Here is a 114382-nt window from a genome sequence, read left to right as displayed (position 1 = left end):
CCTGCGCGCGGCCCGCTATCTCGACGACGTCGAGGAGGTCGAGTTCGGCGAGGTCCACCTCTTCGTGGGCCGGGACTTCGTCGTCACGCTCCGGCACGCGGAGGCGCCCGACATCGCCGCCGTCCGGCGCCGTCTCGAGAGCAACCCGGACCTGCTCCGGCTCGGGCCCGAGGCGATCCTCTACGCGATCCTGGACCGGGTCGTCGACGGCTACCTGCCGGTCGTCGCGGGCCTCGAGAACGACATCGACGAGATCGAGACCGAGGTCTTCGGCGGGGATCCCGCGGTGTCGCGGCGCATCTACGAGCTGACCCGCGAGGTCATCGAGTTCCAGCGCGCCACCCGTCCGCTCGCGACCGTGCTGCGCCAGCTCACGCTGGGCTTCTCGAAGTACGGCACCGACGACGAGCTGCAGCGCTACCTGCGCGACGTCGATGACCACCTCACCCAGGTGATCGAGCAGGTCGACGGCTTCCGCCAGCTGCTGCGCGACATCCTCACCGTCAACGCCACCCTCGTCGCCCAGAAGCAGAACGAGGAGATGACGGCGCTCACCGAGGCCAGCCTCGACCAGAACGAGGAGGTCAAGCGGATCTCGGCCTGGGCAGCCATCCTGTTCGCGCCGACCCTGATCGGCACCGTCTACGGCATGAACTTCGACGAGATGCCCGAGTTGCACTGGCAACTCGGCTACCCCTTCGCCGTGGTCCTGATGGCGCTGGTGAGCGTCGGTCTCTACGCCGTCTTCCGCCGCCGCGGCTGGATCTAGCCGCGCCGGCCCCGTGCTTGTAACTAAGGGTTACAGCACGAATTCGGCTGCAACAGCACCCGGGTAGTAGCAACAACGCCCGGGTAGTCGTCAGAGGACCTTGGTGCCGTACATCTCCCCGAGTGGGTCGGCGAGCAGTTCGAGACGCTCGCCGTCCGGCCCGGGGAAGTAGAGGGAGACCTTCGACTCGAGGTGGTACGTCACGCCGGCGTCGTCGAGCTTGGCTCGCAGGTAGTCCCACTTCTCCCGGGTCACCGAGATGGCGAGGTGGTGGTGCCCGCCGAGCACCTCGGCGTACGGCCCGAGTTCGAGCCCGGGGAGAGTGAAGAATGCGAGCAGGTTGCCCGCGCCCACGTCGAAGAAGAAGTGGTCGGACCCAGCGTAGTCGCGGTTCTCGAAGATCTCCGTCAGCGGGAACTCCAGCAGGCCCTGGTAGAAGTCGATGGTCCGCCGCACGTCCGACGACAGCAGGGCGGCGTGGTGGATGCCACGGGCACTGCTCTCGGGCCGCCCGCCCTCGGGGGCGAGGTACTCCTTCTTGATCCGCTCGCGGTCCCTCGTGATCGCGTCGAGGTCAATGGTTGCCATGTCAACTACGATCCTCCGAGATCGTGGATGTGTCAACATTCTCGGCTAGAATGACACCGATGAGTACGACGACGCGGTGGCTCGACGACGAGGAGCAGCAGGCCTGGCGCGCCTGGATCGACGTCAATGCTCAGCTGACCGCGCGGCTGAACCGCGAGCTCCAGGCCGCCAGCGGCCTCTCCATCTCGGACTACGAGATCCTCGTCGCGCTCACCGACCGCGACGTTCCCGACCGCACGCTGCGGATGTACGAGCTCGGCGAGCGGCTGCAGTGGGAGAAGAGCCGGGTCTCCAAGCAGGTGTCGCGGATGGAGGCGCGCGGCCTGGTCGAGCGTCGCCACTGTGCCGACGACCGTCGGGGGGCCTTCGTCGACCTGACCGACGCCGGCCAGGCCGCCATCGACGCCGCGGCCCCGGGGCACGTCGCGCTCGTCCGCGAGCTCTTCTTCGACGGACTCAATGCCGACCAGGTGCGCAGCCTGGGTCGGTTCGCGACCACCGTCCTGGGGCGCCTCGCCGACTGATGGGGTCCCCCAGGGGCCTCCGTCGCTTGTAACTAAGGGTTGCAGCGCGAATTCCGGTGCAGGAGCGCCCGGGTAGTAGCAACAGCACCGAGGTAGTCGCGATGCGCGCCCCGCTCGATGCGGGCCGCGTCTGCGGCCGGTGGTCGATCCATCTACCCGGGTGTTATGACCTCTACCCGGGCGCTGTGGTGCGCAATTTCGTGCTGTAACCCTTAGTTACAAGGGTCCGGGGCCAGCATGTCCTCGACGGCGAGCGAAGCGAAGGCCATGGCAGCGCCCAGGGGGGCGCCGGGGCCGGGGTAGGCGGAGCCGAAGACCGAGGCGGTGGAGTTGCTGGCGGCGTACAGGCCGGGGATGGGGACGCCGTCGGTGTCGAGGACCCGGGCGCTCGCGTCGGTGACCAGCCCGCCCTTGGTGCCGAGGTCGGAGAGCACGAACCGGGCGGCGGTGTACGGCGGGCGGTCGACCGGGACGAGGGCGGCCGACGGCCCGCCGCCACCGGCGAAGAAGGTGTCGTACTCGTCCTCGCCGCGCCCGAAGTCCGTGTCCTTGCCGGCCGCCGCGAACCGGTTGTAGCGCTCGAGCGTCGCGACCAGCGCCGCGGGGTCGAGCCCGATCGCGGCAGCCAGCTCCGCGATGGTGTCCGCCTCGACCCAGGTGCCGGCCGCGAGATGCTCGGCGCGCTCGCCCTCGGGCATGGCGATGGCGGGCAGTCGGCCCTCCTCGCGGGCGTCGAAGACCAGCCAGGACGGCGTCCGGTCGGCCGAGGCCGCCATCAGCCGGCCGAACCGGTCGTAGGGCAGGCACTCGTTGCCGTAGCGCCGTGCCCCGGCGTCGACCATCACTCCGCCGCGGAAGCCGAGGGTGAAGGTACCGCTGCCGTCGGGCTGCTGCAGCCCCGGGCAGAACCAGCCCTCGCCGGACCAGTCGGTGGCCGCGCCGAGCTCCGCGGCCGCGTCGATGACCTCGCCGGTGTTGGTGCCGCGCGGGGCCATGGTCCACGCCGCGTCGCCGGGCGTCGCGTGGACGGTACGGCGCTCCGGGCTCCCCTCGAAGCCGCCTGCCGCGACCAGGATCCCCTGCCGGGCCCGGACCTCGCCGGGGCCGTCCGGTCCGGCGTAGCGGACGGTGGTCACGCGGCCGTCGGCGTCGCGCCCGAAGCCGATGACCTGGCGGCCGGTCGCGATGGTGCCGCCGTCGCGGACGGTCATCGCGGCGAGCCGGGCGATGAGGGCCTGGCCCCCGGACAGCGTGGACCGGCCCGGCCGCCCGGCGCGGTCGCGCTCGACCGGCGGCCGCACGAGTGCCGCGACGGCGGGGTCGAGCTCGTCGCGGCGGAGAGCGACGGGCTGGATCGAGCGACCCATCGGGACCCGTCCGGGCGCGTCGTAGTACTCCGAGAACGGGATCCACTCGAAGTCCATCAGCGGGTCCGCCTCCAGCCGGGCGACCAGTCGCGGCGCCTGGGTGAGCAGCGCCTCGACCCGCGCCGGGTCGGGATCGTCGAGGACGGCGGCGAGATACGCGCGCGCCCCCTCGGTCGAGTCGGGCAGGCCGGCCCGCTGCTGCACGTCGGTGCCGGGCAGCCAGCACGCGCCGCCGGAGTACGCCGACGTCCCGCCGATCAGCGGCGTCCGCTCCAGGACCAGGGTGCTGAGCCCGGCCGCGGCGGCGAGCGCGGCGCCGGTCAGGGCGCCTCCGCCCGACCCGACCACGACGACGTCGTACTCCTGCTGCAGGGGCGCCGCCCCGACCACCGTGCCGCTCATGGCGAAACGATAACGTGTTCTAGTTTTCGGCGGAACTCCCGTCGGCGACCCGCCGCCGGAACGCCGCGGCGGCCCTGAAGGCCGGCGTGACGCTCGCGGGGATCTCCATCGGCTCGCCGGTGCGCGGGTGGCGCCCGGTGCGCGCCGCGCGGCTGCGTCGCTCGAAGGTCCCGAAGCCGGCGAGCGTCACGCTCCCGTGCTCGTCGACCCCGCGCACGATCGCGTCGAGGGTCGCCGCGACGGCGGCGGCCGCCCGTGGGGGCGTGAGGCCGGTCGCCCCGGCGACGGCGGCGGTCAGGTCGGTGCGGTTCATCTGGTCCTCCTGGGGTTGGGGTGCATGGCCGCGACCACCCTAGTGCAAATGATAATCGTTCTCATGTAGAGTCCCGACTCCCGACGGAGCCGCCGTCGGTGGAGAGGGACGGAACCCATGAGAAGCATCAGCTCACTGACCGCGCTGGCACTGGCCGGTGGAGCGGTCGCCGTCGGTCTGGCCGCACCCGCGGCCGCCGCCGACCGGCCGGTGGTCCTCGACCGCGGTCACATCGACCTGTTCGAGGTCACCTACGACCAGACCGCCGCCGGTCTGAAGGTCCAGATCAAGGACGACACCCAGCTGCACGACCCGGGCTCGACCTACCGTGACCCGGCCGAGGTGACCATCGCGGTCGACGAGGAGCTCGCGGCGCTGACCATCCCCGAGGGTCTGCCCGCGTCCTTCGCCTTCCTCGGCGAGCCCGGGGACGTCGTCTACGACCTGCCGCAGACCCAGGACCCGCAGCTGCCCTGGCCGGGCTGGAGCACCGAGCGGCTCGCCGGCACGCTGCCCGCCGGCACCACGCTCGCCCCGGGGATGCCGGTGCAGCTGGCGGTCGAGGTGGAGGGGCCCGGCGAGGTCCACTCGTTCATGAACAGTCCCACCGGGGAGGTCATCAACCACTACGTCGACAGCAGCGACGGCGGTCCCGACGTGATCCCCGTCAGCGCGAACGCCCACGTGCACACGGAATGGGTCTTCACCGAGCTGGGCGACTACACGCTCGAGGTCACGCCGAGCGCACAGCTGCAGGGCGGTGGCACGATCGGCGGTACGCCGGCCAGCTACCACGTCCGCGTCGGCGACCCGGCGCCCGCGGACCTCGGTCTCGAGGTCACGCCCAACAAGCCGGGCGCCGACTACCTCTACGGCCAGGGCATCACGCTCACGGCGGCGCCGACCGCGCCGACCGACCTCGACCACTACCACTGGTTCATCAAGCGTGCCGGCGGCCCGGACTACGCCATCAGCAACGCGTCCAGCACCGCCGAGCTCAAGCTGCCGACCTCGCTGGTCTGGGACGGCGCGCAGGTCTACGCCAACCTGTACGACCACGCGCACAACGTCGTGGCGTCCTCCGCCCCGCTCACCCTGCACGTCGCGCAGCTCCCGCAGGTCACCACGCTCACCGCGCACGCCGACAAGGCGTCGTACGCCGTGGGGGAGACCGCGCGCTTCACCTCGACCCAGAGCCCGGCGACCGGCGAGGACCACTTCCACTGGTACGTCCGCAAGCCCGGCGAGGAGTTCTACGCCTACATCCCCGACTCCAACCAGGCCACGGCGGACCTGCCCGTCACCGCCGACCTGCAGGGGGCCGAGGTCGTCGCGCGGATCTTCGACCACGACCACGCGGTCATCGCCGAGTCGGCACCGGTCGTCGTGAGCCTCGCCTCCGGCGCGGCACCCGTCCCGCCGCCCGCGGCGGGCAAGGCGGTCAGCCAGGTCGGCGTCAAGGTGAAGCCGAAGCGGATCACGCCCGGCAAGCGTGGCAAGGTCAAGGTCGCGGTGACGGTCCCGTCGGCTCCGGGCACCCCGGTCTCGGGCAAGGTCGTGGTCCGCTCCGGTGGGAAGAAGCTCGCGGCCGGCTCCGTGCGCGCCGACGGCACGGTCGTCCTCCGGCTGCCCCGCCTCAAGGCGGGCAAGCACAGGATCAAGGTCGTTTACCGGGGCGACGCGACCACGGAGAAGTCGATCGGCGCGCAGGTCGTGAAGGTCCGTCGCTGACCATGAAGGCAACCCTGCGCACCCTGCCCTGCCTCCTGCTCCTGCTCCTCGTGGGCGGGCTCACCGCCGCCCCGGCGGAGGCCGATCCGGTCGCCGTGCTTCGTACCGCCGACGGACCCGTGACCGCGTTCGACGTCGCGACCGCGCCGGACGGTACGCCGGTGCTGGCGCTGGTCCAGGACGGACGGGAGCACGCCCCCGCCGAGGTCGTCCTCGAGCTCGGGGAGGAGGCCCTCGGCGACGGGGTGCCGCTGGGGTGGAGCACGCACCGGGCGCCGGAGCCGGCGCCCGGTGCGGTGCTCGCGATCGACCTGGCGATCACCGGCCCCGGGCCGGTCCTGGTCCAGGGCGTCGACCCCCACGGCCGGCTGGCGGTGCCACCGGGCAGCGAGGGGTGGCCGCTGTGGTCCTTCGCCGCACCCGGCCGGTACGCCGTGGCGGCGACCGTCGCGGGCATGACGACGCACTACCTGCTCGACGTACCCGCGCCTGTCGAAGCGCCGGTCGGGCCCGCGCCGGTCGAGCCGGAGCCGGACGACCCGGCGCCCGTCGCGCCCGCGCCCGCCGAGCAGGAGCCCGCCGAGCAGGAGCCCGTCGCGCCGCCTCCTGCCGCCGACCTCCCGCCCGAGCCCGCACCCGCGCCGTCCCTGGTCGCGCAGGAGGACGTGTGCGCCGTCCCGGGCCTGCCCGCCGACGCGGTCCGGGTGAGCGACGGCCACCTGGACTACGGCGTGCAGGTGGTGGACGGTGGGCTCGACTCGCGGGTCAAGGACGACCGCACCGGAACTCCGACCTGGCGCGACCCGGCGACGGTGCTGGTCGAGGTCGGCGAGCCGGCCCGCAAGCAGGTGCCGGCCAACCCCGCTCTCGCCTTCCTCGGTACGGCGGGCAGCGACATCTGGACGATCGGGCAGATCCAGGAGGCAGGCGTGCCATGGCTCGGGTGGAACACCCAGCACGAGAGCGCCACCGGCAACATCCAGGGCGCCACGACCTGGCGGCTCGACACGGTCGAGGGTCCCGGGCAGCTGTTCGTCTACCAGACGGGGGCGTTCGGCTCGATCACGCCGGTGCTGGGCATCGCCGACGGCTGGCCGCGCAGCACGCTCATCCCGGCCAACGTCCATGCCCATGGCAACTGGTCGTTCACACGGCCCGGTGTCTACCGGGTCACCACCACCCACCTCGCGCGGCTCACGTCGGGCGCGGACGTGTCGAGCACCGCCACGCTGACGTTCCGGGTCGGTCCCTGCGCGCAGGCGGCGCCCGGCCCGGCGTCCGACGCCGCCACGAGCGGTGCCAAGGGGGGCGAGGGAAAGCCGGGTGAGAAGGGCGAGAAGAACAAGAGCGCCCCGGGCGGGCCGGGGGCCGGTACGCCCGCCGCGCCGTCGCTCGCTCCGGCGCGGGCCACCCCGGAGTGCGTTCCGGTGACCCGCGGCGCGGAGGCTCCGGCCCCGTCGAACGATGCCGGCGCGACGGACCCGGCGGCGCCGCAGGCCACGCCGACCACGCGGACCACGGTGAGCGACGGTCACTTCGACTTCGGCTCGATGATCGAGGGCGGAGCGATGCGGGCGCGGGTGAAGGACGACCGCAGCCAGCCGCCGAGCTGGGTCGAGCCGGAGAGCCTGTCGTTCGTGATCGGTGGGCCCGCGCGGCAGGAGGTGCCCGCCGGCGCGGCGTACTCCTTCCTCGGCGCGCCCGGCGACCCGATCTGGCTGATCTCGCAGACCCAGGTCAGCGGCGTGCCGTGGCTGGGCTGGAACACCCAGCACGAGACGGTCCGGCAGCAGGTCCGCGGACCGGTGCGCTACCGGCTCGACGGCGTCAGCGGACCGGGCCGGCTGGCGGTCTACCTCACCGACTCGTTCGGCGGGGTCGGGCAGCGCATGTTCGGCGACGTGAGCGGCTTCCCGCGGTCCTTCGACGTGCCGCTCAACGTGCACGCCCACGGCAACTGGGTGTTCACCGCGGCCGGCACCTACGAGGTCGCCATCACCCAGTCGGCCACGCTGAACGACGGCACGGCGGTCGCCGACAGTGCGACGCTCACCTTCGTGGTCGGCGGTGGCTCCGGCGGTGGCTCCGGCGGTGGCTCCGGCGGTGGGGGCCGAAGTGTCGGGCTGACCGCGCACCTGACCCTGCCCGCGACCCTGCCCCGGGCGGCGATCCGTGACTGCATCCCCGCCACCGGCGCCGACGACAGTCTCACCGTGCTGCTGCCCCTGGGCGTCACGCTCGTGGTGTCCGGCGCGGCCGTGCTCGGCGTACGCCGTCGGTCGATCCGCCGCCTCGCCCATGCGTAGGCGGGGCGCGGGCGGCGCGGCGCTGGTGGTCCTCCTGACCGCCTGCGCCGCGCCACCCACCCTCTCCGCGAACGACGACCGGCTCCAGGTGATCACCACGACCGGACTGATCGCCGACCTGGTCCGCAACGTCGGGGGCGAGGACGTGAACGTCGTGTCGCTGGTCCCGGACGGCGCGGACCCGCACAGCCACGAGCCCAGCCTGCGCCGCGCGCGCGACGTGGTCTACGCCGACGTGGCCTTCAGCAACTACCTGCTGCTGGAGGAGCACGACGTGATCAAGGTGCTCGACGCCAACCTGCCCGACGACGCGATCAACGTGTCCCTGGCCGAGGACGCGGTGAAGTACGCCGCCGAGATCATCCCGCTCGTCGAGAAGGTCAACCTCGACACCGTCTGGCTGGGGCTGCGGGTCCACGGCCGCGGCGAGCGGTACGGCGCCACGCGCGCCTCCGACGTACTCCTCTCCGCGACCGGCATGACCGGGCCCGGCCGGGTCGTCGGCTACCTGACGGGGTCCTTCGGTGATCCGGAGGTGTACTTCGATTCCGGCGACGGCTTCGACGCGGCCGATGGCTACCGCGACGACACCGCCGTGCTCCCCGCCGACGCGCACACCCACATGTCCTGGTCCTTCTCCGAGCCGGGCGTCTACACGGTGGACTTCACCGCTCGGCTGCAGGTGGAGAGCGGTGCGAAGCCGCTGCCGATCGGCACCACGACGGTGACCTTCGCCGTCGGGGTCCCGCCGGAAGAGGCCGGGGCGGGTCGGGTCCTGGACCGCGGACACGCCGACGTCACGGTCGACCTCGACGGCGGCGACGGTGCCGACATGGATCTCCGCTACGACGCCGAGGGCGGCGGCGAGCACAGCCAGGAGGAGCTCGACCCGGCCGGGGTGGTCGTCGAGGTGCCCGCGAAGGCGCTGGTCGAGGTGCCGGGCGACGAGCGCCTCGGCTTCCTCGGCCGGCCCGGCACGCCGGTCTACCAGCTGCCGCAGGCCGTGCTCGGCAAGCACGTCCACGGCGAGATCGACCCACACCTGTGGCAGGACGTCGGCAACGTGATGGCCTACGCCGAGCTGATCCGCGACACCCTGATCGACGCCGATCCCGAGAACGCGCTCGCCTACCGCGAGCGGGCGGACGCCTACCTCGCGCAGCTGGAGGCGCTCGACCGCTATGTCCGCGACACGATCGCGCAGGTGCCGCAGCGCCGTCGCTACCTGGTGACCACCCATGACGCCTTCGGCTATCTCGCGCACGCCTATGGGCTGCAGGTGGCCGGCTTCGTCACGCCGAACCCGGCCACCGAGCCGTCGCTCGCCGACCGCCGCAAGCTCGTCGAGACCATCCGGACGCTCGAGGTCCCGGCGGTCTTCCTCGAGCCGGCGCTGCGCGCTCGTTCGTCCGTGCTCACGCAGGTCGCCGAGGAGGAGGACGTCGCGGTCTGTGCGATCTACGGCGACGCCTTCGACGACCGGGTGACCGACTACATCCAGATGATGCGCTTCAACGCAGAGGAGATCCGCACGTGCCTGTCCTGAAGGGGCCCGCCCTCAACCGCTGCCGGGCCGTGGTGCTGGCCGCCGCGCTGTCGCTGCTGCTCGTCCCGGCCGCCGCGGCCGCCCCCGGGGACCCCGCCCCGACGGTGCCGCCGGACGACGGCTCGCTGCAGCAGACCATCGACCCTGACCAGGAGGTCGCCACCGACGACGTCGTGCTCGAGGCCGGCCACGTCGACCTCGGCCCCCGCGAGGTCGACGGGTCGTGGACGCTGATGGTCCACGACGACACCCGGTTGGCGGGCTCAGTGTGGCGCCCGCTCGAGCACGCCGTGATCCGGGTCCGCGACGCCGCCACCCAACAGGTGCCCGACGACCCTGCCTACGCCTTCCTCGGCGTGCCACCCGGCGCCGGCGTGCACGTGGTGCCGCAGACCCAGGACCCGGACGTGGTCTGGCTCGGCTGGAACACCCAGGACCCCTCGGTGCTCGACAGCGTCGACCGCGGCGTCACCCTCACCCTGCGGGGCGTGGACGGGCCCGGCCACCTGGTCGTCTACCTGCAGGACGGCGGCTTCGGCGCGCCCGACGTGCTCTGGGACTCCCGTGCGCTCGCCAGCGCCGATCAGGACCTGTGGGTCGACGTCAACACCCACACCCACGCCAACTGGGTGTTCAGCGTGCCCGGCACCTACCGGGTGTCGATCGCGGCCAGTGCCACCCTCGTGGACGGCACCGAGCAGACCACCACCGGCACGCTGCGGTTGGCGGTCGGCGACGGCACCGATCCCGAGGAGGCACTGCGGGCCGCAGTGAGCGCACCTGATCCGGACGCTCCGGAGCCCACCGCCGGCGCGGCCGACCCGGTCGACGGGGACGGTACGGCGATCTGGCCGTGGGTCGTCGGCGGCGGTGCCGTCGTCCTCGTCGCCGTGCTGCTGGCAACGGTGGCGCGCCGGCGTCGTACCCGCTCCCGGTCGCTGCTGGACGAGGTCGCGTCATGAGCAGCGGACTGCAGGTGCGCGGCCTGGAGGTCGACCTGGGCGGCCGGCCGGTCCTGCGCGGCGTGGACCTCGATCTCCACCGCGGCGAGCTCGTCGGACTGATCGGTCCCAACGGAGCGGGCAAGACCACGCTCCTGCGCGCGATCCTGGGCCTGACCCGGTCGCGGGCGGGGGAGGTGCGCGTCGACGGCCGTCCGGTACGACGGCGGCGCGGCGAGATCGGCTACGTGCCTCAGCGCCACGAGTTCGCCTGGGACTTCCCGATCTCGGTCGAGCAGGTGGTGCTCACCGGAAGGGTCGGTGGACTGCGCCCGGGGCGCGGCCCGCGGGTCGCGGACTGGCGGGCGGTGGACCGGGCGCTGGGCCTGGTCGCCATGACGGACCTGCGCCGACGGCCGGTGGGGGAGCTCTCCGGCGGCCAGCGCCAGCGGGTGCTGGTCGCCCGGGCGCTCGCCCTCGATCCATCGGTGCTGCTCCTCGACGAGCCGTTCACGGGCCTGGACCTGCCCACCCAGGAGTCGCTGCTCGCGATGCTCACCGGGCTCGCGGACGGGGTGGACGGACCGGCGCGCGCGGTGCTGATGACGACCCACGACATCGCGTCCGCGCTCTTCGCCTGCCGCCGGGTCGTGCTCCTCAACCGCACCGTGGTCGCCACGGGGAGCGCCGCCGAGCTCCGGGACCGTCCCGAGGCGTGGTCGGACACCTTCGAGGTGAGCGCCGACAGCCCGTTCCTGCGGGTGCTGGCGGCGGGGGTGACGGTGTGAGCCCGCTGGATTTCCTCGCCGACCTCACCAACCCGGACCTGCGCTTCCTGCCGAAGGCGCTCGCGGTCGCGATGATGTCGTCGGTCGTGTGCGGCGTCGTCGGCTGCTATGTCGTCCTGCGCGGCATGGCGTTCATCGGCGACGCGGTCGCCCACGCGGTCTTCCCCGGCCTGGCCGTCGCCTTCGTGCTGTCCGGCAACCTCATCGTCGGCGGCACCGTCGCCGGCGTCCTCACCGCCGTCCTCATCGCGGTGTTCAGCCAGGGCCGGCGCCTCAAAGAGGACTCGGTGATCGGGATCTTCTTCGTCGCCGCCTTCGCGCTGGGTGTCGTGATCATCTCGCGCGCGCCCGGGTACGCCGGGTCCCTGCAGCAGTTCCTCTTCGGCTCGATCGCGGGCGTGCCGGACCGCGACCTCGCGGTGATCGCGGTGACCGGCCTGGTGGTCCTCACGACGCTGTTCCTGCTCCACCACGGACTGGTCGCGGTCACGCTCGATCGGGAGATGGCGCGCGCCCTGGGTCTGCGGGTCTTCCTGCACGACCTGGTCCTCTACGTCCTGGTCACCCTGGCCGTGGTGATGTCCGTGCAGACGATCGGCAACGTCCTGGTGCTGGCGCTGCTCGTCGCGCCGGCCGCGACCGCCCGGCTGTTGACCGACCGGCTCGGCGTGATGATGGTGCTCGCCCCGGGCATCGGGGTGGTCGGGGCGACCGTGGGCCTCTACCTCTCCTGGTCCTGGGACCTGCCGGTCGGCGCCACCATCGTCCTGGTGCTGGCCGGCGCCTTCCTGGTCGCCTGGCTCGCGGCACCGCGCCACGGCGTCCTCGCCGGGATGGCGCGGGCCGGCGCGGCGCGGGCGGGCGAGCCGTCCTCGGACGAGGGCGCCCCCGTCCCGCTCAGCGGTGGGTCGCGGTGACCAGCGAGGTGCGGCCGCGGGCGCTGCCGGGGGACACGGCTCGTCCACGTCGGCGCGTTCGCCGGACCGCGGGGGACAGGTGGTCTACCGTTCTCGATAATGATTCCCGTTAGCGATCCAACGTCCCGGCGAGGGGCCCGATGAGCACGGCCCCCACGCCCGCGCCCCGATCCCGGGGCGACCTGCAGGTCTGGCTCGTGCTGGGCCTCCTGGCCGCCGCCGTGCCCGTCCAGCGCCTCTTCGGCGACCGTCTCGACGGCGCGGCGTTCCAGACCTGGGCCACCGTCTTCCTCGCCATCGTCGTGCAGTCCATCCCGTTCCTCGTCCTGGGCGTCGCCCTGTCGGGGTTGATCTCGGCGCTGCTGTCGGAGCGACTGGTGTCGCGGGTGCTGCCTCGCAGCCCCGCTCTCGCCGTCCCGGTCGCGGGCCTGGCCGGGATCGGGCTGCCGACCTGCGAGTGCGCCGCGGTCCCCGTCGCCTCGGGCCTGGCCCGGCGCGGCGTACCGGCGCCGATCGCGCTGACCTTCCTGCTCGCCGCCCCGGCGATCAACCCGGCGGTGATCATCTCCACAGCGGTCGCCTTCCAGGGCCGCACCGACATGGTGGTCGCCCGGTTCGTCGCCTCACTGCTCGTCGCGGTCGTCATCGGCTGGATCTATGTCGTCGTCGCCGGACGGCTGCCGGCGCTGCGGTTGCCCCGGATCAGCGCGGCCCACCACACCCATGGCGGCGACACCCGGTGGGGCCGCTTCGTCGGGGCGGCCTGGCACGACCTGCTGCCCGCGGGCGGCTTCCTGGTCATCGGCGCGGTCATCGCTGCCACCGTCAACGTGCTGGTGCCGGTCAGTGTCGTCGAGTCCGTCGCCGGCAACCTGCTGGTCGGCGTCGTCGTGCTCGCCGCCTTCGCCTTCCTGGCCGCGCTCTGCTCGGAGGCCGACGCCTTCGTGGCGGTGAGCCTCACGGCGTTCTCCGACACCGCCAAGCTGGTGTTCCTCGTCGTCGGGCCGGCCATGGACATCAAGCTCGCCGCGATGGAGGCCGGCCAGTTCGGGCGTGGGTTCGCGGTCCAGTTCGTGCCGCTGGTGCTCACGGTCGCCACCGTCGTGGCTGTCCTGGTCGGGTGGGTGCTGCTGTGAACCGGAACGCCCAGTCCGTGGTCCTCGCCGCGATCGGCGCGGTCGCACTGCGGGTCGGCCTCACCGACGAGTACGCCCGCTATGTCAACGACTGGATGAGATGGCCGCTCGTCGTCAGCGGGGCCGCCATGGTCGGCCTCGCCTTCCTCGCGGTCTTCAGCAGCCGACACGACGCCGACCGGTCGTCCCCTGCGGTGTGGGCCCTGCTGCTCCCGGTCGTCATCGCCTTCGTCGTCCAGCCCCCCGCGCTCGGCGCCTACGTCGCCGAGCGGCGGTCCAACGACGTGAGCGCCGTGCGGTACGACGAGGCCGCGGTCGCGCCGCTGCGCGAGGGACAGGTCCACGACATGCTGGTCTCGGAGTTCGTCGCCTACGCCTCGGCGTACGCCGAGGTGCTGACCGGCGCTCAGGTCCGGTTGCGCGGATTCGTGACCCATGACGAGGGCGGTTGGTACGTCACCCGGCTCTCCATCAGCTGCTGTGCCGCGGACGCGCTGGCCTTCCGCGTCCGCGTCGACCCGGGCGACGGCGAGCAGGCACCCGCCGACGAGCAGTGGGTCGAGGTGGTCGGCACCTGGGTGCCGGGCACCGGCGAGGGCATCGGGACACAGGACGCACCGGTCCTGTCCGCTGCCGAGGTCACCCTGACGGGCCCGCCCCGGCGCCCCTATGAGTGACGCTTCCCCGCTGTTGCCGCGCCTCGGCCTCGCCCTGGCCCTGGTCGTCGTGCTGGTCGTGACCCTGTCCGTCGGCCGCGGTGGTGGTGGCGGTGATGGTGGCAGTGGCGACGCTCCACCGGCGGCGGAGGAGGCCTCCTCCTCCGGCGGTGTGGTGCCGGGCGAGGACGAGTTCTGTGCCGGCTATCTCACGCTGGCCGACGCCCAGGGGCGGTACGCCGCGCAGCCCGTCACCGCGGCGGATGCCCTGCGGGCGGCTGCCGGCGACCTCGTCGCCCTCGGCGTACCCGACTCGATGAGTCGACTCGTGCGCACCGGCTACTACGTCGAGATCTCCGGTGTCTACAGCTCCCTCGGCGAGGAACTCGACCGGAGCGCCGTGCCCGGGGCACTGGCCGACGACGGCCCGGGCGGCTCGACCTCGACCTCGGGCTCGGTCGGTGCGTTCGGCGGCTGGCTCGCTCAGTACTGCCCCGCGCGCTGACCGGGGGCGCCCTGGGGGCCGCTCCGCCCGGTCGTCCGGCGGCTGACCCGGCTGACCCGGCTGACCCGGCTGAATGGCGCGGCGAGGACCGCGCCGACCAGCCCGCCGAGGCCGTTGTGCACCACGTCGGCGAGCGTCGGCACCCGGGTCGGGAGGAACTGCTGCTGCGCCAGCTCGATGCACGCCGACGCGAGCACCGTCAGAGCCGCCGCGAGCAGCGGCCGGCCGAGCAGGACGGCGAGCAGGAAGCCTGCCGGCACGAAGAGCGCGACGTTCGCGATGACCTCGGTCTCGCTCCAGTCGAGCCGGCCGTGGCTGGCCCGCCGCGCCGCCGCGTCGGCCAGGTCGAAGGCCCAGCGGCCCGCCGCCGGGTCGGCCAGGGTGAGCCGCCCGATGACGACGGAGTAGCAGGCCAGCAGGACGGCGGCGACGGGACGACGGATCATGCTCCCGACGCTAGGTCGGTCGACGGTGCCGGACATCGGTCTCGGGTGCCGACCTGTCGTACCCGAGGACCGGACGGACCCGTCGGGTGTGCCGCGTGATCAGCCCTGGCGGGCCTTCATCCGCGGGTTCTGCTTGTTGATCACATAGACGCGGCCACGCCGCCGCACGACCTGGGCGCCGGGCTGCTTCTTGAGCGACCGGATCGAGTTGCGCACCTTCATCGCCTGCTCCTCCTTCCCGTCTCGGGGTCGACCAGGCCGTCCATGACCGCGCCGACCAGGCGCCGCGGGACGCGGTGGGTGCGGCCGTCGATCGTGACGGTCACCAGGTCCGGGGTGCTCGCCCGCCACTGCGAGCGACGGTGCCGGGTCCGGCTGCGCGACGTACGTCGCTTCGGCACGGCCATTCAGGCCACCTCCCGGATCGGCCCGAGCCAGGGTTCGAAGCCGTCCTCGCCCGCCGGCCAGGTCACCGGCTCCCCGCTCGTGAGCAGCAGCCCGTCGAAGGCCGAGCGCAGGTGGGTCGGCGCGACGCCGACCCCCGTCAGGACGATCCGCGTGAACGGGCCGCGGGTGCCCCACGAGCCGTGGTCGCCGATGCTCAGCTGACCGCCGGCGCCGTCCCACTCCAGGACCCGGCCGGGGCGGCTGGGCAGCCAGAAGCAGCCGCGCGATCGGTGCGAGCCGCCGCCGAGCTGCTCGAGCGAGTCCAGGAGCCGATCCGGCTGGAACGGGCGCAGCGACTGCAGGTCGACGCGCCAGACCCCCTCCCCGCGGACGTCGGGCAGGACGTCCGTGCGCGCCGGGTCGGTCCATGCGTCCGTGCGCGCGTGCTGGTGGAGTCGTCCGACGAGGACGTCGCCCCCGAGCCCGTGTCCGCCCTCCACGACCGTCGCGTCCGGACGCGCGAGAGTCGCGACGAGACCGCGCGCGACCGGGTCGACGGCGTCGTCGAAGGCCACCACGTCGGCGTACTCGACCATGGCGGACAGCACCTCCCCGACGCCGCGACGGTCGTCGGGGGCGCAGTGGTGGCCGCGTTCGGCGAGCAGGTCGTCGCCGAGCAGGTCGCGCACGGGGTGCCGCGCACCCACGGCGGTGACGACGGCGGAGACCCGCAGGAACCGCGCCAGCCGGGTGTCCCAGGTGAGCGCGGCGCACAGGTGGGCGGCCTCGGCACCGACCGGCAGGTGCGCCACGATGCTCTGCCAGCGGCCGTCGCGCGCGAGCCGCTCGAGCGTCGGCACGATGTCCTCGCGGATCGCGCAGCTGACGCAGGCGTGCTCGAGCAGCGTCTCGTGCGTCTCGACGACACCGCTCAGGTCGCTGACGGTGCGGGTCAGCACGCCGCGCTCGACGTCGATGCTGTGTCGGCACGCCACGGCGCCCGGCAGGTCGAACTGCAGGCCCACCATGGTCGCGGCCATCGCCTCCGGGTCGACGCCGCCGAGCAGCACGACGGGCACCCTCATCGGGCGGCGCCCCGGCCGTACCGGCGCTCGAACGCCTCGACCCGGCCCTCGGAGTCGAGCACCCGGCCCTGACCGGTCCAGAACGGGTGACTGTGCACGCTCACGTCGACGTCGACGACCGGGTACGACGCCCCCGCGATCTCGACCGTGCGTCCGTCCGCTCCGGCGTGCTCGGCCAGCGTCGACCGGGTGAGCACCAGGTCGCCGGTGGCACGGTCGCGGAAGACGACGGGACCGTAGGCGGGGTGGATCCCCTGCTTCATCGCTTGCTCCTCTGGTTTAGAATGAGAATCGTTCTCAATCATAGAGCAGGAGGCAAGAGATGTCACAGGTGTGCCAGGTGACCGGCGCGCGGCCCGCGTTCGGCAACCACGTGTCGCACTCCCACCGGCGTACCCGGCGGCGCTTCGACGTCAACGTCCAGCGCAAGCGCTACTGGGTGCCGTCCCTGGGACGGCACGTCACGCTGCGGGTCTCCGCCCGCGGCATCAAGACCATCGACCAGCGGGGGATCGAGGCCGTCGTGGCCGTCCTCCGCGCCCGAGGAGAGAGGCTCTGACATGGCTGGATCGAAGGGGAAGGGATCCGACGTCCGACCGATCGTCAAGCTCCGCTCGACCGGCGGGACCGGCTACACCTACGTCACCCGCAAGAACCGCCGCAACGACCCCGACCGCCTGCGGATGCGCAAGTACGACCCCGTCCTGCGCCGCCACGTCGAGTTCCGCGAGGAGCGCTGATGGCCTCGCGCGCGAAGGTCGCCGCGCAGGACCGGCGCCGCGCCACCGTCGAGAGGTACGCCGAGCGGCGGGCCGCCCTCAAGGAGCGGGTCCGCCGCGCGGAGCCGGGCACGGCCGAGCTGGCGGCGGCGGTCCGGGCACTCGCCCGGCTGCCCCGCGACGCCTCGCCCGTCCGGCTGCGCAACCGCGACCAGGTCGACGGCCGCCCGCGCGGCTACCTGCGCAAGGCCGGCCTCTCGCGGATCCGGTTCCGCGAGCTGGCCCATCGCGGCGAGCTGCCCGGGATCACGAAGTCGAGCTGGTGAGCCGCCGGAGCCGCTCCAGCCGCTGACGACCGTCGCGCTCGGTCCCGGGCTGCCCGGCGCTCGGGGCCAGGGCGGCCTCCAGGCGGGCGCGCGCGGCCGCGGCGTCCAGGCCGACGCCGATGGCGACCAGCTCGCTCGACGCGGGCGCCGGCCGGAGCGCGGCGACGTGGACCTGGCTGCCGACCACGTGCACGACGTACCCCGTGCGGCCCCGGCCGGTGTCGACCGCGACGGTCCCCTTGATCCGGTAGGCCCCGGTGGGCGGGGCGAGGAGGAGGTCGACCACCCGAGCGGGGTCGACCGGGCCGTCCGTGCGCGCGCTCGCCGAGGTGGCGTGGACGTGGTCGGGCGCGTCCTGGCCGGTCTCCTGCGCGGCCCGCTCGGCGCGCAGCAGCGAAGCGAGGGGGAGCTGGTCCGGCGGGTCCTCGGCGTGGGCGACGTCGTGCAGCAGCGCCGCGTCGATCCGGCCGCGCGTGGTGCGCACGATCTGCGCCGCCGGGTTGACCTCGCGGACCCGGGCCTCGATGGCGGCGACGGTGTCCTCGCGCGTCGCCTCGGGCAGCAGGTCCACCTTGTTGACCACCACCAGCGTGGCGACCGAGAACCGTGCCGGCGGCAGGCCGCCGTCGTCGAGGGTGGCGAAGTGCTCCGCCGCGTCGACCACGTCGACCACGCCGCCGGGCCGGACCCGCGGTGCGGCGCTGGCCCGGATCATCTGCGCCAGCGCGCCGGGCTCGGCCAGGCCGCTCGCCTCGACCACGATCGCGTCGAGCGCGAGCCGGGGGTGGGTGAGCCGCTCCAGGGCGGCGTCCAGGCCCGAGACGTCCTCGAGGCAGCACAGGCACCCGCCCGCGATCGACACCGGCTCGTCCACCTGCCCCGTGACCAGGCCGGCGTCGACGTTGATCGTGCCGAAGTCGTTGACGATCACCCCGATCCGCGCCCCCGGCTGGCGTAGCAGCCGGTTGAGCAGGGTCGTCTTGCCGGCGCCGAGGTGCCCGGTGAGGGCGGTCACGGGCACGTGCGGACTCACCGTCCCACCCTAGTTGACAACGATTCTCATATCGCGGCCGGTCGTGGCAGGGTGTCCGCGTGAACAGCCACCGGGGCCGCGGACACGGACATGGGCACGGCCACTCCCACCGGGCGCACCGCGGTCCCGACGACGAGATCCAGGTCGGTACGACGGCCCGGACCGTCCTGCTGGCCGCGCTCGCCCTCGCCCTGATCGGCACGGTGGCCGGCCTCGCGATCTGGTGGCCGCCCGGAGACGCCGCCGCCCGCAGCGCGGAGAACGGCGGTGCCGCGGCCCAGTTCGCCGCGCCCGGCGTGACCTTCCCGTCCGGCGAGGTGGTCGCCGTGGCCGAGCGCTGCTCGGGCCGGACCGGCCTCCCCGACGGATCCGGATGCAGCACCGTGACCGTCCTGGTCGACGGCGAGGACGAGCCGGTCCGTCTCGACGTGCCCCCCGAGGTCGTCGAGTCCGGGCTCGCGAAGGGCGACCGGGTCGAGCTGCTGCGCACGCCGGCCCCTGAGGAGGCGCCGGACCAGGGTGCGTCGTACTCCTACTTCGCCACCGAGCGCTACGGCACCCTGGTCTGGCTCGGCGTGCTGTTCGTCGCCGTGGTGCTCGCGGTCGCCCGCTGGCGGGGGCTGCTCGGCCTGGTCGGGCTGGCCTTCGGCGGCGCCGTCGTGTGGTGGTGGATGCTGCCGGCGCTGCTGGACGGCGCGCCCGGCGTGGGGGTGGCGCTGACCAGCGCGACCGCGATCATGTTCGTCGTCCTGTACACCACGCACGGCTTCTCACTGCGCACGAGCACCGCGCTGGCCGGGACCCTGCTCGGCATCGCGCTGACCGCCGGCATCGGCGTGGTCGCGATCGGCGACGCCCGGCTCACCGGGATCAGCGACGAGACCGGGGCGATCCTGGCCTCCTTCGGCGCGCTCGACTTCCAGGCACTGCTCGGCTGCGCGCTGGTGATCGCCGGGCTCGGCGTACTCAACGACGTCACCATCACCCAGGCCTCCGCCGTCTGGGAGCTGCGCGCCGCCAGCCCCCATGCCTCGCGCACGGCAGTCTTCACCAGCGCGATGCGGATCGGCCGCGACCACATCGCCTCGACGATCTACACCATCGTCTTCGCGTACGTCGGCACGGCGCTCATCCTGCTGATGCTGCTGCGTGTCTACGACCGCCCGCTGATCGACCTGATCTCCACCGAGCAGCTCGCCGAGGAGGTCATCCGCACCCTGGTCACCTCGATCGGCCTGGTCCTCGCCGTCCCGGTCACCACTGCGATCGCCGCGGTGATCGCCGCCCCGCGCGCCGATGCCGGGGCTCCCCTGAAGGAATCGCCGGTCGACCGGTGATTCCCTCACTTGTCGTGCGTTGCAACGCCCGCCAAGTGACAGTTTCGCCGGTCGACCGGCGATTCCTGCACCAGGATCACAGCGACGGATCGGTCCAGGCCAGCTGCACCACCTCGGCACCGCGGTCGCGGGTGAGCATCCGGCCGCGCCCGGGCTGGGCCGGCCCCGGACGCAGGTTGCCGATCAACGCCCCCTCGTCGCGGCTGCCCGAGAGCAGGACGCCGGGCATCGCGAGGTCGCGCATGGTCTGGATGACCGGCTCGTAGAGCGCGCGCGAGGCGCCGCCGGAGCGGCGGGCGACCGCGATGTGCAGTCCGACGTCGCGGGCCTGGGCCATCAGCGGCTGCAGCAGCGCGACCGGGGAGCTCTGCTGGGTGGCGACCAGGTCGTAGTCGTCGACCACGACGAACACCTCGGCGCCGGTCCACCAGGACCGGTTGCGCAGCTGCTCGGGGGTGACGTCCGGGCCCGGGATGCGGTTCTGGAGGTAGGTCGCCAGGTCGTTGAGCGCCGGCTGCGCCTGGGTGGCGGAGGTGAGGTAGTTCAGCAGGTACTCCTCGGGCACCTCGCCCAGCAGCGAGCGGCGATAGTCGACGAGGACGATCTGGGCCTCGGCCGGGGTCCGGGTGCGCATGATCTCCTGGCAGTACGTGCGCAGCAGGTTGGTCTTGCCGGACTTGCCGTCGCCGAACAGCAGCAGGTGCGGCTCGGCGTCGACGTCGAGGGCGACCGGTGCCAGCTCCTTCTCGTTGATGGCCAGCAGCAGCTGCCGCTGCGGCGGGGTGCCGGACTGCGCCCGCACCTCGTCGAGGGTGATCCGGTCGGGCAGCAGCCGCAGCTTGGGGCCGGCCGGGCCGCGCCAGGCCGCGGTGACCGCCGCGATCAGCGCGTCGACGCCATCGCCGAGCGTCTCGGCCGCGCCCTCGCCGTCGGTGCGGGGCAGCGCGCCGAGGAAGTGCAGCTTGCCCGGGACCAGGCCGCGGCCGGGCCGGTTGCCCGGCACCAGCGCCGCCACCTTGCGGTCGATCTCGGAGTCGATGGGGTCGCCGAGGCGCAGCTCGAGCCGGGTGCCGAGCAGGTCGCGCATGGCGGCGCGGAAGTCGGGCCAGCGGGTCGACGCGGTGACGATGTGGAGACCGAAGGTGAGGCCGCGCCCCGCGAGCTGCTGGATCTCCAGCTCCAGGTCGTCGAAGTCGGAGCGCAGCGTGCCCCAGCCGTCGATGACGAGGAAGACGTCACCGTAGCCATCGTCGGCGCGGCCCTGACCGCGGCGACTGCGGTAGGTCTCGATGGAGTCGATGCCCTGGTTGCGGAAGTAGCGCTCCCGGCGGTCGACGATGCCCTTGACCTCGGCGACGATGCGGCGCACGACCTCCGGCTCCGAGCGGGAGCCGACGCCGGCGACGTGGGGCAGCGCGGTCAGTGGCGCGAAGGTGCCGCCGCCGAAGTCCAGGACGTAGAACTGCGACTCCAGCGGGGTCGTCGTCAGCGACAGGCTGGTCACGATCGTGCGCAGCAGCGTGCTCTTGCCGCTGCGGGGCCCGCCGACGACGGCGACGTGGCCGGCCGCACCGCTCAGGCTGATCGTGAGCGTGTCGCGCCGCTGCTCGCGCGGCCGGTCGACGGTGCCGAGCGGCACGGTCAGGCCACCGACGCCGCGCCACTGCAGCGACATCAGGCCCAGATCGGGGTGCGGCGCGAGGTCGGGCATCAGCTGGTCGAGGGTGTCGGGTCGGTCCAGCGGCGGCAGCCACACCTGGTGCGCGGCCGGACCGAGCCCGTCCATCCGCGTGACGGCGATGTCCAGCAGCGACGCGCTGCCCTCGACGGGGGCCGGGGTCGCGGAACCGTCCGGCTCGTCCCGCTCCGGCTCGTCGAAGGTCTGCACCTCGGAGATGGTGAACGGCAGGATGCCGCGCACCTTGCCGCCGCTGTCGCGCACGACCCGGCGCCGGCTGGTCTCCGGCGGCCCCGAGACGTACGCCGCCTTGAACCGCGTCATCGTCGTCGGGTCCGGCTTCAGGTAGCCCAGGCCCGGCACCGCCGGCAGCTCGTAGGCGTCCGGTACGCCGAGCACGGCACGCGACTCCTGGGCGCTGAAGGTGCGCAATCCGATCCGGTACGACAGGTGCGACTCGAGCCCGCGCAGCCGGCCCTCCTCCAGGCGCTGCGAGGCGAGCAGCAGGTGGAGGCCGAGCGAGCGGCCGAGCCGGCCGATCGCGACGAACAGGTCGATGAACTCCGGCTTGGCCGACAGCATCTCGGAGAACTCGTCGACCACGAGGAAGAGTGAGGGCAACGGGGCGAGTCCGGCCGCGGCCGGGTCACCCGACGTACGGGCCTTCTCGTAGTCGCGGATCGACGCGAAGTTGCCGGCCTCGCGCAGCAGCTCCTGACGGCGCACCATCTCGCCGGACAGCGCGTCCTGCATGCGGTCGACCAGGGTGAGCTCCTGGGCCAGGTTGGTGATGACCGCGGACACGTGGGGCATCTCGGCCATCCCGGCGAAGGTCGCGCCGCCCTTGAAGTCGACGAGCACCATGTTGAGCTGCTCGGGGGAGTGGGTCATCGCCAGGCCCAGGACCAGGGTGCGCAGGAACTCCGACTTGCCGGAGCCGGTGGCGCCGATCACCAGGCCGTGGGGGCCCATGCCCTGTTGGGCGGACTCCTTGATATCGAGGTGGATCGGGCCGGCGCTGTCGCCCACGCCGATCGGCACCCGCAGCCGGTCGCGGGCCGGCCGCGCCCGCCAGGCGGTGCCGGGATCGAAGGTGTGCACGTCGCCGAGGCCGAGCAGGTCCATGAAGTCGGTCGGTCCGGTGAGGTCGGCCGCCGCCTCCTCGCCGACCGCGGCGCCCGCGGTCGGGGTGAACAGCGGGGTCAGCCGCCGGGCGAGGGCCTCGGCGGTGGCCGCTCCGCACTGGTCCGCCTTGGCGCGCACCGGCTCGGTCCGCAGGCGTACGGCGACCAGGGGCACCGTGTCGGGGGCGTGCCCGGCCGCGGCCGAGCGGGCGTCGTCCTCGATCTCGAGACGGAGCGCCGTCGGACTGTCCAGCTCGCCCCAGCGGGCGGGGAGGTCGATCACGGTCACGCCGTGCAGGCCGTCGGAGGGGACGAGGTGGTTGCCCGGCGGTAGCTCGGCGCCGTCGGTGACCAGGATGATGTGCGGGATCGCGGGCCGTTCGTCGGCCCCGAAGCGGGGCCGCTCGCTGAGGTCGGGCGGCAGCATCGTGGCCAGGTCGCTGAGCGAGGTGGTGACCATCCGCGCCGGCCCGACCGCGTCGTTCTGGTGCTGGCTGTGGGCGTGCGGCAGCCACTTCACCCAGTCCCAGTGCGCCAGCGTCGCCTCGTCGGCCAGCACCGCGACCTGCAGGTTCTCCGGGGACTGGAAGGTCGCCGCGGAGCAGAGCAGGGCGCGCGCCAGCGAGCGAGCCTCCTCCTCGTCGCCGCAGACCTCGATCCGGTCGAACGCCCGCAGGTCGATGGACGCCGGCAGGTCGGGCTGCAGTCGGTGCACGACGAGCAGCCGGTGCAGGGCCGACGCCGACGCCGGGTCGACCTCGTCGATGGGGGCGCTCTCCGGCGGCAGCAGCTCCAGGGCGAGCGGCTGGGCGCACACGCCGTAGCGGACCTGGAGGAAGGCAGGGTCGGACGAGGACCGCTCCCACACCCGGGTCCGGTCCTCGGCGAGCGACGGCAGCGCGGTCGGGGACGGGTGCATCCAGGTCAGCGCCCGGCGCTGCTGGTCGGCGGCCTCGCGGGCGACCTTGCGGACGGTCGCCAGGTAGCGGAGGTACTCCGTGCGCGAGCCGGTGACCTGCTGCTGGCGCTGCTTTCGCTGCCGGTCGATCTGGACGACGATGAAGCCGAGCGTCGCGAAGAGGAACATGCCCGCGGCGATGAACCGCAGCGCCTGGTTGCCGCCCGCGCCGCCGAGCCCGGCGACGAGGACGATCGAGCCCAGGCTGCCGAGCATGGGGATGGCGTTCATCGCGACGCCCGCAGCGCCCTCGCTCGGCTGGAGCTGAGGGGGCGGCTGCAACTGGAGCTGTCCGCTGGGCAGCTCGGGCCGCTCGCCGCGGTTGCCGCGCTGGGTCAGGCTGCCCGGGGCGGCCGGCGGGGGCGCGGCTCGGCGGCCCGGCGGCCCGCCCGGCGCACCCGGGGGGAGGGCTCCCGGAGGGAACGCACCGGGCGGCCCGCCCGGAACGCCGCGGTGCATGCCCGGTCCGCCGCCCGGAGTGATCCCCACCGTCACGCTGCCGTCCCCTGTCGTCCCCTGCCGCGCTGCCCGTTCAGTCGACCGCACCGATGATAGGAGACGGGTTCGGCGGGGTAAGGAGCATCGGAGCGCACGGGTAGGAGGACTACCCTGCGAACCGGGCCGTGAACCTCGGTCCGGCACGACACTGATCTCGGGAGGCGCTGGGGGTGGTCATCCGGTGAGTGGGACCCGTAGCCCGGCCCCCGGCACGGTCACCGCGGTGAGCGTGCACGGCCCGCGAGGCGTGCTCGACCTGACCGTGCCGGTCGACGCGACCCTCGAGGACGTCTCCCGGACCTACTCCGCCGAGGCCGGCCTGCCCGTCGTGCTCCCGCTGGTCACCCGGTCGGGGGAGCCGCTCCAGCCCACCGCCGTCGTCGGCGCCGCGGGCCTGGTCGCCGGCTCCGTGGTCGTCGCGGTCGATCCGTCGTCGCGGCCCGCGCCGCCGCGCAGCAGGTTCCGACCGGGCGAGGCGGGCGAGGCGATGCTGACCGCGGGACCGGCCTCGGCGCTCTGGTTCGCGCTCGCCGTCGGCGTCGCCGCCGTGGCCGGGTGGTGCGCCGCCGGACTGCCGACCGAGGACCGCTGGCCGGTGGTGGCGGTGCTCCTCGCCGCGGCCGCCGTCGGCTGCCTGCCGATCGGCGTCCTGCGCTCCCAGCGAGCGCTCGCCGCCCCGGCGTACGCCGCCGCGGCCGGGCTCGCCCTCGCCTGGGACCCGCTGCCGGAGCGGCTGCCGACGGTCGCCGGCATCGCCGCCCTCTGCGCGGCGATCACCGCGGGCGTCGGCCGGGCGCTGGCGGCCCCCGAGGACCCCGCGGTCGACGGGCTCCGGGTCTGGATCGCGGTCGGTGCCGGCTGGTTCGCCGTCGCCGGGCTCGGCGCGCTGATCGGTGTCGCGCCCCAGGCGGTGTGGGCGGTGCTCTTCCTCGCCGCGGTCCTGGCCGCCCGGTTCGTGCCGGAGCTCGCGGTCGACGTACCCGACCAGTACCTCCTCGACCTCGAGCGCCTCGCCGTCACCGCCTGGTCGGCCCGCGAGCGACCCACGGGGCGACGCGGCCGGATCGTCGTCCCGGAGCAGGCCGTGCAGGCCGTCGCGGCCCGCGGCGCCCGGGTCGTGACGGCGGCGGCCACCGCGGTGCTGCTCGTCGTGGTCGTCACGACGCCCCTGCTGCTCGCCACCGCGCACCTGCCCCTCGACAGCGCGGGCGCCCGCTGCCTGATCGGGTTCGGCGGTGCGACGCTGCTGTTCGCCGCCCGCAGCTATCGGCACGCCACTGCCAGCCGGCTGCTGCGCCTGGCCGGCGTGGTCGCGCTCGCCGCCCTGGCCGTCGTCCTGCTCGGTCTCGCCCCGGCGAGCGGGAGCCCGGTCGTCTCGCCGGGAGCGGTGGCCGCGGTCGCCGTCGCCCTGGCCGGGACCCTGGTGCTGGCGGCGGTCCTCGTGGGCCGTGGCTGGCGGTCCGCGTGGTGGTCGCGACGCGCCGAGATCGCCGAGGCGATCTGCGGTGCCGTCGCCGTCGGCTCCCTCGTCGTCGCCGTCGGCTTCTTCCGTCACCTGTGGGAAGTCACGGGTTGAGGTTTAGCCCTGCGCGGGCGAGGGGTAGCACCACACGCGTCGGCTCTTTGGCAGCACTCGGGGAGCCAGATCGAGGAAACCGAATTGCACGGGGCGGGCCTCACCGCCCGCCAACCAGCACCAAGGAGCAGACATGGCAGTCGAGTTCGGACACGCAGAGGGCGCCCTCGGGAAGGTCGCCGATCTGGTCATCACCGCCAAGCAGGACCTCGGCAAGCAGGCCCAGACGATGGAGGGCCAGCTCGAGAGCATGCGCCAGGAGTGGGTCGGCACCGCCGGTCTCTCCTTCGACAACCTCAAGAACGCGTGGCTCGAGAAGCACAAGGTCGTCACCACGGCCCTCGACCGCTTCCACGCGTCCCTGACCGAGACCGAGAAGGACAACGTCGCGGTCGACGAGCAGGCCGGCTCGGAGATGGTCAACCTCCTCAACCGCCTCGGCCAGCAGTAGTCCCCGCCACCCACCCACGAACTCGACGAACTCCAGGAGACAACCATGACCGGACCTGACTTCGGTGCCCTCGACGGCCTGCGCGTCAAGCACGCCTCCCTCGAGGCCGCGGCGCAGAACATGTACGAGACCGCGAAGGCCATGAACGCCCGCCTCGACCAGCTCGAGAGCGACGCCCAGCCCTACATCAGCACCTGGGCTCCCGACAGCGAGCAGCGACTGAGCTACGACCAGGCCAAGTCCGCCTGGGACTGGGCGATGAAGGAGCTGCTCGACCTGCTGGACGGCGTCTCGAAGACGACCTACCAGTCCAACTCGGAGTACATCCAGGCCGACAAGCGCGGCGCCGGCCGGTTCTGAGTTCTCTGGGCCGAGCGCGGCTGCGGCGACGCGAAAGCAAAGCAAGTTCCCGGAGGTCGCCTCTCGCCGTGCTGCCGGCCGGGGTTCTCTGGGCCGAGCGCGGCTGCGGCGACGCGAAAGCAAAGCAAGTTCCCGGAGGTCGCCTCTCGCCGCGCTGCCGGCCGGGGTTCTCTGGGCCGAGCGCGGCTGCGGCGACGCGAAAGCAAAGCAAGTTCCCGGAGGTCGCCTCTCGCCGTGCTGCCGGCCGGGGTTCTCTGGGCCGAGCGCGGCTGCGGCGACGCGAAAGCAAAGCAAGTTCCCGGAGGTCGCCTCTCGCCGTGCTGCCGGCCTCCCGCGCCGAAGGGGCCGACCTCCTGGTCGGTCCCTTCGCTGCTGTGCGGGTACCTTGCCGCAAGGTCACTAGGATCCGGAGCGCGGGCTCTCGGGAAGGATGGGGCAGATGACACAAGCGCCGCGCACGAGCGCCGCCGTCACCTCCGGGCTGGTCCGGGTGACGGTCACCTCCGGCACCCGGCGGGTCGACCTGGTCCTTCCGGGCGCCATCCCGGTCGCCGAGCTGCTGCCCGAGCTGGCCCGCAGCGTCGGCCTGCTCGATCCCGCGACCGTGCACGGCGGCTACCGCGTCGGCACCGCCGACGGCCGCCGGCTGGCGCTCGACACCGGCCTGACCCTCCAGGGCATCGAGGACGGCGGCCTGCTGACGGTCACCGCAGGCGTCGACGACCCCGCGCCCCGGGTCTACGACGACGTCGTCGAGGCGATGACCGATGTCGTCGAGCACGATCTCGAGCCCTGGCACCCGGCCGCCGGGCGTCGTACGGCGCTCGTCGCGGCGGGCCTGTTCCTCGCTCTCGGTGCCGGTGCCCTGCTGGTCCAGCGCGGTTCCGACATCGCCGCCGCGGCCACCGCGCTGGTCGCCGTCGCGCTCTGCGCGGGCGCGATCGTCCTCTCCCGGGCGCAGCGCGAGCACGAGGCCGGCGTCGCCGTGGCCTGGCTGGGCGCTGGGTACGCCGCCGTGGCCGGCATCATGTTCGCCCCGGACAGCGACAGCTGGTTCGCCGACCCGCTCGCCGCCGCCGGCGCCGGCGCGCTCGTGGCCGGAGTGGTCTGCCTGATCGGCCTCGGCCCCGGCCGGACCCTGGCGTTCCCGCCGATCGTCGTCGGCGCGCTCGGCGTGGGCGTCGGCATCTACGTCCGCTCCTCGCCCGACGGCTTCGCCCCCGCGCCGTTGCTGACCACGGTCCTGGTGCTCGTGGTCCTCGCCGGCAGCGTCTTCCCGTGGCTGGCCCTCGGGGCCACGACGACCCGCGTCGATCAGCTGTACTCGCCCGCCGACATCACCGCCGACCCCGACGACATCGAGCGCGCCCGGGTCGCCGCCGACGCCCGGGTCGCCCACGAGATCCTGCTCGCGATCAGCGGCACCGTCGGCCTGCTCCTCGTCCTCGTCGCCCCGCTGGCCGTCAGCCTCGGGATCACCGGCACCCTGCTCGCGGTCGACGCCTGCCTGATCGTCGTGCTCCGCACCCGCCAGTACCGCACCGGCAGCGAGGTCCTGCTCGGCCTCGCCTCCGGTGTCGCCGGCATCGCCGCGACCGCGGTCGCCGTCCTCGCCTTCCACCCCGACTGGCGCCCGACGCTGGCTGTCGTCCTCGCCGTCGTCGGCGCGGTGCTCCTCGTCGCCACGCTCAGCCCCGCCGCCCCGTCGGTACGCCGGGGCCGGCTCGGCGACCTGCTCGAGTCCGTCGCCCTCCTCACCCTGCTCCCACTGCTCGTCGTCGCCACCGGTCTGTTCGACCAGGTGCGCGACTGGCTCGGATAGGACGGACGGTCCGTGGCCACCAAGAAGGACCTCGTCGAGGCCTATGCCTTCAGCCGTCGCCGGCTGGTCACCGCGTTCGTGTCCGGCGCGCCGGGCGGCCGCGAGGTGGAGCCCGCGCGCCCCGGCCGGATGATCGTCGGCGGCATCGCGCTCGCCGTCCTGCTCGTCGCCGGTGCCGCCATCGCCGGCGCCCTCTCGGACCGCGCCGAGGTCGACTGGGACAAGCCCGGACTCGTCGCCGACGACCGTGGCGCGCTCTACGTCATCCTCGACGAGGACCTCGCGTCGGGCCTGCCGCGGGTGCGGCCGGTCATCAATGTGACGTCGGCCCAGCTCATCCTCGGTGCCGGCGTCGAGGCCCGCAAGGTGCCCGACGACGAGATTGCGGGGGAGCGGAAGGGGCCGCCGATCGGGATCCTCGACGCCCCCGCCACCGTGCCGGGCGCCGATGACCTGGTCGAGAGCGGCTGGACGTCGTGCACCGGCAGCGGACTCGGCATGCAGACGTCGGTCGAGGCCTCGCCCGGCGTGACGCCGGTGCCGACCACCGGCTTCGTGGTGCGCTCGGCCGCCAAGGACGCGGTCTACCTCATCGCCGAGGCCGATGTGCCGGGCCTGCCGCGCCGCGCGTACCGCTACGAGCTCACCAACGGCAGCGACGGCCTCTACAGCGACCTGCGGATCTCGCCCAACAACATGATCGCCGTGCCGGACGCCTGGCTGGAGCTGTTCCCGCCCGGCGCGTCCCTGGACGCCGAGGGCCTCGGCATCGACGGCTGGGGGCAGCCGGCCCGCCTCCCGGGCTACGACGGTGCCCGCGTCGGGGACTGGCTGGAGCGCTCCGGCACGACGTACGCCTTCACGAGGACCGGCTTCGTGGAGCTCTCGCCCTTCGAGGCGGCGGTGCTGCGCAACACGCCTCTCGGCAAGCGCGCGCCGCAGGCGGTGACCGAGGTACCAGGCGCGCCGTTCGACATCGTGCGCGGTGCCGCCGGCGCCGGCGAGCACTGGCCGGAGCAGGTCCTGGCCGGCTCGCTGCCCGCCACCGAGCAGGCCTGCGCCCAGCTGACGACCGACGAGGACACCGAGCCCGCCGTACGGCTGGTCTCCGCGCCCACGGGCGCGGCCAGCGCCGAGGACGTCGCCACCGGCGACCGCGAGGTCACCGTCGCCTCCGGTCACGGCGCGGTGATCCGCTCGGCCGACTGGATCACCAGCGCCGGCGGCACCATCCACCTGATCGACGACCGCGGCTACAGCTATCCGGTCGCCAGCACCGACGATCTCGCCCAGCTCGGCTACGGCAAGGTCCCCGGGCTGGTCGTCCCCGACGTGTGGAACAAGCTGTTCGAGGCCGGTCCCGAGCTGTCGCAGGATGCCGCGCTCTGCCCGCCGTCGAGGGACCGGTCGTGCGGCTAGGGTGGCCCGCCCGCGTCGCCGTGGGTGGGCTGTCCGGCGTCGCCGTGGGGCTGTCTCTCGCCGGCGCCGCCCTGGTCGGTACGCCGGCCGCTGCGGTCCCGCGCGGGCATGTCGCGGCCGATGTCGAGGGACCTCGCTGCCTGCAGGTCAGTGCGAGCACGACCGACCAGCGTTCGGTCAGGGGAGACAACCCGGCCAACCTCGCGCTGCACGTCGAGGAGGCCCGGGCGCTGGTGCGCAAGACCGGGACGCAGCCCGGTGCCGGCGTGCAGGTGGTCGTCGTCGACAGCGGCATCGACGGGTTCCGGGGGACGGCGCCGGTGGAGCTGCCGAGCGGCCACGGCTTCGCCGTCGCGGGCATCGTCGCCGGTCCCGACCAGGCCGAGCCGAGTCGTGTCGACGTCGGGATCGCCCCCGCTGCCGAGGTCGTCGACGGACGCTTCTACGACACCTTGGAGCGCTCCCAGGAGGGGCAGCGCGTCCCCACGGCCGCCGACCTCGCCCAGAAGCTCGGCGAGATCGCCGCCGCCCGCGAGGGCGGTGCCCGGCCCCGGACCGTCGTGGTCGTGCCCGCGCAGGTCCCGTACTCCGCCGAGCTCGAGGCGCAGGTCGACCGGCTGGTCGGCACCGGCGCCCTGCTGGTCGCCGCCTCCGGCGACCGCCCCTCCGGTGAGGGTGCCTTCCCCGACGGCTACGAGGGGGAGGCGAAGAAGGGCGAGGACGCCGCCGAGGTGATCTGGCCGGCCGCCCACCCGAAGGCGATCGCGGTCGGGGTCTCGACGCCGGGCAGTCGCGGCACCGTGCTCCGCAGCTCGGCCATCGACCTCGCCGCGCCCGGCGCCGGCGCGGTCTCCAAGGCCCTCAACGGTGGCTGGTGCGTCGTCGACGGCGCCTCGACCGCGTGGGCCGCCGCCCAGGTGGCCGGTGTCGCCGCCCTCGTGTGGTCCGCCCACCCCGACGAGAACGCCGAGCAGCTGCGGACCCGCCTGGAGCAGACCGCCAGCGGCAACGGTGGCCCGTCCAGCCCGATCACGGGGTACGGCGTCGTCCAGCCGGTCGAGGCGATCCAGCGCGACATCGCCGACATGGGCGCCGAGCGCACCCAGCAGGTCCGGCCCGCCCAGCCACCCCGCGCCCAGGCCGACGTCCTCGCCGGTGCCCGCCACGACGCGATCTGGTGGGGACTCGGCGGCGGCGCCGCGCTCGTCGTCCTGCTCCTGCTGCGCCCGCTGCTCGCCCGTCGCCGCTGAGCCCGCCGGACCGGCCGCGGGTGGGGCGCGGGGTCGGTGCGGGGTGGACCAGTAACACGCTGTCCGCGTGACTGGTCGGCAGTTGTCAGCGCGCGAGGCCGCATTCTCGCCGCGTTCGTGCTGAGAGCGTCCCGGTGGTGCGGTGGACGGCGTGTTACTTGCCTGCCGAGCCGCTCGCCCCATGCCCGAAAAGCACCGACGGCGCCGACTCTCGTCGGCGCCGTCGGTATCTGCGGCGGAGGTAGGGGGATTCGAACCCCCGAGGGCGTTAACCCAACCCGCTTTCCAAGCGAGCGCCATAGGCCACTAGGCGATACCTCCGCGGAGGAGGTTACCGGCAGATGGACGGTGGGGTGGAATCGGGACTCGTCCCCCGACCGGCTCGGCGGCGTACCATCGAAGCATGACCGCGCGGGGCGACGAGCCGGAGCCGTGGGCTCGCGCCGAGCACCTGCCCACCGACGCCCAGCGGATGGGGCTCAACCGGTCCGTGCCCGACGGTGCCCTGCTCGAGTTCGCGGGCTCCCTGGACAGTGCGAAGCGCTCCCATCGGATGGTCGCCTGGGTGCTCCTGGTCGTGATGGTCACGCCGGTCCTGCTGACCGTGCTCGACCTGCTGCGCTGAGCTCGCCCCCGTCCCGATGCCGCGGTCGATGTGAATCGGGCGCACCCCATCCTCTAAAGTGGCCCGCAACCCCCCACGTGGCGGTATCTCACCCAACTCCCCCAGGGCCGGAAGGCAGCAAGGGTAAGTGAGCTCTATCGGGTACGTGGGGGGCCTCTTCGTTCCGCCCGGTTCGTTCCCGGTTCGTCCCGCCCGGCTTACGGCTTGCGCGCGAGGTAGAAGTAGTTGAACGGGTCGCTCCGGACCTCGCGGGCCTCCACCTCGACCAGGCCCGCCTCCTCGAGCATCCGGATCGCGGTCTGCCGGCCCCACACGGTGCCGAGCCCGGCGCCGCCGTGGGCGAGCGACACGGTCATGCAGTGCATCAGGCTGATCGTGTAGAGGTAGGTCACCCACGGCAGGCCCAGGTTGTTCTCGACACCCGTCTCGGCCTTGATGTCGACCATCAGGAAGGTTCCGCCCGGGCGGAGCGCCGCCGCGATGCCGGCGAGCACCCGGTCGGGGAACGCCTGGTCGTGGATCGCGTCGAAGGCCGTCACGACGTCGTACGCCGCAGCCTCACCCAGCTCGGCGACGTCGCGGACCTCGAAGGCCGCGTTGGTGAGTCCCCACGCGGCGGCCTCCGCGCGCGCCGCCGCGATCGCCTCGGCACCGAGGTCGTAGCCGACGAACCGGCTCGCGGGGTAGGCCCGGGCGAGCAGGTTGACGGCATGGCCGGAGCCGCAGCCGATGTCAGCGAGCGCGGCGCCCTCGGTCAGCCGCTCGTGGAGGCCGGGGACGGTCGGCACCACGACGTCGAGCAGGCCGGCATCGTGGACGGCGGCGGCGTCGGCGGCCATCAGCTCGTGGAACCGGGGGAAGCGGTCGTAGCCGAGCCCGCCGCCGTGCCGGAACCGCTCGCGCAGCTCGGGCTCCACGCCGGCGAGCATGGTGAGCATCTTCATGCTGCGGGCGAGGTTCACCGGTCCGTCGGCGGGGGTCAGGCAGGCGGCGCGTTCGCGGGACAGCGCGTAGTGGCCGGTCGCGGCGTCGTACGTCGCGACGTCCCCGGCCACGATCCCGTCCAGCCACTCCCGCAGGTACCGCTCGTCGACCCCCGCCGCCGTGGCCAGGGTGGCGGTGTCCGCGGGCCCCGTGCGGGCCAGCACGTCGAGCAGCCCGAGCTCGTCGCCGATGCCGAGGAGCAGGCCCAGGGCAGCGTCCTCGCGCACCCGGACCATCCGCTTCTGGAACGCCCTCGCCTCGTCCCGGTCCATCGTCGTCATGATGCTCGTCCTCCCTGTGGCTCGCGCCTCACGATAGGGGTCGGGCCGCGCCGCAGGGGACGGCGCCACGGCCCCCGGACGTGTCGGGGCCAGCGACTAGGGTGGCTCCCGTGGACTCCCCGCTCGCGCTCTATCGCCGCTACCGGCCCGAGACCTTCGCCGAGGTCATCGGGCAGGAGCACGTCACCGAGCCGCTGCGGGCCGCGCTGGCCGGCAACCGGGTCAACCATGCCTACCTCTTCTCCGGTCCCCGCGGCTGCGGCAAGACGACGAGTGCGCGGATCCTCGCCCGCGCGCTCAACTGCGAGAAGGCGCCGATCTCCGATCCGTGTGGGGAGTGCGAGAGCTGCCGCGACCTGGCGCGCAACGGGCCGGGCTCGATCGACGTGATCGAGATCGACGCCGCCTCCCACGGCGGCGTCGACGACGCCCGCGACCTGCGCGAGAAGGCCTTCTTCGCGCCGGTGAAGAGCCGCTACAAGGTCTACATCATCGACGAGGCCCACATGGTCACCACGCAGGGCTTCAACGCCCTGCTCAAGCTGGTCGAGGAGCCGCCGCCCCATCTGCGGTTCATCTTCGCCACGACCGAGCCGGAGAAGGTCATCCCGACCATCCGCTCGCGCACCCATCACTACCCGTTCCGGCTGATCCCGCCGCGGCTGCTGACGTCGTACCTCACCGAGCTGTGCGAGCGCGAGGGTGTCTCCATCGAGCCGGCGGCGCTGCCGCTCGTCGTGCGGGCCGGCGCGGGCTCGGCCCGCGACACGCTCTCGGTGCTCGACCAGCTGCTCGGCGGGGCGGGCCCGCAGGGCGTGACCTACGACCTGGCGAGCGGCCTGCTCGGCTACACCCCCGACACGCTGCTCGACGACGTCGTGTCCGCCTTCGCCGCCGGCGACGGCTCGGCGGTCTTCGGTGTGGTCGACAAGGTGATCGAGACCGGGCAGGATCCCCGCCGGTTCACCGAGGACCTGCTCCGCCGGCTGCGCGACCTCGTCATCATCTCCGCCGTCCCCGACGCTGCGGCCTCCGGTCTGCTCGACCTCTCCGGCGACCAGGCCGACCGCCTCGTCGCGCAGGCCGCCGCCTTCGGCCGGGCTGAGCTGACCCGCGCCGCCGACCTGGTCGCGGCCGGTCTCACCGACATGCGCGGCGCCACCGCGCCCCGGCTGCTGCTCGAGCTGATCTGCGCCCGGATCCTGCTCCCCGCCGCCGACCACACCACCGAGGGCGTGCTCGCCCGCCTCGACCGGCTCGAGCGCCGCGCCTCGATCAGCGGTACGACGTCCGCGGAGTCCGCACCCGCAGCCGCTCCGGCCGTCGTCCCGGCCCAGGACCGGCCGGTGCCGTCGCGGGCCGAGCGGGCGGCGCCGGAGCGGGTCGAGGACCCGGCTCCCGCCCCGGCTCCCGCCCCGGCACCCACGCCGCCGCCCACTCCGGCTCCGGCGCCCACGCCGGTGGTCGAGGCGACGCCCGAGCCGGCCCATGCACCCGAGCCCGAGCCGGTTCCCGAGCCCGTCGCGCAGCAGCCCCCGCCGTCGGTGTCGGTCGCTGCCGCCGCGGAGCCGGCCGCGGCCGGTCCGGAGCAGGCCGGGGGCAGTGCCGGGAGCAGCGCCGGCGGCAGCGGCCTGAGCCTGGTCGACGTCCGCCGGCTGTGGCCCTCCGTCATCGACCGGGTCAAGGGGGTCAAGCGGGTCACCTGGATCCACCTCACCCAGAACTCCCAGGTCGTCGGCTTCAACGGCAAGGTGCTCAGCCTCGGCTTCCAGACCGACGGCCCGCGCCGCTCCTTCGAGTCGGGCGGGCACGCCGAGATCGTCCAGCAGGCAGTGATCGACGAGATCGGTGCCGACGTGCGGGTCGAGGCGATCGTCGACCCCGCCGCCGACCCGGGGGCACGCACCCCGGAGCCGGCCGCCGCTTCTGCCCCGGCCACCCAGGCCGCCGCTTCTGTCCCGGCCGCCCCGGCCACCCCGGCCGCCCCGGCCCCGGCGGCGGCCGAGTCCGGTGGCTGGCCGGAGGTCACCGCGCCGCCCTCCTCCGCCGTCCCGTCCTCCTCCACCGGACCGTCCGCACCGCCCCCGGACGACCCGCCGCCGTGGGCCACCGAGCCCCCGCCGGCCGACGGACCGCCCGAGGAGCCGGTGTCGCGTCGCTCGCGGGTGGCCGACATCCAGGCGCAGGCCGATGCCGCCGCGGAGGCGCCGCCGGAGGACCCCGACGCCGCCGTCGACCTCAACGACCGTGAGGTCGACGCCGAGTCCAGCGCCGAGCTCCTCGCCCGCGAGCTGGGCGCCCAGATGATCGAGGAGATCCCCCGCGGCGACTGAGCCGCTGCCGCCGCACTCGAGCCAACCGCCCGGACCACAGAGAAGAGACCCTCACCATGAGCCAGAACCCCTTCGACGCCCTCGGTGGCGCCGGCGGCCTCGACCTCGGTGCCCTGCTCCAGCAGGCCCAGCAGATGCAGGACCAGCTCCAGGGCGCCCAGCAGCGTCTGGCGGAGGCCACCGTCGACGGCTCCGTCGCCGGCGGCGCCGTGACCGTGACGGTCACCGGAGCCGGCGAGCTGACCGCCGTCACGATCAGTCCCGACGCGATCGACGGCACCGACGCGGAGGCGCTCGCCGACCTCGGCGACCTGGTCGTCGCCGCGTTCCGCGACGCCCGGGCCAAGGTCGACGAGCTCGCCGAGCAGATGCTCGGACCACTGGCCGGCGGGCTCCCCGACCTGGGTGGTCTCCCCGGTCCGGGCGGACCGGGCCAGGTGCCCGGCCAGCTCGGCTTCTGAGCGAGGGCGGCACTCTTGTACGAAGGCGTCGTCCAGGACCTCATCGACGAGCTCGGGCGGCTGCCCGGGGTCGGTCCGAAGAGCGCCCAGCGGATCGCGTTCCACCTGCTGCAGGCCGACCCCGCCGACGTACGACGGCTCGCCGAGGTCCTGATCGAGGTCAAGGACAAGGTCAAGTTCTGCTCGGTCTGCTTCAACGTCGCCGAGGACGACCAGTGCCGGATCTGCCGTGACCCGCGTCGCGACCCGGCGGTGCTGTGCGTCGTGGAGGAGTACAAGGACGTCGTGGCGATCGAGCGGACCCGCGAGTTCCGTGGCCGCTACCACGTCCTGGGCGGTGCGATCTCGCCCATCGACGGCATCGGTCCCGAGCAGCTCCACATCCGCGAGCTGCTCACCCGGCTCGGCGACGGCACCGTCACCGAGGTGATCCTGGCCACCGATCCGAACCTCGAGGGCGAGGCCACCGCGACGTACCTCACGCGCATGCTCGGCCCCCTGGGGTTGCGCGTGACGCGTTTGGCCAGTGGACTTCCGGTGGGAGGAGACCTGGAGTACGCCGACGAGGTCACCCTGGGTCGGGCATTCGTGGGAAGGCAGACAGCGACATGAACGGGAACATGAGCGACGACAGCACCACCACCGAGCAGCTCCCCGGCCTCGCGGCGCTGGAGGCGCTGATCGCGGTCGAGACGGAGACCGTGCGACTGGCCGACGACATCGCCGCGTCGGTGCGGTCCTTCCTCGACGGCGTACGGGTCGTCGCGGCACAGGCGAGCGGCGGGCAGGCGGTGTCCCTGCTGCTGCTCCAGATCAGCCAGATCGCGCTCACCGGCGCCCGGCTGGGAGTGCATCGCGACTTCGCGCCGCGCGACGAGTACCAGCCCGACGACGGTCCCGACCCCGATGACATCGACGAGCTGCGTCTCCAGCTGGCGCGGCTGCTCGGCGACCTGGACACCTACAGCTACGTCTTCGACCCCTACGACTCCGAGGTCGTCGAGGGTCTGCTGTCCGACGACCTCACCAGCATCGCCGCCGACCTCGCCGTCGGCGTGCGCCACTACGAGGCGGGTGACGTCGAGGAGGCGCTGTGGTGGTGGCAGTTCTCCTATGTGTCCTCGTGGGGCGCGCTCGCCGGGTCGGCGATGAAGGCGCTGCTCTCGGTCGTCGCCCACGACCGGCTCGACGTCGATCTGGACACCACCCAGGAGCTCGCCCTGGTGGAGGCGGCGGCCGCCGTACTGGACAGCGCGGAAAAGGGCTAGCCCCCTCTCGTAGACTCGGGGGCGGCCCCGTCGATGTGGCCTTGCCCTAGAAGTAGCACCGTCCCCGAGACCACGCCAGGAGTGAGCCCCCGTGGGCATTGTCGTGCAGAAGTACGGCGGCTCGTCGGTCGCCGATGCCGCCGGGATCAAGCGCGTCGCACAGCGCATCGTCAACACGAAGAAGGCCGGCCACCAGGTCGTGGTCGTCGTCTCGGCGATGGGGGACACGACGGACGAGCTGATCGACCTCGCCAACGAGGTCTCGCCGCTGCCGCCCGCGCGCGAGCTCGACATGCTGCTGACCGCGGGCGAGCGGATGTCGATGGCCGTGCTGGCCATGGCGATCCACGACCTCGGTCACGAGGCCCGCTCGTTCACCGGCTCCCAGGCCGGCGTGATCACCGACGCCGAGCACGGCAAGGCGAAGATCATCGACGTCACGCCGGGCCGGATCCAGACCGCGATCGACGAGGGCGCGATCGCCATCGTCGCGGGCTTCCAGGGCGTCTCCCAGACGACCAAGGACATCACCACGCTGGGCCGCGGCGGCTCCGACACGACGGCCGTGGCGCTGGCCGTCGCGCTGCGCGCCGACGTCTGCGAGATCTACTCCGACGTCGACGGCATCTTCACCGCCGATCCCCGCATCGAGCCCCGCGCCCGCAAGGTGCCCCGGATCTCCTACGAGGAGACCCTCGAGATGGCCGCGCAGGGCGCCAAGATCCTGCACCTGCGGTGCGTCGAGTACGCCCGCCGCTACGACATGCCCATCCACGTCCGCTCCTCCTTCTCCGAGAAGGAGGGCACCTGGGTCGTCAAGGCCGAGGATGTTGCTCAGGAGAATGCAATGGAAGCCGCGATCATCACCGGTGTCGCCCATGACCGCAGCCAGGCCAAGATCACCGTGGTCGGCGTCCCCGACAAGCCGGGCGAGGCGGCCGCGATCTTCCGCGCCGTCGCCGAGGCACAGATCAACATCGACATGATCGTGCAGAACGTCTCGGCCGCCGCGACCAGTCTGACCGACATCTCCTTCACGCTGCCCGCCGGTGAGGGCCAGACCGCGATGACGGCGCTCTCGCGGCTCCAAGCCTCGGTCGGCTTCGAGTCGCTGCTCTACGACGATAGTGTCGGCAAGGTGTCGGTCGTCGGCGCCGGCATGAGCTCCTCGCCGGGCATCTCCGCGCGCTTCTTCGAGGCGCTCTCGGAGGCCGGCGTCAACATCGAGATGATCTCCACCTCGGAGATCCGCGTCTCGGTCGTCGTGGCCGAGACCCAGGTCGAGGCGGCCGTCAACGCCGCCCACGCCGCGTTCGACCTCGGGTCGGACGAGATCGAGGCCGTCGTGTACGGCGGAACGGGGCGCTGAGCGTCATGGCCATCAACATCGGTGTGGTCGGCGCGACCGGCCAGGTCGGCGTCGCGATGCGGCAGATCCTGCTCGAGCGGGAGTTCCCGGTCGGCGACGTCCGCTTCTTCTCCTCGGCCCGCTCGGCCGGCAAGGTGCTCCAGTTCGGCGACCGTGAGGTCACCGTCGAGGACGCCGAGACCGCCGACCCCAGCGGCCTCGACGTCGCGCTGTTCTCGGCCGGGGCCACCGCCTCCCGCGCGCTGGCCCAGCGGTTCGTCGACGCCGGCGTGATCGTGGTCGACAACTCCTCGGCCTTCCGCAAGGACCCGGCGATCCCGCTGGTCGTCTCCGAGGTCAACCCGGAGGCGGCGGCGGCGGTCATCGCGGCGGGCCGCGGCATCATCGCCAACCCGAACTGCACCACGATGGCAGCGATGCCGGTGCTCAAGCCGCTGCACGAGGAGGCCGGCCTGGTCCGGCTGATCGCGTCGACGTACCAGGCCGTGTCCGGCTCCGGCATCGCCGGCGTCGAGGAGCTCGCCACCGGCGTCGCCGCAGCGGGCGACAAGGCCCGGGAGCTGGCCTACGACGGCGAGGCCGTGGCGTTCCCCGAGCCGGGCGTCTACCAGCGGACGATCGCCTACAACGTCCTCCCGCTGGCCGGCAGCATCGTGGATGACGGTCTCGACGAGACCGACGAGGAGCAGAAGCTCCGCAACGAGTCCCGCAAGATCCTCGACATCCCCGACCTGCGCGTCTCCGGCATCTGTGTGCGGGTGCCGGTCTTCACCGGTCACTCGCTGGCGATCAACGCCGAGTTCGCGCGGCCGCTGACCCCCGAGCGTGCCCGCGAGCTGCTCGCCGGCGCTCCCGGCGTGGAGCTCGCGGACATCCCGAACCCGCTCGCCGCGGCAGGCAAGGACCCGTCGTACGTCGGCCGGATCCGTCGGGACCCCGGTGTCGACGACGACCGTGGGCTCGCGCTCTTCGTCTCCAACGACAACCTGCGCAAGGGCGCCGCGCTCAACACGGTCCAGATCGCCGAGTTGATCGCCGCCTCGCGCTGATCCACCTCACCATCGACCCGTCGCGTTTGAACGCGACGGGTCGATGCGATTTCGGCGTTCAGATGCGCCGGGTCGATCAGGTGTCGGCGGGATCGACGAAGGTCTTGGTGACCCAGACCGAGGCGAGGTAGGCGCCGATGCTGAGGATCGGCACGATGATCAGCGTCGACCAGTGGTCGAGCAGGTCGATGAGGAAGAGCAGGGCCACGACCGCGACCAGGCCGACCGCCAGGAAGCTGCTGCTGCCGGGATCCGGGATGGCGAACGCCTTCAGCAGCTGGGCGCCCAGCAGGACGCACAGGGCGAAGGTCGCGATCAGCAGCAGGAAGCCGGGGCCGCCACCGCAGGAGGACGTCCCGCGCACGGCCTCGCAGCCGCGCAGGGACAGCCAGGTGAGGACGACCATCGCCGCGCCCACCACGAGGCCGGAGAGGGCCGCGGCGCGGTAGGCGGTCAGGAGGGCGCCGCCGGCGCCCAACGCGGCGATCTCGGCGTCCTCGAGCTCCGCGGCGCTGACCGGCTCGGGCTCCACCTCGACCGCGGCGGGCCGGGGCTTCGGGGCAGGTTTCGGTGCGGGCTTGGTGGCGGGCGGGGGGCTCGCCTTCGGTGCGGACTTCGGCGCGGACTCCCGGTCGGCGGCGGGCTCCTCCGTCTCGGGGAGCACGACGGTGGGCTCGGGCTCGAGTTCCGGCTCGAGTTCCGGCTCGGGTTCCGGCTCGGGCTCGGGCTCCGGCTCGGGCTCGGGCTCCGGCTCGGCCTCGGGCTCCGGCTCGGCCTCGGGCTCCGGCTCGGCCTCGGGCTCCGGCTCGGCCTCGGGCTCCGGCTCGGGTTCCGGCTCGGGCTCGGGTTCGGGCTCGGGTTCGGGCTCGGGTTCCGGCTCGGGTTCCGGCTCGGGTTCCGGCTCGGGTTCCGGGGCAGTCTCCGGAGAGATCGCGGGCTCCGTCTCCGGGACGACCTCGACCTCGGGCTCCGCGGCGACCTCGGGCTCAGGACGGGCGGCAGGGCGAGCAGGGCGGGCCGGGGCGGCCGGTGCCTGACCGGTCGCCTTCTTCTTCCGCCCGAACAGCTTCGGCGGCTCCAAGCTGAGCTTCAGCTTGTCCTGCTCGTCAGACATGGCATGCAGTGTGTCACGAACGCACAGGTGAGCGAGTGGTGGCCGCAGGGCGACACGGGCGTGAAAACCCGACGGGCGGATCCGGTCTCACCGGATCCGCCCGTCGATCGGTCGGGCTGACAGGATTTGAACCTGCGGCCTCCTCGTCCCGAACGAGGCGCGCTACCAAGCTGCGCCACAGCCCGCCATGAACCGGCTCCGAGGAGCGGCTCACCAGCACGGGAGCATAGCGGAGCGGCTGGCCGGACCCGCAATCGCCGGTGCCCTCAGGCGCGAGACGACGCACCCGGCAGCAGGGTGAGGAGCGTGGCCTCGGGGCGGCAGGCGATCCGGATCCGGGTGTACGGGTTGGTGCCGAGACCGGCGGACACGTGCAGCCAGGCCGATCCCGGGTCGCCGGGACGTGCGTCGGCGGGGTGGCGGTGCAGGCCACGGGCCCGGGCGGGTTCGAGGTCGCAGTTGGTGGCGTACGCGCGGGAGTCGCCGGGCCAGGGGAGCCGGACCTGGCCGCCGTGGGTGTGGCCGGCGAGGACGGCGTCGTACCCGTCGGCGGCGAACCGGTCCAGCACCCGCAGGTACGGCGCATGGGCGAGTGCCAGACGCAGGTCGGCGGTGGCATCGGCGGGCCCCGCGACGGCGGCCAGGTCGTCGTAGGCGAGGTGCGGGTCGTCGACACCGGCGAGGGCGAGGACGGTCTCGCCGACCGTGAGCCGGTCGCGGCGGTTGGTGAGGTCGACCCAGCCCGCGCCGGTGAGGCCGGCGCTCAGCTCGCGCCAGGGGAGCTGCGGGGTCGAGGTGTGCCGCTTGCCGTTGTCCGGCAGGACGTAGCCGAGCGGGTTGCGGAGCCCGGGCTCGAAGTAGTCGTTCGAGCCGTGCACGAACACGCCCGGACGCTCCAGCAGCCCGCCGAGGCTGTCGAGGACGACGGGGACGGCGGCCCGGTGGGCGAGGTTGTCGCCGGTGTCGACGACGAGGTCCGGCTCCAGCCGCGCGAGGGCGCGCAGCCACTCCTGCTTGCGCGCCTGCCCGGGGGTCATGTGGAGGTCGCTGAGGTGGAGCACCCGCAGCGGCCGCATGCCGGCGGGGAGCACCCGCACGTCGACGTGGCGCAGGGTGTACTGACGCGCCTCCCAGAGCGCGTACGACGTCACGGCAGTCCCGAGGGCGGCCCCGGCGCCGACGGTCCGCAGCAGCGCCGTACCGAATCCCATTCGTCCAGTCTCGCCCACGACAGGCAGAATCGAGGCATGAGCACCCTCAAGGACCAGCTGCGCACCGACCTCACGACCGCCATGAAGGCCCGCGACGAGGTGCGGTCCTCGACCCTGCGGATGATCCTGACCGCGGTGACCAATGCGGAGGTCGCCGGCAAGGTCGCCAAGGAGCTCACCGACGACGAGGTCCTCACCGTCCTCGCCGCCGAGGCCAAGAAGCGCCGCGAGGCCGCGGTCGCGTTCGAGGAGGGGGACCGTCCCGAGAGCGCCGCCAAGGAGCGCGCCGAGGCGGCGGTGATCCAGGACTACCTGCCCGCGCAGCTCGGTCCGGAGGAGATCGCGACGATCGTGACCGCCGCCGTCGAGCAGGCCGGGGCCGCTGGCGCCGGGCCGAAGGCGATGGGCCAGGTGATGGGCATCGTGCAGCCACAGGTCAAGGGCCGGGCCGACGGCGCCGCCGTCGCCGCGGAGGTACGCCGCCAGCTCGGCTGATTGCTCGGGCCGAGCGTGTCGGATACCGGGCTCGCCGCCCGGACCTCGCTCCGCTCGCCCCGCGGGCTTCGCCCGGTGCGGCTGCGCCGCCGTCCGCCACGCTGCCGGCCGGGCTGATCGATTGGGTCGAGCGTGTCGCCCTGTCGAGAGGCGCGCACGGTCGCTCGCTGCGTTCGGACCGCGGTCGCCTCGCGACGCGGCTTCGCCGCCGGGCGCCACGCTGCCGGCCGGGCTGATCGCTCGGGCCGAGCGTGTCGGATACCGGGCTCGCCGGCGTGCCTCGCGCCCGTGTTCGTCGAGTAGCGCGCGAGCGCCAGCGAGTGGCGTATCGAGACTCCTCACCCGCGTCTCGATGCGCTCCCGCCCAGGGGCTCGGACTACCCGACGACCAGCGCGGTCAGCCCTGCCCGTTCCCGTTCCCATTCCCGTTGTTGCCCCGGCCCTTGTTCTTCTTGCCCTTCTTCACCTTGGGCGTGCCGTCGGAGATGAACAGGGTCACGGTGTCGCCGGCGGCCAGCCGGGCGCCGGTGCCGGGGGCGGACCAGGCGACCAGCCCCTGGCCGACCGCGGAGTCGACCGAGCCGCCGTTGACCACGGTGAAGCCGAGGCCCTCGAGCATCGCCTTCGCGTCGTCGTACGACTTGCCGGAGACGGCAGGCACGGTGGTGAGCAGCCCGCGGATGTCGGTCGAGGACGGCCGGGTGAAGTCGATGTCGTCGAGCAGCGGGGCGATCGCCTTGAAGGCGTCGCCCCAGATCGGGCCGGCTGTCGTCGAGCCGGACGATGCATACAGGGTGCGCCCGCCGACCGACTTGCCGTCGAGGGACTCGGGGTGTCCCTCGCCGTTCACGCCGGCGACCATGGCGGCACCCGCGAGGTTGGGCGTGTAGCCGACGAACCACACGGAGTTGTTGCCGTTGGTGGTACCGGTCTTGCCGGCCGCGGGCTGGCCCGGGGCCTGAGCCCTCGCGAACCCGCCCTCGATGACGCCACGGAGGACGTCGTTGACGGCGTTGGCGACCGGGCTGGCGAGCACCTGGGTGCAGTTCTTCTCGTACTTCTTGAGCACATTGCCCTGGGCATCGGCGATCTCGGTGACCGGTCGCGCGTCGCAGTGCAGCCCCTCGGCCGCGAAGGTGGCGTAGGCCTCGGCCATCTCCAGCGGGCTGACGTCGGCGACGCCGAGCGTGAACGACGGGATGATGTTGGCCTCGGTGAGCTCGGTGATGCCCATCTCGCGGGCCAGCTTCCACGGCTCGCAGAGCCCGGTGGCCAGCTCGAGGTTGACGAAGAAGGTGTTGACGGAGTTCCGGGTGCCCTCGTAGAGATCGGGGGCGGACGAGGAGCTCGTGGAGTTCTTGGGCTCCCAGACCTCGGTGCTCTGGTAGGGCCCGTCACACGTCTCGAACTCGTTGAGCGGGAACCGCCCCGGGTTCGGGGCCGGGAACCGCTGGGTCAGCGGGATGTCCTGGTTGATCGCCGCGGCGAGCACGAAGGCCTTGAAGGTCGAACCGGGCTGGAAGCCGGCCGCGTCGCCGTACCGGGTGGGCACGGTGTAGTTGAGGAAGGTCTCGCCCTTCTTCTTGCCCATCGGGCGGGACTGGGCGAGGCCCTTGACGTTGCCGGTGCCGGGCTCGATCAGCGCGAGGCCTCCGATGGCGAGGTCGTCCTTGTAGACCTGGGAGGTGACCGAGTCGTTGGCGGCCGCCTGGTAGCGCAGGTCGACGGTGGTCTTGATGGTGAGGCCGCCGTTGAAGATCAGCTGCCGCCGCTCCTCCGGGTTGGCGCCCAGCGCGGGGTCGGTCATCAGCCAGCGCACCACGTAGTCGCAGAAGAACTGGGCCTCGGAGTTCACGCAGCCGTTGGGCTGGTTCTGCACCCGCAGGCCGAGCTTGCGGTCCTTGGCCTTCTCGGCGTCCTCGTCGCTGATCACGCTCAGCTGGGCCATCCGGTCGAGCACGATATTGCGGCGGACCGTCGCCTGGGCCTTGTTCTTGGTCGGGTTGTAGGCCTCGGGGCTCTGCACCAGGCCGGCGAGCAGCGCCGACTGGCGCAGGTTGAGGTCCTTGGCGTTGACGTTGAAGAAGTGCTGCGCGGCCGCCTGGATGCCGTAGGCGCCGTCGCCGAAGTACGCCGTGTTGAGGTACCGCTCGAGGATCCAGTCCTTGGTGTGCCGCTTCTCCAGGGCGATCGCGTAGCGCAGCTCGCGGAGCTTGCGGCCGTAGCTGTCCTCCTTGGCGGCGGCGATCGCCTCCTTGTCGCCGTTCGCCTGGGTGATCAGGGTCAGCTTGACCAGCTGCTGGGTGATCGACGAGCCACCTTGGGTGACGCCCCCCGCGGCCTGGTTGGTGAACAGCGCGCGCATCGTGCCCTTGAGGTCGAGCGCGCCGTGCTGGTAGAAGCGGTAGTCCTCGATGGCGACGATGGCCTCGACCATCGTGCGCGAGATCTGGCGGAGAGGGACGTTGACCCGGTTCTGGTCGTAGAGCGTCGCGATCGTCTTGCCCTCGGCGTCCTTGACCTCGGTGCGCTGCGGCAGTTGCTCGGTCTCGAGCTCCTGGGGCAGGTCGTCGACGGACTCGGAGACGTTGCGCGCCGAGAACCCGAGGACGCCGGCGAACGGGATGGCCAGGCCGGACACGACGACGCCGAGCACCGCCGCGACGATCAGCATCACGCCGAGGTGGGAGGCGACCTTCCGCGGCGGGAGGCCGTCGAACCGGGTGCGGGACATGCGCTCAGGGTACGTGAGGGGGTGGCAGGCGAAGGAGTCGACGGAGGCCGTCCCGGGCCGTCCCAACGCCCGTCCCGCGCTCGCCGGGTCTCGATCGGTCTAGTCCGATGTGACTAGACAGGTTGGGCCCGATGAGTGATATCCGTGCGGAGCGTCGTCCTTTACCTTGGACCGGTCGAGGAGACCGAGCGCTGTGGGGGCGTTGGCTCGTCGGTTGTGGGAAGCATCAGGGGACAACACATGTGGGTTGAGGATTGGGCGCCGCGCGCCGCCTGTCGGGGACAACAGCCGGACCAGCTCTTCGTCCGTGGCGCTGAGCAGAACAAGGCCAAGCAGGTCTGCACCGGATGTCCGGTGCGCACCGAGTGTCTGGCCGAGGCGCTGGACAACCAGATCGAGTGGGGTGTCTGGGGCGGGATGACCGAGCGGGAGCGTCGTGCGCTCCTCCGTCGCCGTCCGAACGCCTCGTGGCGCAACGTCTTGGAGTCCGCGCGCGACGACCAGGACGCCACGGTCTGATCCGTCCCGGGGCCCGTCCGGGTTCCGGCGCGTGTCACCGGGGTCGGGTGCGCGCTCAGGCGGGGCTCGCGGTCTCGTCCGCGGTGCCCCCGAGCAGCGCGCCCACGGTGCGCAGCCCGCCGAGGTCGTGCACGTCACCGGCGAGCGCCGGTACGACGACCGTCGGCACTTGCGGGTGCGCAGTGGCGAACCGGTCCCGCAGCGTCCGCTCGCGCTGGACCATCCGCACCCGGTCGGCGTGCAGCCGGAGCAGCCCCGCCGTCAGGGCCGCCGTCGGCGACGCCGCGTCGGCGTGACGCAGCCGCTCGGCGGCGGTCATCGCCTCCTCGGCCGACAGCTCGCCCGCGGGCTCCGGGCTGGCGCGGTTGACGACCAGCCCCGCCAGCGGCATGTCGTCCTCGCTGAGCCGTTCGACGAAGTACTCGGCCTCGCGCAGCGCGTCCGCCTCGGGGGCCGCGACCACGAGGAACGCCGTACCGTCGGCCTTGAGCAGCGAGTAGGTCTGCTGCGCGCGCTGCCGGAAGCCGCCGAAGACGGTGTCGAGCGCGGTGACGAAGGTCTGCAGGTCCTTGAGGAACTGCGCGCCGAGGATCTTGGTCAGCGCGTTGGTGATCAGGCCGATCCCGGCCGTCATCAGCTTCGCCGGTCCCTTCGCGGGCATCAGCAGCAGCCGCACGAACCGGCCGTCGAGGAAGCTGGAGAGCCGTTCGGGGGCGTCGAGGAAGTCCAACGCCGAGCGCGACGGCGGGGTGTCGACCACGATCAGGTCGTAGGTCCCCGCCTCCTGTGCGTCCCGGTGGATCTGGCCGAGCTTCTCCATCGCCATGTACTCCTGTGTGCCCGCGAACGAGCTCGACAGCGCGATGTAGAAGGGGTTGGCCAGGATCTGCCGTGCCTTGTCGGGGCTGGCCTGCGAGAGCACCACCTCGTCGAAGGTGCGCTTCATGTCCAGCATCATGGCGTCGAGGCTGCCGGAGCCCTCGACGCCGACCACCGGGCGCGGGGTGTTGTCGAGCTCCTCGATGCCCATCGACTGCGCCAGCCGGCGGGCCGGGTCGATGGTCAGCACGACCACCTTGCGTCCCCGCTCGGCGGCGCGCAGCGCGAGCGCGGCACTGGTCGTGGTCTTGCCGACGCCGCCGGAGCCGCAGCACACGATGATCCCGGTCGCCGGGTCGTCGAGCAGTGCGTCGACGTCGAGCGGCCCGGCCCGGCGGGTGGTCGCGGGGCCGACCCGGGTGGGGCGCTGGGTGCTGCTGCGACTCATGCCATCCCCTGCTCTCGGAGGAGCCCGGCCAGCTCGTAGAGCCCGCCGAGGTCGATCCCGCCCGCCATCCGCGGCAGCTCGTACGACGGCACGTCCAGGCCGGCCACGATGGCCCGTTGCGAGTCCTCCAGCGCCCGGCGCTCGGCATGGTCGGCCGCCTCGACCAGCAGGCCGTCGACCAGGCCGGGGCCGACCACGATGCCGCCGTCGACCAGGTCGCCCTCGAGCCGCCCGCGGTCGAGAGTGCCCGCGCGGGCCGCGGCGAGGTCGGCGGCGCTGAGGTCGCGCGGGCGCACCTGGTTGACGACGACGCCGCCCACCGGCAGCCGGGCCCCGCGCAGCTCGGCGATGCCGTCGGCGGTCTCCTGGACCGGCATCTCCTCCAGTACGGTGACCAGGTGGACCGCCGTCCGCGGGGAGCGGAACAGGGTCATCATCGTGTCGGACTGGGACTTGATCGGACCGACCTTCGCGAGGCCGGCCAGCTCGTTGCTGACGTTGAGGAACTGGGTGATCCGCCCGGTCGGCGGGGCGTCGAGCACCACGGCGTCGTACTCGATGGCGAGCTTGTTGCGGCTGTTGCGCTGGACCGCCTCGTAGACCTTGCCGGTCAGCAGCACGTCGCGGACGCCGGGGGCGATGGTCGTGGCGAACTCGATGACGCCGAACCGGTCGAGGGCCTTGCCGGCGCGGCCGAGCCGGTAGTACATCGCGAGGTACTCCAGCAGCGCCGACTCGGCGTCGATGTGCAGCGCGTGGACGACACCGCGGCCGCCGTCGGGCTCGGGCAGCCCCGTCGTCAGCCGGCGTTCCTGGTACGGCAGCGGGTCGACGTCGAACATCCGGGCGATGCCCTGGCGGCCCTCGACCTCGCACAGCAGTACGTTCCGCCCGCGGGTGGCGAGGGCCAGGGCGAGGGCGGACGCGACCGTGGACTTGCCGGTCCCGCCCTTGCCGGTGACGACGTGGAGACGCACCTTCGGCCAATCGCTCACCCGGTGAGCCTAGTGGTGCGTCCCCACGTCAGGGGTCAGTCCAACGAGAGTCCCGCCGCCGGGGCGATCCGCGACGCCCGTCGGGACGGGACGACGGCGGCCACGAGCCCCGCCAGGGCGGCGATCGTGACGACCAGGCCCAGCTGGCCCCACGGCAGGACCAGGCCGGCCCCGTCGATGGCGGGCTGCACGAGCGCGCGGACCGCCGTCCAGGCGAAGACCACGCCCAGCGCGGTGCCGAGCACGGTCGCGACGAGTGAGAGCAGCACCGCCTCGGTGGCCAGCATCCGGCGTACCTGGCGGCGGGTGAGGCCGAGGGCCCGGAGCAGCGCGTGCTCGCGCCCCCGCTCGAGCACCGAGAGGCCGAGCGTGTTGCCGATGCCGACGAGGGCGATCAGGATCGCGATGGCGAGCAGGCCCACGACGCCGCCGGTGAGCACGTCCAGCTGCAGGTCGACATAGGACCGCTTGGCCAGGCCGTTCTCCACGCCCGCGTCGAGCGGGGCGGCGATGGCCTCCACCGAGCCGGCCAGGTCCTCCGGGTCGGCGCCCTCCGCGGCCCGCAGCCACACGGCGTGCGGGGCGGCGCCGGGCGCGAGCCGGTCGAGCGTCGTACGCCGGACCAGGGCGGCCTCGCCCCAGCCCTCGCCACCGGCCACGCGGAGCTCCCGGGTCGTCTCGCCGACGGTCACGGGGACGACGTCGCCGACCTCGATGCCGTCGCCGATCAGGTCCCACGGCACCAGCACCTGACGCGGGCCCGGGGTCGGGAGATCGCCGTGCAGCACCGTGGCGCCGCCGGCGGTCGTGGCCGGGAGGAGGGGGAGCGGTGCGAGATCGCCGATGGTGGCGACCGCGCCCGGCACGGGTACGGAGCCGGCCACTCCGTCGACCGCGGCGAGCCGGTCGAGGGCGTCGGCGGGCAGCGGGCCCTCGGCCGTGACCGCGAGGTCGATCGGGTGCTGCTCGTCCATCTCGGCCGAGACGGCGGAGCGGGAGCTCGCCATGCCGGTGAGCACGGCGGTGGTCAGCGTGACGCCGATGAGCAGCGAGGCCGCGGTCGCGGCGGTCCGGCGCGGGTTGCGTACGGCGTTGCCCGCGGCGAGCCGCCCGGCCGGGCCGAGCAGCCGCTGGGTGACCGGACCGGTGGAGCGGATCAGCGCCGGCACCAGGATCGGACCGAAGAGCAGCACGCCGAGGAAGACCGCCGCGCCGCCGACGGCCAGGGCGCCGACGTTGGCCGTGGTGATCGCCGCCACGAGGCCGAGGACGCCGGCCGCGAGCAGGAGCACGCCGAGCGCGATCCGGAGCCGGCCGGTCCGGGTCCGGGCCTGGGTGCTGTCGTCGGGACGCAGCGCCGCGAGCGGGCTGATCCGCACCGCGCGCCGGGTCGGCAGCCAGGCCGCGACCAGGGTCACGCCGACCGCGACGGCGGCGGCGCCGGCGAGCCACACCGGGGCGACCGAGGCCTGCCCCAGCCGGGCTCCCGGCCACTGGGCGCGGACCAGCGCGACCAGGCCGTGGCCGGCACCCAGGCCGCTCAGTACGCCGATGGCGGCGGCGAGGATGCCGAGCGCGACCGACTCCAGGCGTACCGAGCGCAGCACCTGGCGGCGGGTCGCGCCCACGCAGCGCAGCAGCGCGAAGTCCCGTGAGCGCTGGGCGAACAGGATCGTGAACGTGTTGTTGATGACCAGCACGGCCACCACGAGAGCGATCACGCCGAACAGCAGCACCACGACCTGGATGATGTCGACGCCGTTGTTGACCTCCCGCTGCAGCTCCTGGAGGAAGGCCGGGACGGTCGTGGGCTCCGCGTCCGGGACCGTTGCCCGGATGGCGGCCCGGGCGGCGTCGACGCCCCCGCCGCTCCAGGCCACGCTGCCGACGTAGAGGCTGTCCTGCCAGCGGGAGAGGTCGGACCAGAGCAGGTAGACCGACGCGACCGCGTGGTTGGACGGCGAGTCCGCGAGCCCGACCACCGTGACCTCCAGCGCGCTGCTCCCCGTGCCGATCCGCAGCCGGTCGCCCAGCGCGAGCTGCTTGGCCTTGGCGGCGTTGGCGTCGACGAGCGCCTCGCCGGGGGCGCCGGGGAACCGACCGCCGACCAGGTCCTGCCAGCGGTGCGCGGGGCGGTCGGGCACCTGGCCGATGTCGGTGCTGGAGTCGATCACCTTCCCGTCCCGGCCGACCTGCTGCATGGTCCAGCCGACCAGCCACGCGTCGGCGCCCGCGCCGGGCGCCGCCTCCAGCAGGCGGGCGGCCTCGCCCGGCGAGGGCCGGTCGAGCACCGCGTCCGCGCCGGCGTAGGGCTCGCCGATGCCGGCGGTCAGCCCGTCCCGGACGGCGGAGGAGAGCGCCGCCGTGACCACGATGAACGCGGAGCCGACGACGACGGCGAGCAGCGCGGCGCCGTACCGGCGGGTGTGGGTGCGCAGCGAGGCGAGGATGACGGTGCGCATCAGGACGCCTCTCCGCGCCGTTCGGTGATCCGGCCGTCGGCGAGGACGATGACGTCGTCCGCGTACGTCGCCGCCTCGTTCTCGTGGGTGACCATGACGACGGTCTGGCCCAGCTCCCGCACCGACTGGCGCAGCAGCGAGAGCACCTCGGCGGAGCTGGAGCTGTCGAGGTTGCCGGTCGGCTCGTCGGCGAACACGATCGCCGGCGCCGAGAGCAGGGCGCGGGCGATGGCGACCCGCTGCTGCTGGCCGCCGGACAGCTCGGCCGGGCGGTGACTGAGCCGCGCGGTGAGGCCCAGGGTCTCCACGATGCCGTCGAAGCGCCGGCGCAGGGTCGCGTCGCGGTCCCGACCGCCGATCCCGGCCAGCTCGGTGGGCAGCCAGATGTTCTGCTCGGCGCTCAGCATCGGCAGCAGGTTGAAGGCCTGGAACACGAAGCCCACGTGGTCGCGGCGGAACCGGGTCAGCGCGTCGTCGTCCAGGCCGTCCAGCGCCTGTCCGGCGACCGTCACACTCCCGTCCGTCGGCTGGTCCAGCCCCGCCAGGCAGTGCATGAGGGTCGACTTGCCGGAACCGGAGGGCCCCATGATCGCGGTGAACCGGCCGGCGGGCAGGTCGAGGTCGACGCCGCGCAGCGCGTGCACGAGCGTGTCGCCGCGTCCGAAGGACTTGGTCAGTCCGCGGGCGCTGGCGGCGAGGGCGACGGCGGGTGCGGGCGGTTGGGGGGACGTCAGCGAGGTCATGGTGACGAGCCTCGTCGGGTTCGGCCCCTCGATCGTCAGGCCGCGGGTGGATCCGTCATCCGCCGACGGGTGGATCCCGGGGCCGGTGTGGTCGTCGTACCGGACACAACGGTCGTGGATCGGGCGAGTTCAGAACCGTTCTGTCCGGTACGACGGGGGTCAGGGGCGGACGAGGCCGGTCTCGTAGGCCAGCACGACGAGCTGGACGCGATCGCGAGAGCCGGTCTTGGCCAGCAGCCGGCCGATATGGGTCTTCACCGTCGCCTCGGAGACCACGAACTCGGCGGCGATCTCGGCGTTGGCGAGGCCGCGGCCGACGAGGACGAGGGTCTCCCGCTCGCGCTCGGTGAGGCCGTCGAGCCGGGCGTCGGGGCCCGGCGCCGCCGGGTCGGGCAGCACGTCCGCGAAGTGCTCGAGCAGTCGTCGGGTGGTGCTCGGGGCGACCACCGACTCACCCCCGTGCACGGTCCGGATCGCGTCGAGCAGGGTCTCGGGGGTGGCGTCCTTGAGCAGGAAGGCCGCGGCGCCGGCCCGGATCGCGGCGAAGGCGTACTCGTCGAGGTCGAAGGTGGTCAGCACGATCACCTGCGGTGAGTCGGGCCGCTCCGCCAGCCGCCGCGTGGCCTCGACGCCGTCGAGGCGCGGCATCCGCACGTCCATCAGGACGACGTCGCAGCGGGTCACCGCGAGCCGCTCCAGCGCCTCGCCGCCGTCGCCCGCTTCGCCGACCACGCTCAGGTCGGGCTGGCTGTCGATCAGCATCCGGAACCCGGCACGGACCAGGTCCTGGTCGTCGACGAGGAAGACCCGGATCGGCTCGTCCGGTTGGTTCTGCTCGCTCACAGCGGGATCCTCGCGCACACCGTGAAGCCGCCGCCCGGCGCGGGTCCGGTCGTCAGGGTGCCGCCGTGCGCGGCCACCCGCTCCCGCATCCCCGCGAGCCCGAGCCCGCGGCCGTCGTCGGGCGCGGCCGCACCCCGCCCGTCGTCGGTCACCTCGACGACGACCGTCCCCGCCTCGATCCGCAGCGCGACGCCGGCCGTGGCCTCGGGGCCGGCGTGCCGGCGTACGTTGGTGAGCGCCTCCTGGGCGATCCGGTACGTCGTCAGGGCGACGCCGTCCGAGACCGCGGGCAGCGGCTCGGGGAGCTGGGCCACGACCCGCGTCCCGGCGGCGCGTGCCTCGGCGAGGAGCGCCGGGAGATCGCCGAGGCGGGGCTGGGGAGCCGTCGGGGCCTCCTCCGCGCGCAGCAGCCCGAGCATCCGGCGCAGCTCCGCGATCGCCTCCCGGCCGGTCGTCGCGATCGTCGCGAGAGCCGGCCCGGTCACGGTGGGGTCGTGCGTCGCGGCGGCGCGGGCGCCGTCGGCCTGGACCACGATCGTGGTCAGCCCGTGGGCCACCACGTCGTGCATCTCCCGGGCGATCCGGTGCCGCTCGTCGATCGCGGCCAGGGCGGCCTGCTGGGCCGCCTCGCGCTCGAGGCGCGCGCCGCGCTCGACCAGCGCGTCGACGTACGCCTGCCGGGTCCGGCCGAGGGTTCCCAACGTCCAGGCGACGACGACGAACAGCGCGACGGTGACGGAGTAGGCCGTGACGTTCTCCACCGTCAGCAGCTCGGCACCGAAGCCGTGCAGCCAGTCGAACGCGGCGACCATGGCCCCGACCAGACCGGTGCCGAGCGCGGCCGCGGCCCAGCGTGGGCCGGCGTACCGCGCCACGGAGTAGACGGCGACCGGGAACGCGAACTGGCTCCACAGCGGGTGGTCGTTGAGCAGCGGCTGGACCGCTGTCGCGGTGGCGACGGCGGCGAACACGGCCACCGGGTGCCGGCGGCGGAACAGCAGCGGGGTGATCTGGAGGAGCATCAGCAGGCCGTCGGCGACATCGACGAAGAGCAGGTACGGCAGGACCGGCAGCAGCAGGACCGCGGTCAGCGCGACGTCGAACCACCGCTCGCCGCGCGGTCCGAGCCGCCACGGCTGTCGATGCGCTCCCAGGGCAGGTCCGGCCACCGGGCCACCGTAGACGCCGACCGGGTCGCGGACGTCAGACCACGGGTGGATCCGCGACGTACCATGGAGGGGTCGGAAGGAGCCCGTCATGGCCGAGCAGTCGCGACTGGAGCGCTACAAGCACCTGCCTCCGCCGGTCGACCCGCAGACCCTGCGCACCAGCCAGGACGTCGACCCGCCGCCGCCCGAGGAGGACGACCGCTACCGCGAGCTGCTCTGGGTGGTCAACCGCTACGGCTGATCGGCCGGAGCAGAGGCGCCCGGCCTTGTCGCGAGCCGGCCGTGTGGCCGCCATGCCACGGCCGGGCCTGCGGAAGCCCACCGCGCGCGGCAGCACGGCGCGAGGCACGAGCGACGTGCTCGCGCCGATCGGCACTGAGTAGGGTGCGGAGCATGACCAAGTGGGAGTACCAGGTGGCGCCGGTCCTGAACCATGTCGCCGCGCAGATCCTCAACAACTTCGGCCAGGACGGCTGGGAGCTCGTCGTCCTCGTGCCCGGCCAGGGCGGCAACGACATCGCCTACTTCAAGCGCCCGATCGAGGGCTGAGGCGTGGCGACCCCCGAGGAGAGGCTGGCGGAGCTCGGCCTGACGGTGCCCGAGGTCGTCCCGCCGGTGGCCGCCTACATCCCGGCGATCCGCAGCGGTGAGCGGGTCTACACGTCGGGCCAGCTGCCGATGCGCGACGGCGCGCTGATGGCGACGGGCAAGGTCGGCGGCACGGTGAGCGCCGAGGATGCCTACGCCTGCGCACGTCAGTGCGCGCTCAACGCCATCGCCGCGATCCGCTCGATCGCGGGCGACCTGAGCCAGGTGCGGATCGTCAAGGTCGTCGCCTTCGTGGCCTCGACGCCCGACTTCACCGGCCAGCCCGGTGTCGCCAACGGTGCGTCCGAGTTCTTCGCCGAGGTGTTCGGCGATGCGGGCGTGCACGCGCGCTCCGCCGTCGGCGTACCCGTGCTCCCGCTGGATGCGCCGGTCGAGGTCGAGGTGATCGCCGAGATCGGCGGCACCGCGTGACGCCCGTCCCGTTGCCGCCGGTGCCGCTGCCCGCGCGGATCGCCGAGCTCGCGGCGGAGTACGCCGACGGCCGGCGCGAGGCCGCCGTGCCGCGTGATGCGGCGACGGTGGTCGTGCTGCGGCCCGGCGCGGACGGTGAGCCGGAGGTCTACCTGCTGCGGCGGCAGGTCTCGATGGCCTTCGCCGGCGGCATGTGCGTGTTCCCCGGAGGCGGGGTCGACCCCCGCGACTACGACCACACCGTGGCGTGGGCCGGTCCGGCGCCGGCGGAGTGGGCGGCTCAGCTCGGCACCACCGAGGACGTCGCGCGGGCTCTGGTCTGCGCCGCGGTCCGCGAGACCTTCGAGGAGTCCGGCGTGCTGCTCGCCGGGACCTCGGCCGACAGCGTCGTCGCGGACACCACCGGTGAGGACTGGGAGGCCGACCGGGTCGCCCTGGAGTCGCGGGAGCTGGCCATGACCGACTTCCTCGACCGCCGGGGGCTGGTGCTCCGCACCGACCTGCTGGGCATCTGGAGCGGCTGGCTGACCCCCGTGTTCGAGCCGAAGCGCTACCGGACCTGGTTCTTCGTCGCGCAGTTGCCGGAGGGGCAGATCACGCGCGACGTGTCCAGCGAGTCCTCCGAGGTGGTCTGGGTCGGTGCCGCGGCGGCCGCCGACGCCGCCGACGCGGGGGAGTTGGCGATGCTGCCGCCGACGTACCTGACCTGCCTGGAGGTCGGTACCCACGCCACCCCCGCCGGCGTGATCGCGGCGAGCGCCGGCCGGACGGTCGCGATGTTCACTCCCGAGGTCGAGCCGCTGGGCGACGGCCACACCCTGTCGATGCCTGACGGGCTGCGCCCGCTGGTCGCCGCGCGGAGGGCCTGATGGATCCCTGGTACGGCGGTGCCTACGGCGACCGCGGTCGTTGCGTGCTCGCCCCCAACCCCGGGCTGATGACCCTCGACGGCACCAACACCTGGATCCTGCGCGAGCCGGGCTCCGGGCGCTCGATCGTCGTGGACCCGGGTCCGCTGCACGACGAGCACCTCGATGCGGTCGCCGCGGTCGCCGGTCAGGTGGACGCGGTCGTCGTGACCCACCACCACCTCGACCACACCGAGGCCGCGCGGTCCTTCGCGGAGCGGATGGGCTGCGGAGTCCGGGGGCTCGATCCGGCGCAGTGCTGGCGCGCGGACCCGATCACCGACGGCGAGCTGCTCTCCGTCGGCGGCCTCGACGTCGAGGTCCTCACCACGCCCGGTCACACGACCGACTCCATCTCGCTGCTCGTCGAGGCCGACGGAGCACTGCTCACCGGTGACATGGTGCTCGGCCGCGGGACGACGGTGATCGCGCACCCCGACGGCGACCTCGGCGCCTACTTCGACTCCATCGCCCGGATGCGGTCGCTCGTCACCGACGGTCGGGTCGCGTCCCTGTGGCCGGCTCACGGGCCGGTCCTGCCGGACGCCGCCGCCGTCCTCGACCATTACGTCGTGCACCGGCGCGACCGGCTCGCCCAGGTCGAGGCGGCCCTGCCCCGGCTCGGGCTGTCGCCGGTGGGCCTGCCCCCGGACGTGGGCGACCACCCGACGCTGCCGCGCCAGGTGGTCGAGGTGGTCTACGCCGACGTCGACGAGTCGCTGTGGGGTGCGGCCGAGCAGTCGGTGCGCTCGCAGTTGGCGTACCTCGCCCGGCGCTGAGCCTCGCCCGGCGCTGAGCCTCGCCCGGCGCCGGGCTGGGCGGGCCTGCGGAGTCGGATTCATCACGGGATGTAGACGAACCCGCACTTCTGTAGTGGGGCTCCGCTACAGAAGTGACCTTTCGCCTACATCCCGTGATGAATCCGCGGGCCTCAGCGCGCCCGGCGCGACATCCGCTCCATGTCGAGGATGACGACGGAGCGCGGCTCCAGGCGCAGCCAGCCGCGCGAGGCGAAGTCGGCGAGCGCCTTGTTGACCGTCTCGCGGGAGGCGCCGACCAGCTGGGCGAGCTCCTCCTGGGTGAGGTCGTGGTGGACGTGGACGCCGTCGTCGGCGGTGCGGCCGAAGCGGTCGGCGAGGTCGAGCAGCGCCTTGGCGACCCGGCCGGGGACGTCGGAGAAGACCAGGTCGGCGACGACGTCGTTGGCCTTGCGCAGTCGCGCGGCCAGCTGGGCGAGCAGTCCGCGGGCGACCGTCGGGCGGCCCTCGAGCCAGCGCAGCAGGTCCTCGTGGGACAGCGAGGCGAACTCGGCGTCGGTGACGCAGGTGACCGTGGCCGAGCGCGGGCCCGGGTCGAAGAGGGAGAGCTCGCCGAACATCTGCCCGGGACCCATGATCGCGAGCAGGTTCTCGCGGCCGTCGGACGAGGTGCGGCCGAGCTTCACCTTGCCCTCGAGGACGACGTAGAGCTTGTCGCCGCTGTCGCCCTCGTGGAACAGCACCTCCCCGCGGCGGAGCCGGGTGGTGGCCAGTGACGTGCGCAGCCCTGCCATCGCCTCGTCGTCGAGGGCACTGAACAGTGGCGCCTGACGGAGTACGTCGTTGTCCACGCTTCCTCCAAAGTTGCGTAAAACCCGGTCGGCGGCATCCTAGCCAGTGCGCGATGTCACACCTAGTGCCGCGTCCGGCATGTCCCCCTCCAAAGACACCGTCCGGCGCTGTCGGGGGCACACCGTAGGGTGGCCTCCGTGCGGCCGATCGACATCACCGAGGAGACGTCGACCCAACTCGTGCGCAGGGCCCGCAAGGTCGACCGCGTGCTCGCCGAGACCTATCCCGACGCCAAGGCCGAGCTCGACTTCGACAACCCCTTCGAATGCCTCGTCGTGACCGTGCTGTCGGCGCAGACGACCGACAAGCGGGTCAACGCGGTGCGCCCGACGCTGTTCGCGGCGTACCCCGACCCGGCGTCGATGGCCGCCGCCGATCGCGCCCATCTCGAGCAGATCGTGGGTCCGCTGGGCTTCTTCCGGGCCAAGACCGAGTCGCTGCTCAAGCTCAGCGCCGCCCTCGTCGAGCGGTACGACGGCCAGGTGCCCGCCCGGCTCGACGACCTCGTCACGCTGCCCGGTGTGGGCCGCAAGACCGCCAATGTCGTCCTCGGCAATGCCTTCGACATACCCGGGATCACGGTCGACACCCACTTCGGCCGCCTGGCCCGCCGGCTGGGGTGGACCCAGGAGACCGACCCGGTGAAGGTCGAGCACGCCGTCGGCGCGCTGTTCCCCAAGCGCGACTGGACGATGCTCTCGCACCACCTGATCTGGCACGGCCGGCGCCGGTGCCACGCCAAGAAGCCCGCGTGCGGCGCCTGCCCGGTCGCGCGGTGGTGCCCGTCCTACGGCACCGGCCCGACGGACCCGGTCGAGGCGGAGAAGCTGGTCCGCACCGAGGGACCCAACTGATGCGTCTTCCCGCCGCCGCGGTCGCCCTGGTGGCGGCGGGCGTCCTGCTGACGGGCTGCGACAGCGTCGCGCCGGCCTTCGCGTGCAAGGTCGACGCGACGACGCCCGAGCTGATCGAGGACCGTGCGGCGGCCGGCATCGCCGACTGCGATCCGGCGACCTGGTCGGTGGCCGACGGCGCCGCCGCGCAGCTGCCGGACCTCGAGCTCGACTGCCTCGGCGGCGCGGACGGCGCGGCGCTGTCCCAGGTGCGCGGACCGGCGGTGCTGAACTTCTGGGCGTCCAACTGCGGCCCCTGCCGCAAGGAGATGCCGGCGCTGCAGGAGTTCTACGAGGCCTACGGCGACCGGATCACGGTGCTGGGCGTGAACTGGCTCGACACCTACCCCGGTGCGGCCATCGACCTCGCGCGGCAGAGCGGCGTCACCTACCCCTCGCTCGCCGACGGCTGCGGTGACCTGCAGGAGACCGACGCCGAGCTCGGCGTCGGCCTGCCGTTCTTCCTCTTCGTCGCCGAGGACGGCACCGTGTCGCGGCCGCACACCGGAGGGGTGACCTCGCCCGACGAGATCGTCGCGATGGTGGCCGATTACCTCGACCTCGATCTCACCGACCGGGCGGCGTCGTGACCGACGTGCCCGCCGACGTACCCGCGGACCTGCCGGCCGGTCTGCCCGACTGGCTGCATCCCGTCGCACGCGGTGCGCGCCGGATCAGCGGCAGCCACCTGACGGCGTTCCTGCCGCCCAAGGACCAGCCGGTACGCCGCGGCGCGGTCCTCATGCTCTTCGGCGACCACGACGTGCTGCTCACCGAGCGCGCCCACGACATGCGCTCCCACCCGGGCCAGGTGTCCTTCCCGGGCGGCAGCATCGACCCGGGCGAGACGGTCGTCGAGGCGGCACTGCGCGAGGCCGACGAGGAGATCGGCGTCGACCCGGCCGGCGTCGAGGTCTTCGGCACGCTGCCCGAGCTGTGGCTGCCGCCGTCCAACTTCGCGGTGACCCCGGTGCTCGGCTGGTGGCGCGACCCGGCGCCGATCCGGGTCGCCTCCCCGCAGGAGGTGCACGCCATCCACCGGGTGACGCTCGAGGAGCTGTTCGCGCCCGAGCACCGCATCCAGGTGCGCCACCCCGGCGGGTGGATGGGGCCGGGCTTCCTGATCGGCCCCGACAAGGACGTCATCCTGTGGGGCTTCACGGGCGGCATCCTCACCCGGTTCTTCGACTTCCTCGGGTGGCTCCCCCCGGTGACGGACCCGCCGGTGCATGATCTCCCCGACTACATGCTCGCCGAGCACGTCCGCCGGACGGCCGCCGCGGCAGCTGCCGACGAGGACGCGGGGGACGGCATGGACATCCTGGAGCCCAACGAGTGAGGACCGCGTGAACGTCCTCGACTGGCTGCTCGTCGTCCTCGTCGCCGCCTATGCCCTCTCGGGCTACTGGCAGGGCTTCATCACCGGCGCCTTCGCGACGATCGGGCTGCTGTCGGGCGGTCTGGGCGGCATCCTGCTGGCGCCGTTGGTCCTCGGCGGTCTCGACCCGTCGCTGGCCGTCTCCCTGGGGGCGCTGTTCATCGTCATCCTCTGTGCCTCGCTGGGCCAGGCGGTGCTGCAGTACGCCGGCGCGCGGGTGCGCGAGCGGATCACCTGGCAGCCCGCCCGCGCCCTCGACGCCGTCGGCGGGGCGCTGCTCAGCGCGCTCGCCGTACTCCTCGTCGCGTGGGCGCTCGGCGTCGCGATCTCCGGCACCCGGATCGGCTCGGTCACCTCGATGGTGCGCAGCTCGGTGGTGCTGTCGAAGGTCAACGAGGCGCTCCCCGACTCCGCGCCCAACGCGCTGCAGGCGTTCAACAACGTGGTCGGCACCGGGTTCTTCCCCCGCTACCTCGAGCCGTTCGCCCCGGAGCGGATCGTGGAGGTCGCGCCGGGACCGTCCGACCTGCCCGGCTCCGACCGGGTCGAAGCCACCCGCTCCAGCGTGGTCAAGATCCGCGGCGCCAACCGCTGCGGCCGCGGTGTCGAGGGCACCGGCTTCGTCTTCGCCGAGGACCGCGTGATGACCAACGCCCACGTCGTCGCGGGCGTCGAGGACCCGGAGGTCAGCATCGGCGGCGGCACCGAGCTGGCCCGGGTCGTGCTCTACGACCGCGACCTCGATGTCGCCGTCCTGGCCGTGGAGACCGACGACGCACCGGTGCTGAAGTTCGACACCGGGGTGGGTGCCGAGGACCCGGTCGCGATCGTCGGCTACCCGCAGGACGGGCCGTTCGACGTACAGACCGGCCGGGTGCGCGCCATGCAGAACCTCCGCTCGCCCGACATCTACGGCGCCGGCACGGTCGTCCGCGAGGTCTACTCCCTGCGCGGCCTGGTCCGGCCCGGCAACTCCGGCGGCCCCATCGTCACGCCGCAGGGCAATGTCGCGGGCGTCGTCTTCGCCGCGTCGGTCACCGACCCCGAGACCGGGTACGCCCTCACCGCCCAGCAGGTGCAGGCCAGCGCCCGCGCCGGCACCGCCCCCGGCACCGACGACGCCGAGGTCGCCACCGGCGACTGCGCTTCGTGAGTGTCGGAACAACCGGTCGACCGGTTGTTCCGGCACTTGTCGGCCGTTGCAACGCCCGACAAGTGACAGTTTCGCCGGTCGACCGGTGATTCCTGCACCGAGCGCGTGCGCCATAGTGGCCCCCATGACCGGGCCGTCGCCGATGTATCCCGCCTACGCCGCACCGAGCGAACAGGCCCTGCGCCTGTACGACGAGATGCGGCGCTTCCTCGCCGAGGACGTGTTCCCCGCGGAGGAGGCCTACGAGCGCTACCGCGAGGCCGCGGGCCCGGACGACCACACCGTGCCGACGGTCGTCGAGGAGCTCAAGGTCAGGGCCCGGGCCCGTGGCCTGTGGAACCTCTTCCTGCCGAGCGAGTCCGGGTTGACCCAGCTGGAGTACGCGCCGATCGCCGAGCTGTCCGGCTGGAGCCTCGAGCTGGCGCCGGAGGCGATCAACTGCCAGGCGCCCGACACCGGCAATATGGAGCTGCTGCACCTGGTCGGCACCGACGAGCAGAAGCAGCGCTGGCTGCGGCCGCTGCTGGACGGCGAGATCCGCTCGGCGTTCGCGATGACCGAGCCGGCGGTGGCCTCCTCCGACGCCACGAATGTCGAGACCCGGATCGAGCGCGACGGCGACGAGTACGTCGTCAACGGCCGCAAGTGGTGGATCACCGGCGCCGCCGACCCGCGGTGCCGGGTCCTGATCGTGATGGGCAAGACCGATCCCGGGGCCGCCACCCACCGTCAGCAGTCGATGCTGATCGCCCCCGTCGACACCCCCGGCGTCGAGATCAAGCGCTCGTACCCGGTCTTCGGGCGCCAGGACCAGCACGGCCACACGGTCATCGAGTTCACCGACGCCCGCGTCCCGGTGGGCAACCTGCTCGGCGAGGAGGGCGGCGGGTTCGCCGCCGCGCAGATGCGGCTGGGTCCCGGCCGGATCCACCACGTGATGCGGGCGCTCGGCGCCGGCGAGCGCGCCCTGGCGATGATGGTCGACCGGGCGAAGACCCGGACGGCGTTCGGCGGCCTCCTCGCCGAGCAGTCGGCGGTGCGGGAGAAGATCGCCGAGTCGCGCGTCGAGCTCGACCAGGCCCGCGCGCTGTGTCACCTGGCCGCGCACACGATCGACGCCGAGGGCAACAAGGGTGCCCGGCACCTGATCGCCTCCGCCAAGATCGCGGTGCCCCGCGCCGTCCTCTCCGTCATCGACCGGGCCATCCAGCTCCACGGCGCGGCCGGCATCAGCGACGCGACCCCGCTCGCGTCGCTCTACGGCTGGCATCGTGCGATGCGGATCTTCGACGGTCCCGACGAGGCCCACCTGACCACCCTCGGGCGCGCCGAGCTGAACCGCGACCCGCTGTTCGACCTGCCGCCCGCCCTGCACGACCAGTTCCGCTGAGACCGACCGAGGACCGATCGAGGACCCCCTGATGACCGAGACCTTCGTCCGCTACGAGTACGCCGAGGGCGTCGCCCGGATCACCCTGGCCGACGGCGAGCGCGGCAACCCGATCCACCCCGCCTCGGTGGGCCAGCTCCATGACGCCGTCCGTGCCGCGCGCCGCGACGCCGCCCGGGTCGTCGTCCTCGCTGCGGAGGGCCGCTTCTTCTCCGTCGGCGGTGACCTCGGGGCCTTCGCCGGCTCCGACGACGTGGCCGGTTTCATCGACGATCTCGCCGAGAGGCTGCACCGGGTCGTCAGCGAGCTGGTCCGCTCCGACGCGATCGTCGTCAGCGCGGTCCAGGGCACCGCCGCCGGGGCCGGCTTCCCGCTCGCCGCCGCCGCCGACGTGGTGGTCGCCGCCGAGACCGCGAAGTTCAGCCTCGCCTACACCAAGGTCGGGCTCTCGCCCGACGGCGGCAGCTCGCTGCTGGTCCACACCCTCGGCCTCCACCGCACCCTGCGCCTGGCCCTGCTCGGGGACCTGCTCACCGCGCAGGAGGCCTACGACGCCGGGCTGGTCGCGCGCGTCGTACCCGCCGACGAGCTGGCCGCCACGGTGGACCGGCTGGTCGCCGGCCTCGCCGCCGGCTCGGCCACCGCCAACGCCGCCGCCAAGCGCCTGCTGCGCGAGGTCGCCGCGCCCGCGCCGGAGTCCGCGCTGCGCAAGGAGACCCTCTCGATCCGCGCCCTCGCCGACACCGCCGACGGGCGGGAGGGCGTGGCCGCGTTCGTGGAGAAGAGGGCGCCTCGGTTCGGGGGCTGATCCCACCGTCGTACCGGACGATCCGGTCGTGAATCCGCCCGAAGCACGACAGGGATGTCCGGTACGACGGCGAGATCAGCCCGGAGCGACCGACTGGCTGTCGTGCCGCACCGGGCAGCCGCCCCGGCCCGGCACGGGGAAGGTGCCGAGATCGCCGAGGCGGTAGCCGTCGGGGTAGCTCTTGATCCGGGACAGGTCGGCGGTGTACGTCGGCACCCGGTTCGACGGGGTGTGGCGCAGCAGCCGGGCCCGCACGCGCATCGCGCCGACGCTGAGCCGGCGGACGAGGGGCCCCGGGTCGGGATAGGCGAAGGCGTCGCGGAGCGGCTGGTCCATCAGCCCGCGGCTGAACAGGTCGACCGGCTTGCGCAGCGGTCGCGGGTAGAACGTCGCGAGTAGGCGCAGCGTGGAGTCCGCGACCCGGCGGCCGCCGGCGTCGAAGTCGAAGTGGGCGCGCTCGTAGTCGTCCATCAGGTGCATGAACGCGTCGTAGGTCTCCGGGATGTCCTTGATCCCCATGTGCCGCCCGAGGGCGCGGTAGTAGTTCACGCTCGCGCGCAGCTCGCCGTCGGTGAGGGGGCGCCATCCGTAGTCGTCGAGCCAGCGCTTGGGGACGACGACGAAGGTCGACAGCACGTAGCGGAAGTCGTCATTGGAGATGTCGTACATCCGGTGCATCTGGTTGATCCGTCGCATCGCGGTCCTGCCGGCCTCGGAGTCGAAGCCGTGCACGAACGGCGCCTCGAGGAGCAGCGCCGTGTCGTCGTACCGCTTCTGGACGGCGCCGGTGAACGCGCCGGTCTCGTCGAGGAGCCGGCCGATGCTCGGCACGGCGTAGGTCCGGAACAGCGCGAAGCTGAGCGCCTGGGTGAGGTCCCAGGTGAACTCGTAGAGCGCGAGGTTCTGGTAGATCTCGACGTAGTCCGTCTCCGGGTCGAGGGCGTCGTTGCGGTCCCGCCAGAGGGTCTTGGCCATGCTCGGGAGCCTAGGACGGCCTGGGCGGGTGCAATAGATGACGAGTTCTCACTTTCTTCTCACTTTCCGGCGCATCGGATTCCTAGAACGTGTTCCACTGCGGGTCTAGAGTGCGCCGCGTGAGCATCCCCGACGTCTTCGCCCCGGCAACGCTGGGACCGGTCCGCCTGCGCAACCGGACGGTCAAGGCCGCGACCTTCGAGGGCCGTACGCCGGGCGGCGTGGTCACCGACGAGCTGATCGCCTATCACCGGGCGCCCGCGGCGGGTGGCGTCGGCCTGACCACCGTCGCCTATCTCGCGGTCGCGCCCGAGGGCCGCACCCACCGGGGGCAGATCGTCGTGGGGGAGGCGACCCTCCCCGGCCTGGCCCGGCTGGCCGACGAGATCCACGCGACCGGCGCGAAGATCGCGGGCCAGGTCGGGCACGCCGGGCCGGTGGCCAACGGCCGGTCCAACGGCGTGCCCGCGATCGCGGCCAGCCCGATGCCGAGTCCGTTGTCGATGCAGATGATCCGCGCCGCGTCGGAGCGGGACCTGACCCGGGTCACCCGGGCGTACGTCGACGCGGCGCGCACGCTGGTGCGGGCCGGATTCGACGTCCTCGAGCTGCACATGGCGCACTCGTACCTGATCTCGTCCTTCCTCGCCCCCGGCCTCAACCGCCGCCGGGACCGCTGGGGCGGTCCGCTGGAGCGGCGGGCCCGGCTCGCGCGGCAGGTCGCGCGGGTCGTGCGGGAGGAGGTGGGGGACGCCGCCGCGGTGACCGCGAAGGTGTCCGTCTCCGACGGCTTCTCCGGCGGCGTGACGACGGAGACGAGCATCGAGCTCGCGCAGCTGCTGGAGGCCGACGGCCACCTCGACGCGCTGCAGCTCTCCGGCGGCTCGTCCCTGATGAACCCGATGTACCTCTTCCGCGGTGGCGTGCCGCTCGCGGAGTTCGCCGCGACCATGCCGCCGTTGGTGCGGTGGGGGATGCGGACCCCGGCCGGGCGCGGCTTCCTCAAGCGCTACGACTTCGAGGAGGCCTACTTCCGCGAGAAGGCGCTCCGGCTCCGCGGCGCGGTCGCGATGCCGCTGATGCTGCTCGGCGGCATCAACGAGCTGGCGACCATGCGGCAGGCGATGGCCGACGGCTTCGACTTCGTCGTGATGGGCCGGGCGCTGCTTCGGGAGCCGGACCTGGTCGACCGGCTCCGGGCCGGTACGGCGAGCCGCGGGATCTGCATCCACTGCAACCGGTGCATGCCGACGATCTACTCCGGCACCCGCTGCCCGGAGTGGGCGCCGGGCGAGGCGATCGCACTGGAGCCGATTCATCACGGGATGTAGGCCGATGCTCACTTCCCGTGCGGTGCTCCGCTACGGAACCTCCGCTTCGCCTACATCCCGTGGTGAAGCCGCACCCCTTCCCAGAAACTAGAACTCGTTCTACATTGGCCCGCATGTCACAGGTCATCCCCGAGAAGCCGCTGCGGGTCGTCGTCTGGTCCACGGGGACGATCGGCCGCCACGCGATCGTCGGCGTCGACGCCCATCCCGACCTCGAGCTGGTCGGGGTGTGGACCTCGACGCCCGAGAAGCACGGCCAGGACGCCGGCCTGCTCGCCGGCCTCGACCGCGAGCTCGGCATCAGGGCGACCACGGACCGCGACGAGCTGGTCGCGCTCCGTCCCGACTGCATCGTGCACGGCGCGATGACCGACGACCGGGTGTTCGAGTCGATCGCCGACCTCACCGAGCTGATCCGCGACGGCGTCAACGTGGTCTCCTCCGGACCGGTCATCCTGCTGCACCGCGACGGCACGCTGCCGGCCGAGATGATCGACCAGATCGACGAGGCGGGCCGACAGGGTGACGCCAGCCTGCACGTCAACGGGATCGACCCCGGATTCGCCAACGACGTGCTGCCGCTGGTGCTCACCAGCCTCAGCCAGCGCATCGACCACATCACGGTGAGCGAGATCGCCGACTACTCGACGTACTACCAGCCGGTGGTGATGCGCGACCTGTTCGGCTTCGGGCAGCCGATGGACGCCAAGCCGCTGCTCTGGGAGCCCGGGATCCTGACCACCGCCTGGGGCCCGGTCGTGCGGGTGATCGCGGCCGGTCTCGGCGTCACCCTCGACGAGCCGCTCATCGAGGAGGTGGACCGCCGCCCGGCGCCCCGGGACGCCAAGACCGTGTCCCTCGACGTCGCCGAGGGCACCATGGGGGCGGTCCGCTTCCGCGTGATCGGCACCGTCGACGGCGTTCCGCGGGTCACCCTCGAGCACGTCACGCGGACGGCCGCCGACCAGGTCCCCGAGTGGCCGACGCCGGCCGAGGGTGATGGCTGCTACCGGATCGAGATCGCCGGCGAGCCGTGCATGAAGCTGGAGTTCACCCATCACGGCGAGCACGGCGATCACAACGTCTCCGGGATGATCGTCACCGCCCAGCGGCTGATCAACGCGATCCCGGCGGTCGTCGCGGCGCGGCCCGGCCTGGTGACCGCGCTCGACCTGCCGCTCGTGACCGGACGCGGTCTGGTCACCGGGACGACGCGGTGAGCATCCTCGACCGGTTCCGGCTCACCGACCATGTCGCCGTCGTCACCGGCGCCGGCCGCGGGATCGGCGCCGCCACCGCGGTCGCCCTCGCCGAGGCCGGTGTGGACGTCGTGCTGTCCTCGCGCACCGAGGCCCAGCTGAAGGAGGTGGCGGCGCGGATCGAGGACGCCGGGCGCCGCGCCCTCGTCGTGCCCGCCAACCTCGCCCACACCGACGAGGTCGCGGCCCTCGCGCAGCAGGCGTACGACACCTTCGGTCGCCTCGACATCGTCGTCAACAACGTCGGCGGCACCATCCCGAACGCCTTCCTCGACACCGATGTCGCGTACCTGGAGGAGGCGTTCCACTTCAACGTCGCCACCGCGCACGCGCTCAGCCGGGCCGCCGTGCCGCTGATGCTGGCCTCGGCCGGGGAGGGACGGCAGAAGTCGATCACCTCGATCTCCTCGGCCATGGGGCGCCTCGCCGGGCGCGGCTACCTCGCCTACGGCACCGCGAAGGCGGCCCTCGCGCACTGGTCGCGGCTGGCCGCCACCGACCTCAACCCGGAGATCCGGGTGAACGGCGTCTTCGTCGGCTCGGTGATGACGAGTGCGCTGGAGTTCGTCGCCGGCGTACCGGAGATGAGGACCCAGCTGGAGGAGGCGACGCCGCTCGGGCGGATCGGCGAGGCCGAGGACATCGCCGCTGCCGTGGTCTACCTGGCGTCGCCGGCCGGGAAGTACGTGACCGGCAAGATGCTCGAGGTCGACGGCGGGATCCAGGAGCCGAACCTCGACCTGCGGCTACCCGATCTCCGGCCGGATGTGAATGCCACCTAGAGTGCCCTCATGACCACTGGAGGGATCGCCACCGGCCACGCCGTCTCGCCCGACTCCGGTCGGTACTGGTCCGACGAGGGCGCCTGGCAGGTCGCCGAGGGGATCTGGCGGATCCCGCTGCCCCTTCCGATGGACGCGCTGAAGGCCATCAACGTGTACGTCGTCCAGGGTGACGACGGCCTGACGCTGATCGACGGCGGCTGGTCGATCCCGGTCGCGCGCGAGCTGCTCGACAAGAGCCTGCGCGCGATCGACTCCGGCTTCGGGGACATCAAGCGGTTCCTGGTCACCCACGTGCACCGCGACCACTTCACGCTCGCGACCGTCCTCGGCCACGAGTACGGCGCCGAGGTGGTGCTCGGCGCCGAGGAGCAGCCCGCGCTCGAGCTGCTCCACCGCGCCTCCGAGGCCGACCTCGGCGAGAGCCCGTTCCTCGACATGCTGCGCTCCGCGGGCGCCGAGGAGGTCGCCGAGCAGTGGCGCGAGGGCCACGACGGCGCGCTCCCCGATGCCGCCGACTGGGCCTTCCCCGACGTCTGGCTCGACGGCGACCGCACCTTCGACATCGGCCGCCGGCAGATCGACGCCGTCCACACCCCGGGACACACCCCCGGCCACTATGTGTACGCCGACCAGCGTGAGGGAGTGCTCTTCGCCGGCGACCACGTGCTGCCCACGATCACCCCGTCGATCGGCTTCACCGCGCCGCCCGCCGACCAGCCGCTGGGTCAGTTCATGGCCTCGCTCGCGCGGGTCCGGGAGCTCCCCGACCTGCGCATCCTGCCCGCGCACGGCCCGGTCGCGCCGTCGTCGTACGCGCGCGTCGACGAGCTGCTCGCGCACCACGAGCACCGCCTCGCGCTGTGCCTGGCCTCGCTCGCGGAGCGCGGTGCCGTCACCTCGCTGGTCGTCGCCAAGGACCTCGGCTGGACCCGGCACGAGCGGGCCTTCGGCGAGCTCGACGTCTTCAGCCAGGGGATGGCCGCGATGGAGACCAAGGCCCATCTCGACCTGCTGGTCGCCCGCGGCCAGGCGACGTCGGCGGATCACCCGGACGGCGTCGTCTACGCCGCGCGCTGACGGCCACGCCCGGCGCGCGAGGCCGCGCCGGGACGGCCTAGACTGGCGGCGTCAGACAGGGGAGCACCCATGGGTGCTGAGAGTGCGGCGCGGGCCGCAGACCCTCCGAACCTGATCCGGTTAGCACCGGCGAAGGGAGTCATCCGATGCGTACGCGCATGCTCACGGGCCGCCTCGGGGGCCTCGGCCTCGCGGCCCTCACGACGTCCGCCCTCCTGGCGAGCGGCTGCTCGCTGATCGGCAGCGAGAGCGACGGCGACGGGTCCGGGGCCACCACGGTCACCTTGGTGACCCACGAGTCGTTCGCGATCCCCGACGAGCTCGTGGCGGCGTTCGAGAAGGACACCGGCTACGACCTCAAGATCAGCAAGCTCGAGGACGCCGGCGCGCTGACCAACGAGCTGGTGCTCACGAAGAGCAACCCCGTGGGTGACGTGGTGTTCGGCGTCGACAACACCTTCGCGACCCGCGCGGTCGACGAGGGCGTGTTCGCGCCGTACGCCCCGACACTGCCGCGTGGCGCCGACGCCTACGAGCTCCCGGGCGACGAGGACGACGCGCTCACGCCGGTCGACACCGGCAGCGTCTGCGTCAACGTCGACGACGCCTGGTTCGAGGCGGAGGGCGTCCCCGCCCCGACGACCCTCGACGACCTCACCAAGCCCGCCTACCAGGACCTCTTCGTGATCCCGGGCGCCAGCACCAGCTCACCCGGACTGGCCTTCCTGCTCGCGACCATCGGCCGGTACGGCGACGACTGGTCGTCGTACTGGACCAAGCTCATGGCCAACGGCGCCAAGGTGGTCAAGGGCTGGTCCGACGCCTACTACACCGACTTCACCTTCTCCGGCGGCGACCGCCCGATCGTCGTGTCGTACGACTCGTCGCCGGCGTTCACCCTCGACGAGGCGGGGGAGGGCTCGACGACGAGCACGCTGCTCGACGGCTGCTTCCGGCAGGTGGAGTACGCCGGTGTCCTCGCCGGCGACGAGACCGAGACCGCCGGCGCCCACGCGGTGATCGACTGGCTGCTCTCGCCCGAGGTGCAGGCGGCGCTGCCGGAGTCGATGTACGTCTTCCCGGTCGACGCGGACGTCGAGCTTCCCGCCGACTGGGCGACGTACGCCGAGCGCCCCGCTCGGACCGAGGACGTCGCGCCCGCCGAGATCGCCGCCGAGCGCCAGGCGTGGCTGGAGGAGTGGACGGAGATCGTCTCGCGATGATGGTCCGGCGACTGGGCCTGGGGCTGCTCGCCGCGGTCCCGGTCGCCGTCGTCGGCGTCTTCTTCGTGCTGCCCGTCGGCGCCATGCTCCAACGGGGCGTGTGGCCGGACGGATCGTTCGACCCCGGCGCGGTGCTCGACGTGCTGCGCCGCCCCCGCACGGGGCGGGTGCTGTGGTTCACGGTCTGGACGAGCACCGTCGCCACGACGGTCGCCGTGCTGCTCGGCCTGCCGGCGGCGTACGTCCTGCACCGGCTGCGCTTCCCCGGCCGGGCGCTGGTCCGCACTGCGCTGCTGGTGCCCTTCGTGCTGCCCACCGTCGTGGTCGGCCTGGCGGTGCGTGAGCTGATCGCCGACGCGGGTCCGCTGGGCGTCCTCGGCCTCGACGGCACCCCGGCCGCGATCCTGATCGGCCTGGTCTTCTTCAACGTGGCGGTGGTGATCCGGACCGTGGGTGCGGCCTGGGAGGGCCTGGACCGGCGCCCGGCCGAGGCCGCGGCGGCGCTGGGGGCGACGCCGGCCCAGGTGTTCCGCACGGTCACCCTCCCGGCGCTGCGGCCCGCGATCGTGTCCGCGGCGAGCGTGGTCTTCCTGTTCTGCGCGACGGCGTTCGGTGTGGTGCTCGTCCTCGGCGGCGTGCGCTACTCGTCGGTGGAGACGGAGATCTACCTGCTCACCGCCGACCTGCTCGACCTGCCCGCCGCGGCGGCGCTCTCGCTCGTGCAGATGCTGGCGGTCGTCGTCCTGCTCGTCGTGGTGGGCCGGCTGCGCGCCGTACCGGACCCGACGGTGCGGCGGGTCGCGGCCGCCCCGGCGCGGCCACGGTGGCGCGACGCCCCGGCCCTGGCGGTGACCCTGATGACGCTCGGACTGGTTGCGCTGCCGGTGCTGGCGCTGCTGGTCGGCTCGGTGCGCCGCGACGGCCACTGGACGCTCGCGCACTATCGCGCGCTCGCCGGATCGGCCGACGGCCTGCTCCAGGTCTCGGTCACCGACGCCCTCGCGGCCTCGCTCCGGATCGCGCTGGACGCCACCTGGATGTCGCTGTCGCTGGGCCTCATCGTGGCCTTCGTGGTGACGCGCACCGTCCGCACCCGCGCAGGGCGGCGGGCCCGGGCGGTGCTCGACGGCCTCTTCATGCTCCCGTTGGGGGTCTCGGCCGTGACGCTCGGCTTCGGCTTCCTGATCGCCCTCGACCAGCCCCCGCTGGATCTACGGGCCAGCCCGGTGCTGGTGCCGATCGCCCAGGCGCTGGTGGCGCTGCCGCTCGTGGTCCGGGTGCTGGTGCCGGTGCTCGCGGGCATCGACGACCGCCAGCGCCAGGCCGCCGCGTCGCTCGGCGCGGGTCCGGTGCGCACCCTGCTGACGGTCGACCTCGCCGTCGTCTGGCGGCCGCTGCTGGCCGCCGCGGGCTTCGCGTTCGCGGTCTCGCTGGGGGAGTTCGGCGCCACCTCGTTCATCGTGCGCCCCGCGGAGCCGACCCTGCCGGTCGTGATCTACCGTCTGCTCGGCCATCCCGGCGCCCTCAACTACGGCACCGCGATGGCTGCCTCGGTGGTGCTCGCCGCCGTCACCGCCGGTGTCATCCTCGTCGTCGAACGGCTGCGTGTGCCGGGAGTAGGAGCCTGGTGATGCTCGATCTGCAGGGGGTCGCCGTCGCGTTCGACGGGACCACGGTCGTCGACCACGTCGACCTGAACGTCGCGGACGGGGCCGTGCTCGCCGTCCTCGGTCCGTCGGGCTGCGGGAAGTCGACCCTGCTGCGGGCCGTCGCCGGTCTCGAGCCGCTCGCCGCGGGCCGGATCGCGTGGGATGGCGCCGATCTCGCCGGCACGCCCACCCACCGGCGCGGGTTCGCGCTGATGTTCCAGGACGGCCAGCTCTTCGACCATCTCACCGTGGCCCGCAATGTCGGCTACGCCCGCCGCCTGCAGGGCGGCTCCCGGTCCGCCGTCCGCACCGAGGTCGCCGACCTGCTCGACCTCGTGGGCCTCGGTGGGTACGCCGATCGCCTGCCCCGCACCCTGTCCGGGGGCGAGCGACAGCGGGTCGCGCTGGCCCGCTCGCTCGCGGCGCGGCCCCGGCTGCTGCTGCTCGACGAGCCGCTCAGCGCCCTCGACAGCGGCCTGCGCGGCCGGCTGGCCGCCGACCTGCGCCGCATCCTCGTCGAGTCCGGTACGACGGCGCTGCTGGTCACCCACGACCAGGACGAGGCCTTCGCGGTGGCCGACCGGCTGGCCGTGATGCGGGCCGGACGCATCGTCCAGGAGGGCGCCACCGGTGACGTGTGGGCGCATCCGGTCGATGCCGACACCGCGCTCTTCCTCGGCTACGGCCGGGTGCTGGAGGGGGCGGCCGCCGCGGCCCTGCTGCGGCGCGCCGGACTGCCGCCGGCCCCGGGCGCGGTGGCGTTGCGCCCCTCCGCCGTGCTGGCCGGCGACGGCCCGGGCGGGATCCCGGCCGTGGTCCGCAGCTTCCGCCCGGCCCCCGACGCCGGCCGGCTCGTGGTGTCGGTCGAGGGCGTCGGCGACCTGGACGCCGTGGGCGCGCCGGGGTGGGTCACGGAGCCGGGCCGACCTGTCGTCGTACGTGTCGAAGCGCACGCGATCGCCGTCCTGCCGGGCGCTGCCACCGACCCGGCTGGCGGCGCACCGTAGGATCCCTCGGGTGTATCGCCGCGCCTACACCCTTCTCATCGGCACGGCCGCGCTCATGCTGGGCCTCGCTGTCTTCACCGCGTGGAAGCTCGATCGCCGGCTTCTCGACCCGGAGGGGAGCTTCCTGGGTCCGTCGTACATCCGGTTGCCGCTGCTCCTCTTCGGCGCCCTGCTGCTCGACCTGCTGCCCCTGGCGCTGTGGAAGGCCCACGGGCGTCCCAGCCGGGTGGTCCCGGTCGTGCGGGAGCGGCTGAAGACGCACTGGACCAAGGAGCGCGCGACGCTGGTCGCGATCGGCGTCATCAGCTTCTACCTCACCTACGTCAGCTACCGGAACCTCAAGTCGTTCCTGCCGTTCGTGCGCTCGGACCCCGATGCCGAGCCCGGCGTGGTCAAGGCGCTGTCCTACGACCGCGAGCTGCACATCATGGACCGGGTCATGTTCTTCGGGCACGACCCGAGCGACGTACTGCACGCGGTCTTCGGCACCAGCCTCACGGCGCACGTCCTGTCGCCGATCTACCTGATGTTCCTGCCGCTGGTGCCGCTCGGCCTGACCGCCTGGCTGGTGTGGTCGCGCAACCTGTCCTTCGGCTACTGGTTCGTGACCTCGCAGTGCCTGGCCTGGTCGCTCGGCACGCTGTCCTACTACCTGCTGCCGACCCTCGGCCCGGGCATCGCGTTCTGGCCGGAGTACACCTCGCTCGCGCACACCGGCACGACGGACCTGATGGACAGCATCGTCAACGCACGCGGCAACGTGCTCTACGGCGGAGCGACCCAATCGGTGAACTCGATCGCCGGCTTCGCCAGCCTGCACACGGCGATCACGCTGCTGATCGCGCTGATGGTGCAGTACACGCTGCACTCGAAGCTGCTCAAGTGGATCTTCTGGGTCAACTTCGGCCTCACCGTGATCGCCACGCTGTACTTCGGCTGGCACTACGTCGCCGACGACCTCGCCGGCATCGCCATCGCGATCGTCGCCTTCTACGTCGGCGGCATCGCCAGCGGCCAGAAGTTCGACCGACATCTGCACTCGCATCCCACGACGACCACGTCCAAGGTCCCCGTCGACATCGACTGAGTCTGATGGCGCGAGCGCGTCGCTCGTTCCTCGCGCCGCGCTGCCGCGCGCGCGGTTGGCCTGCGTAGATCCCGCCTGTGCGTCGGCACGGCGCAAAGCGCCGCTCTCGTCGGCTCCGGTCGCTCGTTCCTCGCTCCCTGCGCCTCCTCCGGCGGCGTTCCCGCCGTGACCTCGGCGGTAGCGAAGTTCGAGAACTACATCGGTGTAGTTCGCAAGTCGACACGCCGTTGGCACGTGAGATTTCTGAGATTTTTGTTTCGGATGTGACGAAAGAGCACTACGGTGACGCAAGTGCGTTCTCCCAGCCTCGGTTCCGGACTGCTCGCCCTCGTCGTGACGGCGGTGGTCTGCGTCCCCGGGGCCCAGGCGGACCCGCCCGCCGACCCGGCCGTCCCGGCCACCCCGGCCACCCCGAGTGCCCCGAGTGCCCCGAGTGCCCCGAGCGCCGCGGATGTGCAGGCGGCCCAGGAGCGAGCCGGTGCCGCGAAGAGCGATGTCGCCGCGATCCGGCAGCGGCTGACCGAGGCCGCGGCCCGGCTGGACGCCGCGACCGTCCGCGCCGCGAAGGCGACCGAGGCATGGAACGGCGCCCGCTGGGCGGCTCGCACCGCCCGGGTCGCCGCGCGGCAGGCGGCCGCCGACGCCGCCGCGGCGGAGCAGACCCTGACCGCGCACAAGGCGGCGTTCCGCGCCGCGGTGATCACCGCCCAGGGCCTGGGCCTGGAGATGTCGGTGGTGACGGCGCTCGTCGACGCCGACGGCATCGACACCCTGCTCGAGGAGTCGGCCGCCAGCGACTACGTGCAGTCGCTGTTCGACCAGCGCCGGATCGCCTACGTCGACGCGGCCGATGCCGCCGCCACCGCGTCGGCCGAGGCCTCCGCGGCCTCCGACCGGGCCGCGACGGCGCTCGCCGACGCGCGGGCCGCACGCGACGCCGCCCGCGCTGCCGTCGGCGACGCGGCCGCGGTCACCGAGCGGATCGAGGCCCGTCGTACCCGGCTGGTGCAGCGGCTGGCCCGGCTCCAGGGGGTGAGCGTGTCCGTCGCCCGCGCGCATCAGGCCGCGGTCGACGCCGAGGCCGCCGCGCAGGCAGCGGCTGCGGCCCAGGCCGCCCAGGCCGCCCAGGACGACCCCGGCGGCCGGCAGCCGAAGCCCGACGCCCCGGCCGCCCCGGTCACCCCGCCCGCCCCCGCGGGCGACGCGCAGGCGGTCATCGCCTTCGCCCGCGCCCAGCTCGGCGAGCCCTATCGCTGGGGCGCGGCGGGCCCGAGCTCCTGGGACTGCTCCGGGCTCGTCGCGAAGGCGTGGGCGGTGGCTGGGAAGAGCCTGCCGCACTACTCCGTCGCCCAGTACGAGCAGTCCACGCCGATCAGCCGCGACCAGCTGCGACCCGGCGACCTGGTCTTCTGGTCCGACGGCGGGCCGGGCTCGATCTTCCACGTCGCCCTCTACGCCGGCGACGGCCGGATCATCCACGCCCCGCGCACCGGGCGTCCGGTCAGCGAGGAGTCGATCGACTACTGGCGCACCCCGGACTTCTTCGCGCGGCCCTGACCGTCCTCCCCGTCGCGCCGATCCACTAGGTTCGCACCATGGCCGAGGAGTCCACCGCGACCGCGCCCCCGGAGCTGAGCGTCGATGTCGCCGCCCTGACCGACCTGCTCGACGGCAGGTACGCCGACGTCCGTCGCACCGTGCGCGAGCTGCTACCGGCCTACGCCTCCGTGCTGGAGGACGCCGAGACGATGCCGCGCGCGGAGTTCCGTGAGCGGGTCCTGGAGGTGGTGCTGGAGATGGCCGGCACCGGCGCGGCGGCGATGGGCTTCCCGAAGGAGTACGGCGGCGGGGGCGACATCGGCGCCTCGATCGCCGCCTTCGAGACCCTCGCGTACGGCGACCTGTCGGTGCTCGTCAAGGTCGGGGTGCAGTTCGGCCTGTTCGGCGGCGCGATCCTGCAGCTCGGCACCCAGCGTCACCACGACGCCTATCTGGCCGACGTGGTCGCCGGCCGGCTGCTCGGCTGCTTCGCGATGACCGAGACCGGCCACGGCAGCAACGTCCAGGCGCTCGGCACCGTCGCCACCTACGACCCGGAGACCGGCACCTTCGTCATCACGACGCCCACGCCCGAGGCGGGCAAGGACTACATCGGCAACGCCGCGGCCCATGCGCGGGTCGCCGTGGTGTTCGCCCAGCTGGAGGTGAGCGGCGAGCGGCACGGCGTGCACGCGCTCGTCGTACCCCTGCGCGACGAGAGCGGCGCCACCCTGCCCGGGGTCCGGATCGAGGACGACGGCGCCAAGATGGGCCTGGGCGGCGTCGACAACGGCCGGATCTGGTTCGACCCCGACGGCACCGTGCGGGTGCCCCGGGAGAACCTGCTCAACCGGTTCGCCGATGTCACCGAGGACGGGACGTACGTCAGCGACATCGAGAGCCCGGGCCGGCGGTTCTTCACCATGCTCGGCACCCTGGTGCAGGGGCGGGTGTCGGTCGGTGCGGCGGGGGTGAGCGCGGCGAAGACGGCGCTGACGATCGCCGTGCGCTACGGCCTGCTGCGTCGGCAGTTCGAGACCGGTGCCGAGGGCAGCGGCGAGGGCGAGGAGCAGCTGCTCCTCGACTACGGCCTGCACCAGCGCCGGCTCTTCCCGCGACTGGCCCGCACCTACGCGCTGCACTTCGCCCAGGAGGTGCTCGCCGGCGAGCTGCACGACGTCTTCTCCGGCATCCGCACCGACGAGGAGACCCGGCGGCTGCTGGAGTCCCGGGCGGCGGGCACCAAGGCGCTGACCACCTGGCACGCGACCGACACGATCCAGGAGTGCCGTGAGGCGTGTGGCGGCGCGGGCTACCTCTCGGTCAACCGGTTCGCCGCGCTCAAGGCCGACACCGACGTCTTCACCACCTTCGAGGGCGACAACCACGTCCTCCTGCAGCTGGTCGGCAAGGGCCTGTTGACCGACTACGCCAGCGACTTCTCCGACCTCGACCAGCTCGGGATGGTGCGCTTCGTCGCCGGACTCGCGGTCGACACCGTGCTGGAGCGCACCCGGGTGCACCGGCTGCTCGAGCAGCTCCGCGACGTCCTTCCCGGCGGCGGGAGCGACGAGTGGCACACCGACAGCGGGTTGCGCGATCCCAACTACCACCTCGCGATGTACCGGTTCCGTGAGGAGCACCTGATCGGCGGCGTCGCCCGCCGGCTCAAGCGCGGCGTCGACGAGGGGATGAACCCCGGCGAGGTCTTCTCGCGGGTGCAGGACCACGTCATCGCGGCCGCCCGCGCCCACGTCGAGCGCCTGGTCCTGGAGGCCTTCGTCTCGAAGGTCGCGTCCCTGCCGGAGGAGGCCGGCGACCTGCGGCTGACCCTGAACCTGCTGTGCGACCTGCACGCGCTGTCGGGCATCGAGGCCGACCGCGGCTGGTTCATCGAGCACGGCCGGCTGAACACCCAGCGCTCGAAGGCGATCACCCGCGAGGTCGCCGACCTGTGCCGCCGGGTCCGGCCGATCGCCCGTGACCTGGTCGACGCGTTCGCCGTACCCGAGGAGCTCCTGCGCGCCCCGGCACTCCTCCGAGGAGAGGCATGATCCGTTCCGCACTGGCCCACGTGCCCGGACTCGGCGGGTGGTCCGACGACCCCCTGTGGGCGTCGTTCTACGACTGGACCGTCGAGCACCCGACCGCCGGCGGCGCGATCTGGCGGCTCGGCATCAACAGCGACCTGCGCCGGCTCTACCGTGCTGCCGACGAGATCGGCCGGCAGCCCGCCGGGAGCCGGATCCTCGACATCCCCTGCGGGGGCGGTGTGGCCCTGCGCGGCCTGCGCCGCGGCCAGGGCGTCGAGTACGTCGCCGGCGACATCGCGCAGACGATGCTGGACCGCACCCTGCGGGTGGCCGAGCGCCGCGGCGTCGCAGAGCAGGTCGTGCCACGGATCGCCGACGTCGGCGACCTGCCGTTCGACGACGTCTCCTTCGACCTGGTCGTCACCTTCACCGGCCTGCACTGCTTCCCCGACCCGGAGCGCGCCGTGGCCGAGATGGGCCGGGTGCTGCGTCCGGGCGGCGTCCTCACCGGCAGTGCGCTGCTCAACGACACCGGACTGCGCTTCGAGCCGCTGCGGCAGGCCGGCCGGGTCGCGGGCCTGCTCGGTCCCGGCTGCACGAGTGCCGACCTCGAGACCTGGTTCGCCCGCGAGGGGGTCGCCGACCTGGTGATCGAACGGAGTGGCGCGATCGCCTACTTCCGAGGGGTCAAGCGCGGCTGAGTGCGACCGCCCGGCGTCGTTGACTTGCCGCAAACCCGCGGTTGAGTTGCCGCATCCTCGCCCGCGAGTGGCCGGCGTGTGGCAACTCGAGGGCGAGGATGGGGAAACTCAACGAGGCTCAGTGGCCTGAGGTCTTGAACCGCTCGAAGGAGGCGACGATCTCGGCCTCGGCCTCGGTGCGGCCGACCCAGTCGGCACCCTCGACGGACTTGCCGGGCTCGAGGTCCTTGTAGACCTCGAAGAAGTGCTGGATCTCGAGGCGGTCGAAGTTCGGCACGTGGTTGATGTCGCGCAGGTGCTCCATGCGCGGGTCGCCCGCGGGCACGCAGAGGACCTTGTCGTCGCCGCCGGCCTCGTCGGTCATCCGGAACATGCCGATCGCGCGGCACTTGATGAGGCAACCGGGGAACGTCGGCTCCTGGAGCAGGACGAGAGCGTCGAGCGGGTCGCCGTCCTGGCCGAGGGTGTCCTCGATGTAGCCGTAGTCGGCCGGGTACATCGTCGAGGTGAAGAGGAACCGGTCGAGACGCATCCGCCCGGTCTCGTGGTCGACCTCGTACTTGTTGCGGCTCCCCTTGGGGATCTCCACGAGGACGTCGAACTCCAGCACTGGCTTCCTCCACACGAATCTCGGCCCGGAAAGGGTCTGGCGTGGGACGTGCTCGCGGGAGCTTTGGAACCTGCCCGACGCCGATGTACGCGTCATTGTCCCGCACAATGTCCTCGAACGCGCAGTCGGGGAGGAGAACCGTGGGGAAGAGGGACCGCGAGCCGGGCACCGGGCGAGCCCGGCGGGTGCTCGCCGGCGGGCTGGTGGTCGCGCTGGTGGTGGGAGCCGGCGTCGCCTGGCAGACCGGCCGTGCCGAGCGGTGGTGGAACGAGTTGCGCGCCGACGCCGGCGAGCCGGCGGACCCCGCCGCCGTCGCCCCGCCGCCGGACGTCGACATCCCCCCGGTCGTGGCGCCGGCCGCCCTCGCCGCCGCGGCCGACGGCGCCGCCGTCCTGGACCGCCGGGCGGTGCGCCAGGCGCTCGCCCCGCTCGACTCGCCCGACCTGGGCCGCCACGTCATCGCCGCCGTCGGGCCGCTGGAGGGCACCGGCCTGACCTACGAGGCGAGCGAGGGTGCGCCGGTCGCGATCCCCGCCTCGACCACCAAGATCGTCACCTCCGCCGCCGCGCTCTTCCTCCTCGGCCCGGACCGCAGCTTCGCGACCACGACCGTGCTCGACACGTCTGCGGCGACGCCGCGGCTGGTCCTCGTCGGCGGCGGCGACCCGCTGCTGGCCCGCGAGCCGGGCAAGCCGTCCGCCGGCGCGACGTACGAGCCCGAGCGGGCCGACGTCCGCACCCTCGCCAAGCGCACCGCCCGCGCCCTGCGGCAGGCCGGCGCCACGACCGTCGAGCTGGGGTACGACGACAGCCTGTTCTCCGGTCCGGCCGTCCACCCGAGCTGGCGGCCCGACTACATCCCCGACGAGGTCAACCCGGTCAGCGCGCTCTGGGTCGACGAGGGCCGCCCGCTTCCCGGCGGCGCCCCGGTCGCCGACCCCGCGCTCGAGGCGGCGGCGACCTTCGCGAAGGAGCTCGCCCGGCGCGGCGTCACCGTCACCGGCGGGCCCACCCGCGGCCCCGCACCCGCCGGCGCCGCCGAGGTCGGCCGGGTCACCAGCCCGACCGTCGCGCAGATCGTGCAGCGGCTGATCGAGGTCAGCGACAACGCGGTGGCCGAGGTCCTGCTGCGCCACGTCGGCCTCGCCGACCAGGGCGACGGCTCCTTCGCCGGAGGCCAGCAGGCCGTCGAGCGGGCCCTCACCGCGAACGGCATCGACCTGCGCGGCTCGGTCCTGTACGACGGCAGCGGCCTCTCGCGCGACAACCGGCTCGCGCCCGGCGTACTCGTCGACGTGCTGCGGCTCGCCGCCTCGGCCGACCACCCGCAGCTGCGTCCGCTCCTGGCCGCCCTTCCGGTCGCCGGCTACACCGGCTCCCTCACCGACCGGATGGACACCGGCCCCGCCGCCGGCCGCGGGCGGGTCCGGGCCAAGACCGGCACCCTCACCGGCGTCACCTCGCTCGCGGGCATCGCCGTCGACGCCGACGGTCACCTGATGGCGTTCGCGCTGATGGCCGACAGGGTCAAGAAGGTCAAGGGTCTGCCCGCGCGGGTCGCCATGGACAACGCCGCCGCCGGCCTCGGCGCCTGCCTCTGCTGACCCGTCCGAGCGGCCGGAGCCCAGGCCCTGGCTGGGGCCGACGGCCTAGGCTTCCGACATGACCGCACCCGCCGCGCCGCTGCCGCCGATGATCGACTGGGGCCTGGCCGTGTCACTGGGGTCCCGGCTGGCGGGCGAGGGACCGGTGGTGAGCCGCGCCGAGGCCGCCGAGGCGGTCGCCGAGCTGCGAGCGGGGGCACACCGCTCGACGGGCTTGGTGCGCGAGTTCACCGGCCTCGACGCGCCGGAGGGCACTGCGCCGATCCTCGTCGTCGACCGGCCGGGCTGGGTGCAGGCCAACGCGGAGGGCTTCGCCGTGGCGACCCGGCCGATGATCGAGAAGCTCGCCGCGAGCAAGCCGCCGAGCGGGATCGGGCTCAAGGTCGGCGCCAAGGTCACCGGCGCGGAGGTCGGGGGGCTGCTCGGCTTCCTGGCGGGCAAGGTGCTGGGTCAGTTCGACCCGTTCCACGAGCCGTACGGCCGGCTGCTGCTGGTCGCGCCCAATATCGTCCACGTCGAGCGCGAGCTCGATGTCGACCCTCACGACTTCCGGCTCTGGGTCTGCCTGCACGAGGAAACCCACCGGGTGCAGTTCACGGCCGTGCCGTGGATGCGCGAGCACCTGTTCTCCGAGATCCGCGCGATCAGTGACACCGTCGAGCCCTCGAGCCTCCTCGAGGACGGCCTGGAGCGGGTCGTCGAGGCGGTCAAGACCGGCCGCAACGGCGGCAGCATCGTCGAGATGTTCAGCACGCCCGAGCAACTCGCCGTCATCGACCGGGTCACCGGGATGATGTCGCTGCTGGAGGGGCACGCGGACGTCGTGATGGACGACGTGGGCCCGTCCGTGATCCCCAGCGTCGCCCGGATCCGCCGCAGGTTCACCAAGCGGCGCCAGGGTGTTGGCACCCTCGACCGGCTGCTGCGGCGCCTGCTCGGGCTCGAGGCCAAGATGGCCCAGTACCGCGACGGCGCCCACTTCGTCCGCTCGGTCGTCGACAAGGTCGGCATGGACGAGTTCAACGCCGTCTGGGCAGGTCCGCAGAACCTCCCCAGCAAGGCCGAGCTGAGCGAACCCGACGGCTGGGTCAAGCGCGTCCTGGCCTGACCCGGCTGACATGGGCCTCCACCCGTCGATCGCCGCCGTCCGTCAGGGCGTACGACGCACGCTGGCCGGTCTCGACCCCGGCGCCACCGTCCTGGTGGCCTGCTCGGGCGGGGCCGACTCCCTCGCCCTGCTCGCGGCCACCGTCTTCGAGGGCCGCAAGACCGGGCTGCGGGTGGTCGGCGCAACCGTCGACCACGGTCTGCAGGAGGGCTCCGCCGACCACGCGGCCCGGGTGGTCGCCCAGATGGTCGGTCTCGGAGCCGACGAGACCGCGACCGCGACGGTCCAGGTCGACCCGGCGGGGCTGGGGATCGAGGCAGCTGCCCGCCGCGCGCGGTACGCCGTACTGGAGCAGCTGCGCGAGCACCTCGGCGCCGGGCTCGTGCTGCTCGGCCACACCCGCGACGACCAGGCCGAGACGGTGCTGCTCGGGCTGACCCGCGGCTCCGGCGGGCGCAGCCTGGCCGGCATGCGCCGGGCGTTCGACCATTGCGCCCGGCCCCTCCTCGACGTGGGCCGGGCCGACACCGTCGCCGCCTGCCTCGCCGACGGCATCGAGTTCTGGGACGACCCCCACAACAGCGACCCCGGTTTCGCCCGGGTCCGGGTCCGGCAGCGGGTGCTGCCCGTGCTGGAGGAGCAGCTCGGGCCGGGCATCGCTGCCGCGCTCGCCCGCACCGCCGACCAGGTCCGCGCCGACGTCGAGGCGCTCGACGCGCTGGCCGCTGCCCTCCACGACCGGATCCGCACGCAACGTCATACGTCCTGTGGGCTGGAGCCCACAGAACGTATGACGTTGCGCGGAGAGGTTCCCCTCGCCGAGCTGGAGGCACAGCCCCGCGCGATCGCGACCCGGGTGCTCCGGCTGGCCGCGCTCGACGCCGGGGCGCTCGACGCCGAGCTGTTCCACGTGCACGTCACGGCGCTGGCCGACCTGGCCGCGGGGCGGATCCGCGGGGAGGTGCAGCTGCCCGGGCACGTCACGGCGTACCGGGACCACGCCCACCTCCGGTTCCGGACGACGCCTGTGGCAGGCTGACGCCATGCACGCAAGCGACGTCGCGGACGACCTGGTCGAGGTGCTCTTCACCGAGGCCCAGATCCAGGATCGGGTCAAGGAGCTTGCGGCCGAGATCGAGCGCGACTACGACGGCAAGGATCTCGTCCTGGTGGGCGTCCTGCGCGGCGCGGTCATGATCATGGCCGACCTCGCGCGGGCGCTGGGCAAGCACGTCGAGATGGACTGGATGGCGGTGTCGTCCTACGGCTCCGGCACGAAGTCCTCCGGCGTCGTGCGGATCCTGAAGGACCTCGACGCCGACATCACCGGCCGCCACGTGCTCATCGTCGACGAGATCATCGACACCGGCCTGACCCTGTCGTGGCTGACCTCCAACCTCGGCTCCCGCGGACCGGCGAGCGTCGAGATCGCCACCCTGCTGCGCAAGCCGGAGGCGCTGCAGATGCCCGTGAAGGCGAAGTACGTCGGCTGGGACATCCCCAACGAGTTCGTCGTCGGCTACGGCCTCGACTACCGCGAGCGCTACCGCAACCTGCGCGACATCGGCACCCTCGCGCCCGCCGTCTACTCCTAGATGAGGTCCGGCGGCGTCGCGCGCGGTGCCGTCATTCGCCTGCCCAACCAGGGACCAGTCAGAATAGGACCCGTCGGCGGCGTGTACCGTCGTCTGATCCTGTCGTGAATATGGGGAGCGAGTTAAGTCTGTGAAGCGCGTTTTCAGGGGGCCCTGGCTCTGGATCGTGGTGGCGGTCCTCGCCGTCGTCCTCGCTCTCGAGTTCCTCGCCCCTGGCGGCGGGTACGACGAGGTCCCCACCTCGCAGATGTCGACGTACATCGAGAAGGGGCAGGTCGAGGAGATCACCTTCATCGACGGTGACCAGGCGATCGAGGCCAGCCTCGACAAGGGCACCCGCGAGTCCGGTGACAAGGTGATGTCCTACTACATCAACGGCCAGCAGGAGACCTTGCTCGCCCAGGTCGACGAACAGGTCGCCAAGGGCACCATCGACAAGGCCAACTCGAAGAACCCGAAGCCCAGCCTGCTCGGGTCGATCCTGGCCACGCTGCTGCCCTTCGCGCTGATCATCCTGCTGTTCATCTTCTTGATGAACAACGTCCAGGGCGGTGGCCGGGGTGTCATGCAGTTCGGCAAGTCCAAGGCCAAGATGATCAGCAAGGACATGCCGAAGACCACCTTCGCCGACGTCGCCGGCTGCGACGAGGCGATCGAGGAGCTCGGCGAGATCAAGGAGTTCCTCCAGGAGCCGGCGAAGTTCCAGGCCGTCGGCGCAAAGATCCCCAAGGGCGTGCTGCTCTACGGCCCGCCCGGCACCGGCAAGACGCTGCTCGCGCGCGCCGTCGCCGGCGAGGCGGGCGTCCCCTTCTACTCGATCTCCGGCTCGGACTTCGTCGAGATGTTCGTCGGTGTCGGCGCCTCGCGGGTCCGCGACCTGTTTGAGCAGGCCAAGGAGAACGCCCCCGCGATCGTCTTCATCGACGAGATCGACGCCGTCGGCCGCCACCGCGGCGCCGGCATGGGCGGCGGTCACGACGAGCGCGAGCAGACGCTCAACCAGCTGCTCGTCGAGATGGACGGATTCGACGTCCGCGGCGGCGTGATCCTGATCGCGGCCACCAACCGGCCCGACGTCCTCGACCCGGCGCTGCTGCGCCCGGGACGCTTCGACCGCCAGATCCAGGTCGACGCGCCCGACCTGGCCGGCCGCAAGCGGATCCTCGAGGTCCACTCCCGGGGCAAGCCGCTCGGGGGCGACGTCGACCTGATGTCGACCGCGCGCCGCACGCCCGGATTCTCCGGCGCCGACCTCGCCAACGTGCTCAACGAGGCCGCGCTGCTCACCGCCCGCAGCAACCAGAAGGTCATCACGGCCGTGATGCTCGACGAGGCGATCGACCGCGTGATCGCGGGTCCGCAGCGTCGTACCCGCCTGATGACCGAGAAGGAGAAGCTGATCACCGCCTACCACGAGGGCGGTCACGCCCTCGTCGCGGCGGCGCTGCCGGGCACCGACCCGGTCCACAAGATCACGATCCTGCCGCGGGGCCGGGCGCTGGGCTACACCATGGTGCTGCCCGACGAGGACAAGTACTCCCAGACCCGCTCGGAGATGCTCGACAAGCTGGCCTACATGCTCGGCGGCCGGGCCGCGGAGGAGCTGATCTTCCACGACCCGACGACCGGCGCGGGCAACGACATCGAGAAGGCCACCTCGCTGGCCCGCGCGATGGTCACCCAGTACGGCATGACCGAGCGACTCGGGGCGATCAAGCTCGGCGAGTCCAACTCCGAGCCGTTCCTGGGCCGCGACCTCGGTCACTCCCGCAACTACTCCGAGGATGTCGCCGCGATCGTCGACGAGGAGACCAAGAACTTCCTCGCCGCCGCCCACCAGGAGGCCTTCGACATCCTGGTCGAGAACCGCGATGTGCTCGACGCCCTGGTGCTCGCGCTGCTCGACAAGGAGACCCTGGACAAGGAGCAGGTGGCGGAGATCTTCACCGCGCTGCGCCTGCGTCCCGAGCGGCCGGCGTGGACCGGGTCCCCGACCCGGGTGCCGTCGACGATCCCGCCGGTGGAGATCCCCGAGGAGATCCGCCGTCGCGCCGAGCAGAACGGCTCGGTGCCCGAGCCGGCAGGCGACGACAGCGGTCAGATCCTCACCCCGCCGGGACCGGGTGGCGACGTGTACGGCGGCGGGCCCGCCGTACCCCCGAGCGACCCGACGCCGCCGGCCCCGCCCGCGGGCACCTGAGAGGCGCGGGCCCCGAGGTGACCGATCCGATCAGCGTGCCCGACCGCGGGCCGCAGGACGTGCCGCCCTTCGACCAGCCCCGGGCGGAGGCCGCCGTCCGGGAGCTGCTCGCCGCCATCGGCGAGGACCCCGAGCGCGAGGGCCTGCGCGACACCCCCGCGCGCGTCGCCCGGGCGTACGCCGAGCTCACCGCCGGCCTGCGGATGACGCCCGAGGACGTCCTCACCACCACCTTCGACCTCGGCCACGACGAGATGGTGCTGGTGCGCGACATCGAGCTCTGGTCGATGTGCGAGCACCATCTGGTGCCCTTCACCGGTGTGGCGCACGTGGGCTACATCCCGGCCGAGTCCGGCAAGATCACCGGCCTGTCCAAGCTGGCCCGGCTGGTCGACCTCTACGCCAAGCGACCGCAGGTCCAGGAGCGGCTGACCACGCAGGTCGCGGACTCGATGATGGAGCTGCTCGACGCCCGGGGCGTGATCGTCGTGATCGAGGCCGAGCACCTGTGCATGACCATGCGCGGCGTCCGCAAGGCCGGCGCCCGCACCATCACCTCGGCCGTGCGCGGCACCATGCTCAAGGACGCCGCCACCCGCGCCGAGGCGATGGCGCTCATCCACAGCCCGCGAGGCTGATCCGCACTTGTAACTAAGTGTTACCGCGCGATTTTCGCGACCAGAGCACCCTGGTAGTAGTCACAACGCCCGGGTAGACGTTTTTGGCGGCGGCGGGGTCACCCGTCGTCGTACTCGACGCACGGCATGCTGCGAACGACGATGTCGATCACTCGCCGGTGCGACTACCCGGGCGCTATGGCTACTACCCGGGTGTTGTTGCACCGCTTTGCGTGCTGTAACCCTTAGTTACAAGCGCGGGTCAGCCCCGCAGGTACGCCGCCAGCGCCTCGTCGGCGTCGGTGCTGACGAACCCGGTGCCGGCGAGCTTGTCGAGGGCGAGGGTGCTGTGCAGCGGCCGCGGTGAGACGTGCTTGTCGGCGGCGTACTCCTCGGTCGTCACCGCGCGGACCCGGGCCGGGTCGTGGCCGGTGAGTTCGAAGACCCGGCGGGCGTAGTCGGCCCAGGAGCGCGGGGTGCCGCTGTTGGTGACGTTGTAGGTGCCGTAGGGGGCGCCGGTGTCGACCAGATGGCGCGACGCCCGGGCCAGCTCGGCAGTGAAGGTGAGGCGCCCGATCTGGTCGGACACGACGGTCGGGGAGGCGCCGTCGGCGGCCAGGCGCGCCATCGTGCGCACGAAGTTGGGGCCGTCGCCGATCACCCACGAGGTCCGCAGGATGTAGTGGCGCGGGGTGCCGGCCACGGCGAGGTCGCCCGCGGCCTTGGTCTGGCCGTAGACGCCCAGCGGGGAGAGGGCGGCGTCCTCACGGTGACCGCCGGCCACCGGCGAGCCGTCGAAGACGTAGTCGGACGAGTAGTGGACGACGGTGATGCCGTGCTCGGCCGCGATCCGCGCCAGCGCGGCAGGAGCGGTCGCGTTGGCGGCCCAGGCATCGACCCGACCCTCGGGGGTCTCCGCCCGGTCGACCGCGGTGTACGCCGCCGCGTTGAGGACGAGGTCGTAGTCCTCCCACGGCCAGGCGGCCAGCGCGGCGGTGTCGGTGAGGTCGAGCTCGGCGAGGTCGACCAGCGTCGCGCCGGGGTGCAGCAGGGCGAGGGCCTGGCCGAGCTGGCCGTGGCAGCCGGTGATCAGGGTCTTCTTCGGCGCCATCGGCGTGACGTCGGCCAGGATCGGGTTGGCGCGGTCCTTGGCCGAGATCTCGACGTCCGCGCTGTCGAGCGGGATCGGCCACGGGATGGCGGCGGTGGCGTCGGCGAGGTTCAGCGCGGGGTACGCCCGTCCCGCGACATAGTGGTGGTTCACCAGGTAGGCGTAGACGGTTCCGTTCTCCAACGCCTGGTACGAGTTGCCGACGCCGCGAGGCACGAACACGGCCACGTCTTCGTCGATCTCCGTCCAGAACGTCGCGCCGAAGCTGTCGCCGGCGCGCATGTCGACCCAGGCGGCGAAGACCTTGCCGGCGGCGACGGAGACGAACTTGTCCCACGGCTCGGTGTGGATGCCCCGGGTCGCGCCGCGCGTGGCGTTGAAACTCATGTTGTTCTGCACCGGACCGAAGTCGGGCAGACCGAGCGCCACCATCTTCTCGCGCTGCCAGTTCTCCTTGAACCAGCCGCGGTCGTCGTGGTGGACGGGGAGCCGGACGACGAGCAGCCCGGGGATCGGCGTCCGCTCGACCCGCAGGCGGTCCACCGTCACTGGCCCTTGGCCGCGTACGCCGCCTCGGTGGCGTCCTTCTTCGGCCGCCACCAGGCCTCGTTCGCCTGGTACCACTCGACCGTCTGCGCCAGGCCCGCCTCGAAGTCGGCGTACTGCGGGGTCCAGCCCAGCTCGGTGCGGAGCTTGCCGGAGTCGATGGCGTAGCGCAGGTCGTGGCCGGCGCGGTCGGTGACGTGCTCGAAGTCGTCGGCGTCGCGGCCCATCAGTGTCAGGATCATCCGGACCACCTCGAGGTTCGACTTCTCGCCGTCGGCGCCGATCAGGTAGGTCTCGCCGATCCGGCCTTGCTCGAGGATCCGGAGCACGGCCGAGGAGTGGTCCTCGGTGTGGATCCAGTCGCGGACGTTCTCGCCCGAGCCGTAGAGCTTCGGCCGCCGGCCGTCGGCCACCTCGGTGATCTGGCGCGGGATGAACTTCTCGATGTGCTGCCACGGGCCGTAGTTGTTGGAGCAGTTCGAGATCGTCGCCTGGACGCCGAAGCTGCGCACCCACGCACGCACGAGATGGTCGGAGCCCGCCTTCGAGGCGGAGTACGGCGACGACGGGGTGTAGGGCGTGTCCTCGGTGAACCGCTTCGGGTCGTCCAGCTCGAGGTCGCCGTACACCTCGTCGGTGGAGACGTGGTGGAACCGGACGCCGGCCTTGCGGACCGCCTCGAGCAGCGTGAACGTGCCGATCAGGTTGGTCTGGATGAACGGCGACGGATCGTTGAGCGAGTTGTCGTTGTGCGACTCGGCGGCGTAGTGGACGACCGCGTCGTGCTGGTTGACCAAAGGCTCGACCAGTCCGGCGTCGACGATGTCGCCGACGACGAGCTGGACCCGGTCCTCGGGCAGGCCGGCCAGCGACTCACGACTGGCGGCGTAGGTGAGTTTGTCGAGGACCGTCACGATGGCGTCGGTGTGCTCTACCAGGTGGTGGACGAAGTTGGAGCCGATGAACCCGGCTCCGCCGGTGACGAGGATGCGCTGCACACGTGCCAGTCTAGGAACATGCGCGGGATCATTCTGGCCGGAGGTACGGGGAGTCGACTGCACCCGGTCACGTATGCGGTCAGCAAGCAGCTGATGCCGATCTACGACAAGCCGATGATCTACTACCCGCTCTCCACGCTGATGCTGTCCGGCATCCGGGAGGTGCTGGTCATCACCACCCCCCACGAGGCCGACCAGTTCCGGCGCCTCCTGGGCGACGGGTCGCAGTTCGGGATCGACATCACCTATGCCGTCCAGCCCTCGCCCGACGGCCTCGCGCAGGCCTTCCTCATCGGTGAGGAGCACCTCGCCGGCGGCGGCGCCGGGCTCGTGCTCGGCGACAACATCTTCTACGGTGCCGGGCTCGGCACCCGGCTGCGTCGGTTCCAGGAGCTCGACGGCGCCGCCGTGTTCGGCTACCGGGTGGCCGACCCGACGGCGTACGGCGTCGTGGAGTTCGACGCCGAGGGCCGTGCGCTGTCGCTGGAGGAGAAGCCCGAGAAGCCGCGCAGCCACTACGCCGTCCCCGGGCTGTACTTCTACGGCACCGACGTCGTAGAGAAGGCCAAGACCCTCCGGCCGTCGGCGCGCGGTGAGCTGGAGATCACCGATCTCAACCGGATGTACCTCGACGAGGGCCGGCTCCAGGTCGAGGTGCTGCCCCGTGGCTCCGCGTGGCTCGACACCGGCACGTTCGACGACCTCAACGACGCGAGCAACTTCGTGCGCGCCCTCGAGGCCCGGCAGGGCACCAAGGTCGGTGCGCCCGAGGAGATCGCCTGGCGGCTCGGGATCATCGACGACACCCGGCTCGAGGAGCTCGCGCAGCCGCTGCTCAAGAGCGGGTACGGCCGCTACCTGCTCGACCTGCTCGACGAGGCCGCGGGCGCGGGTCCCAACCATCTGCTGTGACATTGGCGTGAGCGCGTCGTTTCTGGCTGGGCGCGGGCTCATCACGGTAGGTAGGCGGTCTCACGCTTTCCTAGCGGAGTTCCACCCGGGAAGTGGTTGTTCGGCTACATCCCGTGATGAACCCGCCGCCGCAACTCACCCCCGCCGCAGGCGGCCGAGCAGGCTCTTGCGGGCGGGTGGTGTCGGCGGGTCGATGGCGGGGACGCGCAGCAGCAGCCCGTCCTGGGCGGAGTAGTCCAGGACGACCGGGCCGACCCGAGAACCGGCGGGCAGGTCGCTGAACGCGCGCTTGATGCCGGTGCGTCCGTCCAGCTCGCACATGCCGAGCACCAGATGCGCACCGGTCGGCAGCGGGCCGCCCATCGCCGCGCTGCGCGGGTCGAAGGTGGCGCTGAACCGGCCGGCCGGCTCCAGCGTCCCGTCCTCCTGCTCGACGAGCTCGACCCGGGAGGTCGACGGCAGCAGCCAGTTGACCCGGGTCGGCGCGTGCCGGATCGCCACGTCGACGAACGCGGCCGAGACGTCCGCGCTCGGCGTCAGCCCCCGCTCGGCGAGCAGGCCGGCCAGCGGGTCGGGCAGGTCGCGGACGACCTCCCCGCTCGACGTACGCCGGGCGAAGGGCTGTCCCGGCACCCGGCTCCAGGCCACCGCGCCGGTGACCGTCACCGCTCCGTCGCCGGTCTCGTCGACCGCCGTGACCCGGAACTCGGGGCGGCGGCCGATCCCGTCGCGCAGGTACTCCGCCGCGGCCTCCGGGTGCCCGGCGCGGAAGAGGGTGAGCGCGGTCCGGCCGCGCGGCGGCAGGTGCGGGTCGACCTCGGCGGGGACGAACGCGTCGATGAGGCGGGCGATCTCGGCGCGGTCCCGGGCGACCTCGGCGTCGGCCCGGCCGGTGGGGCGGTGCCCGATCTCGGGGACCAGGCGGACGTGGGCGGTGTGGGCGAGCAGCGCGGTGCGCAGCTCGGGGTCCGCGACCTCGGAGATCCGCCGGAGCAGCTTCTCGAGGTAGGGCCAGTAGTCGGGGGTGCCCCGGTAGTCGCGCTCGCCCTCGGACGTCGTGGAGTTGTTCTCCCCGGTGTGGCGCCAGTGGTAGAACGGCGTCGAGCTGAGCAGGGCCACGACGGGCCGGTGCTCGACCAGGTCGACCTGGAAGAAGATGTCCTCCCACAGGTGCCGGGGCGCCTCGGGGAACCGGATGTCGTGCTCCACGAGGAACGAGCGCCGGTACAGCTTGTGCGGGGTCATCGGGAGCAGCCCGCGCAGCGGCTCGTCGCGCGCGTCGGTGGTGTCGTGGGTGTAGTGCGTCAGTCCCCACCGCGCGACCTGGGTCCGGACCTCCTTGCCGTTGACGACGTCGGCCCCGGCCCCGTCGCCGGCCCCGTCGCCGAGCGCCACCGCGGCGCGGAGCGCGTCGGGGTACAGCTCGTCGTCGTGATCCAGGAACAGCACATAGCGCCCGCGGGCCTCGCGCACGCCGACGTTGCGCGGCCGGCTCGGCCATCCCGACGCCTCCAGCGCGAAAGCGCGGTAGTTCGCCCGCCCCGCCGCGATCCGGTCGATCCGCTCCGCGGTGTCGTCGGGAGAGCCGTCGTCGAGCAGCAGCACCTCGATCCGGTCCTGCGGGAGGGTCTGCGCGTCCAGCGACGCGATGGCCCGGTCCAGGCCCGGGCCGGATCGGTAGGTCGGGATCACGACGGACACCGCGGGAGCCTCGGCCATGCCGGGTAGTCTAGTGTCGGCGCCACCGGCCGGCCGCGCCGACCGTGGACCCCACTAGGGTGCGGTGCATGACAGCTCCGTCGGTCCCGCTGGTGATGGGGGTCGTCAACGTCACACCCGACTCCTTCTCCGACGGCGGCCGGTACGACGACCCGCAGCGTGCCGTCGCGCACGCCCGCGTGCTGTTGGCGCAGGGGGCCGACATCCTCGACGTCGGCGGCGAGTCCACCCGCCCCGGCGCGACCCGGCCACTGCTGGCCGAGGAGCTCGACCGCGTCGTACCCGTCATCGAGGCGCTCACCGCGGACGGCGCGACGGTCTCGGTCGACACGATGCGCGCCGAGGTCGCCGCGCGCGCGGTCGCGGCCGGCGCCCGGATCGTCAACGACGTCTCCGGTGGCCTGGCCGACCCGGGGATCCTCGACGTGGTCGCCCGCACCGGCGTCACCTATGTCGCGATGCACTGGCGGGCACACAGCGACCGCATGCAGGAGTTCACCGCGTACGACGAGCAGGGCGGCGTCGTCACCGCGGTCCGCGCCGAGCTGGCCGACCGGGTGGCGGCGATCCGCGCGGCAGGCGTCCGCGATGACCAGATCGTGCTCGACCCGGGCCTCGGGTTCGCCAAGCTGCCGCACCACAACTGGGAGCTGCTGCGTCACCTCGACGTGCTGGCGGGACTTGGCTACCCGCTCCTGGTCGGCGGGAGCCGCAAGACCTTCCTCGGGCGGTTGCTCGAGGACCCCGACGGCCGGCCGCGGCCGGTGGGGGAGCGCGAGGCCGCGAGTGTCGCGTTGAGCGGCCTGCTCGCGGCCGGACTCGGTGGGGCGCCGGTGTGGTGCCTGCGGGTCCACGATGTGCGTGCGCATCGCGATGCGCTCGCCGTTGCGGCACAGTGGGGTCCGGGTGCGGATCGGGCCGTGGCCGCGGAGAGGGACGGGAAATGACGGACGAGCTGAGCATCCTCGGCATCGAGTGCTTCGCCCATCACGGCGTCTTCGACCATGAGCGTCGCGACGGTCAGGTCTTCATGATCGACCTGACCCTCGCCGTCGACACCGCCCCCGCGGCGGCGTCGGACGATTTGCGCGACACCGTGGACTACGGAAGCCTCGTGGACCAGGTCGTGGCCGTCGTGACGAGGGATCCGGTCGACCTGATCGAGACCCTCGCGCAGCGGATCGCGGACACCTGCCTGTTGGACCCTCGTGTTGAATGGGTGCGTGTGACCGTCCACAAGCCGGATGCGCCGATCCAGGCGACGTTCGCCGACGTACAGCTCACCATCACCCGGCGCCGTGAGGCGGCGGGAGTGGGAGACCGAACCGGGAAGGCAGAGGGCCCAGCATGACCGAGACCCCCAATCCGAACATCGTCGACGCGGACACGCTGACCGGTGAGATGCGACCGATCCGCCGGATGGTGATCGCCCTCGGGTCCAACCTGGGCGAGCGCTTCGCGACCCTGCAGGGCGCGCTCGGCGCCCTCGCCGACACCCCGGAGCTCTGGGTCACCGGCGTCTCGCCGGTCTACGAGAGCGTCCCGGTCGACTGCCCACCCGACGCGCAGAACTTCCTCAACGCCGTGGTCCTCGCCGACACCACCCTGTCGGCGCACCGTCTCCTCGACCGCGCGCTGGCCATCGAGGACGCCTTCGACCGCGAGCGCGGCGAGGTCGCCAACGCGCCGCGCACCCTCGACGTCGACCTGATCGTCGTCGGCGACCGCCGCAGCGACACCGAGGAGCTGCGCCTGCCGCACCCGCGCGCCCACGAGCGGGCGTTCGTGCTGCGGCCCTGGCTCGACCTCGAGCAGGACGCCGTGCTGCTCGACCGCGGCCCCGTCGCCGACCTGCTCGCCGCGATCGGCGCTGACGGCCTCACCCGTCGTGACGACCTGGTGCTCGCGACCGAGTGACCCCCGAGTGACCCCCGAGTGATCCGCGCGTGAGCCGGGACCCGATCCCGACGCCCGAGGAGCCCGAGCAGCCCCCGGGCCCGTCGCCGGACGGGCTGCGGCCGACGGGCCTGCCCACCGTGCTGGTGTGGGTGGCGATCGGACTCGTCGGGGGCTGGGTCCTCCATCCGCTGTGCGACCGGCTGGGCGTCGTACCCCCGCTCGTGTCGGCCGCGCAGCCGCTCGCGCTGCTGCTGCTCGCCGCGATCCTGGGCTATGTCGCCTGGGTGACCCACCGTGCCGTGCACGTACGTCGGGAACGGCTCGAGGCGCACCAGGCCGTCAATCGGCTGGTGCTCGGCCGCGCGAGCGCCCTGGTCGCGGCCCTGGTCGCCGGCGGGTACGTCGGCTACGCGCTCTCCTGGATCGGCGACCCCGCCGAGCTGGCCGACGAGCGGCTGGTGCGCTCGCTCGTGGCGGCCGGCTGTGCGGTCGCGGCCGTGGTCGCCGGGCTGCTGCTGGAGCGGGCCTGCCGGGTCCACGACGCGCCGTGAGTGGCGGGCAGGTGAGGTCGCACCCGGCGAACGGGTCGTGAAACGGCCCGGTCCCCGACCCATTTGCCGGGTACGACGAGACCTCCTGTGACGGTTGGGACGGGTGGGACAAGCGTGTCTGCCGCGTCCGGGCCCTTTGGAGGCTTACCGTGCTGAGCATGCCCTCCTCAGTGATGTCGGGCCCTGTCATGTCCGGCAGCCGCCGTCGTCAGCGGTCGACCCGCGTCATGGTCGCCGTCCTGCTCCTCGTGCTCGCGGCGCTCGCCGTCGCCGGCACGGCCGTGACCGGATCCTGGGTCCTGGTCACCATCTCCGCGGTCGCCGCCGTCCTGCTGGGCGCGGCCGCCACCAAGATCACCCATACCGAGCTCCTGGACTCCCGTCAGGAGGCTGCGCGCGATCGCGCCGCGCAGGCGCGCGCCTACGCCGAGCTGGCCGAGGCCCGCGCGTGCGAGAACATCGAGTTCGCCGCCGACATGACCGGCAAGGTCGCCAAGCGCGACGCCACCATCACCCGTCTCGAGAAGCGCCTCGGCGACGCCGCCGCCGAGCTGGCCGACGCCCGGCGCGAGCTGGCCGAGGCCGGCGACCGGGCCGAGGAGGCCCAGCGCACCGCGGACCGCCTCGCCCAGCGTCTGGCCGACGCGGAGGAGCGGGCCGGCCAGGCCGTCGTCCGGGTCGCGGAGCTCGAGGCCGAGCTCGACGTCCTCACCGCACAGATCCACGCCCTCGAGGCGCAGGCCCGCAACCAGGCCCGTCGTCCCGCCTGACCCCGCGGTTCCCGGGCGCGCTGGGTAGCATCGGGCGACCCTGTGGTCATCCACTAGCCGACCCGGAAGGACGCTGCTGCCCGTGGCACTCGACCGCGCCCGCGCCCAGCAGGGCCTGATCCGGATCGCCAAGGCAGGACCCGGGAGGCTGCGTGGCCCCCTCGGCCGGGTCACCCGGCGCTTCCGGGGTGAGTTCTCCGGGCCGCTGGTCACCGTGGTGCTGCCGGTCAGCGACGACGACACCACCCGGATCGGCACCTGCCTGGACTCGCTCAAGGTCCAGACCTACCGCAACCTCGAGGTCCTCGTCGTGCGCTTCGGGAGGCACGACAGGGTCAGCGCGACCGTGCGCGAGCATGCCGCCGAGGACTGGCGGATCAAGACCCGGCTCCGGGTGGAGAGGTCCCTCGCCGCCGCCCGCAACGCCGGGGTCGCCGCCGCCTCCGGCGAGCTGGTCGTGGTCGTGACGAACGCCGGCGACGACTTCGTCCACACCGGCGTCGAGCGGCTCGTCGAGGCCCACCACCGCTCCGGCTCGCCCGTGGTCGTCGGCGCGATGCGCGAGCCCGACATCGCCGGCTGGATCCCCGACTCGGCGTACGACGCCGCGCACCACACCCCCGTGCGCGGCACCACGCTCGCCGCGACCCCCGTCGCCGTCACCGACCTGGGCCTGGGCAACAAGCTCGTCACCCGCGCGTTCTGGGCCGAGGCCGGCCTGCGCTTCAGCGACGAGTTCCCCGACGGTGCCGACGTGGCGCTCGGGTTGCTGGAGCAGGCGCCCGCGTTCGACCTGCTCAGCGACTTCACCTACATCCCCACCGACCGTCGCGACGGGGTCCAGGTCGGCACCGTCCCCGACGTGCTGAGCGGGCTGGCGGGCTGGATCGACCGCAACGACCACACCTGGCACCGGGTCGAGGCGCTCGGCCTCCCCGAGGTCCGCGAGTGGTTCCTGTGGGGCGTGCTCGACACCGCGGTGCAGCCGCTCATCGCCGACGTCGAGCGGGCCGACGCGCACCAGTGGCAGACCCTGCGCGACCACGTCGCGATGCTGCTCGACGCCGCCGACGAGCACGTCTGGGCCCGACTCAACGCCGAGGCCCGGGTCAAGCTCTGGCTGCTCCAGCACGACCACCGCAAGCCGCTCGAGGACTTCCTCGGCGCCCGGCTGTTCACGCGCGGCAACCGGCCCACCGAGGTCCGCGACGGCCGGGTCTGGGCGCTGCTCCCGCACCACGACGACGCCGCGCTCGGCATCCCGGCGGAGCTGTTCGAGATGACCGCCGACGAGACCCGGTTCCGCGCGATGCTGCGCGAGGCCCGCTGGGTGGATGCCGCGACCCTCGAGCTGACGATCTTCGCCGCCGTCGACTTCGTCCACATGAGCGCGAGCCCGGCGATCGAGTGCGCGCTCGTCGACCGCGCCACCGGCCGGCGGATCCCGCTGGAGGTCCGCCAGTTCCGCGACGCCCGCGCCAACCAGGCGCTGCGCCGTCACCAGGACTTCTCCTGGGGGGCCTTCGACGCCGCGGTCCCGGTCGCCGATGTGGTCGCCGCCAGCCCCGGCAGCCCAGGCGATCCGGAGGGCGCTGCCACCTGGGTCGTCGAGGTCGACATCGACGTCGACGGCGTACGCCGCTCCGGCGCGGTGCCGCTCATCGACGAGCAGGCCTCGGCCGGGTTCATCGGGCGCGACCACCTCGCGCCGCGCCCCGTCGCCGGGTCCGTGGTGGCCTTCAACCCGCGCTCCGACGTCGTCGGCCTGCGGGTCCGGCCCGATCGTGGTCCCCGGCTGCGCTCGCTGGAGGTCGAAGGTCGCAGCGTCTCCGGCGTCCTCGACCAGCCGCCGGGCAGCGGCGGCGGAACGCCGGTCACCGGTCTACGCGTCATCCAGGGCACCCAGCAGGTCCGGGCCACGACCACGCCCGGGCCCGACGGCGGACTCGCGTTCCGGCTCCAGGTCCCCGCGGCCTGGACCGGACAGCGTCGCTGGCAGGTGCACGTCCTCACCGCCGACGGGCGCGAGCTGGCCCTCGGCTGGCCCGCGGGTGCGCCCCAATGGCTCGGCGTCGGTGCCGGTGAAGTCGTCGGCTCCCGCACGGCGACCGGCGACACCGAGCTGTACGAGACCGCGGGCACCCTGGTCGTCGACGACATCGCCGTCGAGGGCCTCCGGCTCGACGTGACCGGCCACTGGCTCGGTGCTTCGGCGCCCGACGACGCCCGACTCGCCCTCCTCACCCAGGTCGGCGGCACCGAGGTCCTCGCCACCGACCTGCCGCCGGCCGACGACGGCGGCGCCGTCCGCGCCAGCGTCACCCTCACGACCGACCGCTGGGGCCTCGGCGAGCGGCCCCTCGCGCCCGCCTGGTTCTGGCTGGCAGTGACCAGCCGCGGAACGACCACCCGCACCCTCCTCGGTGAGCGTGGCATCGACCGCCTCCACCACTTCATGGTCGGCTCCGAGCACCCCGGCTACTCCGCCCGCGTCGTCCAGGAGGGCCGCGTCGCCGGCGTCGAGCTGCTCCCGCCGGTGCCGGTCCAGGAGCGCGTCCCGTTCGGCCAGACCCAACTCCAGGAGTGGTACGCCGACGGAGACATCCCGCTCGAGCCCGACGCGGTCTACTTCCAGTCCTATGTCGGCGCCTCCGCCACCGACAGCCAGCTCGCGCTGCACGAGCACCTGCGGCGTACCCGACCCGACCTGACGCTCTACTGGGGCGTGGCCTCGGCCGCGTCGTGGGTGCCCGAGGGCGGCGTACCCGTCGTGATGACCACCCGCGAGTGGTACCGCGTCCTGGCGGCCGCCGGCAGCCTGTGCATGAACATCGACCCGGAGCGCTGGTTCCGCAAGCGGCCTGGCCAGCGGCTGCTCCAGACCTTCCACGGCTACCCGTCGAAGTCGATGGGCATCCGGATGTGGGACGCCAAGCACTACCCGCCGCGCCGCATCGAGCTGGAGCTGGCCCGCACCTCGCGGCAGTGGGACCTGATCCTCACGCCCGAGCCGGACATGGACCAGTACTACCGCCGCGAGTACGCCTACGACGGCCCCATCCACAGCGAGGGCTATCCGCGCGACGACGTCCTCGTCGGGGAGCGCGCTGCCGTGGTCCGCGAGGACGTGCGCCGCCGGCTCGGCATCGCGCCCCACCAGAAGGCGATCCTCTACGCCCCCACCTGGCGTGACGACCAGGCCACGAACTGGCGCGCCGCCGACGCCGTCCACCACCTCGACGTGGCCGCCGCGGCCCGCGACCTGGGCCCCGACTACGTGCTCCTGCTGCGCGGCCACCGCTTCCACAACCCGGCCGGCGACGGGAGCGGGACCACCCGCTTCCTCGACGTCACCGAGTACCCCGAGATCAACGACCTGATCCTCGCCGCCGACGCGGCCGTGCTCGACTACTCGTCGCTGCGCTTCGACTTCGCTCTCACCGGGCGGCCGATGGTGTTCCTCGTCCCCGACCTCGACACCTACGTCGGCGGCGTGCGCGGCTTCCTCTACGACTACGTCCCCACCGCTCCCGGCCCGCACGTCGACACCGCGGACGAGGTCGTCGACCTGCTCCGCGACCTCGACGGCCTCCGGCGCAGGTACGCCGGCGCGATGGAGACCTTCCACCGGCGGTTCAACCGGTTCATGGACGGTCATGCCGCGGAGCGGGTCGCGGCCGCCTTCTTCGAGGGTCGGTGATCGCGGCCGTCGCTGCTCCGGCTGCTCGCTCCGGTTGCTCGCTCCGGTTGCTCTGACCTGCGTGGGTTGCGTGGGGTGGGTGGAGTCGGATTCATCACGGGATGTAGGTCGAGCATCACTTCTGTAGCGGAGCCCCACTAAAGAAGCGCCGGCTCGGCTACATACCGTGATGAATCCGAGGCGACCCCACACCTGGCTAGGATCAGGGTTTCCCGCCCGATCGAAGGAGTTGTCCGCGCGATGCGCTCTGTGGCCCTGCCCGACGCCCTGCCGGACGGCTCGCGGTTCCTCCACATCGGCCTCCCCAAGACCGGTACGACGGCCCTGCAGGGTGCTCTCGACCGGGCCCGGCCGCGGCTGGAGGAGCTCGGCGCGCACAACGTGGGCAAGGGGCGGCACGAGATGCGCGTCGGTCAGGTGGCGGCCGACGGCCTGGCCGAGTTCTGGCAAGGGAGCTGGGAGGAGCGCTGGCAGGAGCTGGCGCGCGACTTCCGCACGTCCACCGCGCGCTGCACGTTCTGGTCCAGCGAGTCGCTGAGCCACGCGAAGGGGGAGCGGGTCGCCTATCTCGCCGACCGCCTGGGCGCCGAGACGCACGTGGTCGTCACGCTGCGCCCCCTCGCGCCGCTGATGGTGTCCCAGTGGCAGCAGTGGCTGCGCCGGCGCGGCGTGCAGTCCCTGGAGGAGTGGGCGACCAGCCAGTTCGAGGCGGTCTCGGTCGCCGGCGAGGTGAGCGTCGACTACGTCCGGTTCGCGCCGATGCTGCACCGGTTCAGCCTGCGCCGCATCGTCGAGGAGTGGGGGCCGGTCTTCGGCGAGGACAGGATCGTCCTGGTCGTCCCCGACGCGCGCGACCGGGCGCGGACCCTCCGCGTCTTCGAGCGGCTGATGGGCGTCCCCGAGGTGCTCGAGGCGGTCCCGGAGGGCAATGCGTCCCTGCCCTACCCCGAGGCCGAGATGCTGCGGCAGTTCAACCGCGCCTACACCGACCACGGCGGCGACCACGCCACGTGGATGGAGGCGATCGGCGTGCTGGCCCGGGTCCCGCTGCGCGACTACACCAACACCCTGGCCCCCCACCCGATCCGTGCCCCGCGCTGGGTGGCCGAGCGCGCCAACGAGTATGCCGCCGCGTGGAACGCCGTCGTCGAGGCCTCGGGCGTGACCGTGGTCGGCGACCTCGCCGACCTGCTCGTCGACCCCGCCGACCACGCCGAGCAGGTCGCGGTGCCCACGGCCGTCGACGTGGCGAGCGCCGGGCGGCTGACGGACGTCGTCTTCACCGCGGCGCTCGAGCACGCCTCCCGCGGGCACGCGGCCGCCGCAGCGACGCCGGGACGGACCGACCTCACGACGTACGGCGGCCGGGAGCTGCTCGGCGAGCTCGCCCGCCGCGCCCGGCGCCGGGTGACGCGGCGATGAGCCTCCCCACGGCGCTCCTCTCCTCCGTCGCGCTCCCCCGAACGACGTCGCGGGGACCGCGATGAGCCTGCTGTACGTGCCCGACGCCACGGACGGGATGAACGCCTTCGCCGTGCCCGCCTGGTGGGCCTCGCTCGAGGACGACCGGATCACCCGCGACGAGGAGGAGCGGCCCGAGGTCACCGTCGTCGACGTCGCCGAGCTGTCCGACGACCGGACGCTGCTCGTGGTCGGCGCCGTCGCCGAGCTGCTGTCCGAGCCGACGCCGGACGGGCTCGCGGCCTGGGCGGACGAGGTCCGCGCCCTCCACGCGGCCGCCGCGGCGCCGGTGCACCTGGCGGTGTCCCTCGACGAGGTGACCGGCTTCGAGCAGGTGCTGACCCTCGCCGCCGGCCGCCGCTGGCCCCGCTTCGACGTCGCCGCCGCGGCCGTCCACCGGGGGCAGCCGGGGGCCGACCCCGTCCCCCCGCCGAGCGTCCCCGGCGGCCAGGAGACCGCCCGCGCGTACGCCGACGCCCTGGTCGCGCAGGTCGAGGTGCTGCTGCCGCCGTCCTGGCAGACCGCGGCCGACGGTGCCGCCGACGCGACCGCCTGCATCAGCCGAGCGCTGGACACCGACCCCGATGTCGGCCCCGCGGAGGCCCGAGCGCTGCGCGACGCCTGTCGGTCCGCACTCGCCGGCCTGGAGGGCGACGGGGTCACGATCAGCGGACCGCGCGACGCCCTCCTCTGGCCGGTGCCCGCCGAGCGTGGCCAGGTCCCGATCGACGTCGCCGCCGATGCGGCGCTCGAGGTGATGCTCGCCGTGCTGGAGCGTCCGGCCGACCTCGCGCCGGACCGGCCGGTCGTCGTACCCGTGGGGGAGCTGCCGGCCCGCGCGCTCCTCGCCCGTCTCGGGGGATCCCGATGACCCCGCCCCTGGCCGACGGGACCACCCTGGTCCACATCGGTCCGTACAAGACCGGCACCACCGCGATGCAGGGGGCGCTGTGGGCCGCCCGCCCCGCGCTCGCCGAGCACGGCGTCTCCTACCCCGGGGAGCTGGCGCACGAGATGAACGCGTCGATGGCGGTCGCGCTCGGCCGGGTCGACCCCGGCAAGGACCTCGACGCCTACCGGCAGCGCTGGTTCGACCTGGTCGCGCAGCTGCACGCCGAGCGGCCGCGGATCGGGGTGCTCAGCAGCGAGGTCTACTGCGAGGCGACCGACGAGGGTGCGCGCACCGTGCTCGACGCCCTCGGCCCGCGGGCCCATGTGGTGATCACGGTGCGTCCGATCGTGCGGCTGCTCGGCTCGCAGTGGCAGCAGTACGGTCAGAACGTCCCCGTGCCGCCGTACGACGCGTGGCTGCGCGCGATCCTCGACCCCGCCGCCGTGGGTGCGCCCGACGGCCCGGCGGGGACCGAGGGCGTCACCCCGTCCTTCTGGCAGCGGCACCGCCACGACCTGCTCGTCGAGCGCTGGGTCGGCCTGGTCGGCGGCGACCGGGTGACCGTCGTCGTCGTCGACGACCGTGACCACCGCGGCCTGCCGGCGGCGTTCGAGAGCCTCCTCGGCCTTCCCGACGGCCTGCTCCGCCCGCCGGTCGACAAGACCAACCGGTCGCTCACCCATCCCGAGGCGACCCTGATGCAGACGCTCGTGGAGCGCACCTCCCGCGCGCCCTGGTCCAGTGCCGACCATGGCCGGTTCATCCGGTTCGGCGCCGCCCGCGGGCTGCAGGCCGCGGCCCCGGACCCCGCCGCGGAGCGGCTGCTCACCCCGGGCTGGGCGATCGACCGTGCCCTGGAGGTCGGCGCCGGCATGGCGACCCGGATCGGTGCCTCGGGGGCCCGCGTCGTCGGCGACCTCGGCCTGCTCTCCGACCGCGCGCTCGCGCCCGCGGAGGGCGAGAACGTCCCGGTCGCGACCATCGATCCCGCCGCCGCGGCGGCGCTCGCGGTCGGCATCATCACCAAGCTCACCGGCGTCCATCCCCGTCCCGAGCACCGGGAGCTGGCCGGTGCCGTCGAGCGTGCCGCCTGGTCCCGACACCGCGCGGTGGCCGAGGAGTGGGATGCTGCGCGCGACCGGGACCGAGCCCGCGCGAACGCAGCCCGCGAGCTCGTCCGCCGGGTCCGCCGCCGTCTGACGGGGATTCCGACGAGTTCCGCCGATTGACCACGGGCGGCTTCGCGTCCTGGTAGAACCGAGTGGATGCTCACGGATCCTGCGTTGCCCTCTGCCCTGCCCGACGGATCCAAGACGCTTCACATCGGCATGCCGAAGACAGGTACCTCGGCGGTGCAGCTGGCCCTGTGGTCGGCCCGTGAACAGTTGGCGGACCATGGGGTGCACAACGTCTCGCACCACCCCCACGAACGTGATGTCGGACTGACCGCGATCGGCAGCGATCGCGCCTTCTATCGGCATCGTCCGTGGCGGTGGCGCCAGCTCGCCGAGGAGTTCCGATCGTCCCGCTCCCGCCAGACCGTGTGGTCCAGCGAGGCGCTGTCGCTGGCGTCGGCGGAGCGTGTGGAGCGGCTGCGCGCCGAGCTGGGGCCGGCGTACATCGTCACCACCCTGCGGCCGCTCGCTCCGCAGCTCGCCTCCCGCTGGCAGCAGGGCGTGCGTCGGGGAGCGCGACTGCCGTTGGACGACTGGCTGCGTCACCGCCTGGCGCGGCCGACGACCCCTGACTGGGATGTGCCCCATGTGCGCGGAGACACGCTGCAGCGCAGCGACCCGCGCCGCATCGTGGAGCACTGGGGCCGGGTCTTCGGCGAGGATCGCCTGCTGTTCGTGATCCAGGAGCCGGACGACCGGTCGCTGCTCCTGCGCCGGGTGGAGGCCCTGCTCGGCGTGCCCGCCGTCATGCCTGAGATCGAGACGGCCAACGCGTCCCTTCCCTACCCGGAGACGGAGGTGATCCGGCACTACGCGATCGCGCATCATGCGCTGGGTCGCAGCCGCCGACGGTGGATGGCGACCGTGGGCGACCCACGCCGGCTGCGCGTCCGCACCGTCGTCCAGCAGGCGACGCGCCGCCCCATCCGGGTGCCGCGGTGGGCGGCGGAACGCGCCAACGAGCATGCCACGGCCTGGGCCGAGGGGTTGCAGGACTCGGCCGCCACGGTGGTCGGCGACGTCAACAACCTGCTGGTGGATCCGGCTGATCATCCCGTCGAGGACGAGCAGCCCACGGTCGTCGACATCACGTCGGCAGGGCAGCTGATCCAGGCGTGCGTGGATGCCTCCGTCCCGCAGGGCGCACTCGACATGCTCGACCTGTCCGGGGAGACGGACACGACCCGACCTGACGCGTCCCCGGCTCTCGGGGTCCTCGAGCCCATCCCGGACGCCGCACTCGTCCGGGAGCTCGGCCGGCGGGTGCTCCGGCGCCTGAGGCGTCGGCCGGGTAGGCAAGAATGAGAGGGTGACCGACCTGCTGCCCGCGCTGCCGGACGGCGCGAAGCTGCTCCACATCGGGATGCCGAAGACCGGCACCACCGCGCTCCAGCACTCCCTGTGGGCGGCCCGCGCCCGGCTCGAGGAGCACGGCGCCCACAACGTCTCGCGTCGCGCCCACGAGCGGAAGGTCGCGATCACCGCGGCCGGCAACGTCCGCTCCTACTGGGCGGCCGAGCACGAGCGGTGGCAGCAGCTCGCCCACGAGTTCCGCACGTCCACCGCGCGGCGCACCTTCTGGTCGAGCGAGTCGCTGTCGCTGGCCTCCCCGGAGCGGATCCGCGGGCTGCGCGAGGAGCTCGGGCCGGCGTACGTCGTGACGACGATCCGCGCCCTGGCGCCCCAGCTCGCCTCGCGCTGGCAGCAGGGCCTGCGCCGGGCCGACCCAGCGCCGCTCGACGACTGGTTGCGCGCGCGCTTCGCCGAGGAGCCGCGGGACGGTGTCGGTGCCGGGTTCGTGCCCGGACAGGCGCTGCGCCGGCTCAACCCGCGGCGGGTGCTGCAGGACTGGGGTGCGGTGTTCGGCGAGGAGAACCTCGTCTTCATCGTCCTCGACCCGTCCGACCACGCCTGGCTGCTGCGCGCCTTCGAGGGCCTGCTCGGTGTCCCTGAGCTGCTCGAGCCGTCGCCCTCGCGCAATCTCTCGCTGCCGCTGCCCGAGGCCGAGATGCTGCGGCACCTGGCCGCGGCCTACCGCGCTCACGGTGGCGACCTCGACGCCTGGATGGCGACGGCCGGCGACACCCGCCGGATCAAGCTGCGTCCCGTCGTCGAGGCCGCCCCACGGCACCAGACGGTGCGGGTGCCCCGATGGGCGGCCGAGCGCGCCGACGAGTACGTCGCCGACTGGGTCGAGGCGCTGACGTCCTCCGGCGCCCGGGTGCTGGGCGACGTCCGCCACCTGTTCAGCGACCCCGCCGCCCACCCGGTCGAGACCGAGGTGCCCGAGGTCGTCGACGTCGCGTCCGCCGGCCGGATGATGGACGCCTACTTCCGGGTCGCGTTGACGCTTCCGGCCCAGGTCCAGGCCCGGGCCCAGGCTCCAGGGCCCGGTCCCGGCGCCGGTGACCTGAGGGCCGTGGGTGGCCGGGACCTCCTGCGCGAGCTGCGCCGCCGGGCCCTGCGTCGACGGGGTCGCTGAGTGGGCCGCTGAGTGGGCCGCGTGGGAGACTGCGCCCCATGACGAGGAATGTCGCCGTCCTGCTCGCCGGCGGTGTCGGGAGCCGGGTCGGGCTCGACATCCCGAAGCAGCTCATCAAGGTCGCCGGGAAGACCCTGCTGGAGCACACGCTGCAGGCACTGCACGACCACCCCGACGTCGACGAGGTCGTCGTGATGATGACGCCGGGGCACACCGACGCGGTCCGCGACATCACCCGCAAGGGCGGCTACCCGAAGGTGACCGCGATCCTCGAGGGCGGTGAGACCCGCAACGACACGACGCAGCGCGCCATCGATCACCTGACGGCGACCGGCGACGCCTCCGCGACCCGGATCCTGCTCCACGATGCGGTCCGCCCGCTCGTCACGCCGCGGATCATCGGCGAGTGCTTCACCGCGCTGCAGTCGTATCCCGCCGTCGACGTCGCGATCCCGTCGGCGGACACGATCATCGAGGTCGGTGCCGACGACACCATCGCCAGCATCCCGCCCCGTGCCGCGCTGCGCCGGGGCCAGACCCCGCAGGCGTTCCGCCTCGACATCCTCGCCAAGGCCTACGAGATCGCCTCCGGCGACCCGGACTTCACCGCGACCGACGACTGCAGCGTCGTGCTGAAGTACCTCCCCGACGAGCCGATCATCGTGGTCCACGGCGACGACCGGAACATGAAGGTCACCGAGCCGATCGACGTCTACATCGCCGACAAGCTGTTCCAGCTCACCGGCATCGACCTGCCCCGGGCCTCGGACGACGCCGGCTACCGCGCCGCCCTCGAGGGCAGGACGATGGTCGTCTTCGGTGGCAGCTACGGCATCGGCGCCGACATCGCCGAGCTCGCCCGGTCCTACGGCGCCACGGTGCTCAGCTTCAGCCGCTCGACCACCGGCACCGACGTCGGCAAGCGCGCCGACATCGCCGCCGCCGCGAAGGAGGCGATCGCGAAGACCGGGTCCATCGACTTCGTCGTCAACACCGCCGGCGTGCTCCACCGCGGCGAGCTCCTCGAGACCACCGAGGAGACGATCTACGCGGCGACCGACATCAACTACCTCGGGCCGATCTTCATCGCCCAGGAGTTCTACCCGCACCTCGCCGCGAGCAAGGGCGCGCTGCTGCTGTTCACGTCGAGCTCCTACACCCGCGGGCGCGGGGGATACAGCCTCTACTCCTCGGCCAAGGCCGCCACGGTCAACCTGACCCAGGCGCTCGCCGACGAGTGGGCCGACACGGGCGTGCGGGTCAACTGCATCAACCCGGAGCGGACGGCGACCCCGATGCGCACCAAGGCCTTCGGCGCGGAGGCCCCCGGCACCCTGCTGGACTCCCAGACCGTCGCGCGCACCTCGGTCGACGTCCTCATCTCCGAGCAGTCCGGGCACGTCTACGACGTCCGCAAGGACGATCCCTTCACGCTCGGCGACTGAGCCGCCCGCGCAGCCCGCGGGCCGGCTCGGCGGGCTGCGGTACGGCGGCCAGCCGGTCGGCCGCGAGCGCGAGCCCCGCGGCGAACCACGCGGCCACCGCGGCGTCGACCGCCGCCGGCGGCTCCGGCGTGGTCGCGACGCCGGCGAGCGGGGTGGCGGCGATCGAGTCGAGGTCGCCGTGGACCGGTACGCCGAGCGCCCGGATGCGGTCCGCCATCTCGCGGCCGATGTCGTTGGCCTGGCCGATCGCCCAGTCGGGGGTCACCAGCCCGGGTTCGACCGCGGCGGGCTCGCGGGCCTTGAGGTGGTCCTTGAGGTGGTGGAACAGCCGCACGTAGTGCTCGGGGCCCAGACCGAGGGCGGTGTAGTCCTCGTTGAAGCGGCGCAGCAGCTCCGCCTCGTCGGCGGTCAGCGAGCGGTTCTCCTTCGCGTCCTGGCCGGCCAGCGTCTCGGGTCGCAGGCCGAGCAGCCGCTCGAAGGCGTGCGGCAGGAAGTCGTGGTCCCGGGGGTCGAGGACGACGACCACCACCCGCTCGGGGCCGAGGCGCTCGGCCCAGCGGCGGACCAGCTCGTCGTGCCGGTGGCGCGTCCAGAACTCCCGCGGCTCCGCCGCGGTCACGTCGGTGAGCACCACGCGAAGCCAGGCGTCGTACCCGTAGGTGCTCTGTCGCTGCAGGCCCTGCTGGTACTGCGAGGACAGGATCCGGGCCAGCGGCCGCAGGGTGACGGCGACCCAGAGGTCGTCGCCGCCGACCTCCTCGAGGATCCGGACGATCTGCTCGTCCGACGCGTCGGAGAGGAACTCGCTGCTGAACACCCGGCGGTGGTCGCCGCTCGCGGTCAGCTCGCCGACGACGGCGTGCCACGCCCGCTCGGCCCGCACCGGGTCGCGGCCCGGGACCGGTCGTCCGGTCACGTACCGCGCCGCCTTCGCGTCGTGGCGGCTCCGCGAGACGTACCGGACGCCCTGCCGGGTCAGCTCCGCCCGAGCCTGGTGGAAGGCGCTCTGCAGGGCGGTGGTGCCGGTCTTGTGCGGTCCGACATGCAGCAGCCGGGCGCCGGCGGGCAGGGCGGACGGCATCGACATGACACCGACCCTAGTAGCCCGTCGCAGCTAAACCGCGGGCTGGGAGTCGCCCAGGCACGCACCTCGCTGCGTTGGCGAAGCTCGACAGACGACCCGGTATGCCAGCGCTCCGCCGCCTTGCGATGCACGCACCTGAACACCTCCCAACACCACGCTTTAGCCGCGACACGCTACTAGGACAGCCCCGCCGCGTGTGATGCAGGCCACCGGATCGACCCGTTCCGGCGCTCACCGCTCAGGCGTACCGTTGAGGTGTCCCGGAACCCCGGGACGACAACACTGAGCACAACGTCCGGTACCCACACCGGCTCCCTCCCGGACGGAGGGAGTGGTCGGCGGGACGGGAACGAAAGGTTCACGATGTCCCACGTCTTCCGTGTGGGTGTGGTCGGCGCCGGCCGGGTCGGCGCCGTGCTGGCTGCGGGTCTCCGCGCCGCCGGCCACTCCGTCGTCGCCGCCGCCGGTGAGTCCGACGCCTCGCGTCGCCGCGCCGCCGAGCTCCTGCCCGGCGTGCCGCTGCGCAAGCCGAGCGACGTCGCCCGTGAGGCCGAGCTGCTCCTGCTCACCGTCCCCGACGACATGCTCCCCAACGTGGTCAAGGTGCTCGCCGACAGTGGCGCCCTCCACGCCGGCCAGGTCGTCGCCCACACCTCCGGCCGCCACGGCCTGGCCGTCCTCGCGCCCGCCGCCGCGGTCGGCGCCCGGGTGATCGCGCTGCACCCGGCGATGACCTTCACCGGGACGTCCGTCGATCTCGAGCGGCTGCACGGTTGCGTCTTCGGGCTCACCGCCGGCCCCGAGGAGCGCCGGCTCGCGGAGGGGCTCGTGGCCGACCTCGGCGGCCGCGCCACCTGGGTGCCCGAGGAGATGCGCACGCTCTACCACGCCGGCCTCGCCCACGGCGCCAACCACCTGGTCACCCTGGTCAGCGAGGCGATGGGCCTGCTCGCCGCTGCCGGCGTCGACGACCCGGCCGGCACCCTGCGTCCCCTGCTCGACGCGGCCCTCGACAACGCGCTCGCCCACGGCGACGCCGCGCTGACCGGCCCGATCGTGCGCGGCGACGTGCAGACCGTCGCGGCCCATCTGAAGGACATCTCGACCAACGCGCCCGACACGGTGCCGTCGTACGTCGCGATGGCGTGGGCCACGCTCGACCGTGCTGTCACCGACGGTCGGCTGCTGCCGATCCGGGCCCAGGCGATCGCCACCGTGCTCAGCGCCTACGGCGACCGCCGCTTCGTCAGCCTCCCGCGGGTGGAGACGGCGTGACCACGCTGACCACCCCGGCCGTCGCGCGCAGCCGGGCCGATCTCGCCGGCCTGCTCGCGCGGCGTGGCACCGTCGTGCTGGTGCCCACCATGGGAGCTCTGCACGAGGGCCACGCGACGCTGATGCGGATCGCCCGCGAGCGCGCCGGCGCCGACGGCACGGTCGTGGTCTCGATCTTCGTCAACCCGCTGCAGTTCGGTCCCGGCGAGGACCTCGACCGCTACCCGCGCACGTTCGACGCCGATCTCGAGCTCGCGGCGAGCGAGGGGGTCGATGTCGTGTTCGCGCCGGTCGTCGCCGAGATGTACCCCGACGGCGTCCCGCACGAGGGGGTCGCCTCCGAGGCGGTCACCGTGCAGCCCGGCCCGCTCGCGGACCTGCTCGAGGGCGCCAGCCGCCCCGGTCACTTCCGCGGGGTGCTCACCGTCGTGGCCAAGCTGTTCGGCCTGGTCCGCACCGACGTGGCGGTGTTCGGCGAGAAGGACTACCAGCAGCTCGCCCTGATCCGCCGGATGTCCGCCGACCTGTGCCTCGGCATCGACGTCGTCGGCGCCGCCACCGACCGCGAGCCCGACGGGCTGGCCCGGTCCAGCCGCAACCGCTACCTCGACGCCGAGCAGCGGCAGCAGGCGGCCACCCTGAGCCGGGCGCTGCGGGCCGCGCAGGAGCGGGCGTCGTACGGCGTCCCGGCGGCGCGGTGGGCGGCGATGAACGTGATCAAGGCCGAGCCCGCCGTCGAGCTCGACTACCTCGCCCTGACCACCACCGGTCTCGGTGAGCTGCCCGACTACCCCGAGCCCGGCACCGAGGGCCGGATCCTCGTCGCCGCGCGGGTCGGCACCACCCGGCTCATCGACAACCTGCCCCTGCAGTTCTGACCCGAGGAGACTCCTGTGCTGCGCACCATGATGAAGAGCAAGATCCACCGCGCGACGGTCACCCAGGCCGACCTGCACTACGTCGGCTCGGTCACCGTCGACGAGGACCTGTTGGAGGCGGCCGACCTGCTGGCCGGCGAACTGGTCCACATCGTCGACATCACCAACGGCGCCCGGATCGAGACCTACACGATCGCCGGCGAGCGCGGCAGCGGCGTGATCGGCATCAACGGCGCCGCCGCCCGGCTGGTCCACCCCGGCGACCTGGTCATCCTCATCGGCTACGGCCAGATGACCACCGAGGAGGCGAAGGAGTACCAGCCGCACGTGGTCTTCGTCGACGCCGACAACAAGATCATGGCCACCGGATTCGACCCCGCCGAGACCTTCGGCGACCCGGGCCTGTCCCGCGGTGACGTCACCGCGACGCACTGAGCTCGCGGATCAGTAGTCTGCTGGGATGCCAGAACAGCTGCGCCTCCCCGGGCGCCTCACCGCGCCGAGCCCGGGTTGGACCACGCGCGCCGACGTCGTCATCGTCGGCTCCGGCATCGCCGGGCTGACCGCCGCGCTGCGGCTGCGGGGGCGGGTCGACAAGATCCTGGTCGTCACCAAGGACGTCCTCAACGCCGGCTCGACCCAGTGGGCGCAGGGGGGGATCGCCGCGGCCCTCGGCCCCGGTGACACCCCCGAGCAGCACGAGGCCGACACGCTGGTCGCCGGTGCGGGCGCCTGCGACCGCGCGGCGGTGCGGGTGCTCGTCAACGAGGGACCCGAGGCGGTGCGCGAGCTGATCGCGCTCGGCACCAACTTCGACCACACCGACGACGGGGAGCTGTCGCTGACCCGCGAGGGCGGCCACCACCGCGACCGGATCGCGCACGCCGGCGGCGACGCCACCGGCGCCGAGATCCAGCGGGCGCTCATCGCCGCGATCCAGGCGGCCCCCGACATCGAGGTCATCCAGCACGCGCTGGCCGTCGACCTGCTGCTCGGCCCCGACGAGTCCGGTGTCGTCGGCGTGGCCGGGCTGACCCTGCACGTGATCGGCGAGGGGGAGCGGGACGGCGTCGGCGCCGTCCACTGCCGCGCCGTCGTCCTGGCCAGCGGCGGTCTCGGCCAGGTCTTCACCCAGACCACCAACCCGGTCGTCTCGACCGGCGACGGGATGGCGCTCGCACTGCGCGCCGGCGCCACCCTACGCGACCTGGAGTTCGTGCAGTTCCACCCGACAGTGATGTACCTCGGTCCGGAATCCCGGGGTCAGCAGCCGCTCATCTCCGAGGCGGTGCGCGGCGAGGGCGCCTTCCTCGTCGACGACGAGGGCACCCGGATCATGCAGGGCGTCCACGAGCTCGCCGACCTCGCCCCGCGCGACGTGGTCGCCAAGACGATCATGAAGCGGATGCTGGAGACCGGCCGCCCGCATCTGTGGCTCGACGCGCGGCACCTCGGGCAGGAGTTCTGGGAGCGCCGGTTCCCGACCATCCTGGCCACCGCCCGCTCCCACGGCATCGACCCGGTCACCGAGCTGATCCCGGTCGCCCCCGCCTGCCACTACGCCTCCGGCGGGGTGCGCACGGACCTGCTGGGCCGCACCGACGTGCCCGGTCTCTACGCCACCGGCGAGGTCGCCTGCTCGGGCGTCCACGGCGCCAACCGGCTCGCGTCCAACTCGCTGCTCGAGGGCCTGGTGTTCTCGCGCCGGATCGCCGAGGTGCTGCCCGGCGAGCTGCCGGCCTGGCGCGAGCCCGGCGCGGACCGTCGTACCGCCGGGCTGGTCGCGGGCGACATCCGCCGCGAGCTCCAGGAGACGATGAGCTCGCGCGCGGGCGTGCTGCGCTCGGCGCCCGGACTGGCCGAGGCCGGCGTCGTCCTCGACAAGCTCGCCGGACACGCCGCCGACACCGTCGACCAGGCCTCGTGGGAGGCGACCAACCTGCTCACCATCAGCGCCGCCCTCGCCGACGCCGCCGCGCTGCGGCGGGAGACCCGCGGCTCGCACTGGCGCGAGGACTTCCCCGAGCGCGACGACGCCCATTGGGCCGGGCACTTCGACGTGACCATGGACGACGGCGTCACCTCGGTCACCTTCGCCCCCGCCTCGGCGACCGACGGAGGAGCCGCATGATCGCCCGCACGCCGTACGACGACCTGCCGGCCGGGCTGCTCGCCGAGATCGCCGAGGCCGGGCTCGACCCGCGCGCGGTCTACGAGCACGTCACCCTCGCCTTCGAGGAGGATCTCCCCGGAGGCGTCGACGACGTCACGAGCGACGCGATGCCCGACATGGGCACCGCCGTCGCCGACTTCGCCGCCCGCGAGCCGGGGGTGGTCGCCGGGCTGGCCATCGCCGAGCTCGCGTTCGCCTACGCCCTGGGCGACACCGTCACGGTCACCGGACGGGTGCCCGACGGCACCCGGGTCGCACCGGGCGACATCGTCCTGACCGTGTCCGGCCCGGTCCGCGGCGTCCTCACCGCCGAGCGGACCGCGCTCAACTTCGCCTCCCACCTCTCCGGCGTCGCCACCGCGACCGCGCACTGGGTCGACGCGCTGGCCGGCACCCGCGCCCGGGTCCTCGACACCCGCAAGACGCTGCCCGGCTGGCGGGCACTGCAGAAGTACGCCGTGCGCTGCGGCGGCGGAGTCAACCACCGGTTCAGCCTGGTCGATCGGGCGATGGTCAAGGACAACCACGCCGTCGCCGCGGGCGGTGTCGTCGCCGCCTACGAGGCCGTCCGCGCGAAGCACCCCGGGCTGCGCGTCGAGGTCGAGGTGATGGACCTCGCCGAGCTGCGCGCCGTCCTCGCCGCCGGGTGCACCGAGATCCTGCTCGACAACATGAGCACCGCCGACATGGCCGAGGCGGTCCGGATCAATGCCGCCGCCGGCGCGCGGGCGACGCTGGAGGCATCCGGCGGGCTCACCCTCGAGCGGGCCCGCGAGGTCGCCGAGACCGGCGTCGACTTCATCTCGGTCGGCGCGCTCACCCACTCGGTGACCGTCTTCGACCTCGGCCTGGACTTCCGGACGGCCTAGCCTCATGCCCCTGCTCGCGGCCGACATCGGCAACGCCCACACCGTGCTCGGCCTCGTCTCCGACGGCGCGGTCCACGCGGACTGGCGGGTCTCGACCGCGGAGCACCGCACCGCCGACGAATGGGGCGTGCTGTTGCGGGGCCTGCTCGGCACCCGGGAGGAGGAGGTCAGCGGAATCGCGGTCTGCTCGACGGTGCCGGCCGTCCTCAACGCGTGGCGCGAGATGCTGCCCGCCCATTTCCCCGACATTCCGTGCGTCATCGTCGAGCCGGGCATTCGCACCGGCGTGCCCATTCTCGTGGACAATCCCCGCGAAGTCGGCACCGACCGCATCGTCAATGCGCTCGCCGCTGCCGCCGATTTCGAATGCCCCGCCATCGTCGTCGATTTCGGTGGCACGGCCACGACGTACGACGTCGTCGACGAGCAGGGGCGCTATGTCGGCGGGGCGATCACCCCCGGCATCGAGATCTCCCTCGACGCGCTGAGCCGGGGCGGTGCGCAGTTGCGGATGGTCGAGCTGGTGCGGCCGCGTGGTGTCATCGGCAAGAACACCGTCGAGGCGCTCCAGTCCGGCATGGTGTTCGGCGTGGCCAGCCAGGTCGAGGGTATGGTCGAGCGGCTGGTCGCCGCGCTCGGCAGCACGGCGGGCGAGGTGACGGTGATCTCGACCGGCTATCTCGCCCCGCTCGTGGTCGACGAGTGTCGCTGCTTCACCCATCGAGCACCCTGGCTGACCCTGCGCGGACTCGAAAAGGTATTCCTCCGCAATCAACGCTGATTCATTTTCGGCCCCGTTTGTGCAAGGATTGAATATCGCGTCGGCACGGGCGCGTTACAAACCTTTCGAGGAGTCCCACACATGGCACAGAAGGTCAACATCGTTCTCGTCGACGACATCGACGGCAGCGAGGCCACCCAGACGATCAGCTTCGGTCTCGACGGCGCCCACTACGAGATCGACCTCAACGACAAGAATGCCTCCGCGCTGCGCGAGGCGCTGGCGCCGTACGTCGGCCACGGTCGCAAGGCCGGCCGCGCGGGCGGCGGGGCCAAGCGCGGCCGCGCCGCCGCCACGCCGTCCGGCGGCGTGCCGGCCAAGGAGGTCCGGGAGTGGGCACGTGAGAACGGGTTCACCGTCCCCGAGCGGGGCCGGATCCCCTCCGACGTCCGTGAGGCCTACGACAACGCCCACTGATCTTCTCGGCTGAGCCGGGCCCGGAGGGTCCGCTCCGCTCGTCGACGGCGACCGGGGGTCCCCCGCACGGGGGACCCCCGGTTCCGCTCTCACGAGGGTGGTGGGGCCCGCTCCGGCCACCCGAGGATGGACGACATGTTCCCCGCTCTGCTGAAGCCGCACGACCGGCCGGTCCCGGCGTCCTATCTGGTGGCCGCCGTCACCGCGAGCACGGTCGTCGGGATCTGCTTCGTGACCGCCCGCTGGACGCCGTGGTTCCTGGAGGACTGGGGGATCGGCTACGGCGCGTACGGCGTGATCAGCGTCGCGGCCCTGAGCTTCATCGGCCTCGCGCTGGCGCTGGTCCAGGTGCCGGCGTGCTGGCTGGCCTTCCGGTGGCCGGTGTTCGCGATCGCCCTCGCGTGCACGCCCCTGGCCGTCACGCTGCTCGACCCGAGCCGGGCACCGCTGCACTTCGGTGTCGTGGCGAACCTCGCAGCGGTCGCCCTCACGGCGGCCTGGCGCCGGCCGCTGCTGGCGCTGACGGCCGTCGGCATCGCCTATGCCGTCGTCCTGGTCTGGCTGCGCGGCGGGGGCGACATGGCGGCCCCGTTCCGCGCGTCGATCGAGCTGCAGTACACCGAGCCGCTCCAGATCGGCATCGTCTACACGGTCGCGCTCGCCCTCCTGCTCGCGTTCGTGCTGTGGTTCCGGGCCGGCGCGCTGCGGGAGGCGCAGCGGGTGCGGCTGGTGGCGCGGGAGGACGCCGTCGCCGAGCAGGGCGCGGTGGTCGCCGAGCGGGCGCGACTGGCCCGCGACCTCCACGACGTCGTGGCCCACCACGTCTCGCTGATCGCCGTGCGCGCCGAGACCGCCCCGTACACCGAGCCGGACCTCGACCCGGCCGGGCGGCGGGTCCTCGCCGAGGTCGCGGCCGAGGCGCGGCTCGCGCTCGACGAGCTGCGCGGCGTCCTGGGGATCCTGGGCCGGGCCGGCGACGCCGAGCGGGCGCCGCAGCCGACCCTCGCCGACATCGCCGCCCTGGCCGAGCGCACCCGGCGATCGGGGCAGGAGGTCCGGCTCGCCGGCGACGTGCACGCACCGGTCGGCGCGGGAGCCGGGTACGCCGCGTACCGCGTCGTCCAGGAGGCGCTCACCAACGCCCGCAAGCACGCGCCGGGCGCCCCGGTCGACATCGACGTGGCGGCGACATCGCGCCTGCTGGAGGTACGCGTGTCCAACCCGGTGGGCCGCCCGGCGGCCGACCTCGGGTCCGGGCGGGGCCTGGTCGGGATGAGGGAGCGGGTGGAGGCGCTCGGCGGTCGGCTCCGGATCCAGGCGGCCGGGGAGCGGTTCGAGGTGGAGGCCACGATCCCGAGCGGCGGCTCCGCATGACCGCGACCGCCGCGCGGATCCGGGTGGTGGTCGCCGACGACCAGCCCGTCATCTGCTCCGGCTTCGCCGCCCTGCTCGCCGCCCAGCCGGGCATCGAGGTCGTCGGCACCGCCGGCGACGGCCGCGACCTGGTGGCGCTGGTCGCCCGGACCCTGCCCGACGTCGCCCTGGTCGACGTACGGATGCCGGAGCTGGACGGCATCGAGGCCACCCGGCTGATCACCGCCGACCACCCGACCCGGGTGCTCATCCTGACGACCTTCGACCTCGACGCCTACGTGTACGACGCCGTGCGCGCCGGAGCGAGCGGCTTCCTGCTCAAGGACGCCACCGCCGAGCGGCTGGTCGACGCGGTCCGGATGGTCGCCGAGGGCGCGGTCCTGCTCGCGCCCGCGGTCAGCCGCCAGCTCGTGGCGGCCCGCTTCGCCGACGTCCCCGGGGCCCGGCCGGAGCCGGCCGCGGCCCACGACCTCAGCCCGCGCGAGCGCGAGGTACTGCTGGAGCTCGCCACCGGCCGGTCGAACGCCGAGATCGCGGCCGAGCTGCACATCGCCCCCGAGACGGTGAAGTCCCACGTGGCCGAGGTCTTGCGCAAGCTCGGTCTGCGCGACCGGATCCAGGCGGTGGTGTACGCCTACGAGCACGGGCTGGTGCCGCGCGGCTGACCCGACGCATCCGGCCGTGCTCCTCGGTCAGCGCAGGCCGGGAGGCAGCACCGGCTCGGGCGGCGGCGGGGCCCAGCCGGTCTCGCCTCGCTCGAGCTCGTCGGTCAGCCCGGTCAGGTCGACCTGCGACTCCTGGTCGGCACCCTCGAGCCATCCGGCCGCGACCGCGAGCAGCTTGCCGGCCTCCACGAGCTCGCGAGCCGATCCTGTGGTGAGCTTGTCGAACTCCGCCAGGATCTCCGCGACGTTCTCCTGGGGGCCGTGGGTGCCGTAGCCCAGCGGCCAGCCCCGGGTCCAGATGTCGGCCGGCGCGAGGCCGTAGGTGTCATCGGCCGCGTGGGCGAAGATCGAGGCGATCACGGGGACCTGGTTGAGCCCGACGTCCTTCAGCGCCCCTGTGTGGACCCGGATCTGCTCGGCGGTGGTGATGCCGGGATCGAGGCCGGCATCGGGGTGGATGTGGACGAACGTGCGGTCGACGGCGGCGATGTCCTCGTTGAGCCGCCGCGCGCAGTGGTAGAGGACCTCTTCCTGCGCGAAGACGGCGCGCCGCAGGGTCAGGATCGCCTCCTGGAAGTTGGTGGCGACCTGCTCGGCCGTCGAGGCGGACAGCGGAGGTGGCGGGGTCGTCTCCGCCTTGTCCTCGGGGATGACCGCCTGCAGGAAGCCGGTGATCGCCGAGGCGCCGACCACGATCGGCTTGATGTTGGGGGGAACGAAGGCGCCGGCGAGGTCGAGGAACGCCTTGACCACCTTCAGGTCGAT

The 114382-nt window shown here is 73.1% G+C and carries 108 protein-coding genes, 2 tRNA genes, 1 other RNA gene and 1 riboswitch (2 of these 112 cut by a window edge); of the genes, 81 read left to right on the top strand and 30 right to left on the bottom strand.

Annotated elements, in window-relative coordinates; all coding sequences use genetic code 11:
- Nucleotides 1-769, top strand: partial view of a magnesium/cobalt transporter CorA gene (gene corA / locus QJ852_24560; protein WGX96305.1) — the 3' portion only. The gene continues 380 nt to the left of window position 1, outside the view; only the last 769 of its 1149 coding nucleotides appear in the window; its start codon lies off the left edge, out of view; the stop codon is at nt 767-769.
- Between the two features lie 90 nt (nt 770-859).
- Here corA and QJ852_24555 read toward each other — a convergent pair whose 3' ends face one another.
- Nucleotides 860-1357, bottom strand: a complete 498-nt coding sequence (locus QJ852_24555) for a VOC family protein (GenBank protein WGX96304.1) — start codon at nt 1355-1357, stop codon at nt 860-862.
- Between the two features lie 59 nt (nt 1358-1416).
- On the opposite strand from QJ852_24555, the gene QJ852_24550 reads away from it, so the two are divergent.
- Complete coding sequence (locus QJ852_24550; GenBank protein WGX96303.1) at nt 1417-1881, top strand: MarR family winged helix-turn-helix transcriptional regulator; 465 nt, start codon at nt 1417-1419, stop codon at nt 1879-1881.
- 212 nt (nt 1882-2093) lie between these two features.
- Here the strand turns inward: QJ852_24550 and QJ852_24545 are convergent, their stop codons facing one another.
- On the bottom strand, nt 2094-3650 hold the full coding sequence (locus QJ852_24545) for an FAD-dependent oxidoreductase (GenBank protein WGX96302.1): 1557 nt from the start codon (nt 3648-3650) through the stop codon (nt 2094-2096).
- A gap of 19 nt (nt 3651-3669) precedes the next feature.
- A complete protein-coding gene (locus tag QJ852_24540) occupies nt 3670-3963 on the bottom strand; it encodes an HU family DNA-binding protein (GenBank protein WGX96301.1) in 294 nt (97 codons plus the stop codon).
- Nucleotides 3964-4080: 117 nt separating this feature from the next.
- On the opposite strand from QJ852_24540, the gene QJ852_24535 reads away from it, so the two are divergent.
- The 9 genes from QJ852_24535 (at nt 4081) to QJ852_24495 (ending at nt 14489) form a co-directional block, all read left to right on the top strand.
- On the top strand, nt 4081-5694 hold the full coding sequence (locus QJ852_24535; protein ID WGX96300.1) for a choice-of-anchor M domain-containing protein: 1614 nt from the start codon (nt 4081-4083) through the stop codon (nt 5692-5694).
- Nucleotides 5695-5696: 2 nt separating this feature from the next.
- On the top strand, nt 5697-8000 hold the full coding sequence (locus QJ852_24530; protein WGX96299.1) for a TIGR03773 family transporter-associated surface protein: 2304 nt from the start codon (nt 5697-5699) through the stop codon (nt 7998-8000).
- The gene (locus QJ852_24525) at nt 7993-9546 is read left to right on the top strand and encodes an anchored repeat ABC transporter, substrate-binding protein (protein ID WGX96298.1); all 1554 of its coding nucleotides are present in this window, start codon (nt 7993-7995) and stop codon (nt 9544-9546) included. Before QJ852_24530 ends, QJ852_24525 begins: the two co-directional genes overlap by 8 nt.
- Nucleotides 9534-10508, top strand: a complete 975-nt coding sequence (locus tag QJ852_24520) for a choice-of-anchor M domain-containing protein (protein ID WGX96297.1) — start codon at nt 9534-9536, stop codon at nt 10506-10508. Before QJ852_24525 ends, QJ852_24520 begins: the two co-directional genes overlap by 13 nt.
- The gene (locus tag QJ852_24515) at nt 10505-11275 is read left to right on the top strand and encodes an anchored repeat-type ABC transporter ATP-binding subunit (protein WGX96296.1); all 771 of its coding nucleotides are present in this window, start codon (nt 10505-10507) and stop codon (nt 11273-11275) included. The genes QJ852_24520 and QJ852_24515 overlap by 4 nt, the downstream gene beginning before the upstream one ends.
- Entirely contained in the window at nt 11272-12192 is a 921-nt protein-coding gene (locus tag QJ852_24510) for an anchored repeat-type ABC transporter permease subunit (GenBank protein ID WGX96295.1), read from the top strand. The genes QJ852_24515 and QJ852_24510 overlap by 4 nt, the downstream gene beginning before the upstream one ends.
- Before the next feature lie 140 nt (nt 12193-12332).
- Nucleotides 12333-13328, top strand: a complete 996-nt coding sequence (locus QJ852_24505; protein ID WGX96294.1) for a permease — start codon at nt 12333-12335, stop codon at nt 13326-13328.
- Nucleotides 13325-14005: a TIGR03943 family protein gene (locus tag QJ852_24500; GenBank protein WGX96293.1), complete on the top strand. Its 681-nt coding sequence runs from the start codon at nt 13325-13327 to the stop codon at nt 14003-14005. The genes QJ852_24505 and QJ852_24500 overlap by 4 nt, the downstream gene beginning before the upstream one ends.
- Complete coding sequence (locus QJ852_24495) at nt 13998-14489, top strand: hypothetical protein (protein WGX96292.1); 492 nt, start codon at nt 13998-14000, stop codon at nt 14487-14489. Before QJ852_24500 ends, QJ852_24495 begins: the two co-directional genes overlap by 8 nt.
- Here the strand turns inward: QJ852_24495 and QJ852_24490 are convergent.
- The 5 genes from QJ852_24490 to QJ852_24470 all read right to left on the bottom strand — a co-directional run bounded on the left by QJ852_24490 (nt 14468) and on the right by QJ852_24470 (nt 16670).
- Nucleotides 14468-14935 carry a VanZ family protein gene (locus QJ852_24490; protein WGX96291.1) on the bottom strand — a complete coding sequence of 156 codons (468 nt, stop codon included), beginning with the start codon at nt 14933-14935 and terminating at the stop codon, nt 14468-14470. The genes QJ852_24495 and QJ852_24490 overlap by 22 nt on opposite strands.
- A 99-nt stretch (nt 14936-15034) precedes the next feature.
- Entirely contained in the window at nt 15035-15157 is a 123-nt protein-coding gene (gene ykgO, locus QJ852_24485; GenBank protein WGX96290.1) for a type B 50S ribosomal protein L36, read from the bottom strand.
- The gene (rpmF, locus tag QJ852_24480; protein ID WGX96289.1) at nt 15154-15342 is read right to left on the bottom strand and encodes a 50S ribosomal protein L32; all 189 of its coding nucleotides are present in this window, start codon (nt 15340-15342) and stop codon (nt 15154-15156) included. Before rpmF ends, ykgO begins: the two co-directional genes overlap by 4 nt.
- Entirely contained in the window at nt 15343-16407 is a 1065-nt protein-coding gene (locus tag QJ852_24475) for a GTP-binding protein (protein ID WGX96288.1), read from the bottom strand.
- The gene (locus QJ852_24470; GenBank protein WGX96287.1) at nt 16404-16670 is read right to left on the bottom strand and encodes a type B 50S ribosomal protein L31; all 267 of its coding nucleotides are present in this window, start codon (nt 16668-16670) and stop codon (nt 16404-16406) included. The genes QJ852_24475 and QJ852_24470 overlap by 4 nt, the downstream gene beginning before the upstream one ends.
- A 59-nt stretch (nt 16671-16729) precedes the next feature.
- Here QJ852_24470 and rpmB point away from each other — a divergent pair, with 59 nt between their 5' ends.
- The 3 genes from rpmB to rpsN are packed head-to-tail and all read left to right on the top strand — an operon-like array spanning nt 16730 to nt 17452.
- A complete protein-coding gene (rpmB, locus tag QJ852_24465; GenBank protein ID WGX96286.1) occupies nt 16730-16966 on the top strand; it encodes a 50S ribosomal protein L28 in 237 nt (78 codons plus the stop codon).
- 1 nt (nt 16967) lies between these two features.
- Nucleotides 16968-17147: a 50S ribosomal protein L33 gene (rpmG, locus tag QJ852_24460; GenBank protein ID WGX96285.1), complete on the top strand. Its 180-nt coding sequence runs from the start codon at nt 16968-16970 to the stop codon at nt 17145-17147.
- Nucleotides 17147-17452, top strand: a complete 306-nt coding sequence (rpsN, locus tag QJ852_24455; GenBank protein WGX96284.1) for a 30S ribosomal protein S14 — start codon at nt 17147-17149, stop codon at nt 17450-17452. The genes rpmG and rpsN overlap by 1 nt, the downstream gene beginning before the upstream one ends.
- Here the strand turns inward: rpsN and QJ852_24450 are convergent.
- Nucleotides 17433-18485, bottom strand: coding sequence for a GTP-binding protein (locus tag QJ852_24450; GenBank protein WGX96283.1), 1053 nt, complete (start codon nt 18483-18485; stop codon nt 17433-17435). The genes rpsN and QJ852_24450 overlap by 20 nt on opposite strands.
- 59 nt (nt 18486-18544) lie before the next feature.
- On the opposite strand from QJ852_24450, the gene QJ852_24445 reads away from it, so the two are divergent.
- Nucleotides 18545-19822 carry a YibE/F family protein gene (locus QJ852_24445; protein ID WGX96282.1) on the top strand — a complete coding sequence of 426 codons (1278 nt, stop codon included), beginning with the start codon at nt 18545-18547 and terminating at the stop codon, nt 19820-19822.
- Nucleotides 19823-19898: 76 nt separating this feature from the next.
- On the opposite strand, the gene eccCa is transcribed toward QJ852_24445, so the two are convergent.
- Complete coding sequence (gene eccCa / locus QJ852_24440) at nt 19899-24077, bottom strand: type VII secretion protein EccCa (protein WGX96281.1); 4179 nt, start codon at nt 24075-24077, stop codon at nt 19899-19901.
- A 226-nt stretch (nt 24078-24303) separates the two neighbouring features.
- Between eccCa and QJ852_24435 the strand changes: the two genes are divergently transcribed.
- The 6 genes from QJ852_24435 to QJ852_24410 all read left to right on the top strand — a co-directional run bounded on the left by QJ852_24435 (nt 24304) and on the right by QJ852_24410 (nt 30958).
- Nucleotides 24304-25656: a hypothetical protein gene (locus tag QJ852_24435; GenBank protein ID WGX96280.1), complete on the top strand. Its 1353-nt coding sequence runs from the start codon at nt 24304-24306 to the stop codon at nt 25654-25656.
- Between the two features lie 133 nt (nt 25657-25789).
- Entirely contained in the window at nt 25790-26107 is a 318-nt protein-coding gene (locus QJ852_24430; GenBank protein WGX96279.1) for a hypothetical protein, read from the top strand.
- Nucleotides 26108-26152: 45 nt separating this feature from the next.
- On the top strand, nt 26153-26467 hold the full coding sequence (locus tag QJ852_24425; GenBank protein ID WGX96278.1) for a WXG100 family type VII secretion target: 315 nt from the start codon (nt 26153-26155) through the stop codon (nt 26465-26467).
- Between the two features lie 439 nt (nt 26468-26906).
- Complete coding sequence (eccD, locus tag QJ852_24420; GenBank protein WGX96277.1) at nt 26907-28289, top strand: type VII secretion integral membrane protein EccD; 1383 nt, start codon at nt 26907-26909, stop codon at nt 28287-28289.
- A gap of 12 nt (nt 28290-28301) precedes the next feature.
- Complete coding sequence (gene eccB / locus QJ852_24415; protein ID WGX96276.1) at nt 28302-29708, top strand: type VII secretion protein EccB; 1407 nt, start codon at nt 28302-28304, stop codon at nt 29706-29708.
- Entirely contained in the window at nt 29699-30958 is a 1260-nt protein-coding gene (locus QJ852_24410) for a S8 family serine peptidase (GenBank protein ID WGX96275.1), read from the top strand. Before eccB ends, QJ852_24410 begins: the two co-directional genes overlap by 10 nt.
- A gap of 236 nt (nt 30959-31194) precedes the next feature.
- Here the strand turns inward: QJ852_24410 and QJ852_24405 are convergent.
- A tRNA-Ser gene (locus QJ852_24405) sits at nt 31195-31279 on the bottom strand.
- An 82-nt stretch (nt 31280-31361) separates the two neighbouring features.
- Between QJ852_24405 and QJ852_24400 the strand changes: the two genes are divergently transcribed.
- A complete protein-coding gene (locus QJ852_24400; protein WGX96274.1) occupies nt 31362-31583 on the top strand; it encodes a hypothetical protein in 222 nt (73 codons plus the stop codon).
- A 67-nt stretch (nt 31584-31650) separates the two neighbouring features.
- Nucleotides 31651-31741: signal recognition particle sRNA small type (gene ffs, locus QJ852_24395), an RNA gene on the top strand.
- Between the two features lie 39 nt (nt 31742-31780).
- Here ffs and QJ852_24390 read toward each other — a convergent pair.
- Entirely contained in the window at nt 31781-32848 is a 1068-nt protein-coding gene (locus QJ852_24390) for a methyltransferase domain-containing protein (GenBank protein ID WGX96273.1), read from the bottom strand.
- A gap of 110 nt (nt 32849-32958) precedes the next feature.
- Between QJ852_24390 and QJ852_24385 the strand changes: the two genes are divergently transcribed.
- The 6 genes from QJ852_24385 (at nt 32959) to QJ852_24360 (ending at nt 39328) form a co-directional block, all read left to right on the top strand.
- Complete coding sequence (locus QJ852_24385) at nt 32959-35181, top strand: DNA polymerase III subunit gamma and tau (protein WGX96272.1); 2223 nt, start codon at nt 32959-32961, stop codon at nt 35179-35181.
- A gap of 56 nt (nt 35182-35237) precedes the next feature.
- Nucleotides 35238-35642, top strand: coding sequence for a YbaB/EbfC family nucleoid-associated protein (locus QJ852_24380; protein ID WGX96271.1), 405 nt, complete (start codon nt 35238-35240; stop codon nt 35640-35642).
- A 15-nt stretch (nt 35643-35657) separates the two neighbouring features.
- The gene (recR, locus tag QJ852_24375) at nt 35658-36254 is read left to right on the top strand and encodes a recombination mediator RecR (protein ID WGX96270.1); all 597 of its coding nucleotides are present in this window, start codon (nt 35658-35660) and stop codon (nt 36252-36254) included.
- 8 nt (nt 36255-36262) lie between these two features.
- Nucleotides 36263-36910, top strand: coding sequence for a DUF5063 domain-containing protein (locus tag QJ852_24370; protein ID WGX96269.1), 648 nt, complete (start codon nt 36263-36265; stop codon nt 36908-36910).
- A 91-nt stretch (nt 36911-37001) separates the two neighbouring features.
- Nucleotides 37002-38279: an aspartate kinase gene (locus QJ852_24365; GenBank protein WGX96268.1), complete on the top strand. Its 1278-nt coding sequence runs from the start codon at nt 37002-37004 to the stop codon at nt 38277-38279.
- Nucleotides 38280-38284: 5 nt separating this feature from the next.
- Entirely contained in the window at nt 38285-39328 is a 1044-nt protein-coding gene (locus tag QJ852_24360) for an aspartate-semialdehyde dehydrogenase (protein WGX96267.1), read from the top strand.
- A gap of 76 nt (nt 39329-39404) precedes the next feature.
- On the opposite strand, the gene QJ852_24355 is transcribed toward QJ852_24360, so the two are convergent.
- The 3 genes from QJ852_24355 to QJ852_24345 form a co-directional block, all read right to left on the bottom strand.
- Nucleotides 39405-40442, bottom strand: coding sequence for a hypothetical protein (locus QJ852_24355; protein WGX96266.1), 1038 nt, complete (start codon nt 40440-40442; stop codon nt 39405-39407).
- Between the two features lie 111 nt (nt 40443-40553).
- Nucleotides 40554-40627 (bottom strand) — tRNA-Pro (locus tag QJ852_24350).
- Nucleotides 40628-40708: 81 nt separating this feature from the next.
- Nucleotides 40709-41653, bottom strand: coding sequence for a metallophosphoesterase (locus QJ852_24345; protein WGX96265.1), 945 nt, complete (start codon nt 41651-41653; stop codon nt 40709-40711).
- A gap of 36 nt (nt 41654-41689) precedes the next feature.
- Between QJ852_24345 and QJ852_24340 the strand changes: the two genes are divergently transcribed.
- Nucleotides 41690-42148: a GatB/YqeY domain-containing protein gene (locus QJ852_24340; protein ID WGX96264.1), complete on the top strand. Its 459-nt coding sequence runs from the start codon at nt 41690-41692 to the stop codon at nt 42146-42148.
- Nucleotides 42149-42545: 397 nt separating this feature from the next.
- Here QJ852_24340 and QJ852_24335 read toward each other — a convergent pair whose 3' ends face one another.
- A complete protein-coding gene (locus QJ852_24335; protein WGX96263.1) occupies nt 42546-44882 on the bottom strand; it encodes a transglycosylase domain-containing protein in 2337 nt (778 codons plus the stop codon).
- 240 nt (nt 44883-45122) lie between these two features.
- Here QJ852_24335 and QJ852_24330 point away from each other — a divergent pair, with 240 nt between their 5' ends.
- Nucleotides 45123-45401 carry a WhiB family transcriptional regulator gene (locus tag QJ852_24330; protein WGX96262.1) on the top strand — a complete coding sequence of 93 codons (279 nt, stop codon included), beginning with the start codon at nt 45123-45125 and terminating at the stop codon, nt 45399-45401.
- A 55-nt stretch (nt 45402-45456) separates the two neighbouring features.
- Here the strand turns inward: QJ852_24330 and QJ852_24325 are convergent, their stop codons facing one another.
- The 6 genes from QJ852_24325 to QJ852_24300 all read right to left on the bottom strand — a co-directional run bounded on the left by QJ852_24325 (nt 45457) and on the right by QJ852_24300 (nt 52880).
- Nucleotides 45457-46668, bottom strand: coding sequence for an ArsA family ATPase (locus QJ852_24325; protein ID WGX96261.1), 1212 nt, complete (start codon nt 46666-46668; stop codon nt 45457-45459).
- Nucleotides 46665-47663: an ArsA-related P-loop ATPase gene (locus tag QJ852_24320; GenBank protein WGX96260.1), complete on the bottom strand. Its 999-nt coding sequence runs from the start codon at nt 47661-47663 to the stop codon at nt 46665-46667. Before QJ852_24320 ends, QJ852_24325 begins: the two co-directional genes overlap by 4 nt.
- 35 nt (nt 47664-47698) lie before the next feature.
- Entirely contained in the window at nt 47699-50125 is a 2427-nt protein-coding gene (locus QJ852_24315; GenBank protein WGX96259.1) for an FtsX-like permease family protein, read from the bottom strand.
- Nucleotides 50125-50868, bottom strand: a complete 744-nt coding sequence (locus tag QJ852_24310; GenBank protein WGX96258.1) for an ABC transporter ATP-binding protein — start codon at nt 50866-50868, stop codon at nt 50125-50127. Before QJ852_24310 ends, QJ852_24315 begins: the two co-directional genes overlap by 1 nt.
- Nucleotides 50869-51027: 159 nt before the next feature.
- Nucleotides 51028-51711: a response regulator transcription factor gene (locus tag QJ852_24305; protein ID WGX96257.1), complete on the bottom strand. Its 684-nt coding sequence runs from the start codon at nt 51709-51711 to the stop codon at nt 51028-51030.
- Entirely contained in the window at nt 51708-52880 is a 1173-nt protein-coding gene (locus tag QJ852_24300) for a sensor histidine kinase (GenBank protein ID WGX96256.1), read from the bottom strand. The genes QJ852_24305 and QJ852_24300 overlap by 4 nt, the downstream gene beginning before the upstream one ends.
- Before the next feature lie 88 nt (nt 52881-52968).
- Between QJ852_24300 and QJ852_24295 the strand changes: the two genes are divergently transcribed.
- The 5 genes from QJ852_24295 to QJ852_24275 all read left to right on the top strand — a co-directional run bounded on the left by QJ852_24295 (nt 52969) and on the right by QJ852_24275 (nt 55587).
- Nucleotides 52969-53121, top strand: a complete 153-nt coding sequence (locus QJ852_24295; protein WGX96255.1) for a hypothetical protein — start codon at nt 52969-52971, stop codon at nt 53119-53121.
- Between the two features lie 152 nt (nt 53122-53273).
- Entirely contained in the window at nt 53274-53429 is a 156-nt protein-coding gene (locus QJ852_24290) for a DUF4177 domain-containing protein (GenBank protein WGX96254.1), read from the top strand.
- Between the two features lie 3 nt (nt 53430-53432).
- On the top strand, nt 53433-53900 hold the full coding sequence (locus QJ852_24285; GenBank protein WGX96253.1) for a RidA family protein: 468 nt from the start codon (nt 53433-53435) through the stop codon (nt 53898-53900).
- A complete protein-coding gene (locus tag QJ852_24280; GenBank protein ID WGX96252.1) occupies nt 53897-54769 on the top strand; it encodes an NUDIX domain-containing protein in 873 nt (290 codons plus the stop codon). Before QJ852_24285 ends, QJ852_24280 begins: the two co-directional genes overlap by 4 nt.
- Nucleotides 54769-55587, top strand: a complete 819-nt coding sequence (locus QJ852_24275) for an MBL fold metallo-hydrolase (GenBank protein ID WGX96251.1) — start codon at nt 54769-54771, stop codon at nt 55585-55587. The genes QJ852_24280 and QJ852_24275 overlap by 1 nt, the downstream gene beginning before the upstream one ends.
- Nucleotides 55588-55739: 152 nt before the next feature.
- Here QJ852_24275 and QJ852_24270 read toward each other — a convergent pair whose 3' ends face one another.
- Nucleotides 55740-56417, bottom strand: a complete 678-nt coding sequence (locus QJ852_24270) for a Crp/Fnr family transcriptional regulator (GenBank protein WGX96250.1) — start codon at nt 56415-56417, stop codon at nt 55740-55742.
- A gap of 138 nt (nt 56418-56555) precedes the next feature.
- Between QJ852_24270 and nth the strand changes: the two genes are divergently transcribed.
- From nth to QJ852_24240, 6 genes are all read left to right on the top strand, one after another.
- Complete coding sequence (gene nth, locus QJ852_24265; protein WGX96249.1) at nt 56556-57272, top strand: endonuclease III; 717 nt, start codon at nt 56556-56558, stop codon at nt 57270-57272.
- Nucleotides 57272-57901 (top strand): TlpA disulfide reductase family protein, encoded by a 630-nt coding sequence (locus tag QJ852_24260; protein ID WGX96248.1) that lies wholly within the window; start codon nt 57272-57274, stop codon nt 57899-57901. The genes nth and QJ852_24260 overlap by 1 nt, the downstream gene beginning before the upstream one ends.
- Complete coding sequence (locus tag QJ852_24255) at nt 57898-58650, top strand: CoA pyrophosphatase (protein WGX96247.1); 753 nt, start codon at nt 57898-57900, stop codon at nt 58648-58650. The genes QJ852_24260 and QJ852_24255 overlap by 4 nt, the downstream gene beginning before the upstream one ends.
- Nucleotides 58651-58657: 7 nt before the next feature.
- Nucleotides 58658-59842 carry a MarP family serine protease gene (locus tag QJ852_24250; GenBank protein ID WGX96246.1) on the top strand — a complete coding sequence of 395 codons (1185 nt, stop codon included), beginning with the start codon at nt 58658-58660 and terminating at the stop codon, nt 59840-59842.
- A gap of 124 nt (nt 59843-59966) precedes the next feature.
- Nucleotides 59967-61232, top strand: coding sequence for an acyl-CoA dehydrogenase family protein (locus QJ852_24245; GenBank protein ID WGX96245.1), 1266 nt, complete (start codon nt 59967-59969; stop codon nt 61230-61232).
- Between the two features lie 31 nt (nt 61233-61263).
- A complete protein-coding gene (locus tag QJ852_24240) occupies nt 61264-62040 on the top strand; it encodes an enoyl-CoA hydratase-related protein (protein WGX96244.1) in 777 nt (258 codons plus the stop codon).
- A gap of 75 nt (nt 62041-62115) precedes the next feature.
- On the opposite strand, the gene QJ852_24235 is transcribed toward QJ852_24240, so the two are convergent.
- Nucleotides 62116-63015, bottom strand: coding sequence for an oxygenase MpaB family protein (locus QJ852_24235; GenBank protein ID WGX96243.1), 900 nt, complete (start codon nt 63013-63015; stop codon nt 62116-62118).
- Between the two features lie 119 nt (nt 63016-63134).
- On the opposite strand from QJ852_24235, the gene QJ852_24230 reads away from it, so the two are divergent.
- From QJ852_24230 to QJ852_24180, 11 genes are all read left to right on the top strand, one after another.
- Nucleotides 63135-64346, top strand: a complete 1212-nt coding sequence (locus QJ852_24230) for an NADH:flavin oxidoreductase (protein WGX96242.1) — start codon at nt 63135-63137, stop codon at nt 64344-64346.
- A gap of 113 nt (nt 64347-64459) precedes the next feature.
- A complete protein-coding gene (locus tag QJ852_24225; protein ID WGX96241.1) occupies nt 64460-65566 on the top strand; it encodes a diacylglycerol kinase in 1107 nt (368 codons plus the stop codon).
- On the top strand, nt 65563-66387 hold the full coding sequence (locus tag QJ852_24220; protein ID WGX96240.1) for an SDR family oxidoreductase: 825 nt from the start codon (nt 65563-65565) through the stop codon (nt 66385-66387). The genes QJ852_24225 and QJ852_24220 overlap by 4 nt, the downstream gene beginning before the upstream one ends.
- 9 nt (nt 66388-66396) lie before the next feature.
- Nucleotides 66397-67467 carry an MBL fold metallo-hydrolase gene (locus QJ852_24215; protein WGX96239.1) on the top strand — a complete coding sequence of 357 codons (1071 nt, stop codon included), beginning with the start codon at nt 66397-66399 and terminating at the stop codon, nt 67465-67467.
- A 47-nt stretch (nt 67468-67514) separates the two neighbouring features.
- A riboswitch (TPP riboswitch) is annotated at nt 67515-67622 on the top strand.
- A complete protein-coding gene (locus QJ852_24210) occupies nt 67614-68690 on the top strand; it encodes a thiamine ABC transporter substrate-binding protein (GenBank protein ID WGX96238.1) in 1077 nt (358 codons plus the stop codon). It overlaps the preceding riboswitch by 9 nt.
- Nucleotides 68687-70321 (top strand): ABC transporter permease subunit, encoded by a 1635-nt coding sequence (locus tag QJ852_24205; protein WGX96237.1) that lies wholly within the window; start codon nt 68687-68689, stop codon nt 70319-70321. Before QJ852_24210 ends, QJ852_24205 begins: the two co-directional genes overlap by 4 nt.
- Entirely contained in the window at nt 70321-71346 is a 1026-nt protein-coding gene (locus tag QJ852_24200; GenBank protein ID WGX96236.1) for an ABC transporter ATP-binding protein, read from the top strand. Before QJ852_24205 ends, QJ852_24200 begins: the two co-directional genes overlap by 1 nt.
- A gap of 10 nt (nt 71347-71356) precedes the next feature.
- Nucleotides 71357-72433 carry a phosphatase PAP2 family protein gene (locus QJ852_24195; protein WGX96235.1) on the top strand — a complete coding sequence of 359 codons (1077 nt, stop codon included), beginning with the start codon at nt 71357-71359 and terminating at the stop codon, nt 72431-72433.
- Between the two features lie 291 nt (nt 72434-72724).
- Nucleotides 72725-73990: a C40 family peptidase gene (locus tag QJ852_24190; GenBank protein WGX96234.1), complete on the top strand. Its 1266-nt coding sequence runs from the start codon at nt 72725-72727 to the stop codon at nt 73988-73990.
- A 38-nt stretch (nt 73991-74028) separates the two neighbouring features.
- A complete protein-coding gene (locus QJ852_24185; protein WGX96233.1) occupies nt 74029-76026 on the top strand; it encodes an acyl-CoA dehydrogenase in 1998 nt (665 codons plus the stop codon).
- Nucleotides 76023-76706 (top strand): methyltransferase domain-containing protein, encoded by a 684-nt coding sequence (locus QJ852_24180; protein ID WGX96232.1) that lies wholly within the window; start codon nt 76023-76025, stop codon nt 76704-76706. The genes QJ852_24185 and QJ852_24180 overlap by 4 nt, the downstream gene beginning before the upstream one ends.
- Nucleotides 76707-76824: 118 nt before the next feature.
- On the opposite strand, the gene QJ852_24175 is transcribed toward QJ852_24180, so the two are convergent.
- Nucleotides 76825-77313, bottom strand: a complete 489-nt coding sequence (locus tag QJ852_24175) for an inorganic diphosphatase (GenBank protein ID WGX99503.1) — start codon at nt 77311-77313, stop codon at nt 76825-76827.
- A gap of 143 nt (nt 77314-77456) precedes the next feature.
- Between QJ852_24175 and dacB the strand changes: the two genes are divergently transcribed.
- The 6 genes from dacB (at nt 77457) to folE (ending at nt 84461) form a co-directional block, all read left to right on the top strand.
- The gene (dacB, locus tag QJ852_24170; GenBank protein WGX96231.1) at nt 77457-78920 is read left to right on the top strand and encodes a D-alanyl-D-alanine carboxypeptidase/D-alanyl-D-alanine-endopeptidase; all 1464 of its coding nucleotides are present in this window, start codon (nt 77457-77459) and stop codon (nt 78918-78920) included.
- Between the two features lie 58 nt (nt 78921-78978).
- Complete coding sequence (locus QJ852_24165) at nt 78979-80028, top strand: zinc-dependent metalloprotease (GenBank protein ID WGX96230.1); 1050 nt, start codon at nt 78979-78981, stop codon at nt 80026-80028.
- 10 nt (nt 80029-80038) lie between these two features.
- Nucleotides 80039-81067, top strand: coding sequence for a tRNA lysidine(34) synthetase TilS (gene tilS, locus QJ852_24160; GenBank protein ID WGX96229.1), 1029 nt, complete (start codon nt 80039-80041; stop codon nt 81065-81067).
- A 4-nt stretch (nt 81068-81071) separates the two neighbouring features.
- On the top strand, nt 81072-81623 hold the full coding sequence (gene hpt / locus QJ852_24155) for a hypoxanthine phosphoribosyltransferase (GenBank protein ID WGX96228.1): 552 nt from the start codon (nt 81072-81074) through the stop codon (nt 81621-81623).
- Nucleotides 81624-81753: 130 nt separating this feature from the next.
- Entirely contained in the window at nt 81754-83823 is a 2070-nt protein-coding gene (gene ftsH / locus QJ852_24150; GenBank protein WGX96227.1) for an ATP-dependent zinc metalloprotease FtsH, read from the top strand.
- Between the two features lie 17 nt (nt 83824-83840).
- A complete protein-coding gene (gene folE, locus QJ852_24145; GenBank protein ID WGX96226.1) occupies nt 83841-84461 on the top strand; it encodes a GTP cyclohydrolase I FolE in 621 nt (206 codons plus the stop codon).
- 241 nt (nt 84462-84702) lie between these two features.
- Here the strand turns inward: folE and QJ852_24140 are convergent, their stop codons facing one another.
- Both QJ852_24140 and rfbB read right to left on the bottom strand, forming a co-directional pair.
- A complete protein-coding gene (locus QJ852_24140; GenBank protein WGX96225.1) occupies nt 84703-86094 on the bottom strand; it encodes a bifunctional dTDP-4-dehydrorhamnose 3,5-epimerase family protein/NAD(P)-dependent oxidoreductase in 1392 nt (463 codons plus the stop codon).
- 2 nt (nt 86095-86096) lie between these two features.
- Nucleotides 86097-87095 carry a dTDP-glucose 4,6-dehydratase gene (gene rfbB, locus QJ852_24135; GenBank protein WGX96224.1) on the bottom strand — a complete coding sequence of 333 codons (999 nt, stop codon included), beginning with the start codon at nt 87093-87095 and terminating at the stop codon, nt 86097-86099.
- A gap of 18 nt (nt 87096-87113) precedes the next feature.
- On the opposite strand from rfbB, the gene rfbA reads away from it, so the two are divergent.
- Nucleotides 87114-88007 carry a glucose-1-phosphate thymidylyltransferase RfbA gene (gene rfbA, locus QJ852_24130; protein ID WGX96223.1) on the top strand — a complete coding sequence of 298 codons (894 nt, stop codon included), beginning with the start codon at nt 87114-87116 and terminating at the stop codon, nt 88005-88007.
- 135 nt (nt 88008-88142) lie between these two features.
- On the opposite strand, the gene QJ852_24125 is transcribed toward rfbA, so the two are convergent.
- Entirely contained in the window at nt 88143-89726 is a 1584-nt protein-coding gene (locus tag QJ852_24125) for a glycosyltransferase family 2 protein (protein WGX96222.1), read from the bottom strand.
- Between the two features lie 68 nt (nt 89727-89794).
- On the opposite strand from QJ852_24125, the gene folP reads away from it, so the two are divergent.
- The 12 genes from folP (at nt 89795) to QJ852_24065 (ending at nt 104101) form a co-directional block, all read left to right on the top strand.
- A complete protein-coding gene (gene folP / locus QJ852_24120; protein ID WGX96221.1) occupies nt 89795-90673 on the top strand; it encodes a dihydropteroate synthase in 879 nt (292 codons plus the stop codon).
- Complete coding sequence (folB, locus tag QJ852_24115) at nt 90670-91077, top strand: dihydroneopterin aldolase (GenBank protein WGX96220.1); 408 nt, start codon at nt 90670-90672, stop codon at nt 91075-91077. Before folP ends, folB begins: the two co-directional genes overlap by 4 nt.
- Nucleotides 91074-91643, top strand: a complete 570-nt coding sequence (folK, locus tag QJ852_24110; protein WGX96219.1) for a 2-amino-4-hydroxy-6-hydroxymethyldihydropteridine diphosphokinase — start codon at nt 91074-91076, stop codon at nt 91641-91643. Before folB ends, folK begins: the two co-directional genes overlap by 4 nt.
- Nucleotides 91644-91672: 29 nt before the next feature.
- Nucleotides 91673-92176: a DUF3180 family protein gene (locus QJ852_24105; GenBank protein WGX96218.1), complete on the top strand. Its 504-nt coding sequence runs from the start codon at nt 91673-91675 to the stop codon at nt 92174-92176.
- A 158-nt stretch (nt 92177-92334) separates the two neighbouring features.
- A complete protein-coding gene (locus tag QJ852_24100) occupies nt 92335-92946 on the top strand; it encodes a hypothetical protein (protein WGX96217.1) in 612 nt (203 codons plus the stop codon).
- A gap of 82 nt (nt 92947-93028) precedes the next feature.
- The gene (locus QJ852_24095) at nt 93029-96646 is read left to right on the top strand and encodes a CDP-glycerol glycerophosphotransferase family protein (protein ID WGX96216.1); all 3618 of its coding nucleotides are present in this window, start codon (nt 93029-93031) and stop codon (nt 96644-96646) included.
- 240 nt (nt 96647-96886) lie between these two features.
- Nucleotides 96887-98068: a hypothetical protein gene (locus tag QJ852_24090; protein WGX96215.1), complete on the top strand. Its 1182-nt coding sequence runs from the start codon at nt 96887-96889 to the stop codon at nt 98066-98068.
- A 61-nt stretch (nt 98069-98129) separates the two neighbouring features.
- Nucleotides 98130-98978, top strand: coding sequence for a hypothetical protein (locus QJ852_24085; protein ID WGX96214.1), 849 nt, complete (start codon nt 98130-98132; stop codon nt 98976-98978).
- The gene (locus tag QJ852_24080; protein WGX96213.1) at nt 98975-100228 is read left to right on the top strand and encodes a hypothetical protein; all 1254 of its coding nucleotides are present in this window, start codon (nt 98975-98977) and stop codon (nt 100226-100228) included. The genes QJ852_24085 and QJ852_24080 overlap by 4 nt, the downstream gene beginning before the upstream one ends.
- A gap of 99 nt (nt 100229-100327) precedes the next feature.
- Nucleotides 100328-101479, top strand: a complete 1152-nt coding sequence (locus QJ852_24075; protein WGX96212.1) for a hypothetical protein — start codon at nt 100328-100330, stop codon at nt 101477-101479.
- A gap of 4 nt (nt 101480-101483) precedes the next feature.
- On the top strand, nt 101484-102656 hold the full coding sequence (locus QJ852_24070; protein ID WGX96211.1) for a hypothetical protein: 1173 nt from the start codon (nt 101484-101486) through the stop codon (nt 102654-102656).
- 38 nt (nt 102657-102694) lie between these two features.
- A complete protein-coding gene (locus tag QJ852_24065) occupies nt 102695-104101 on the top strand; it encodes a bifunctional cytidylyltransferase/SDR family oxidoreductase (protein ID WGX96210.1) in 1407 nt (468 codons plus the stop codon).
- On the opposite strand, the gene QJ852_24060 is transcribed toward QJ852_24065, so the two are convergent.
- A complete protein-coding gene (locus QJ852_24060) occupies nt 104085-105188 on the bottom strand; it encodes a hypothetical protein (protein ID WGX96209.1) in 1104 nt (367 codons plus the stop codon). The genes QJ852_24065 and QJ852_24060 overlap by 17 nt on opposite strands.
- Before the next feature lie 360 nt (nt 105189-105548).
- On the opposite strand from QJ852_24060, the gene QJ852_24055 reads away from it, so the two are divergent.
- The 9 genes from QJ852_24055 to QJ852_24015 all read left to right on the top strand — a co-directional run bounded on the left by QJ852_24055 (nt 105549) and on the right by QJ852_24015 (nt 113617).
- A complete protein-coding gene (locus QJ852_24055) occupies nt 105549-106460 on the top strand; it encodes a DUF2520 domain-containing protein (GenBank protein ID WGX96208.1) in 912 nt (303 codons plus the stop codon).
- Between the two features lie 5 nt (nt 106461-106465).
- Entirely contained in the window at nt 106466-107338 is an 873-nt protein-coding gene (panC, locus tag QJ852_24050) for a pantoate--beta-alanine ligase (protein WGX99502.1), read from the top strand.
- A gap of 15 nt (nt 107339-107353) precedes the next feature.
- A complete protein-coding gene (locus tag QJ852_24045) occupies nt 107354-107773 on the top strand; it encodes an aspartate 1-decarboxylase (GenBank protein WGX96207.1) in 420 nt (139 codons plus the stop codon).
- Between the two features lie 25 nt (nt 107774-107798).
- Nucleotides 107799-109469 (top strand): L-aspartate oxidase, encoded by a 1671-nt coding sequence (locus QJ852_24040; protein WGX96206.1) that lies wholly within the window; start codon nt 107799-107801, stop codon nt 109467-109469.
- On the top strand, nt 109466-110380 hold the full coding sequence (nadC, locus tag QJ852_24035; protein ID WGX96205.1) for a carboxylating nicotinate-nucleotide diphosphorylase: 915 nt from the start codon (nt 109466-109468) through the stop codon (nt 110378-110380). Before QJ852_24040 ends, nadC begins: the two co-directional genes overlap by 4 nt.
- A gap of 4 nt (nt 110381-110384) precedes the next feature.
- A complete protein-coding gene (locus QJ852_24030) occupies nt 110385-111161 on the top strand; it encodes a type III pantothenate kinase (protein ID WGX96204.1) in 777 nt (258 codons plus the stop codon).
- An 81-nt stretch (nt 111162-111242) separates the two neighbouring features.
- The gene (locus tag QJ852_24025; GenBank protein ID WGX96203.1) at nt 111243-111578 is read left to right on the top strand and encodes an Lsr2 family protein; all 336 of its coding nucleotides are present in this window, start codon (nt 111243-111245) and stop codon (nt 111576-111578) included.
- Between the two features lie 135 nt (nt 111579-111713).
- On the top strand, nt 111714-112952 hold the full coding sequence (locus QJ852_24020) for a histidine kinase (protein ID WGX96202.1): 1239 nt from the start codon (nt 111714-111716) through the stop codon (nt 112950-112952).
- Nucleotides 112949-113617: a response regulator transcription factor gene (locus tag QJ852_24015; protein ID WGX96201.1), complete on the top strand. Its 669-nt coding sequence runs from the start codon at nt 112949-112951 to the stop codon at nt 113615-113617. Before QJ852_24020 ends, QJ852_24015 begins: the two co-directional genes overlap by 4 nt.
- A gap of 27 nt (nt 113618-113644) precedes the next feature.
- Here the strand turns inward: QJ852_24015 and QJ852_24010 are convergent, their stop codons facing one another.
- Nucleotides 113645-114382 carry the final stretch of a hypothetical protein gene (locus QJ852_24010; GenBank protein WGX96200.1) on the bottom strand. Its footprint extends 807 nt past the window's final position, so the window shows 738 of its 1545 coding nt (coding positions 808-1545); its start codon lies beyond the right edge, outside the window; it ends in the stop codon at nt 113645-113647.

It is taken from the genome of Nocardioides sp. L-11A (genome assembly GCA_029961745.1).
Classification (GTDB): Bacteria; Actinomycetota; Actinomycetes; order Propionibacteriales; family Nocardioidaceae; genus Nocardioides.
This window is presented reverse-complemented; position numbering and strand designations above follow the sequence as displayed.

Excerpts from the sequence above, each read along its gene's own strand:
- QJ852_24020 (WGX96202.1), top strand. The coding sequence starts at position 111,714 with ATGTTCCCCGCTCTGCTGAAGCCGCACGACCGGCCGGTCCCGGCGTCC.
- QJ852_24400 (WGX96274.1), top strand. The coding sequence starts at position 31,362 with ATGACCGCGCGGGGCGACGAGCCGGAGCCGTGGGCTCGCGCCGAGCAC.
- QJ852_24295 (WGX96255.1), top strand. The coding sequence starts at position 52,969 with ATGGCCGAGCAGTCGCGACTGGAGCGCTACAAGCACCTGCCTCCGCCG.
- QJ852_24540 (WGX96301.1), bottom strand. The coding sequence starts at position 3,963 with ATGAACCGCACCGACCTGACCGCCGCCGTCGCCGGGGCGACCGGCCTC.
- QJ852_24360 (WGX96267.1), top strand. The coding sequence starts at position 38,285 with ATGGCCATCAACATCGGTGTGGTCGGCGCGACCGGCCAGGTCGGCGTC.
- QJ852_24425 (WGX96278.1), top strand. The coding sequence starts at position 26,153 with ATGACCGGACCTGACTTCGGTGCCCTCGACGGCCTGCGCGTCAAGCAC.
- QJ852_24380 (WGX96271.1), top strand. The coding sequence starts at position 35,238 with ATGAGCCAGAACCCCTTCGACGCCCTCGGTGGCGCCGGCGGCCTCGAC.
- QJ852_24180 (WGX96232.1), top strand. The coding sequence starts at position 76,023 with ATGATCCGTTCCGCACTGGCCCACGTGCCCGGACTCGGCGGGTGGTCC.
- QJ852_24075 (WGX96212.1), top strand. The coding sequence starts at position 100,328 with ATGCCGAAGACAGGTACCTCGGCGGTGCAGCTGGCCCTGTGGTCGGCC.
- QJ852_24080 (WGX96213.1), top strand. The coding sequence starts at position 98,975 with ATGACCCCGCCCCTGGCCGACGGGACCACCCTGGTCCACATCGGTCCG.
- QJ852_24545 (WGX96302.1), bottom strand. The coding sequence starts at position 3,650 with ATGAGCGGCACGGTGGTCGGGGCGGCGCCCCTGCAGCAGGAGTACGAC.
- QJ852_24530 (WGX96299.1), top strand. The coding sequence starts at position 5,697 with ATGAAGGCAACCCTGCGCACCCTGCCCTGCCTCCTGCTCCTGCTCCTC.
- QJ852_24335 (WGX96263.1), bottom strand. The coding sequence starts at position 44,882 with ATGTCCCGCACCCGGTTCGACGGCCTCCCGCCGCGGAAGGTCGCCTCC.
- QJ852_24490 (WGX96291.1), bottom strand. The coding sequence starts at position 14,935 with ATGATCCGTCGTCCCGTCGCCGCCGTCCTGCTGGCCTGCTACTCCGTC.
- nadC (WGX96205.1), top strand. The coding sequence starts at position 109,466 with ATGATCGCCCGCACGCCGTACGACGACCTGCCGGCCGGGCTGCTCGCC.
- QJ852_24275 (WGX96251.1), top strand. The coding sequence starts at position 54,769 with ATGGATCCCTGGTACGGCGGTGCCTACGGCGACCGCGGTCGTTGCGTG.
- QJ852_24185 (WGX96233.1), top strand. The coding sequence starts at position 74,029 with ATGGCCGAGGAGTCCACCGCGACCGCGCCCCCGGAGCTGAGCGTCGAT.
- folK (WGX96219.1), top strand. The coding sequence starts at position 91,074 with ATGACCGAGACCCCCAATCCGAACATCGTCGACGCGGACACGCTGACC.
- QJ852_24245 (WGX96245.1), top strand. The coding sequence starts at position 59,967 with ATGACCGGGCCGTCGCCGATGTATCCCGCCTACGCCGCACCGAGCGAA.
- QJ852_24315 (WGX96259.1), bottom strand. The coding sequence starts at position 50,125 with ATGCGCACCGTCATCCTCGCCTCGCTGCGCACCCACACCCGCCGGTAC.
- QJ852_24125 (WGX96222.1), bottom strand. The coding sequence starts at position 89,726 with ATGGCCGAGGCTCCCGCGGTGTCCGTCGTGATCCCGACCTACCGATCC.
- QJ852_24235 (WGX96243.1), bottom strand. The coding sequence starts at position 63,015 with ATGGCCAAGACCCTCTGGCGGGACCGCAACGACGCCCTCGACCCGGAG.
- QJ852_24340 (WGX96264.1), top strand. The coding sequence starts at position 41,690 with ATGAGCACCCTCAAGGACCAGCTGCGCACCGACCTCACGACCGCCATG.
- QJ852_24495 (WGX96292.1), top strand. The coding sequence starts at position 13,998 with ATGAGTGACGCTTCCCCGCTGTTGCCGCGCCTCGGCCTCGCCCTGGCC.
- QJ852_24165 (WGX96230.1), top strand. The coding sequence starts at position 78,979 with ATGACCGCACCCGCCGCGCCGCTGCCGCCGATGATCGACTGGGGCCTG.
- QJ852_24390 (WGX96273.1), bottom strand. The coding sequence starts at position 32,848 with ATGACGACGATGGACCGGGACGAGGCGAGGGCGTTCCAGAAGCGGATG.
- QJ852_24200 (WGX96236.1), top strand. The coding sequence starts at position 70,321 with ATGCTCGATCTGCAGGGGGTCGCCGTCGCGTTCGACGGGACCACGGTC.
- QJ852_24325 (WGX96261.1), bottom strand. The coding sequence starts at position 46,668 with ATGAGTCGCAGCAGCACCCAGCGCCCCACCCGGGTCGGCCCCGCGACC.
- folB (WGX96220.1), top strand. The coding sequence starts at position 90,670 with ATGACGGACGAGCTGAGCATCCTCGGCATCGAGTGCTTCGCCCATCAC.
- QJ852_24515 (WGX96296.1), top strand. The coding sequence starts at position 10,505 with ATGAGCAGCGGACTGCAGGTGCGCGGCCTGGAGGTCGACCTGGGCGGC.
- QJ852_24330 (WGX96262.1), top strand. The coding sequence starts at position 45,123 with ATGTGGGTTGAGGATTGGGCGCCGCGCGCCGCCTGTCGGGGACAACAG.
- QJ852_24225 (WGX96241.1), top strand. The coding sequence starts at position 64,460 with ATGTCACAGGTCATCCCCGAGAAGCCGCTGCGGGTCGTCGTCTGGTCC.
- QJ852_24535 (WGX96300.1), top strand. The coding sequence starts at position 4,081 with ATGAGAAGCATCAGCTCACTGACCGCGCTGGCACTGGCCGGTGGAGCG.
- hpt (WGX96228.1), top strand. The coding sequence starts at position 81,072 with ATGCACGCAAGCGACGTCGCGGACGACCTGGTCGAGGTGCTCTTCACC.
- tilS (WGX96229.1), top strand. The coding sequence starts at position 80,039 with ATGGGCCTCCACCCGTCGATCGCCGCCGTCCGTCAGGGCGTACGACGC.
- QJ852_24240 (WGX96244.1), top strand. The coding sequence starts at position 61,264 with ATGACCGAGACCTTCGTCCGCTACGAGTACGCCGAGGGCGTCGCCCGG.
- QJ852_24040 (WGX96206.1), top strand. The coding sequence starts at position 107,799 with ATGCCAGAACAGCTGCGCCTCCCCGGGCGCCTCACCGCGCCGAGCCCG.
- QJ852_24060 (WGX96209.1), bottom strand. The coding sequence starts at position 105,188 with ATGTCGATGCCGTCCGCCCTGCCCGCCGGCGCCCGGCTGCTGCATGTC.
- folP (WGX96221.1), top strand. The coding sequence starts at position 89,795 with ATGACAGCTCCGTCGGTCCCGCTGGTGATGGGGGTCGTCAACGTCACA.
- QJ852_24260 (WGX96248.1), top strand. The coding sequence starts at position 57,272 with ATGCGTCTTCCCGCCGCCGCGGTCGCCCTGGTGGCGGCGGGCGTCCTG.
- QJ852_24505 (WGX96294.1), top strand. The coding sequence starts at position 12,333 with ATGAGCACGGCCCCCACGCCCGCGCCCCGATCCCGGGGCGACCTGCAG.
- rpsN (WGX96284.1), top strand. The coding sequence starts at position 17,147 with ATGGCCTCGCGCGCGAAGGTCGCCGCGCAGGACCGGCGCCGCGCCACC.
- QJ852_24065 (WGX96210.1), top strand. The coding sequence starts at position 102,695 with ATGACGAGGAATGTCGCCGTCCTGCTCGCCGGCGGTGTCGGGAGCCGG.
- QJ852_24015 (WGX96201.1), top strand. The coding sequence starts at position 112,949 with ATGACCGCGACCGCCGCGCGGATCCGGGTGGTGGTCGCCGACGACCAG.
- rpmF (WGX96289.1), bottom strand. The coding sequence starts at position 15,342 with ATGGCCGTGCCGAAGCGACGTACGTCGCGCAGCCGGACCCGGCACCGT.
- QJ852_24210 (WGX96238.1), top strand. The coding sequence starts at position 67,614 with ATGCGTACGCGCATGCTCACGGGCCGCCTCGGGGGCCTCGGCCTCGCG.
- QJ852_24090 (WGX96215.1), top strand. The coding sequence starts at position 96,887 with ATGCGCTCTGTGGCCCTGCCCGACGCCCTGCCGGACGGCTCGCGGTTC.
- QJ852_24525 (WGX96298.1), top strand. The coding sequence starts at position 7,993 with ATGCGTAGGCGGGGCGCGGGCGGCGCGGCGCTGGTGGTCCTCCTGACC.
- QJ852_24205 (WGX96237.1), top strand. The coding sequence starts at position 68,687 with ATGATGGTCCGGCGACTGGGCCTGGGGCTGCTCGCCGCGGTCCCGGTC.
- rpmG (WGX96285.1), top strand. The coding sequence starts at position 16,968 with ATGGCTGGATCGAAGGGGAAGGGATCCGACGTCCGACCGATCGTCAAG.
- eccD (WGX96277.1), top strand. The coding sequence starts at position 26,907 with ATGACACAAGCGCCGCGCACGAGCGCCGCCGTCACCTCCGGGCTGGTC.
- QJ852_24055 (WGX96208.1), top strand. The coding sequence starts at position 105,549 with ATGTCCCACGTCTTCCGTGTGGGTGTGGTCGGCGCCGGCCGGGTCGGC.
- QJ852_24310 (WGX96258.1), bottom strand. The coding sequence starts at position 50,868 with ATGACCTCGCTGACGTCCCCCCAACCGCCCGCACCCGCCGTCGCCCTC.
- QJ852_24430 (WGX96279.1), top strand. The coding sequence starts at position 25,790 with ATGGCAGTCGAGTTCGGACACGCAGAGGGCGCCCTCGGGAAGGTCGCC.
- QJ852_24345 (WGX96265.1), bottom strand. The coding sequence starts at position 41,653 with ATGGGATTCGGTACGGCGCTGCTGCGGACCGTCGGCGCCGGGGCCGCC.
- QJ852_24085 (WGX96214.1), top strand. The coding sequence starts at position 98,130 with ATGAGCCTGCTGTACGTGCCCGACGCCACGGACGGGATGAACGCCTTC.
- QJ852_24025 (WGX96203.1), top strand. The coding sequence starts at position 111,243 with ATGGCACAGAAGGTCAACATCGTTCTCGTCGACGACATCGACGGCAGC.
- QJ852_24555 (WGX96304.1), bottom strand. The coding sequence starts at position 1,357 with ATGGCAACCATTGACCTCGACGCGATCACGAGGGACCGCGAGCGGATC.
- rfbA (WGX96223.1), top strand. The coding sequence starts at position 87,114 with ATGCGCGGGATCATTCTGGCCGGAGGTACGGGGAGTCGACTGCACCCG.
- rpmB (WGX96286.1), top strand. The coding sequence starts at position 16,730 with ATGTCACAGGTGTGCCAGGTGACCGGCGCGCGGCCCGCGTTCGGCAAC.
- QJ852_24215 (WGX96239.1), top strand. The coding sequence starts at position 66,397 with ATGACCACTGGAGGGATCGCCACCGGCCACGCCGTCTCGCCCGACTCC.
- QJ852_24475 (WGX96288.1), bottom strand. The coding sequence starts at position 16,407 with ATGAGGGTGCCCGTCGTGCTGCTCGGCGGCGTCGACCCGGAGGCGATG.
- QJ852_24290 (WGX96254.1), top strand. The coding sequence starts at position 53,274 with ATGACCAAGTGGGAGTACCAGGTGGCGCCGGTCCTGAACCATGTCGCC.
- QJ852_24100 (WGX96217.1), top strand. The coding sequence starts at position 92,335 with ATGCCCTCCTCAGTGATGTCGGGCCCTGTCATGTCCGGCAGCCGCCGT.
- ykgO (WGX96290.1), bottom strand. The coding sequence starts at position 15,157 with ATGAAGGTGCGCAACTCGATCCGGTCGCTCAAGAAGCAGCCCGGCGCC.
- QJ852_24370 (WGX96269.1), top strand. The coding sequence starts at position 36,263 with ATGAGCGACGACAGCACCACCACCGAGCAGCTCCCCGGCCTCGCGGCG.
- QJ852_24355 (WGX96266.1), bottom strand. The coding sequence starts at position 40,442 with ATGTCTGACGAGCAGGACAAGCTGAAGCTCAGCTTGGAGCCGCCGAAG.
- QJ852_24470 (WGX96287.1), bottom strand. The coding sequence starts at position 16,670 with ATGAAGCAGGGGATCCACCCCGCCTACGGTCCCGTCGTCTTCCGCGAC.
- QJ852_24550 (WGX96303.1), top strand. The coding sequence starts at position 1,417 with ATGAGTACGACGACGCGGTGGCTCGACGACGAGGAGCAGCAGGCCTGG.
- QJ852_24030 (WGX96204.1), top strand. The coding sequence starts at position 110,385 with ATGCCCCTGCTCGCGGCCGACATCGGCAACGCCCACACCGTGCTCGGC.